Below are 115,343 nucleotides of genomic sequence, written 5' to 3' on the forward strand. Positions count from 1 at the left end.
TTGTTTGGAATCCCCTTTCAATACTTGCTCATTGATAAAATCTATTTGATAGGTATAAAGTGACTTTTCTGCTTTCACGCTTATTTCTCTGGGTGTTGATTCAGTATTGAGAGAGATATAAATTTTGTTACCCTCACAGCCAGGCAACCAAGGATTCGTTTCTACTTTTAAATGGCCTTTTGTTCCATAAACCTCGAATTGCCAATGCATTTCAATATCATCGGCAGTGGAAACTGTTGCAATTGAATCGTCTTCAAATTTTAAAAGAACGCTGGCTTGACTATCCGTGTTATTCCTGGAATTCATTCTTCCAATACCACGGATTTCGATTGGCTCTGCGCTAGCAAGCAGCCTCACTAAGGAAATTGGGTAACATCCGAGATTACGTATACTTCCTCCCGCAACAGGATTGGCTATTTCTGCAATGTTTGCTGTGTATGTCGCATTATACAACTTTATCTTACCTATTGTGTTGCTTTGAATGATCTCTTGTAATTTTTTTATAAAGGGATGATATTGGTACATTAGAGCTTCCATACAAAAAACATTTGTTCTCTCAATTACTGAAATAACCTCATGGATTTCTTCTATACCAATAACAAAAGGTTTTTCACACAAAATATTTTTTCCTGCCTGCGCACAACGAATAATCCATTCTTTATGCAGATGATTAGGCAACCCTATATAAACCACATCTATATGACTATCGAGAATTAATGATTGATAATTGTTATAAAATTTTGGAATAGCGAATTTTTCAGAAAATCGTTTGGCTATCTCACTTGTTCGACTCCCAATAGCAACAAGCTCACTGGTTTTTGATTCCTGAATTGCACTAGCCATCACTTCAGAGATAAAACTTGTTCCTAAAATTCCCCACTTTATTGTCGCATTATCCATATATTCCTTCCGGCTAAAAAATTGCTGACTGTATATTAAAACGCATAAATGACACGAGTAAAACCATAGCAGTAAAAACCACTTAAATTTCGTGCTCTAAGTTATTAAAAAAGCTATGGTAAGCAATCAAATTTAGTTATTATGTCTTTATCCATTATTTTACGGTTTTTAAATGCGCTCGATAGTAATTATACTTTTAGCCTTCGTTTGTTGTTCATTAGTACGTGCTAATGATGTCAATATTTCAACCGTAACCAAAGATGGCAATACATTTTTTTATCTTCAGGCTGGTGCCTATAATCTCGAAAAAGACGCTAAAATACGCCAAAATGAACTTGCCAAACTAGTCGATCAAAAAGTTGAAATTAAAAACCTGGCTGACAAACATCTTTACCTTGTGCAAATTGGTCCAATTGATGATTACCAAACTGCAAGAGCACTCAAAGAAAAGTTATCTCAAAAAACAGAAAAACAGTTTAATAAAATTAGCAAAAATCAAACCTCTTCACTTGAGGTAAGCCAATTGCCTAAAAATATGGAACAAGCGCAAACGGCTCCTCCAGGCAGTAAATTATGGAATTTACGTAACGCTGATATTAGGGCTGTAATCGGAGAAGTCTCTCGAATTACAGGTAAAAATTTTGTTATTGATCCCAGAGTGCAAGGAAAAGTATCGATTGTTTCATCAACGCCGTTATCCAGCCGCGAGCTATATCAAGTCTTTCTCTCAGTACTGCAGGTATCAGGTTATGCCGCAATACCTAATGGAGAAATTATCAAAATTATTCCTAATATTGATGCAAAAACACAGTCACCTGATTTACTCAGTGGAATGAAGAGTCCTCTCCGAGGTGACGATATGATGGTCGCCGTAATACCCGTTCATTATGTTCCTTCAGAACAACTGGTACCTGTTCTAAGGCCACTAATGCCCCAATGGAGCAGCGTATCTGCCTATGCTCCTTCTAATATGTTGATCCTGTCTGGTCGAGCAAACAATATTAAAAGCCTTGCGGAAATTATCAAACAAGTGGATAGCTCAAGTGCAAACGGCATAGACATAGTTCGTTTACATCATGCTTTGGCCATGGATGTTGCAAACACTTTAAAAGACCTGGTTAAAACTCAACCCGGTATCGGCAGCAGAACACAAATTACCATTGCTGCAGATGACCGTTCCAACTCAATTTTAGTCAGTGGGAGCAAGACAGATAGAATTCGTTTACGAATGCTCATATTGAAATTGGATAAAGACAGCTCAACAGGAGTCAATTCAAATACACAAGTTGTTTACCTGAATTATTTAAGAGCTGAAGATTTAGTCCCTATACTGGCAGGTATAGCCCAAGCCAATTTCAGTGGAAATGTAGGAACAACCATTGGAACCATTACAAGACCTGCATTAGACAGCACCAATCCTGCTTCCAGTCTTGCCAATACATCTGCCGATGGACAAAGCTCTTCATTAAGCTCCACTTCGACCAGTTCTGCCCCTATGAATGCGTCAGGAGCAACAGCAAATACGACATCAGCGAGTACTCAAAATGAAGGCTCTACCAAGCCTACTGTACAAATAATAGGAGAACCTAACACTAACTCTATTATTCTTAATGCACCTGCTTCAATTATTCGCATTCTAAAAACAGTCATTTCTCAGCTAGATATAAAACCAGCTCAACTATTAATTGAGGCCCTCGTTGCTGAAGTGGATGAAAAGGACGTTAACAATCTAGGAATAGAGTGGGGTTCAAACCAACAAACAGGCAATCCCAAGGATTTCAGACCTGGCTTTGCCATTATAAACAGTAAAACCAGGATTGACGATTTCCAAGCTCAAATTTATGCCTTAGCAAGAGAGCAAAGAGCAAATATTTTATCAACTCCCTCCGTAGTAGTCCTTGATAATCGTCAAGCAAAAATACTCATAGGTAAACAGGTCTCAATAGCAACAACCAGCTACCCTAATAATGCAGGAGGCACTACCACAGCAAGTCCTTTCACAACATTTGACAGGGTTAACGTTGCTTTGCACCTTTATGTAAGGCCGCAAATTACTCGCGGACAAGGAATTCAACTACAGATTGATCAAGGAAATGATACTTTGGATCCTGCGACTGCTACAACAGACAACACAACAACCCCCACTTTTAATATAAGCAGTATTGTAACTTCAGTTCATGTAGAAAGTGGTGATATTGTAGTACTTGGAGGGTTAATTCAGGACAGTATTGGAAATGACAATAATAAATTACCCATTATAGGAGATATCCCTGGAATAGGCAGATTGTTCCAACGTAACATTCGCAATAGAGACAAGCGAGTGCTCATGGTATTTATTAAACCTATCATATTACGCAACGAAAGAGATAACTTGCATGTCACAGGCGAAAAATACAATTATGTCCGTCAATATCAGCTGGATTGGATTCGCTCCCAAGAGGCTTTTGAACAAACAGATGATGAAACAGTGTTGCCCCCATTAACTCAAGGCAATCTACCAGTACCTTTTAGTACTCCTCCCCAACACGCATCAAAAATGACCAAGTAAATCATGGAAAATGAAGAAAAATCACTTAAAATTCCTTATAGTTTTGCCAAAAGCAATGGAATTATTGTGGGAGAAATACAAGAAAATCTGGCTATTGTCTATCATTTACCTAACACACCACTGCAAGCTTTTGCTGAGATAAAGCGATTATTGCAATTGGAACTAGATGTAAAACAAGTCGATGAATCCACTTTTCAGCAACATTTAGCCAATATTTACCAATCTAAATCTTCAATACTGGATGCGGCAGAAGGCATGGAAGAAGACATGGATTTATCCATGTTGGCCAGTCAACTTCCAGTCAGTGAAGATTTATTGGAAAACCAAGACGATGCCCCAATTATCCGCTTACTGAACGCTCTGTTTACTCAAGCGATTAAACAAAAAGCATCTGATATACACATTGAAACTTATGAAGACAGAGTATTGGTGCGCAATCGAATTGATGGTGTTCTACAAGAGGTCCTTGAAATTCAACGAGCTATCGCTCCTTTGGTCATTTCCAGAGTTAAGGTGATGGCCAAATTGGATATCGCCGAAAAGAGAATTCCTCAAGATGGTCGAATTTCATTGCGTATAGGAGGACACAATATTGATGTCAGGGTCTCAACTTTACCCTCAAACCATGGAGAACGAGTGGTTTTAAGGATATTGGATAAACAAGCTGCTCAACTGGATTTAAATCTTTTGGGTATGCCTGAACATACATTAAAAACAGTACGGCAAATGATTGCTGAACCTCATGGCATTATTTTAGTCACTGGCCCAACAGGTTCAGGCAAGACAACCTCTCTCTATGCTATGCTGACCGAACTAAATCAGGTGACTCGTAATATTTTGACCATTGAAGATCCCATTGAATATGACCTGCCTGGTGTAGGACAAACGCAGGTTAATACTAAAGTTCAAATGACTTTTGCCAAAGGATTAAGGGCCATATTACGTCAAGATCCGGATGTTGTCATGATAGGAGAGATCCGTGATTTGGAAACGGCTGAAATTGCTGTTCAAGCCAGCTTAACAGGGCATTTGGTACTATCAACCCTTCATACCAATACCGCATTGGGAGCATTAACTCGCCTGCATGATATGGGAGTTGAGTCTTTTTTATTGTCATCCAGTATAGTCGGCCTCATTGCGCAACGTTTGGTAAGGAAATTATGCTCTCATTGCAAAACACCTCATGAATTAAGAGAGGAAGAAAAAGAGTTAATGGGTCTTAAACCTGAGGCTGATGTATCTCAGGTCTTTGAACCCAAGGGATGCGACTTTTGCAACCACTTGGGTTATAAAGGCAGAACAGGAATTTATGAATTAATTATCGTAGATGAAGCCCTGAGAGGAATGATTCATCGTAATGAAAATATTCAAACGATGGAAAATTATTTACGACCAACCGCACCAAGCATACGTGAAGATGGTTTTAAAAGAGTATTATGTGGAGACACCTCACTTGCAGAAATCTTAAGGGTAACATCCCAAAATTAATTCTTTTCCCAGTACAAAGACTAATGTTAAATCCCGTTACACACGTTATTTAACTTCTGAATTCTATGCTGGCTTTAAACTTCCAAAAAATCATAATGATCTCAAGTACGCTTAAATTTAGAATAAATAGGTATATAATCAAAGTGTTGCACAGAATTTGCAGAACCACATTCATCATATGTATTATCTGCACAAAGAAAAAACTCTTTTGCCCCTAATTCGGTAGCACGAGACACCGCTTCATCAATCGAATTAAAATGACATATTTCCTTTCCTTTATGGATAAAATGATCTGAATCTTTAGAAATAATTTCAACAATATATTCATGAAGTTCTATTGGAGAATAAATTAAAGCGATAGATTCGGATCCGTTCTTTGCCTTATTAATTAAATTTTCACGTGTTTGGTTTGCCATTACTTAATCCCCAAGCAAATTATATATAATTATAGCCATATTTTTGCCTACAAATTTAAAAATATCCGCTGTATGACCTAAATTGAGAATAAAAAGGTTAATTGCCAATTTATTTTTAAAGACAATCTTTTATTTCCCATAATACTTGCGCATCAAATCCAATGCCTGGGTAATAACATCCATTCTGGGTACCGCATCCTCAAGAGGCTCTGCCTTCATACCAGTGATTGTAATTCTTCCGGAGGTTTCTAATGCTGTGGCGCGATCCGCTTCAAAAATTCCCATATTAATATAACTTCCTACCAATAGAAATGAGGTTCGATTGCCTTCAATTAGCAAGTTATACCCGATGCTGTAGTCAGAAACAGGATTTTTGCAAGTAAATAAACGCTGTAATATTGTAGGGACAATATCATAGCTGCTGGTGAGATAATTAAAACGACGAGCTAACTCTCCTGGCCAATGAATGATCAATGGAACGTGTAGTTGAATAGGGGTAAAATTACTGGTATGTCCCCAATAATTTTGACGATTATCATTAAATTCTTGCCCATGATCAGAGGTAATTATAATGATGCTGTTTTTTAAATAGCCTTTTTTTTCGATAACCCCTAATACTTTCGAAATTTCCTGGTCAATAAATGTGACTGCATTCAAATAACGATTGTAGTAAGGCACTGGATCAACATGATTTGTCATTCCAATTCGTACACATTCTTCTATTGTGGGTTTGTACAACTGCGGAAAACTTTGATATCTGCAATAGTCATGTGGCGCATTGTAAAAAATATGAAGAAAGAATGGCTTATTTGTTTTAGGATCTGTTAAAAATTGGATGGCTTCCCTGGTGGAATATCTGTCTTTGTCTCCGGTATCGTCTATTGGCGCTCCATTGATATTGAGATTGGCAATTTTTTTATAAATAGTCTGATCTAATGGCAGTGGAGCCATAGAGCCAGACCAAATAATTTTTGTCTGATAACCATGTTGTAATAATAAATCAATTAAAACTGGTGATTTTTTTTGTTCCAGGACTGCCGTCGAGTAATTACTGGGAATCGAATAAAATAAAGAAAATAATCCTGGTTGTGTCGCATTTCCAGCACTCATATGCTTAGAAAACTGCCAACTTCTTTTTGCAAATTGTGCCGTATTCGGCATATATTTTGCCCTTAGGGAATCATAGCGAAGTGAGTCTACCATTATGAGGATAATGTTATAAGGTTTTTCAGGCATCTTACATTGCATGGGATGTAAGGGATAATGCAATGGATAATTGGGAAAAAGAGGCTGTGTAAAATGGTGCTCACTGTAGCGGCGTAATATATCATCAGCGTTTTTATCAGGGATAGTATAGGCAATGAGGTGATTATAAAGGGGCAAATTAGGTATTTGCTGAGCAAATAAATTATTATTTTGAGCTATCGATAAGAGCAATATAAAATAACTTATTAACGCCCCGCCAAACCAAAATAATGAAATAGTTTTACCAATTTTCAAACGTTCTTTTAAAACTATTTTTCTCCATACCAACCAGGCAACAACAGCCTCCAGAAAGAGTATAAAGACAATCATAAAAAAAGACAAAATCAGTTCATATCTGGAAAAAGTGAAAATGACACTCCAATCTGAATTAAAAACAAACGATAATATTGTTGTATTAAGATGAAACTTAAACATTAAAAAAACTTGACTATCAACAAATAAAAAAATAAGACTTGTGGTAGCCGCAACAACACTGATAATCCAAATTATTCGTTTATAAGGTAAAAAAAATGCAATTATTATGATTGGTATTGCAGGGACAAAAGCTAAAAACATCATATAAGTAAAATAATTTAAAACTGAGAAAACCAGAATGAGAATTTTTCCTGATAGACTTGAATAATCGGCGATATAATTTTTAAACAGAGAGGCATTTAATAAAATTGACTTTAAGTACCCCAAGCCAACAAGCCAAAATATGAATGAGTTTATTAAAAAGAACCATCCAACAAATCGTAAGGTTAAATCATTTTTTTTTAGATATGTTTTTATATTCATTACGAATTCAAATGTAATTTCGCATTTATCTTAATGAACAAACCCTTCAATAAATAGCAATTAATGTAGCCAATATACCTGTTTTAAAATTTCTGAAAAGGTAATTGCAACCTATATTAAGTATGAGATAGAAGTCCATTCTGATTCAAGAGAACCGCATAGAAGGAACAATTATTCAGCAATCCTCCGCCATGTTGTTCCTGTTGCACCATCTTCCAGCTCTATGCCTTTGCTCAATAAATCAGCTCTAATCTGATCTGCCTTTGCCCAATTGCGCTCTGCTCGCGCCTTAAGACGCTCTGCAATGAGTTGTTCTATAACCAATTTTTCTTCCTCTGCCAAGCCGGATTGCAGGAATGATTCGGGATCTTTTTGTAAAAATCCAAGAATACTAGCAAGGTTTTTCAGGGTATGAGCCAATGCAGGTGAATTACTTTTGTTTACCTCATGAGCCAATTGGAAAAGAACCGATAATGCAACAGGAGTATTGAAATCATCATTCATTGCCTGATTAAATTGCTCTTGCCAATACTCATCCAGTTTACTAGCTGCAATTTGTGGCGGAACATCTTTAACCGCTTGATAAAGCCTGATAAGGGCTTTTTTGGCATTTAACAAATTTTCTTCCGAATAATTCAAAGGACTGCGATAATGACTACTTAATAGAAAATAGCGGATAACTTCCGGATGATGCTCTTTTAAAACATCGGCAATAGTGTAAAAATTCCCTATTGATTTTGCCATTTTTTCGCCATTGACCTGCAACATACCGACATGCAACCAATAATTAGCAAAAGGTTTACCCGTAGCCGCTTCACTTTGAGCAATTTCATTTTCATGATGTGGGAATTGCAAATCCAATCCACCTCCATGAATATCAAATTGTTCACCTAATTCATGCATAGCCATAGCTGAACACTCAATGTGCCATCCAGGCCGCCCTTCCCCCCACGGTGAAGGCCAACTGGGTTCACCCGGTTTTGCTTTTTTCCATAGCACAAAATCAAGCGGTGAACGTTTCTCCTTTACAATCTCTACGCGAGAACCGGAAACCAAGCCTTCAATATCCTTATGCGATAATTTCCCATATTCGGGAAAGGTATCTACTTCATAGCACACATCGCCATTCTCACTGACATACGCGTTACCTTTTTCAAGCAAACGCTGAATCAAGCGAATGATAGTTTCAATGTGCCCGGTTGCCCTTGGCTCATGGTCTGGTAGCAAAATATTTAATGCGTGAGTATCATTATTCATTGCATCAATATATTGTGCGGTCAATTCATCAATAGATACACCTCTCTCCGAAGCTCTTGCAATAATTTTATCATCTATGTCAGTTATATTGCGTACATAAGTTACATCTAATCCTTGTGAGCGCAGATAACGAACCATTACATCAAAGGCAACCATTGAACGGGCATGACCTAAGTGGCAATGGTCATACACAGTAATTCCGCAAACATACATACCTATCCTTCCAGGCCTTAAGGAAACAAATGGTTCTTTTTTTCTGGTCAAAGAATTATATAAATGCAACATGTCTGCCTCTCAACTCACTTTACCCCAAGTGTCCTTCAAATCCACTACCCGATGAAAGGCTTGAACACAGCCCTTAGCCACTGAATTGACACAATAATAACCTAAACGCTCAAATTGAAACACATCTCCTTCTGCCTGCTCAGCCATTGCCGGTTCACAAAATCCCTGGAGGGTTTGTAAAGAGTTATGGTTCAGAAACTGAAAATAATCCTCTTCCCGTGCAGGATTGGGATCTGTAAATAACCTGTCGTATTGATAAATAGTGACAGGATAGGCATGTGATAAAGACACCCAATGAATGACACCCTTCACCTTGCGATCCTCCGGATTTTTGCCGAGAGTATTTTCATCATAAGTGCAATGCAATTCTGTTATTTCGCCTTGGTCATTACGGATAACTTCCTGGCACTTTATAACATAGGCATGACGTAAGCGTACTTCAGCTCCAGGAGATAACCGGAAATATTTATTAGGCGGATTTTCCATAAAATCAGACTTTTCAATATAAATTTCACGGGAAAAGGGTAAATTCCTACTCTCTGACTCAGGATTTTGAGGGTAGAAAGCTGCTTGAAGCTGTTCTACTTTATTTTTCGGATAATTTACAATAACAACTTTTAAGGGATCCATAACGCAGAGAGCCCGTTTTGCAGTTTTATTAAATTCAGCACGTACACATTCCTCAAGTAAACTCATATCAATCACTGAATCACTTCTTGATATGCCAATTATTTCACAGAATTGCCGAATTGCAGCAGGTGGGTATCCCCTTTTGCGCATACCGCGTAATGTGGGCAATCGTGGGTCATCCCATCCTGTAACGATTTTTTTTTCAACCAATTCACGTAATTTTCTCTTGCTTGTAACAGTATGAGATAAGTTTAATCTGGCAAATTCGGTTTGTACTGGTTTGGCAGGCAAAGGTAAATTATCAACCAGCCAATCATACAAAGGTCTATGATCCTGGAATTCCAACGTACATAAAGAATGTGTTATTTTTTCCAGGGCATCAGAAATAGGATGAGCATAATCATACATGGGATAAATACACCATTCATCTCCTGTACGCTGGTGCCGGGCATGACGTATACGATATAAAACCGGATCACGCATATTTAAATTACCTGATTTCATATCTATTTTTGCTCTCAAAACATGAGTTCCATCAGGAAACTCACCAGCTTTCATCCGAGTGAACAAATCCAGATTCTCTTCGATCCTTCTGTTTCTATAAGGGCTTTCGCGCCCTGGTTCTTGTAGAGTACCGCGAAAAGCACGAATTTCTTCCATACTCAGGCTATCGACATAAGCCATATCTTTCTTAATAAGATAAATGGCTAGTTCATACAGCTCATGATAGTAATCCGAAGAATGTGTCATGGCACACCATTCAAATCCCAACCAACAGACATCATCAATGATCGCGTTTACATATTCTTCTTCTTCTTTAATTGGATTGGTATCATCAAAACGTAAAAAGCATTTTCCCTTAAACTCTTCTGCCAAACCAAAATTAAGACAAATAGATTTGGCATGTCCAACATGGAGATATCCATTTGGTTCAGGAGGGAAACGAGTAACGACTCCCTGATGTTTTCCATTTGCCAAATCATCTATAATGAGTTGTCTAATAAAGTGAGCTCTTTTTTCAGTTTGTTCTGTCATACCATACTTCCAATATTATCGATAGCTTGCCTCATGGCACTCAATAGAGCCCCGCTTGCTTGCAGCGGATCTTTCTTGGCCTCATAGGCTTCAATGATTTCATTTATCAGTGCCGCCCCAACAATGACCCCATCAGCAAATTCAGCAACTTGTGCAGCCATTTCCGGAGTTTTTATTCCAAACCCAACCATAAGCGGTAATTTTGATTGTGCCTTTCGTTGTAGGTATTGAGCTTTTAATTCTGGCAACTTAAGCGCATCAGAACCAGTCACTCCCTTCAATGAAACATAATACAGATAACCATTGGCATGCTGATTTATAAAGTTCATTCTTTCAGCTGAGGTCGTTGGCGAACATAAATAAATACAGTACAAACCATATTTTTGCCAAATTCGCGATACTCCGTCAGCTTCCTCAGGAGGCAAATCAACTAGTATTGTTCCATCAACCCCAGCCTCGACTGCCTGTTGGGCAAAAAGATCATAGCCATATTGTTCTATAGGATTTAAATATCCCATAAGAATCACAGGTGTTTCGGTATCCATTTTGCGAAATTGCCTAACCATATTCAATACGTCATCACAATGAATTGAATGGGCCAAAGCTCGTTCCATTGCTCTTTGGATAACAGGGCCTTCTGCCATAGGGTCAGAAAAAGGTATTCCCAGCTCCAATACATCTGCCCCTGATTTAACCAATTGATGCATTAAATTTACTGTTAACTCAGGATATGGATCGCCTGCAGTAATATAAGGACTTAACATTTTTTTTCTATTGGCTTTTAATTCTTCCAGAGTCTTATCAATACGGTTCATGTTGTACCTGAATAATTTATCATAATTAAATTGTTATACCGTCAATAGCAGCTACTGTATGCATATCTTTATCACCACGACCAGATAGATTGACTATGATGCTTTGTTCTTTTGACATCGTTTTAGCCAATTGTATGGCATAGGCTACCGCGTGGCTAGATTCTAATGCTGGAATAATTCCTTCCGTATGAGTTAACAGGCGAAACGCATCTAGGGCCTCGGAATCATTTATTGCTTTATAAATGACCCGTCCAGTATCTTTTAAATAAGCATGTTCAGGCCCAACTCCAGGATAATCGAGACCGGCTGATACTGAATGAGTGTCTTTCACCTGTCCATACTCATCACACAATAAATAGGTTCTATTACCGTGTAACACACCAGGTTTTCCAGCAATCAGAGATGCCGAATGCTCACCGGTTTCTATGCCTTTCCCCCCTGCTTCAACCCCATAAATCATGACAGACTGATCATTCAAAAAGGGATAAAACAAGCCTATTGCATTGGATCCACCTCCGACACAAGCTACCAAAGCATCTGGCAAACGGCCTGTTTTTTCCATATGCTGAACTCGAGCTTCAACACCAATAATCGCTTGAAAATCTCTTACCATTTGAGGATAAGGATGGGGACCTGCAACAGTACCAATAATATAAAACGTGTCGTCGACATGACTCACCCAATCTCTCAATGCTTCATTTAAAGCATCTTTCAACGTCTTTGATCCTGAAGTGACAGGCACCACTTCAGCACCTAACAATTTCATTCTATAAACATTACTGGATTGACGCTTAATATCTTCTGACCCCATGTACACAACGCATTGAAACCCAAATTTAGCTGCAACTGTAGCAGTTGCAACGCCATGTTGACCTGCACCTGTTTCCGCGATCACTCGAGTTTTCCCCATGCGTTTGGCGAGTAAGGCTTGTCCAATGGTATTATTGATTTTATGAGCGCCGGTATGATTTAAATCTTCACGCTTGAGATAAATTTGCGCACCGCCTATCTTTTTACTTAAGTGTATGGCATGGTATAGAGGATTGGGCCGCCCGACATAATCTTTTAATTCTGTATGTAACTCAGACAGAAAATCCTGATCGTTACGATATTTGGTATAGGCATGCTCTAATTGTTTTAAAGCATGAACTAATGTATCGGCTACAAACATACCGCCATATGGGCCAAAATGGCCAAACTCATCTGGAAGCTCTTTTTTAATCATACTATCCCCATATTGCCTTTATAAATCGGCTCATTTTCAAATGATCTTTTACTCCGGGTGAAGCTTCTATACCACTGCACACATCCACTGCATAAGGATTACACATGGTAATTGCCTCTAAAATGTTAGATTCATTCAAACCACCTGCCAATATGTAAGGCTTGGATAAATTTTCAGGAATTATATTCCAGTCAAAAGTTAATCCCGTTCCCCCTCGTTCCTTGTCTGATGGCGTATCCAACAAAATAGCGCTCGCATCAAAAAACTCATCAACAGCACTTTGGATTTGGATTGCTGTCTTAGGATGAGTCGCTTTGATAAACGGCTTATTAAATTGTCTGCAAAACTCTGAAGATTCCTCACCATGAAATTGCAATAACTGCACAGGAATTTCATTAATAATTAGTTGAACAAAAGATTGTTCTGGGTTTACCAAAACTGCAACAATATCAACAAATGGAGGTATATTATTGACTATTATTCTGGCTTTTTCCAGTGAGACATTACGCGCACTTTTGGGATAAAATATTAAGCCGATGGCGTCCACCCCTAAATCAATGGCGTATTGAATATCTTCTGAACGTGTCATTCCGCACATTTTGACTCTTATACGAGATGGATTCAATTATTTCTCCCAAAGAAATAGAGGGCCAGGATTATTTTGCAACAATCCGAATTCTTTGGGATAAGTCACCTGGACCAAATATAGGCCATATGACGGTGCAGTTTCAGCGCCTAATTTTCTATCCTTTGCATTTAAAACATCTTTAACCCAACCAACAGGGTGTTTTCCCGAGCCAACAGCAATCAATACACCAGCTATATTTCTTACCATATGATGTAAAAAGGCATTCGCTGTAATATCAAGAACAACCAAATCACCATGTCTTGTAACTTGCAATTGATGAATATTACGCATTGGTGTATTAGATTGACATTCGACGGAGCGGAATGATGTAAAATCATTTTCCCCCAGAAGACATTGTCCACCCTGTTGCATCAAACGATGATCCAACTGCCGATATTGCCACGTCACATTACTGCGTAATAACCCTGGACGTATAGCTCCATTATAAATGACATAGCGATACCGTCGACTCACAGCAGAATAACGAGCATGAAAATTTTCTGGCATTTCCTTGCCCCATTTGATGCAGATGTCTTTAGGTAAAAAGGTATTAGCACCATGTATCCAGGCTCGTATGCTGCGATCTTTCTCACAATCAAAATGAATCACTTGATTGGTCGCATGGACCCCAGTATCTGTTCTACCTGCGCATACCACAGAAATAGAACTGTCTGCAACTTTTGATAATGCAAATTCAACAGCTTGTTGAATAGTATGCAAACCCGTTTGAGCCTGCCAGCCGTGATATTGGCTACCATCGTATTCAACCACTAAGGCAATACGCATTCAATTTTCCTGATAAAAGGGTCAATTTATAACACCCTCTCTGTTTTGTCTATAATTTTTAGAGTATTAACTCTTTGCCTGTATGGGTTTTATCATTTTACATGAACTCATGCTATTTCATTTAACCTAAATATGCCAAACTGGTGTTGATTAGAATTAATCCTGGTGAGGAAATTTGAATAGTAGGAGTTAAATTCGTTATAGTATTTCAATTATAATTGTAATCAAAAATAAGAGATCCTTATGAAAATTCTGGTAACAGGCGCATCTGGGTTTATCGCTTCACAGTTTGTTACCGATCTGCTGATTGCTGGACATGAAATCATTTGTTGTGTACGGAATACCAAACACACGCAAAGGATTTTTCCTGGGGCACAAGTTATCTTTTGTGATTTTATCAATGATACAAAACCTGAAATCTGGTCAAAAAGATTGCAGGGGATTGATGTGGTTATTAATTGTGTAGGGATTTTATACCACCCTGATGAGAGAATCATATGGAATGTCCATTATGAAACTCCAAAAGCACTTTTTGATGCGTGTATAAACTCTGGGGTAAAAAAAATTATTCAAATATCTGCTTTGGGAATTGATAAAGTTGATGTGAGTTATGCTGCGAGTAAAAAAGCGATAGATGATTACTTACTGACACTCTCTATCCCGTCAGTTATAGTAAGACCCTCTTATGTGTATGGAAAAGGCTCTTACGGAGGGTCTTCTCTATTCAGAGGGATTGCTGGAACACCTTTTTTTACCGCTATACCTGGGCAAGGGACACAAAAATTTCAACCTATCTCTCTAAATGACCTATCTCAAGCAATAGTACGATTGGTGAGCACGCCTGTAACCGAAACTATTATTTTGCATGCCGTAAGCAAAAAAATAACCACGCTAGAAGAAATAATAATAAAACTGCGTTCCTGGCTTGGGTTGACCAAAACCAGAATAATACATATTCCATTGACATTTATTCGACTATTGACCCGACTTGGTGATTTGCTCCCCTATTCAACTATAAATACTGTTTCGTATAAAATGCTTGCCAGTGATAACATTACTACTCAGGAAGAAACACAGCGATTTGCTGATTATGTTAACTTTACTCCAAGAGACTATGAAGAAGGTCTCTACAGTCAACCGAGTTCAGTCCAAGACCATTGGCATGCGCAATTATACTTTCTTAAACTTCCCCTAAGACTCGGAATATCTTTCGTCTGGATTTGGACAGCCTTATGTTGTTTGTTTTTTTACCCTAAAAGTGACTCATTATCTTTGTTTGCTCAAATAGGTTTTTCATCCTTAGGGCAGTTATTATTTTATACTTCAGCTTTATGGGATGGCCTTTTAGGTATAGCCATGTTGTTTAATTATCGATTTAAATTGACCAGTATATTGCAACTGATTACGATTTTGGTATATACAGCGATTCTTACCATCAAACTGCCTTACCTTTGGTTAGATCCATTTGCTCCCATAGCCAAAAACATTCCTTTGTTAATAGCTATTTTAATAGGTCTGGGTTTGGAGTCTGATAAATAATGCTCTATTTCTATTTAAAGTTTATCCACGTGCTGAGCTCAGCGATACTTTTTGGTACAGGTATAGGAACGGCCAGTGTGATGGTTTATGGCCATAGAACAAAAAATCCAATTATTATTGCTGCCATTTCAAAATATGTGGTTTTTGCTGATTGGATATTCACTGGTACATCTGGAATATTACAACCACTCACAGGGTTTGCCATGATTTACCTTGCTGGATTTTCTTGGACTTCTTTATGGATACTGGGATCAATTCTTGGATATGTCGTTGCGGCATGTTGCTGGTTTCCTGTCGTCTGCCTGCAAATCAAAATGAGGGATTTAGCCATAGAGACCGTAAAAAATAACACGACTTTACCAGAGAAATATCACCGATATTTTCTTTATTGGTTTATTCTGGGTTGGCCGGCATTCTTAAGCCTTGTTGGAGTATTTTATTTGATGACTAATAAGCCTGACTTTTAAATAGCAAAGATGAATATTAAGAGATTGGGGGGCGTTATTTTTGTGTTATTTGTTACTTTAATTGATCCAGTAACTGCCTGGCTTGCTCTTTTTGATTGGAACTTCCATGCTCGATCACTTCCTCAAGAGAACTTCTTGCTGTTTCTATATCGCCCATACTAATATAGGTTTTTGCCAAATCTAACAAAATATCTAATGCCTTCTTACTCTTCAATGGATTGGAGGTTTCATTGTTTTCACCGGATGACTTGGTGAATCTCGCCTCGTCAGAAGATTGAGATATAGAAATACCTTTTTCTGTTTTTTCTTCCTGAGTAGATTTCTGGTCAAATTCAGTTATTTCTGAAATGTGGTCTTCTTTTTCCTCCTGGTTTATTTCAGTTTCGGATTCGAGGTTTTTCATATCAAAGTCTGAATTATCTAAATCAAACTTATTTTCCTTTGTAGAAAATTCTTCTGATTTTTTATCTTCCTTTTTGTCTGACTTCTCAATTTCTTGTTCATACTTTAATGTTTTGTCAGCATCATTTATAGTTAAAGGAATGAAATCTATTCCATTATTATCTCCTTCATCTGTTGATTCCGTTATTTTAGTTTTGGGCTTATCGTTGATTAATTCATGTAACCCCGACTCAAACTCTATCATCTCAGAACTTTGATGGCCTTCAGTTTGCTGAGTTTCATCTTCACTTAACTGAGAATGATCAACCTCATCATCCCTGTTAACATCCAATTGCTCAAGCTCCATAACGGGCTCAAACATAATTTGATTTTCTCCAGCCTGAACTTCTGGCTTAGCCTGAACTTCTGGCTTAGTCTGAACTTCTGGTTCTAATTCTGTATATTCTTTTGCTCTTAACTGTTCTGTATCTCCAAGATATGTCACATCCTCAACTGTTTCAGATTCTACTGCATCAATTTTTTCGATTTTATCCATTTCTTTAGGTTGATACTCAGTCCAATCTGCTTTAGAAACACCAACTCCAGTTTCTTTTTCACTGTCAGATACTTTTTCCTGGACGGAAGTTTCCTTATCATCAGCCTGGGTATCTGGTTCGTATTTCGCTGGCTCAACTAAAGGCATAAATGGCTTCGGACTTGAATCAGAATCTGTTTTGTAAGGAGAAATATCCTCTCTGTGTTGGCGTTGTCTGAGGTACCAATAAGTAAACCCTGCTCCTCCTGCAGCAAATATCAATAAAATGATATACGGCCAAAGGTTCATCCCTTGTTCATTATTGGGAAGTGAACTGACTTGGGACGCAATGGCTTTGCGCTCCTTCAACATGGTTTGAACCTGCGTACGCATTAACTCTATTTCTTTCTCACGCTTTTCCAGCTTTTCCTGCAATTTTTTATTTTGCTCTTGCAGAATTCGTAATTGTTCCATCAATAATGCATTTGCTTCCCGCACTGATTCAACTGCTGCTGTTGTAATTGAAATTTCTGCCTTAATTTTTTCATTTTGTTCCGTTGTCTGTACTATATTGTTGTTTTGTACAGGTTGCTGTTGGGTAGATGCATCTATCGAAACTGAAGTGCTATCGGGGATTAATTGTTGAGGTGTCGGAATGTTAGAGTTTTCTCCAATAGTAAACTTTGGAATTACCGGGATTGAAGAAGCTTTAGTCTGTTTTGGAGTGACGTCCACTATTGAACTATTGATGTATGGCGGAGCTAATACATGATTAATAGATGTATGCTCATTCCAGGCTTTGTCGTGAGCCATCACCTCTTCAATAGCCAAATCAGAAGGCACTTTTGCAATTTCTTCAGTTGATGGAATAACTAGCCGAACGCCAACTTTTAAACCGTTTAAATTTCCATCCTTAAATGCTTCGGGATTCGCGCCAACTATTGCTAATACAACCTGAGGCAAAATCAATTTTGAAGTTTTATATCTTTGAGCAATTTGCCAAACGTTTTCATTGGTTACAGTTGGGCCATAAGTCATTTTCTTTTTGCTGTCATTTTTTGATGCAGGGCCAGGCTCAACTGTAGTAATCACAGTCTTTTCAATAACACCAGGCTCATTACTGTAACTTGCGGATTTCTTCTTGTAATAAACTGGCCTGCTTTGAGCGGTGGTAATTCCCAATTGATATCCTGGCGGATCTAATAATACTGTATAGGCCTTGTATAATTGACCTTTTGGCCAGGTTAGATCGACGACAATTTCCATATATGGTTCTGTCATTCTTTCTGTAGACGATACTTTTACAACAGGAGCACCTTTTGGGTTTCTCTCAACCTGAAACCGTAACAAAGACAAGACTGCAGTTCGCTCAAGTCCAATTTGTTCAAATTGCTCCGGATCAGCCAAACTCACCTTGATACTGGCAAGAGGATCTGCTCCTACATCTATTAATTCTATTTCGGCTGAAAAAGGCTGATCCAATGAGGACTGTACCTTCATTTCCCCTAAGCCAAGCGCATAAATAGATATTGGCATAGTCAATGAGAATATAGCCGCATGCAGAACAGTTTTTTTCAATCAGAGCTCCATGCACCTGTGATACAAGATGTTGATGATTTAATTACCTAAGTAAAAAGTATCATTATCCTTTAGCCTATTCAAGAAAACACGAAATTATTCTCTAAAAATCATAAGATTATGTATAAAATTACATCAAATATTTCATCTAATTTAACAAGCCAAATCAATTGTGGCCTTTTAAAATCCAACTAGAAAAATTCATAACTCCAATAGACCTTCAACTATAATTATATTAAGGATTAGTAAAATTAAATTTGGAATAGCGATGAATAGAGAAAATGAAGTGATCGAAATATTTCTAATGGATATCAGCAAAAAGGAAAAATGCAAATTGTTACAAGATTTTCTTCTGGATTGCAAAAATGAAATGGAAGCTCAGGATCAGAACATGCATCCTGAAGTGCATCACAATTTATCGCAAGCTTATCAGCTGGCGCAAAATTATTTAAGAAAACTGCAAGAATAAGTGCATTTTCCTTGTTGCATATGAATCATATTGCATTAGAATAACCCGTAATTCATAATGTACTCCATAAAAATTGCGAGAAGAAAATGCCTGCATCACTAATCGATGGAAGAGAAATCTCTGCCCTTCGCAGAACCGAACTAAAGCAAAGAGTACAATACCATGTGGAGCAAGGGCAAAGGGCGCCAGGACTTGCTGTTGTTTTAATTGGCAATGACCCTGCATCAGTGATTTATGTCAGTAACAAAAGAAAAGCTTGTGAAGAAGTAGGGATCACCTCTCATTCTTACGATTTGCCTGCCGAAACAACTCAGGAAAAATTAATTGAACTGATCAATGAGTTAAATCAATCGGATAAAATTGATGGTATTTTAATCCAATTACCTTTGCCCAAACATATTAACGAAAGAACTATAATAGAACACATAAAACCCGAGAAAGACGTGGATGGATTTCATCCTTATAATTTAGGCCGACTTGCTCAACGAAACCCATTTTTAAGACCATGCACTCCTTTGGGGATTATGAATTTATTTCATCACTATGAGCTCAATGTAAAAAGAAAACATGCTGTAGTGATTGGGGCATCCAATATTGTTGGAAGGCCAATGAGTCTGGAGTTACTATTAGCTGGTGCTACCGTAACAATATGCCACAAGTTTACCCAACAATTACAGAAGTTTGTTGAGATTGCTGATTTCCTAATAGTAGCCACTGGAAAGATGGACGTCATTGCCACTGACTGGCTCAGAGAGCATCAAGTAGTGATTGATGTAGGAATGCATCGTTTGCCCGATGGCAGTATCAGAGGTGATATTGATTTTAAGAAGGCAGTCGAAAAAGTAGCCTGGATCACACCTGTTCCAGGGGGAGTTGGCCCAATGACTATTGTCACTTTGCTTGAAAATACTATGATGTCAGCAGCAAGATTAAGAGAATGAAGTTATTTATCCAGTTCATCCCAATCAAATTCACCACTTAGCTCATCAAAATCGTCTTTGAACTCTTCTTTTAGACGCTTACGTTCAAGCCTATCCTCAAGCATACGCCTGATTTTCTTTTTTTGATTTAAATCATCTATATGATCATCAATTTCTTCGTCATAGTTGTAATCTGAAAATGATTGATCCTCAAACTCTTCATGTAAACCCATATTAGTCTCCCAATTTACTCCCCTCAAAAAAAGTATAGTGCATAAATTATGAAATAAAGTAACTGGAAGCAAAATAGGCCTCTTGCATAACCTGATTATTTTGCTTCAAGACATGGAGCATACGTTTTGAGAGGCGGAGTTTACATGCAGTACATAAGTGTTGAAGAAATGCTTACGATGCTGAAGTAAAATAAAAGAGACCGCTTATGCAAGAAGTCTAATATGTGGCTACAGCATAAACCATTATTTTGATATAATTTGGAAAATATCTTTTGAAGCCCTCTTTCATGCTCAGTTATCAACATGGCTATCATGCCGGAAATTTTGCTGATGTCATCAAGCACATCACCCTAACTCGACTATTGACTTATCTAACCCACAAAGATAAACCCTTATTCTATCTTGAAACCCATTCAGGTCGAGGGATATATGATTTAAAAGACAGGCAGTCTTTAAAAACAGAAGAATTTAAGGAAGGAATTAATCCAGTATGGCTCGATAGAGAGAATCTCCCCTCTCTTTTTCTTGAATATATTAGTGTAATTAAGCAAATAAATCTTAATTCAACATTGCGTTATTATCCTGGCTCCCCCTATTTCGCAATCAATCAACTGCGCTCTCAAGACCGATTATACTTATGTGAATTACACCCAACAGAATATAATTTCTTATTAAAACTTCCTCATTTTAATAAAAAAGCTTATGTTAACCACACGGATGGAGTTTCAAAATTAAATGCCCTTTTGCCGCCACCAGAAAAACGTGGGTTAATTTTTATTGATCCCTCATATGAAAGAAAAGAAGAATACAAAGAAATTCCATATGCTATAAAAAATGCTTACTCTAAATTTTCTACCGGCTTATATTGTGTTTGGTATCCTGTTGTCAATAAAGTATGGACTGAACAATTTTTGAGGAAAATGAGAGAAATTAGTTCGAAATCGGTAAGGATTGAGCTTCACTTGAATCCACTCATTAATGAAGGAATGACTGGTTGTGGTCTTTGGATAATTAATCCTCCCTATACTTTCCCTTCAGAAATCAAGGTAGTTTTAGAGACATTAACAACTTATTTTAACCCTGGCTCATCTTCTTATATGATTGAATCAGGTTCAAAATTATGTCACGAGTTATAAATTATGACTATCCTGCCTATTTCGGCTTTTTCAGATAATTATATCTGGACCTTTATTGATAAAATAGCTGGCGTATTAGATTGTGTCGATCCAGGAGAGGCAGCACCAATAATACGCTTTGCCCAATCCAACCAGCTGACACTAAGAACGATATTATTAACCCACCACCACTATGATCATATAGGAGGTGTTGACTCGCTAATCAAGCAATGGCCATCTTGTAAGGTCTATGGCCCCATAGATGAACGAATCAATAATGTAACCCACCCAATTAAACAAGGTCAATCTGTTCAAGTGGGCTCCCTTCACTTTCATATTTTATTTAATCCAGGGCATACTTCTACCCATATCAGTTATTATGAACCACAACAAGGATGGTTATTTTGTGGAGATACTCTATTTTCTGCTGGTTGCGGTAGAGTGTTTGATGGAACTATAGAGGAATTGCATGAATCCCTGCTCTTATTTAAAAAACTCCCGCGAAATACTAAAGTTTTTTGTGCTCATGAATACACCTTACAGAATTTAAAGTTTGCACATACCGTTGAGCCCTGCAATTCATCAGTCATCAATTACATGCAACAAATTCTGAAACAACCATCACCTTGTACTCTCCCGTCTAATATAGGCCTGGAATTATCAATTAATCCTTTTTTACGGACTGATAAAGAGCAAGTAAAACAATATGCACTCTCACATGCTGCGAATTCTTCAGATTCTCTGGACGTTTTTAAGGTATTGAGAAATCAAAAAAACTCTTTCAAATAATATAACAAAAAGATCAAATAAAAACCTATATGCGCCAAATTAAACCAAAAAGGGTTTAATCCTTCATTAATTTTTAGTAAACTGATTAGCCAATTATAATAACAGGTAAGACCATTGAATTGTAATTTATTGATTATAAAAAGATTTTTTTCATTTATCCTTATTTTTATTGGTATTTCTAACCCGGCAATTTCTGGCACAGCTCCAGATGTATGGGATGTATTACGTAGTGAATTTACCTTAAGCCATGAAGTAACTCGCCCAGAGGTGCAAGAACAAATCAGATGGCTAATTTCTCATCCTAGTTATATTAACAAAGTAAGTAGTCAATCTGAACCTTACATTTACCACGTGTTAGGTGAGATAAAGAAAAGAAAACTGCCCGGAGAATTGGCGCTACTCCCCATGATAGAAAGTGCATATGATCCTTTTGCCTATTCAGGAGCAGGCGCTGCTGGTATATGGCAACTCATGCCTCGAACTGGAAGCGATCTTGGATTAAAGCAAGACTGGTGGTTTGATGGAAGACGTAGCATTGGCCCATCAACTGATGCCGCATTAAATTACCTCGTCTATCTAAATAAATATTTTAGTGGTAACTGGATTTTAGCTATTGCCGCTTATGACTCTGGAGAAGGAACAATTTCACGGGCGCTCAAATCAACCGCACGTAACGGGCGCAAGGTGCAATTCTGGAATCTGCCAGTTCCCAGAGAAACCAAGGTATATATCCCGCGTTTATTAGCTCTGGCAGAAATTATTAAAAATCCAAAACGGTATAAAATATCACTTCCCAATATTCCCTATCTTCCTTATTTTGAAGAGGTCAATATTGGTAGTCAAATTGATTTAAATCATGCCGCTAAACTCGCCGGAATTAGTTATAAGGAGTTGATTAAACTAAATCCGGGTTATAATCGATGGACAACTGCACCTTACAAGCCATTTAAATTACTAATACCTGCTGAAAAAGTCGAAAGATTTAACTTGAATCTATCGAATATACCCGAAGATAAGCGCGTAAACTGGACTAAACATCAAGTAAAAAGAGGTGACAGCTTGGATGCTATTGCAAAGAGATATCACACAACAGTCAATTTAATAAAACAACTCAATCAATTAACCAGCAATAAAGTTCAACTTAATCAATCCCTACTCATTCCTAGCAGCAAAAACTCCCCAGTAGTAGCTAAAATACCTCCGCAGGAAAAAAAACCTGCTACTAAACAGCTGGCACCTATGAAAAATATCCGTATTATTCATATCGTACAAAATAATGATAGCTATCAGAAAATTCAAAAAGCTTATGGGGTTGCGGCTAAAGAGATACAAAACTGGAATAAATTGGCAAATAACACGCCATTACGTAAAGGCCAGCGGCTGGTCATATGGAAAAGAGTCAAGCAACCTGTTGAGTATATAGTAAAATCAGGGGATAGTTTGAGCACTATTGCCAAAAAACACCATACAAAAGTCAATACTATTATCAGTTTAAATCCGGGACTTAAAAAATCAATGCTCCTTCGCTTGGGACAAAAAATATTAATTGGCTAGATTATGTGCATTATCGTGATATAAATTTGATAGATTAATGCATCTGTTTAAAACAGAAACGAGCTTTTGAGAGAATACGAAGACTACTGGCATGCCGCTAAAAACTTAAAGATTATTAAATAAAAAATCTGTGATAAGTATGTAAATTGTGCAAATTATTTTGTTAATACGGTATGAAGCTTGCAGGTGAGTTCTAAAACTTGTGTTATAATGATATTAATTAATTGATAAATTAAACAATATATGAAATTACTATTCGATTTTTTCCCTATCGTTTTATTTTTTATAGTCTATAAATTTTTTGGCATTTATACGGCTACTGCTGTTGCTATGGTAGCTTCAGTAACTCAAGTTGCGTTTTACAGATTAAAGTTTCAGCATTATGAAAAAATGCATTTGTTTAGTCTGGCTATCATTATGGTCTTGGGAGGAGCGACGTTATTCTTTCAAAACCCTTGGTTTATCAAATGGAAGCCTACAGGAATCTACTGGTTATCTGCACTTGTCTTTTATGGTTCAGGTTATATAGGGTCTAAGCCACTAATACAAAAAATGATGGAAGCAAACATCAATTTAACAACAAAAATTTGGTATCGACTTAATTTGGCATGGACATTATTTTTTATAGTAATGGGGGCATTAAATTTATATGTTGCCTATCATTATGACACTGATGTATGGGTTAATTTTAAATTATTTGGTGGTGTTGGGTTTACTTTACTTTTTGTGTTGATTCAAGCTTTTTATTTAACAAAACACACAGATGAAAAAAGCTTTGAAAAACAATAGTGACATCTCTGTATCTGCAGAAAAATATAGCATGTAACAAGAGAAAAAGTAGGAGCACCGATGAGATTATTACTTGTTGAAGACGATGAACTGCTTGGCGATGCAGTAAAAGCCGGACTGACACAATTTGGTTACGTTGTTGACTGGCTAAAAGATGGCGAAGCTGCTCGGGCGGCTCTCAAATCAGAGTCTTTTGAATTAATTATTCTTGACTTGGGATTACCTAAGTTATCCGGTTTATCATTATTGCAAAACATCAGGCATGATGGAAATAGCACTCCTGTGATTATTCTTACAGCTCGAGAATCAATAGAAGATCGGGTAAAAGGCTTAGATAGCGGTGCTGACGATTATCTTATTAAACCTTTTGATTTAAATGAATTAAGTGCAAGGATTAGAGCATTGGTAAGGCGCTCTCAGGGCAGAGCTGATTCCGTGTTGCAATATAAAAATATTACTCTCGATCCTGCTGCTCATTCTGTATTCGTGGATGATGTACTTGTCAATGTTCCAAGAAGAGAATTTGCTCTATTACAGAAATTACTTGAAAACAGTGGCCAGGTTTTATCTCGAGAACAATTAATGCAAAGTATTTATGGCTGGGAAGAAGACGTGGACAGCAATGCTCTCGAAGTTCACATCCATAATTTACGTAAAAAACTTAACGCAAACTTTATCCGCACTATACGTGGTGTAGGATACATGGCTGAAAAAAATGACAGTGTACTTCTATCGTGAAATCGTCCATTCGAAAATTTTTATTAATTAATCTGCTTCTTGCAATTACTATTACTACAACATTAACTGCTATTGGTAACTATTATCTTGATCAAAAAGACATTCAAGACCACCTTGATACATTGATGGCTATTTCCGCGCTATCCTATCAAGCCTTATTAGGGGATGATCTTCATCAAAGGCCTCTTGCAAAAATTCAAAATGCCCTAGAATCTATTCCCCAAAAAATTAATACTTATTATCAAAAAAGATATTTAAATGATGAGCCTCAAGAAAATTATTTGGATAAATTTAATTTTCAGGTATGGACCAATGGAGGTAAATTATTATTACATTCACCTACTGCCCCTAAAATACCATTAACAGCAGAGACAGACGGCTTCAGCGATAAAAGAATTTCTAACCAGGATTGGCGAGTATTCACAACTTATAATGACAAAGCAGGAATTCGTACTGTACTGGCAGAGCGTTATGATACCAGAAATGAGCTGGGTCACAGAATTGCCCAAGATGACCTCTATATTATGTTGCTTACTTTTCCATTATCAGGGCTATTGATATGGATCATTATTGGAAGAGGACTAGACAGTCTGGATAGAGTAGCAGAAGAGGTTGCGAACCGTGCACCAAGTCACCTGGAACCTGTTGATTTACAAGAAGTTCCCGAAGAAATTAAACCTGTAATTGATGAATTAAATAAATTATTTTTTCGACTCAAAGAAGGGTTTGAGCGTGAAAAACGATTTGCTGCCGATGCAGCACATGAGTTGCGAACACCTCTTGCAGCACTTAAGGCCCAAGCTCAAGTGGCTTTGAACTCCAATGATATAGAAGAAAAAAATCAGGCTTTACAAAAATTAATTGCCAGCGTTAATCGAAGCACACATATAGTGCAGCAATTGCTAACCATGAGTAAACTTGTACCAGAAGCAACAGAACTACATGAGCAAGATGAAGTCAATCTAAGTAAATTAACTCGTGAAATATTAGCCATGTTGGCTCCATCTGCGGTCGAAAAACAAATTGAGCTGGAATTTGAAACCGATGAAAAAATGCCTAAAATTTATGGAAATCCAACAGCTTTGGGAATATTAATACGCAATCTGGTTGACAATTCCATTCGATATTCCATGGAAAACGGAAGAGTTATTGTTCGATTATTAAAACATAATAACGAAATCATACTCGAAGTATGTGATAATGGCCCAGGGATCCCGCCTGAATTACAAAAACGTGTTTTTGAAAGATTTTTTAGAGTATTAGGGAACAAAAGCCCGGGTAGCGGTCTGGGTTTGGCTATCGTCCAACAAATATGTGAACTTCATGGCGGAAGGGTCGTGCTTGATTCGCCTAAAATTGGCACAGGCCTAATTGTGAGAATTTATTTGCCCATCAAAACAAAACCAAAATAAACTCAATGATCAAATCATAATCTTGCTGTAATTAACCTTTTTAGCTTGGATAATCTGCTTCATGTTTCTGTGTATCGGTCGCAGTCTTCGCTTCTTCTTCCTTCTTTTGAGCATTATAGTTCGCTTCCTTTACACTTTTTTTATGCCCTTTCATCTGTTGGGAAGTAACCTTTTCTGTGGTATTTGAAGAGGCTGCATCGGCTGTAATAGCCATTGATTGCTCCGTGTTTCTCTGAATTGACATACCTGGGGTCACTTTACCCTTGTCAGTTTGGTGTTTATGAGTATTGACTTGAGAATCAGCAGCATTGACAGCAAAGGTTAGCATCACACTTACCATAAGACCGATCATTCTTTTCATAAATGCTCCTGTTTATTATCGAGAATTTTATCAAATCATAGTTACAATCTCATCGCGAAGAGAGAATTTGCAAAGCCTCGCGAATCAATTGCTCACAACTCTTATTGCCATTATCAATTTTATTCACAACTTTCCACGCCTCTTGTGGCTTATAGCCTAATGCCTCCAACGCGCTGATTGCCTCTTGTTGACTATGAGTGCTAACTGCCTGCTTTTGGAAGGTATCAGAAACCGAACCATCAAATTGCTTTATACTGTCTCTCATTTCAACTACTAAGCGCTCTGCAGTTTTCTTGCCTATGCCAGGTAACTTGGTTAATAAAGCAGCATTCTCCTGATGAATACACTGAATAAATTCCTTAGGAGAAATACTGGATAAAACAGTCATAGCCAGTTTGGGGCCTACCCCATTCACTTTAATTAATGATCTGAATAAAGAACGCTCCTCTTTATCCAGGAAGCCATACAATAACAAAGCATCTTCTCGAACTATGGTGTGAATATGTAATCCGATAGGTTGACTATCATTTTCTATCTGAAAAAAAGTATTCAAAGATGTTTCTACATCATATCCTACGCCATTGACATCAAGAACCAATTTTCCTGGCTGATGCTTATCTATAATTTGACCATGTAGCCAGCCTATCACAGTCTCATCCTCCTGCGTTTCGTTCCTCTTGAACCGATTAATTTTGACAAACCATTTCTCATATGGCTATGACATATTGCTATTGCCAAAGCATCGGCAGCGTCTTTTTGAGGAGCTCGATTGAGCTGAAGAAGCTCTACAACCATATGACTTACTTGATCTTTTTCAGCTGCCCCATAACCAACCACACTTTGTTTTATTTCTCTTGCTGAATACTCACAGATTTTCGCACGATGTGAGGCTGCTGCTACCATGGCAACACCCCGCGCATGTCCTAATTTCAAAGCTGAATTAGGATTGTTATGCATAAATATCTGCTCAATAGCAACCTCAGTTGGGGAATAGTGATCCATTAGCTCACATATTCCATCATATATTTGCAATAATTTATGACTTAATTCCGCATCGTTTGATGTGCGAATACAGCCGCTATCGATGTACGCGATTTTACGGTCAGATTCTTTAATCAATCCATATCCTGTAACCCGTGAGCCTGGATCTATCCCTAATATAATCGTCATTAATTCATTGATTCTAAAATTTTTTCAGAAAATTCAGCATTGCTGTAAACTTCTTGGACATCATCCAAATCTTCCAGCATATCAATCAGTTTAATTAAACTTTCAGCCGTTTCATCACTAATTGGAACTAAGGTTTGTGCACGCATAGTTAAATGAGACTGCTCAACCTCCAAACCGGCATCCTGTAAAGCATTTAAGACGATGTGATAAGCTTCTACAGGGGTAATGATCTCTATCTGACTGTCCTCTACAGCAACATCAGAAGCGCCAGCATCGATTGCAATCTCCATCACCTTGTCTTCCGGTTGATTAGAAGCCATGAGAATTTCACCTTGATTAGTGAAAAGATAGGATACTGAACCATCAGTACCTAAATTACCCCCATGTTTTGAAAAAGCGTGCCGAACTTCTGATACCGTTCGATTTTTATTGTCAGACAAACAATCTACCAATATAGCAACGCCACCTGGCCCGTAACCCTCATAACGCATAGCTATCATTGCTTCGCCATCAGCTCCCCCTACCCCTCGCTTGACAGCATTATCGATGGTATCGCGCTTCATGTTGGCATTCAGCGCTTTTTTAACAGCATCTCTCAAACGTGGATTACTTGACTCATCTCCTCCTCCCATACGGGCAGCTACAGTAATTTCACGAATTAATTTAGTAAATATTTTTCCTCTTTTGGCATCCTGTACGCCTTTGCGGAATTTGATATTAGCCCATTTACTATGACCAGCCATCACATCACCTCTGAATGAATTTTTATTTGGAGATTATACAATGCTCTAACACCAAAAAGAATGACTAAAGCCATCGATGCTCTCGACAATTTGAACTTTTTTGGACTATGCTAGCACCATAAAAAAAATCTTGAAGGAGATTGAACTGTGTATTTGCAAGGATTTGGTAATTATCACCACAGCGAGGCTGTTAAAGGAGCATTACCCCCAAATCAAAACTCACCGCAACACTGTAGCTTAGGACTTTACGCAGAGCAATTGAGTGGAACCTCGTTCACCCGTGCCCGGCATAATAATCTTCGAAGTTGGCTATATAGAATACTTCCTACTGTTACCCAAGGCACGTATTACCCCTATGAGTTTAATGTTATGCAACCTTTTGTTGATGAGTTGTCACCCAATGCCATGCGTTGGTCACCTCTTTATAACAGCTCTCAAGTTAAATGTGATTTTGTTGAAGGACTATTTCATATTGCCGGTAGCCCGTTAGTTAATACCTATACTTATTATTGCAACCACTCCATGAGCGATAAATATTTCGCCAATAATGATGGTGAGTTATTATTTGTTCCCTATGCAGGCGAGATTTATCTGCATACTGAATTTGGCAAATTAATGCTCTCTTCAGGATCGATCGCCGTGATACCTCGTGGCGTTAAATTTAAAGTGGAAGTAATCAACAAGGAGGCAAAAGGTTATCTTTGTGAAAATAGCGGAAATCCCTTAACCCTACCTCAGTTAGGCCCCATTGGAGCCAATGGTTTGGCAAACCCAAGACATTTTCAATATCCAGTAGCCGCATTTGAAAACTCCGGCGGTGAGCATACTATAATTTGTAAAAACCAGAAAAAATTATGGTTTAGTGTATGCAACCACTCTCCTTTAAATGTCGTGGCTTGGCATGGCAATTATGCGCCATATTGTTATGATCTCAGTTTGTTCAACACAATTAACACAGTCAGTTTTGATCACCCTGATCCTTCCATATTCACTGTATTAACTTCTGAAAGCGAAATACCCGGCGTTTCTAACTTAGACTTTGTTATTTTCCCACCTCGCTGGATGGTTGCCGAACATACTTTTAGACCGCCTTATTTTCATAGAAACTACATGAATGAACTGATGGGACTTGTCTATGGTGAATATGACGCCAAGAAGGAAGGATTCATACCGGGCGGTATCAGCATCCATAATTGCATGACTCCACACGGACCTGATTATGAATCTTACGAAATTGCAGCGTCGCAGGATCTAAAACCAAATTATATCAACTCCCTAGCCTTTATGTTTGAAACCAAAGACTACTGGCAAGTAACTGAGCAAGCTTATCGGCATCCCAGCAGACAAATGGATTATCTTAATTGTTGGCAAGGCTTTAAAATAGAGTTTAGTCAATAAATTGACTGCTTTTTAAGATATAAAATTGACGGTAATTAATTAATTTGGTTTCAGTTGGGTCAAATTTGACCCAACTTGTATGCAATTAATTAACTAGTTAAATCAAAACAAATCCTCTTGTGTTAGTCCAACCCGCTCTAACAAAGTTCTAAGTGTCTTCAAAGCTTCAACTTGAATTTGGCGAACGCGTTCTCGGGTCAAATCAATTTCCTTACCAACGTCTTCCAGTGTCGCTTTTTCAAAACCTCTTAGCCCAAAGCGTCTTGCGATAACCTGTTGTTGATTCTCAGTTAATTTATCCAAAAGAGATTCTATATGTTGCCTTAAATTCTCATTGGTTAATAGTTCTGCAGGATTTAAACTGTTTTCATCAGCAATCGTATCCAATAAAGATTTGGTTTCATCAAATCCAATTGGGGTATCAACTGAAGCGACTTTATCATTCAAGCCCAATAATTTTTGAACATCCTCCAGAGGTTTATCAACCATTTCTGCTATTTCTTCAGGAGATGGTTCATGATCCAGTTTTTGCGTTAATTGTCTTGCTGCTCTAAGATAAACATTGAGTTCTTTCACCACATGAATAGGCAAGCGGATAGTTCTCGTTTGATTCATAATGGCACGTTCTATAGTTTGCCTAATCCACCAGGTAGCATAAGTTGAAAAACGGAATCCTCGCTTGGGATCAAATTTCTCAACAGATTTCATTAAACCCAGGTTACCCTCTTCGATTAGATCCAGAAGAGGCAATCCTCTATTAAGATAACGTCTGGCTATTTTAACCACCAGGCGCAAGTTCGACTCAATCATTTTCTTGCGTGCTTCCATATCACCTTTCAAAGCAAGAGTCGCATAATGGATTTCTTCTTCAGCTGTTAGCAAAGGAGAAAAACCAATTTCACCCAGGTAAAGTTGAGTGGCATCTAAAGCCTTGGCAATATTTTTCCCGCGCTGGAATGAAGGAAAAGCTTCATCATCAGTAAACTCTGGAAGTTCATCAAGCTCTTCTTCCATTTTTTCGATATCAGGTTCAATACCCTCTTCTGACAACAGAGATGCATCATCTGGCTCAGACCATTCCTCTTCTTTAAATTCCTTGTCCTTAATTGGCTCTTCTTCATCTTGCATTGTATCACCTATATGTTTAGCTATGCCTTGAAATAGTTTTTACTTCTTAACAAGCCTATTGTTGCTATAACTATGAGTTATATGTCAACCTTTTTGTAGATAATTCAATGGATTAACTGGCACCCCTGCTCTTCTAATTTCAAAATGAACACCCCAGTATGATCTATCTATTAAACCAGCCTCTGCTATTACCTGCCCTGCACTAACACGCTGTCCCTCTGTCACCAGATTTCTGGCATTGTTACCGTATGCAGTTAAATATTCATTACTGTGTTTAATAATAATTAAATTGCCATAGCCAGACAAACCGCTGCCAGCATAAGCCACAACTCCACTCGCCGAAGCTCTAACTTTATCTCCTCTAGTACAAGCAATATTTATGCCTTTTTTACCCTGAGAAGGGATAAATGTTGTAACAACACGACCAGTTACTGGCCACAACCAACCGGAGGAAGAACGTACATTATAAGCTGGAGAATAAATAATTTTTTGTTTTGGCTTATGTGTAATATGTAAGTTAGTCCTGGGCGCTGAATGAAGGTAATTTGATTTTGGCACGATGCCTTTTAAACTTAAAATTTGGCCTACACGCAAGGAATAAGGTGGCCTCAGATGATTGATAATCGCAAGCCGTCTATAATCAGTATCATAACGAAATGCTATAGCATAAAGGGTCTCACCTGATCGCACCGTATGGAATTTCTGATATTTTGAATAAGGCTGCCATTTTAGCTCGGTAACAGGAGCCAAATCACTTCTTGTCCCACAACCAGCAGCATTTAAGATAAAAAAAATACAAATTAATTGTTTGCGAAATAGGCGCATCATTATCTCATTTATTATTTATTAATTTTCTATGCAAATTTCGTTAAGTAAGTTAGATAAATGATCAAATAGCTTATAGTGAGTCATGTCTAAATGAAGCGGTGTTATAGAAACATGACCTGTTTTAATTGCAAAAAAATCAGTACCAGCACCAGCATCTGCTTCTATGCCCGGTGGACCAACCCAATAAATTGGCCTTCCTCTGGGATCATATTCTTTAATAATAGGCTCAGCACTATGGCGAGCTCCCAATCTTGTAACCTGCACTCCTTTTATTTGATTCAAAGGTAGGTCAGGGACATTGACATTTAATATAGTTTGAGAAGGTAATTTGTTAGCACTTAATTTTATAACCAATTGTTTGGCAATAATTGCAGCTGTTTCATAATGTTGTATGTTATCTCCTACCATTGAGATTGCAATAGCAGGCAACCCTAAGTAACGACCTTCCATAGCCGCTGCCACTGTACCTGAGTAAAGTACATCATCCCCTAAATTGGCACCCTCATTAATCCCTGAAACGACTATGTCTGCTAAAGGCTCTAAAAATCCGGTTAACGCGAGATGGACGCAGTCAGTAGGTGTTCCATCCACACTATAATAACCATTGTCCAATTGTTTAACTCTCAATGGTTGTGTTAAAGTCAAAGAATTACTGGCGCCACTTCTATTTCTATCAGGCGCAACCACTTTAACTTCTCCTAAAGTGGACAGCTCATTAACTAAAATTTTAATCCCGGGCGCTAAAACCCCGTCATCATTGCTTACTAATATTTTCATGTTTAACTCTCAGGGGATTCTAACCATTTTACAACTGCTAAATAGTAAGCAAGATCCTCTTGATTTCTTTTCAATGAATCTTGTAATTCAGCGTTATCCTTTTTACTCGCTATTTCCCTTTGCTGATTGGCAATAACTTGCTGCAAAGCCAAAATTTTGTTACCAAACTCTTGTGGATTGTATTGTAGTTGATAAGCAAGACCATTCATCTTCCTGCCAATTGCCTCAAGTTGCTGACAACTTAATCCATCAGGTTGCGTGCCAGGACACCATTTTAAAGCATTTTGCAGTTCAGATGGGTGGGAACGATAATAAGATTCGTCTTTTTTAAACTGACATGAAACCAATCCCAAAGTTATTAATATTATCACTAAGTACTTATTCATACCCGCCCTCTTGATGTAAACTACAAAAAGTCGATATTATCACCAGTCAGGAAGTAACGCTATCTTATGAGGATACCATATGCTTGATTTTAGTTTGAATCGTGATCCCCAAACGGGCGAGTTATACATAGAAACCTCATTATGTGGAAAGCCTTTACTGACTACGCCGCAATTAAACAAGGGAACAGCATTTACTCAGGAAGAGAGAAAAGATTTCGGTCTTTTAGGCAAGTTACCACACCGCGTAGAAACTCTTGATGAACAAGTAAAGCGTGCCTATCTTCAATATTCAAGTTACACGACACGTTTGCAGCAACATATTTATTTAAATAATTTACATGATAAAAACCAAATAGTATTTTACAAACTGCTAAGTCGTCATTTGGGGGAAATGCTTCCCATCATCTATACACCAATCGTTGGTGCTGCGGCCAAGAGGTTTAGTCATGAATACAGACAGCCACGAGGATTGTATATTGCTCATTCAGATAAAAACCAACTTGAGGAAATAATTAATAACCGCTCGAATCCAGACATAGACCTTGTTGTAGTGACCGATGGTGAGGGAGTCCTAGGCATTGGCGATCAAGGGATAGGAGGAATGGATATACCTGTTGCAAAACTAATGGTTTACAGCTTATGTGGTGGGATTGATCCAACTCGCACATTACCCATATTTCTTGATGTAGGAACTAACAACCAAGAATTATTAAATGACCCTATGTATCTCGGTTGCCGTCACCCCAGAATAAAAAGCTCAGAATACGACGATTTTATCAAAACTTTTGTCAATGAAATTCATAAGCAATTTCCAAATGCTTTTTTACATTGGGAAGACTTTGGTCGAGGCAACGCTCGACGAATCCTGGATCAATTTCAAGATGAATTGTGTACTTTTAATGATGACATTCAGGGAACTGGTGCAGTAACTCTGGCAGCAATTTTGGCAGCATGTGATGTAACTGGACTACCCTTACATGAACACAGAATCGTTGTGTTTGGAGCTGGCTCAGCAGGTACTGGTATTAGCGACCAAATTGTTGATGCGATGGTGAAAAGCGGATTAAGCCTAACTGATGCTTATGACAGATTCTGGTTAATAGACAAACAAGGTTTATTACTTGCGACTGACCAAGAGCTTACTGATGCTCAAAAACCCTATGCACGGAATCCTATAGATATACAATCCTGGGAAATTAATAATAAACAACATCCTTCGTTTACTGACACTATCAGGCATGTCAAACCTACCATTTTAATTGGCTGTTCAGCGCAAACGGGTGCATTCTCACAAGATATTGTGGAAACTATGTCGACAGCCTGCGAGCGGCCAATCATTTTCCCTTTATCAAATCCTGATGAAAAATGTGAAGCACAACCTTCAGATATATTGGCATGGAGTAAAGGACGGGCATTAATTGCTACTGGAACTGCTTTTGCCCCTATTGAATATCAGAACCGAATGGTGCAAATAGCTCAATGCAACAATGCCTTGGTATTCCCTGGAATTGGATTGGGCGTTTTGGCGGTAAGCGCCTCTCGTTTAACCAAAGATATGATATTGGCTGCCGCCCAGACTTTAAGTAAATTTGCGCCAAGTAAAAAGGACAGCTTTTTGCCCCTTTTACCCTCATTAGACAATGCACAAATTGTAGCTAAAGAAATAGCTATTGCAGTAGCTCAGTGTGCAATAGACTCAGGCTATGCTCAAAAAAATCAAGACAAGGATCTACCTCGATTAATTGATGAACTCTTTTGGGAGCCTAGATATCTGCCTTTTAGAAAAAGGGGATAGAGCGAATAAAATAAAGCTCCATGACTATATTATTGAAAAATAAATTTTCTTAATTCTTAGTCTGAGGGATTGGCAAAATTAATTGTTACATTTTTTATAGTCCCGCTCTTTGGCTCCCAGGAACGAGCGTATTTAAAGACCATTTTGGTTTGAGTGGGATAGGTTTTACCTTTATTCAAATTAAAAGTAAATAGCATTTTACCGCCTGCACCTATCAAATTAGTATTGGGCTTTTCATAAATGCTATTACTTAAGGTAAGCAAATTTTTGTCAAATTCTACTACAGACCATTGATAACCTGTAGTTGGATTAGCTGCAAGACTGACAACAAAACTGGGATTTTTTGAGTTGACATTGATGACATCCTCGTTATTTGCATAGGCCAGAGCAGAGAAGCCCATAAGTAATCCGCTGAATAATTTTTTCATATTTTTTCCTCACAAAGCTTCTTACACGCTCACCATTATGGGTTTCGATTTACGTTAATCTGTTTTAATTTCCCATAATCAAAAATTAATTCGTATTGAAAATCAACAGGAGATTTTTGATAAATCCAGGTTTCGACTGTATTAGTACCATAACCTATCTGATAACCAGCCGCGTTGTATAATGGCACATTCTCCTCATAGACTAATTTATCAAGTGGCTCACCACATTTAGACAAAACAGTGTATTTACTATCCCCTTCATAGACCAATTTATCTCCACACCGCATTGCATACGCATTAGGATATACAATCATTAAAAAGGCAATAGCAAATAAATAATTCCGGATGATCATTCCCCACCCCTTGAGAACTCAATGCTCCTTGCAACAAAATTTTCAAAAAGTTTATTGTTATAGCATAGCACTTGGTATCTGATTATTCATCCCAATTGTCTCTGTCTCGATCGGATTCAGGCAAGAATCCACCTACTTGAGCATCCCACATGGATTTATATAAACCATCCTTCGCTAATAACTCTTCATGGCTTCCATCTTCAATTATTTTTCCTGCTTCAAAAACTAAAATTCTATCCATATGCAATAGTGTTGATAATCGGTGGGCAATAACAATTGTAGTCTTTGATTCCATGAGTTGCCACAATGAATTTTGTATGGCTTCTTCGGTTAGGGAATCCAGCTGTGAAGTAGCCTCATCTAATATCAAAATCTTCGTATTTTTTAAAATAGCGCGAGCAATTGCAATGCGTTGTCTTTGCCCCCCTGATAGTTTAATTCCCCTTTCACCTACCAAAGTATTATAGCCATCGGGTAAAAGTGAAATAAAATCGTCACAGCATGCCTGTTTTGATGCTATCACAACCTCATCATCACTCGCATCAGGGTTACCATAACGGATGTTTTCCATAAGAGTCCTATGAAACAATGTAGTATCTTGAGGGATAAGGCTGATAGCTGAACGTAAGGAATCTTGAGACACTTGGCTGATGTCCTGACCATCAATCAAAATTTTTCCAGATTCCACATTGAATAGGCGTAAAATTAAATGAATAAAGGTCGTTTTACCGCTTCCCGAAAACCCCACCAAACCAACACGCTGTTTAGGTTTAATGATCACTGATTTATTTTCAAATACTTTCTTACCCTGGTTATAATGAAAAGTTACGCTATCAAACTCTATTTTTCCTTCTTTAACAATCAATGGCTTAGCATCAGGAGCATCTTCTACCTCTATCGGTGCACTAAGCAAAGCAATAGCTTGTCTTGCTATGCCTATCTCTCGAAAGAACTCGGCAATAGCATGGCACAAATACCAAATTTGAGTCATGATTGAAAACGATACATTGAATATAAAAACCAAATCTCCTGTTGTAATGAGCTTTTTATTCCAAAAAGTCAACAAGAAATACACCATAGCCACTAACATGACTGTGACTGGAATATCGAGGTACAAACGAAATATGTTCATATAAATCGACAGCTTTTTATTACTTTGTACCTCCATATTCTGACTTGCTGAAATATAAGCCAGCTCATCGCGAGAACGAGCGAAAAGCTTAACCACACTGGAATTACTCAAACTGTCAACTATTTTACCGCTTAACTGACTTTTATCCTCTGCGTTTTCTTTTGCATATTGATCAACTTTTTTAGACAATCTATAGCTGATATAAAGCTGAAAAATAATCCAACTTAACAAAATAACTGCAAACCAGTAGTTAATGGTACACATCAAAATCAATGCCACAATGATAGAAGCGAATGCTGCGATCGCGTACCAGGTTATGATATTGAATATGGAATCAAGAGCACGGGGTAAGTCGTTGACTTTGTTAGCTAAACCACCCGCCATTTGATTGGAAAAATAATGATAAGACTGGCGACTTAAATACTCGATCACAGACATTCTGACATCAGCCTGAAATCTTGGTATCACATATCCTTGCCACCAATTTTGCAGACGTAAAATCACAATTAAGGCGAACCAAGCACCTCCACCTAACCATAAAGCCGGAGCAACTGCTGAAAAAATATTTTCCTCTCCGGAGTACCCCCCAAGAGCATCAATGATCATTTTCAAAGAATAGGGAATAGCATTATTTTCAAGCACCATAGCAATCGGTGCTACAAAAAACACAGTAAAAGCCAAAGGCTGTTTCTTTATAAAATGCCAGAAAAACCGGCCCAGTGTTTTTGGTAACTCTTCAGATTTTTTGTTATAGCTATTCATAAACCATACCTTCAATGAATTTTGACAAGGTTCGATTATTCTAACCTAATATTTGCTAATTGGAGAATTTATGTTTAAAAAACAATTATATGCCCTATCAATTCAGCTATTCTCTCAGATTTATATTACCATGAAATAAAATTCGCCCTTCAAAAATTGAAAATATAAAATTTAATCTTGATCTTAAACCTTATAAAGGCGATCATTTTTTCATTTGTAAGTTATAGGAGTACGTGTGGAACACGAAACGATGGAATTTGATGTTATCATAGTCGGTGCAGGGCCTTCTGGATTATCCGCTGCAATCAAATTAAAGCAACTGGCTTTAGCTTCACAAAAAAAAATTACTATTTGTATACTGGAAAAAGGAGCTCAGGTCGGCGCTCATATTCTTTCTGGTGCAGTTTTAGAACCCAGAAGCTTAAAAGAATTACTGCCAGAGAATTGGCAACAGGCCCCCCTAGATACGCCTGTCAACAAAGATCTGTTTTATTTTTTGACTCAAAATAAATCATTTAAGCTCCCTACTCCAAAACCTATGCATAATGAGGGAAACTTTATTATCAGTTTGGGAGAACTATGTAAGTTTCTTGCAGAACAAGCAGAAGCTCTAGGCTGTGAAATATACCCTGGATTTGCGGCAGCAGAAATTCTCTATAATGATAAAAATCAAGTCATAGGTGTAGCTACTGGCGGCGTAGGAATTGATCGACAAGGGAAAAAAACTGATAATTATCAACCTGGCATGCATTTATTAGCCAAACAAACTTTATTTGCTGAGGGATGTCGCGGGCAATTAAGTCAAACATTAATGAGTCGCTATCATTTAAGAGATCATTCACAACCACAAACTTACGGTATAGGGATTAAAGAAATCTGGCAAGTTGATGCATCCCGGCATGAACCTGGAAAAGTCATCCATACTGTTGGTTGGCCTCTTGATCATGCGACTTATGGAGGCTCCTTTTTGTATCATCTTTCAGAGCAGAGAGTTGCTATAGGTTTTGTTGTAGGACTTGACTACAAGAACCCCTGGTTAAATCCTTTTGGAGAGTTTCAGAGATTTAAAACTCACCCCCTTATTAAATCTGTTCTAACAGGCGGTGAGCGAATTGGTTATGGAGCCAGAGCACTTAATGAGGGAGGATGGCAATCTCTCCCTAAACTTACCTTTCCTGGTGGCGCCTTGATTGGAGATGCTGCCGGTTTCCTAAATGTGCCTAAAATTAAAGGAATTCACACCGCAATGCAATCTGGAATGCTTGCTGCACAAGCTTGCTTTGATGCACTAAGCGAGGAAAAGAGTGGTCAATTTGAGCTAAGCGCTTACCCTGAAAAAATCAATCAATCCTGTCTAAAGCAAGAGCTATATGCAGTACGAAATATTAGACCGGGATTCAAATACGGTTTATTCCCAGGTCTAATTAATGCTGCCTTGGAAACTTATGTAACTCGAGGGTATTCTCCATGGACTTTAAAAAATCATGCGGACCATAAATCGTTAATTCCAGCAGAAAAAGCTAAAAAAATTAACTATCCCAAGCCCGATGGCGTGCTCACATTTGATAAACTCTCATCTGTATTTTTATCAAATACATTTCATGAAGAAAATCAACCCTGCCATCTCAAGTTAAAACAACCTAAGCTGGCCATTGAAGTGAACTTAAACCAATACGCTTCCCCAGAAAGCCGCTATTGCCCAGCAGCTGTTTATGAAATAATCGAGGATGTTGAAAAAGGGCCTCGATTACAAATTAATGCCCAGAACTGTATTCATTGTAAAACGTGCGATATTAAAGATCCGCGTCAAAATATAGTTTGGCAAGCACCCGAAGGTGGAGGTGGACCGAATTACTCAGGAATGTAATCAATCAAACTTAAATAATGTTTTTGGGTAGAGTCCTGTAATTATTAGCATGGATGTTGATATAAAACATGAAAATAAGGATTATTGCATGTACCAGCCTTATCTTTTATTTGCCATTTTAATTCTTTCTCTCATTTTATTCGTTTGGAATTATTGGAGATACGACTTTGTTGCCCTGTTTGCACTGGCCATATCAGTATTGACCGGCCTTGTTCCCTTTAACAAGGCATTTTCAGGATTCAGTAACCCGGCAGTAATAACAGTCGGCTGTGTCATGATCTTAACTTATGCCATCACCCAATCAGGCGTATTAAATAATTCCTTTATAAAATTAAAAAAACTCTCAAAAAAAACATCATTTCAAGTCGGTCTTTATAGTGGCATCAGTGCATTTCTGTCTGCTTTTATGAATAATGTGGGCGCATTAGGGATAATGATGCCTATCGCCATTCATGCTTTTACAGAAATTAAAAAATCGCCATCTATCATCTTAATGCCTATTGCCTTTTGCTCAGTTTTGGGAGGAGTAATCACTGCCATAGGTACCCCTCCCAACCTATTAATTTCCAACTTCCGCAATCAAGTCCTGGGTACCCCATACAATATGTTCGATTTTACTCCCGTAGGGCTTCCGGTAGCATTGATGGGTGTTCTCTTTGTTTCATTGATTGGATGGAAATTAGTTCCAGTGCGGGCCAAGTATAGTAAATCGGGAGATTCATTCCAGATTTCTGATTACATGACTGAAGTAAAAGTTCCTGAAACCTCTTCTATGTGCGAAAAGACTGTTAAAGAGTTTCTCGAGATGACTAAAGCGAACTTTGAACTGATAGCAGTTGTGCATGAAGGTAAAAAAAAATTTGCATACACTGATGATACGATCATTCATTGCAACGATATTTTAATTATTGAAGCGTCTCCTGAAGATTTGAAAAACATTTTGGATTCAAATGGTCTAATCCTCGCTGGCAACAAACCATTAACCTCTAAAGAGCTCTACGACAGTGATATCATCACTATGGAAGCTGTTGTATTACCAGATTCCAGTATTGAAGGACAATCCGCTTCCATGATGAGATTTCGTTCACGTCATAAGATTAATTTGTTAGCTATTTCTAGAGAAGAATTATCGTTTAGAAAAAAATTAATTGATATTCGTTTCGCAGCAGGAGATGTGGTACTACTGCAGGGAAATGCCGCAACGCTTCGCGAAACAATTGTCGACCTGGGGTTCTTGCCCCTTGCAGAAAGAGATATTAATGTCCATTTGACACAAAAAAAATTTCTACCAATCATTTGTTTTACACTATCCATCATTTTGGCATCTCTGCAAATACTACCACTCGACTTTTCTTTTATGATAGCAGTGCTTGCGCTCATTCTATTAAAAGCAATACCAACACACAGTTTGTATCGTACTATTGATTGGTCGGTACTATTATTATTAGCTGCTCTTATCCCTGTTGGAGAAGCATTGCAAACGACTGGTGCTGCAGATTTGATTGCAAATGGATTTATGAAAATTGCTGGGCAATATTCCCCTATCTTTGCCTTGGTTGCAATTCTGGTTATCACTATGACTTTATCTGATTTATTAAACAATGCAGCAACAGCATTAATTATGGCTCCCATTGCAATCAAGATTGCCCAGTCAGCGCATGTTAATGTGGATTCTTTCTTAATGGCAGTGGCTATTGGTGCTTCGTGTTCCTTCCTGACTCCAATTGCCCATCAAAACAATACCATGGTTATGGGTCCAGGAAGATACCAATTTTCTGATTATTTCCGTTTGGGATTACCATTAGAACTCATTGTTGTAGTCGTTACTATTCCAACTATTTTATGGGTATGGCCATTATAAAAATAGAAATTAATATGCATTAAACCTGTACCATAATCGATAAAACACAATGGTACAGGTTAGAGATATTTGAATAGACGCAAGTGGTATATTGCAATTACATTAAATTTTTTGTGGATCAATATCTTTAATTTTTTCCCATTGAATATTACCCTTTTTTATGTTTCCAGGAATATCTTTTGACCAAAACTCTTGTACCTGTTTATTAAGATTGAGATATAAAATGCCATCAACAATTTTCCATGCTAATGGATCACTTACTACTTTCCGGCCTACTGAAACTGCAAAAGCACAATAACCACCATATGCTGGCAAATATTTTTCAGGATTAGCCTGAAACACTTTTTTGTTTTCATCAGTAGCAAATAGGTAAGCTACTCCATTATGATAAGAAGTGTGGTTACCACTACCACGGACAGGGCCATTTTTCTGATGATAAGAAACCAAATCATAGCCTTGAACACCAACCAGACTAATCGACGCATCAGAAGCAAACACCAGAAACGGCAAGAATGATAAAGATATTATTGATAATAGTATTCCTTTAATTTGTTTCATTTTTATCGTCCTTAATTAAATTGTAACTGTTAGTACTTATATCACTATTAACTTATTATAGATGCTGCAGATATAGTTTGCTTTGAAATAAACAGTTCTTCTAACTCTTGTCTAATTGCATCAACAGTCCCTATAGGAAACCATAGATTATTTTTAAATTTTTTACCTTCATGTTTTGCAAGTTCTTTTAAAATGAGATGTAATTGGTGTTCATCAATTTCCACTCCTTTGTTATTAAGTTCCTTTTTTTGACTTAAAACAATCAATGCATTGACTATGTGAGTCAAAGACAAACAAATTTGTGGATCATTTTGAAATACTTGATCTTGAAACACAATCTTAAGCCGGTTCAATGCTATATCATATTCATTTACAGTTACTTCTTGATAGGCAGTTATAATTTTATGCAAAATTCTCCCCAGAGCTTGAGAGTTTCTATAAGCACTATTATCTCTACCGTAGGTTAACTCTTCAAACCGCCTCAAACAATTCAGGTTGAAATCATGAATATCTTGCAAGATTTTAGCCTCATCATCAGGCCCATGTATAATAAACTTCCTGACATAAATTGTTCTATCCATGTCAACGAGTTCTGTCCTATCAATAACCCCAGGGCAACCCAAACTCATGGGATAAGTTCTTATGTCTGGTTTATGTAGTATTTTCAATAATGGCGCAAAATCATAATTAAAAACATCCAGCGTTGTGAAACACTTTAAAAATAAATACCATTTTCCTTCCTCATGAGTAAAGCATATATGTAAATAAGAAATATGATCCTGTTGATTAGATGAGTCCACGGCTGGTGTTGAGTCAACTGACAAATTACTATTATGATTTCGATGAATATTGTGTTTAATTGGTAATGTAATCGAGATTGAGTTTATATCCCTCGTGGATGCCATGGGTTGAAATTCTGAACCAACATGATTGAAAGAGGGGCTTTTTAATAAAACATCTCTATTGTTTATTGGGAAAAAATCAAATCGAGGTTGGCTTGTATCACCAGATAAAGAAGTAATGGATGATTGAATCGATGAATTAGATATTTTTTGAGTATTTGACTGCTTCCTAAAACCAGTGTTTTTCCTTAATCCTTTAAAAATTTTCATATTTTAACATCTCCTTTAATGACTCAAATTTTGCAATCCATTATCAACTAGCGCAAGGTATCTTAATTATTAATATGCGGTCAATAGATATTGTTTCATGTCATGCTGTTATCAGGTTATAGCCATCTTGATAGCCAATCACAAAACCTTCACCAGGTTTAATAAAAATTGACTTACCGATTTCCAGAATTGAGAAATGACAGAATAATTAAGCAGTGCTTACGAAAAACCCCAATCCAACCAGCCCTATCAATAATCTTTACATTTTCATATAAGAAATTTGCTTTCCCGTTGTCATTTTCCGACTATAAGGGTAGACTTGCGTTTGATAAATAAAGTCAAAGTCCCGGTGGCACAGATGGATAGCGCAGCCCCCTCCTAAGGGGCAGGTCGCAGGTTCGAATCCTGCCCGGGACGCCAATGACATCAGGGTCTATTTCGAAGAAACTTACCGGCGAATTTTAACTCCACCAAATTATACAATTCAATAAATCGGGGCTTTAAAAATATTGGAACCTAGAGCCTCCTTGCTTTAAGTCACACTCTACAGACTATTAACTCTTTACGCTCTTTGTAAGGATGGCATTCTCTGATTATTAAACTCTTCTGCAAAATCAGGAGTAGTTTCATATAATCCTGGTAGATTTTTTAATAGATTAATTTCTTTTCTTGTTTCTTTACTGAAATTAATCTCCTGCTGATTGCTGACTGGCTCTGCCAATGGAGAAGCAAGGAATGCATAGACAAACTCTCTTAATCTATCCTCAGGGTTGCTATCTACTGATTTTATTTTCTGCCACTGCAGACATAGATCGATTTGATTTTGAGTGACCTCTCCTTTGACCAACAGTAGTCGATCAATAGTTTTTTCTACGTGATTAGACCAAGGTCTGTCTGCCTGTTTAAAATTTTGCAATCTTGATTTAAAATCAATGGTCCTTTGTATTGAGTGCTCTTGTTGCTCACCAGTGCTTGCCAATATTTTTGCTGTTTTTTCATCAAATGGCTGTGGTTTATAACCTGCATCAATCATACTTTTTAGTTGCATATCACAGAACGCTTTACCTACCTTGATAACTCCCTCTTTTTCCTCTTTATCAATATGCATTTGGGCGGTTGTTATTGAAATTGGAGGTGCCACCATAACAAACAGATTTCCATTGTCTATATATTTCAACATTTCTCTTCTCTATTCCTTTACAGCGCCTTCAACATCAAGTTTACATAACATTTTTTTAACAAAATTTCCTAAATAACCCATGATCCTTTCCATAAAGGATGGATTTTTGAATTCTTTTTCTGTGATGTCCAATTTATTCTCGCAAGAAACTCCAATGGTAGTCACTACTCCCGGAGTATACGCTTCCTCCTTATTAAAGAAGATATTGACTGGTAAATTATTAGCAGCACCACCATCAATATATTTTTCTTCCTTCATATATTACCGGATCAAAAACTCCTGGCAATGACGCAGAGATATGAACTGCAATAGAAACAGGCATGTCAGCATCTTTCTCATGAGAAAAAATCCTCAACTCACCGTTTTCATCTGTTCCAGTAACATACAATTCTTTGAATCGTTGAGGATCGTATTGATTTAACGTATGTAAATGGCCAAAAGTTAAATCAAAATTCGGATCATGCAGCCTGTTTATGATTTTTTGGGTGTCTTCCAGAATCTGTTGTCTTTTCGCAAGATTAATATATTCAGCGCTCCCTTTATCCTCAATTGCATTGAGCTTCTCGTGAACATTTTTCAATTCATTATCCAGAGATTCAGGAAAATGCGTGAAAATAGCCATCCTCATGACATGCTCCATCGCTTCAACTAATTTAGCGCCTTTAGATGCAATAGCGAAAGTTAATTTGGATGGTTTCGTAACAAGTTTTGCTTCTGCTAGACTGGATTCAGTCTCGAGCTGGTTACCCTTTTGCTCATGACTTATTGAAGAATAATCCACAGAAGAGTCAGCTTGTGGACTCTTCTCGCTTTTAGGAAGCAATTTTTTAGTCAATCGGTTATCAACAAAATCCGCTAAACTATTTGCACTACAAAAATAGTCCATTAACTCAGCTGATCCGCCGCAAGCAACTATCGCCGCTGTCATAGCACCAGCAGAGCTTCCTGTAACATTTTCAATGTTTTCCAATACCCCTTGTTCAGACAAGGATTGCAATGCTCCAATATAAGCTAGCCCTTTAGAGCCTCCTCTGCGAAATACAAAATTTTTTGCAGTACTTAATTTTCCCAGGTTTATAGTTGTCTCATTTGATGTACCATTTTGACTATTCCACGTTTTCATAATTTCACCTGCTCATCGGGCTTTAAATACATAATAACAAGTCAATATGAACAGGATGTGACATGCTTATGAGTTCTTTTTATAGGTTATAACTTATAGTTATGCTGATTGATTTACAATAATGATTAAGCTGGATAAGATTATTCAACGCTACTTGATCTAAAAGATAAAAAACTCCATTTTTGAGATGCTTTTACAAAAAGTTAAATAATGATAATCCTTGAATTCGTGTAAAACTTAACTGGGCTGCCTGCAGATTGACTAGTTGTAAATTCAATTCCGTTGCAACAGCAACAGGATCAATTTCTCTGAGTTTTTTTAATGTCACAGCACTGATATCCAGATAATCATTATTAGCTTTTTCAGCAGTTTCCAGTTGATTCAGTCTTGCGCCCAAATCAGACTGTACGCTCAAAATGTGGCCTAAAGCACTGTCAATCTGAGCTAACAATTGATTATTTTCAGTTTGAGTAGCTGCTTTTTCTACAGACGAGACATACGGTTTGTTTAAGTTATTTATCATGCGCTGTACAGTAGAGAAAATAGATTCATTTTTTGCTGGACTAATTGAAAATGAATCCCCTGCTTTGGGTAAGCCAGACACTACCATTTCCATACCATTAAAACTAATGGCACTACCCTCCTGATATAATGGTGCATCATCCGGTAAACCACTTGGGGGTATCACATTACCACTGAGAGTACCACTCACCATGACTACCAGGTTACCCTGAGAATTTAAAGCAAAACTCATTGTGTAATTATCCGGCACAAAAGCGGCTTCATTAATTACCGAACCGGAACTGACTGAAGCTGTTCCTGTATTAGGGGTTACCGTTTCTCTTATGGCAAAACGCCCATTTCCACTTGGAATGCGCATAAACACGTTGTCACCGGTATCATTAACTGCTACCAGTAAACTCGTTGTAACTGCTTGAAAACGCTGTGTGCTATCTCCGTTATAAACATATTGCCCTGAGAGATTCAATGACACTGGCTGTGTTAGTGATTTACTCCCACTGAACATATAACTTCCATTACTATCTTTAGTGTTAGCATAATCAAGTAATTGATTTAATAAGGCTTGAGCTTCAACAGCGAGGTTTTTTCTATCCTCTTCGGAAAGACTTGGGTTCCCAGACTGAATTTGTATTTCACGTAAGCGGTGAAGTGAGTTGACTGTATTGGATAATATCCCTTCCTCTAAACGCAAGGCACTGTCTGCCGCTTGCCGATTATTCTGTAATAGCTCAATATTGCTGATGCGCTGTTTAATCAGCTCAATTTGTGCAGATGCGACTGGATCATCAGATGGAGTCCGAACTCTTATGCCGCTAGCTTGTTGATCCTGGAGCCTTGCCAATCTCTCTTGCTGAGTCAACAAATTATCCAAACCCCGCTGATATATCTGATTGGTTGAAATACGCATTCATCACCTCATGATATCAAACAACAAGTTCATAATTTGATTGGATATTTCCATCAATTTTCCCGCTGCCTGGTAAGCTTGTTGAAAGACAAGCAAATTGGCTCCTTCCTCATCCAGATTAACTCCACTTTTGCTATCCTGGAAATCTAAAGCCTGCTTATGGAGTATATCGGCTGATTCAAAACTGGTTTTAGCTTGATTGGTTCTGCCTCCCACTTCAGCAAGCAAGCTACCATATCTGTCAAATAAGGTTTCGCTTCCATTTGAAAAAATCTTGTTTTGTTGTATGTTGCCAAGGATCAAGCCATTGCGATTATCACCAAATCCACCAGTATTGTAATCAGTAGTAAATTGGTCTCCGGATTTGGGAATCCCAGATAAAACAACTGAATAAGAAGGAGTTATTCCATCGGGAATTTGAATGACATTGTTTGTATTTGGTACAAAGGCAAAAGGACCGGTTGTTGTACTGTCCGTTACATTAACCAGGTTGTATTGAGTATCCGAAATGAAATCTATCCTGAATTGTTTGTTAACAGAAGCCGTATTCAATACTGATCCTAAAATAATTTGGCCTTGCCCGGTATTATTTAATGACGCTGTTGTTTTCACTGGAGAAGCCAGCGCAATTTCATAAGCATCCTTAATTTCCAAGGCAAAATCTCTGGCTGCTCCTCTGGTAGGGGTTAGAGTATAATGGTCATTATTTGCCAATTGCGATAAATCGTTTACTGTAATCGTCATTCCATCTATAACTACTTGCCCTGCTGGTGGGGCTGGTGGCAAGCTTGACCAGGTTAAGGTTGTAGAAGTACCGTCTGATTTTCTTATCAATCGCAATTCATTAGCCCCAGTATCGCTAATTATCAGATCGTAATCGCTTAATTTCACTTGGGATATATCTGAGATATTGACAGATAAGACAGCAGTTCCACTATTGTCAGCTGAAGCTGTAGATCGTTTCAGCATTTGTCCGGGGGAATTAAAATCAGTAAAAAAATCCTTGCCAATTTGGCTATTCATATCCATTCCCAACTTATGTTGGGTATTAAATGTCTGAGCTAAACCAATGGCCATTTGGCCTATTAATTGGCTGGCCTGTCCCAAAACATTTTTCTCATAATCTATAAGACCGCCTAACATGCCGGTAGTCAGCCTGTCTGTGATATCGACTTGATTATTTCCTCCGCTAGTTAAAAAGATCTTTGTCCCCAAAATAGAGTCTTTACCTATACCCACTACCAAATCGCGTTGCTGGGTTCCTGCCACTAGCATATCTCCGCTGGCAATTCCAACACTAATCGTACCATCACCCTGATCAAAAATACTGAGATCAGTATATCCTGACAATTGTTTGAGTAACTCGTCTCTATGGTCAAGCAACTCTGGTATATTGTTATTTCCCAGTAATTTCCCATTCACCTCAGCCAACTCTTTTGTTATCTGATTAATTATTTTTACTGACTCTGTTACTTGCAATGTGGAATTACGCTGATACTCTTCGAGTTTTATTTGTAGCGAATTAAATTGTTGAGCCAACAACTGACTCTGTTTCAATACAACACCTCTTGTCGCTATACTGTCGGGTGTGCTATTCAATTGCCCTATTGAATCAAAAAAAGTTTGTAAGGGAGCCGAAATACTTGAGCCATCCTGTGAAAGCAGTTTATCAATCTGAAGCGCTTGATTGTAAAATGCATCATACTGAGTTCTATAACTCAAAGTGCTTCGAACCTGAGCATTGGCAAATTGATCAACATTTCTATAAATCGATGAAACAGATACTCCTGCTCCTATGTATGAACCAGCATAGCGATTTGAAGCAATAGGTGTAAATTGGATAGATTGTCTGCTATACCCTCTGGTTTTAAAATTAGCAATATTATTGCCAGTAACATCTAGGGCACGCTGAAAAGCATTTAATCCTGAATAGGCAATATTAAGTATAGACATATTTTGTTCACTCCCTGAACTAATTTTTTCTTTAACTTGGGCCTAACTATCAACTTTGTTCGGATGATTCACATCGTTGTATTGCCTGGTTCAATTCATCACCATGATAAATAGATAAAATCTTACTGCTATAATTTGGATCAGTAGCATACCCTGCTTTATTTAACTCGCTGACATAAAGCTCAGGATTTGCTGCATTAGCCAAGGCCATTTGGTAACGCTCGCTTCCTCTAATTAACGAAATATAATCATGAAAACTATGCTCTATGGATTGATATTTTCTAAAGGAAGCATTTATCTTAATAGGTGTATCGGCAATATATTCTGTTGTTTTAACTTGAATTGATTCTACTTTACTATTCGACCCGGTTTTAATATTAAATAAATTATTACTGCTCGAACCCTCGGCATCTCTCGTAACAAATTTACCCCAGCCAGTCTCCAATGCTGCTTGTGCTATCAACAATTTGGGATCCAATCCAATTAAAGACGCGGCTTGTTTTGCTGTAGGCCATACAGATTTTACGAAATCATCAACAACGGATACTGATTCTTCTGAATTAATGACTTTGGTATTGTTAACCTCTGTAGAGAGATGAACTGGGTTCTTTGCTTTATCACCAACTGAAACTTCCAGTTGTTTAGCCAATAGAGATGCCAATCCTATCCCTTTAGACCCTGCAATAGTACTAGCATATTGTGCATCCAGCATCTCTTGAAAAGCCACTTCATTCTTACCACTAAAAGGACTGGATTCATCAAGAAAATGTTGCCCCATCCTCATACTTTTTAACATGGATTGCAAGAATATCGCTTCAAACTGTTTGGCTACTTCAGGCAAAGCTTCCTTTGCATTATTTTTTGCCTGGATTTTTAATTCATTTAATCCTTGAAAATCACTCGTAGCAATACTCTGTATGGTCATATCCATCACCTTTATATGACTATTAATGTAGCACTTAACGCACCTGCCTCTTGCAAGGCTTCCAAAATGGAAATCACATCAGCAGGTGTTGCACCAACAGCATTGATTCCTCTTACTATATCTTTCAAAGTAGTACCCTTAGGCAGAATAAATGCACGGTTATTTTTTTGTTGAATATTGACCTGTGATTGCTGCGTAGACACAGTCCGCCCTGAAGCAAAAGCATTAGGTTGGCTGATAACAGGGGTCTCTGTAATACTAACGACCAAATTACCATGAGAAACAGCAGCAGATTTAACAATCACATTAGTTGAAATAACTACTGTCCCAGTCCTGGCATTGATAATAATTTTTGCCATGGGTTCTCCTGGCTTAAATTCAATATTTTCGAGCACTGAAACATAGTCTACCCGTTGAGATAGTTTTTTTGGAGCTGTTACAACAACAGAACCAGCATCTATGGCTTTTGCCGTGCCAGGACCCATTAACTCATTAATAGCATCGCTCATTCGTTTCGCCGTCGTGAAATCAGGGTAATGCAGGTTGTAAGTCAGTGAATCTGAGTAATAAAACGGGTTAGGAATATCAGCCTCTATGGTAGCGCCATTAGGAATTCTTCCCCCGCTGGGTACGTTAACAGTAACACTTGAACCATCGCTCCCTGAAGCACTGATTCCAGAGACTACAACGTTTCCCTGTGACATGGCATAAACCCGACCATCCGCTCCTTTCAAAGGAGTAAGTAATAAAGTTCCACCTAACAAACTTTTAGAATCTCCTATGGATGAAATGTTGACATCCATAGTCTGTCCTTTTTTCATAAAACTGGACAAATTGGCAGTAACCATCACTGCCGCAATGTTTTTGGAATTGAGTCTTACTCCTGGAGGAATATTAATTCCCAATTGAGTTAGCATGTTAGCAAAACTATCTTCGGTAAATTTTGTGCCTGTTTTATCCCCAGTACCGCTTAAACCGACCACCAACCCATAACCAACCAATTGGTTGACACGAACACCGGCTAAAGTAGCAATGTCTTTGATTCGTTCAGCAAAAACTTGAGTTGCAATCAAATGAATTGCCAATATCGATCCAATAACCAGCACTCGCCGCATCTTAATTCCTTGTCAGTTGTAATCTCAATAATTACCAATTAAGTCGGGAATAAAGGCCCCCATAAAATTCTTGATAACCATCCTTGAGCATTTGTATTATTAATTTGACCAGTACCACCATAAGAAATTCTTGCATTGGCAATTCTATCAGAGGTAATAGTGTTATCTGCTTTTATATCTTGGGGACGAACTATCCCTGAAAGGCGAACAAACTCATTGCCCTGGTTGATTCTGACCCATTTCTCGCCTTGAACTACCATATTGCCATTCGCCAACACTTTAGCTACCGTCACTGAAATACTACCGGCTAATTTATTGTTTTGTATTGATCGGCCTTCCCCGTTAAATTGCCTTTGGTTATCTAAATCAAAATCCATGCTGTAACCACTTCCCAAAGAGATTGGTCTGCCTAAAAAGAGTTTATTTGTGATTTTTTCCGTATCATTTTTTCTCTGAGTGGTAGTCGCATTTTTTTGTGCATCCGTCTTCTCAATCAAAAATACAGTCAATATGTCACCAGGATGTCTTGCCCTGGGTGTTTCAAATAATGGGAGAGCCGTTTCACTACTGTAAATAGCTCCACTTACTTTTCTTAACTCCTTGGGATCCGGCGTTACAGGATAAGTCGGTGCATAATCAGGATTATCCCCTGGTGCAGGTGGATGGAGGGCCTCACACCCGAATAACAAGGTCGTAGCCAAGCAAGACGCAGCTATATTAAATCGATTCATGACCTATCTCACTCACAGAGTTTGGGTTAAATATTGCAACATACTGTCAACGGTCTGAATGCTTTTTGCTGTTATTTCATAACTTCTTTGAGCCTGAATCATATTAACCAATTCTTCAACCACATTCACATTAGAGGCCTCTAATGAACCTTGCAATAAAGTACCTAATCCGGAGTTACCGGGATTGTCTATGACTGGTGTACCGCTTGCTACTGTTTCCACATACAAATTCTGCCCAATAGGTTGCAACCCGGCAGGGTTTATAAAATCGGTTAATTGAATGTTTCCTATTACCGATGGAGCATTATTTCCTGCGACTAAAGCACTAACCGTGCCATCTGTTCCAATAGTAATTTTTGTCGTTTGCGGTGGTATCAAAATGTTTGGTTGAAGGGGATACCCATTACTATTAACAATCTGGCCTGTACTATCTGTTTTAAAGCTTCCATCACGTGTATAGGCTTGTGTGCCGTCAGGCATTAAGACTGTTAAAAAGCCGCGGCCTTCGATAGCGATATCCAAAGCATTTTGCGTATTCTGAATACTGCCCTGACTAAAGATTTTTTCTGTAGCAACCAGGTGCACTCCTGTCCCCATATTAATACCGGTGGGAATTTGCGAATTTTGTGAAGATTGAGCACCGGCCTGACGAAGATTTTGATAAATTAAATCCTCAAACAAAGCTCTACCTTTTTTGAAACCTGTTGTGTTTACGTTAGCAAGGTTATTGGCAATAGTAGCTATATTCTTATCCTGGGCTTCCAAACCTGATTTACTGACCCATAATGCTGGTTCCATAACGGCCTCCTGCTATTATTCTTATTATTATTTCGGCCTTAATTATCATTTCAGATTTTTAAATGCATAAAAAACATCTTCCGTTCTTAAAATCATCTATAACTCCTACCAACTGGAAAGCGATTTATCCTAACTGAAACAATAACTAAATTAGTTAAGTCTATTCTTGCAATAGTTGTGCCAATTTTTGTCCATTATCATCGATTGTTGATAATAGCTTCATTTGGGCATCAAATTCCCGACCTGCACTGATCATAGCTACCATTTGATCAATCGCTTTTACATTACTCCCCTCCAATGCACCGCTTTGTAATTTAATATTACTATTAGCGGTAGCAACACCTGATTTCAGTTGTATCAAGCCCTCATCGTTTTTATAAATATTATTTCTATCCAGTGTAACTAATTTAATCCTGTCTAATACCGCCAAGGATTTGACATCACCTTCTAAAGGTATAATCGATATGGTACCATCCGAACCTATCTCTACAGATTGAGCAGGTGGGATAGAAATTGGGCCTCCATCACCTAAAACAACCTTACCCGAGGCAGTAATTAACTGTCCATTAGCATTCAAGCGTAAACTACCCCCTCTGGTATAAGCTTCACGACCTTTACTATCCTCAACAGCCATCCACCCATCTCCATCAATGGCTACATCCAAATCCCTGCCTGTCGTAATAATCTCCCCAGGAGAAGTGTCCAGTCCATTGGCATTTTGAGTGATAAATGAATGCATATTAAACTGATTATTTCCATTTGCATTATTCATGTACATGGTTTGTGCCTGGTACAAATCAGCCTTAAATCCAGGGGTGTTAATATTTGCCAAATTATTTGCGATTATTTCCTGCCTTTTAAAATCTGAACGACCACCAGAAATGGCCTTATACAGGATAGGTTCCATAGCTTACCTCCTAGCGAATATTGATGATCGTTTGAGTAATCGCATCGCCTGTACGAATAGTTTGAGCATTCGCCTGAAAATTGCGCTGAGCACTAATTAAGTTGACCAATTCACTTGTCAAATCCACATTTGATTCTTCAAGTCTTCCTGAATTAATTAATCCCAAACCACCACTTCCAGGAGCACTAATCAATGGCTGTCCTGATGAAGATGTTTCAGCCCAGCTGGTATTTCCTAAATTTTGCAAACTTTCTGGATCTGCAAAATTAGCGAGCTGAATCTGGCCCATGGACAAAGATTGCCCATTAGTATAACGGCCATAGATTACTCCCGAGTCATCAATATCCAGCCCAGCAAGACTTCCGGTAGTGTAGCCATTATTAAAAGTCGATTGAACGGCAAAAGGACTGCCAAATTGAGTACTATCTGATAAATCGATATTGAGACTCAAAGGATTGGAACCATTGTTTAAATTGAATGATAGGGGAATTAAATTATTGGGTAATGCGGCGTTTGATGTATCAAATACTCCCGCAAACGAGCCATCAGAATTAAAGTTAGCTCGGAATAAATTATTTGTATTTTGAGGCCCCACATTAGGAGGAACGTTTTGATTGTCTATCTGAAATGCTACATACCATTGATTTTCTGTTCCAGCAGGTGATGAGGCATTAGGTGAACCGGCTAGGGCTGTTGAATCGGCATGAATAAAATACATACTCAACACATGTGAATTTCCTAAACTATCATAGATTGTTGACGAGGTGACATTGTTATAAGTATCGGTTGCTGGAGTAGCTCCTCCGACCCAATCTACATTAGGCGCTTTGCTTTGAGAGTTCAAGTTAACACCTACAGTGACATTTGTACTGGCTCTGGGAGGAATATTTGCAGTGTTTATTCGTAAATCACCCGAGGCTCCTGTAATTACCCCATTAGAATCAGTTAGTAAACCAGTCAACCGTTGATTATTTGCATTGACTATATAGTTCTCATTATTCAACTTGAATTGCCCGGCTCGAGTATAAATCCTGGATCCTTGATCACTTAATATAAAGAAGCCCGAACCATTCACAGCCAGATCGAGTGTGTTGTTTGAAGTACTTAATGTTCCTGTAGCGAATGACTGATGTACACGCGAGAGTTTAACCCCACCACCTACAGCGTTGCCGCCAGAGCCATAAGCGCTGGATGAATAAATATCTGCAAACTCGGCTCTTGAGCCTTTAAATCCTATTGTGGCAGAGTTTGCAATATTATTACCTATAACTTCTAAATCTCTGGTTGATGCCTGAATTCCACTTAATGCTGTATTAAAAACCATAATAGCCTCCTGCTTTATAATTTTTTAGCATTTGCCCTTGACTGCTTTATAAGCAATGCGCTTATGACTTAAGCCATCGTTTCAATAAGGCAACGGTGACTGAAATCATTGATTTATACTGATATTTGCCTTACCTGACTTAAATAGACTGATCCTACGCCCGCTACATTAAGCTTTAGATCCTCGCCATTTTGCCCAAGACTGACACTATCAACATTGGCTGACGTCATAGTTTTCAATGCCACTTCTTGTCCGCCATAGGTACCAGTAACCTTTATTGTATATCTTCCTGATGCTAAACGTTGATTACTTTGGTCAGTACCATCCCAGCTAAATTGGAAAAACCCAGGCTCTGGTTGCCCCAAGGGAATAGTTTTTATCAACTCGCCAGATTCCGTGTAGATTGCAGCGCGAAGATTAGAAACACCAGGTGCCATATCAATGGCGGCCTTTACATCTCCTTCTGTACCCAGACTCAGGGTATTGCTGTTTACTAACACCTTGCGGCCAACCAAAGCGGATGCTTGAAGCGCTTGATTAGATTGTAGAGATGAAGCTAATTGTTGCAGTGATTCTTGCATTTTTGTGATTCCATCATTGGTGCTAAACTGAGCCAGTTGAGATAAAAACTCCCCATTTGCCTGTGGTTGCAGAGGATCTTGATTTTGAACTTGTGCCACCATCAAACGCAAAAAATCCTGTTGTCCTAAGTTTTGTCTTTTATCTGAATCAATTTGATTCAAACCTAAACCACCTGTTGAATTGGAACCATTTACTGAATTGGTAGTCATTCCCTTCCCCTTATTCGCCTAATTGCAGCGTCCTTTGCATAAGTTGTTTGGTTGTATTTAGTAATTCAATATTCATTTGATAAGAACGTGAAGCTGAAATGATATTTGCCATTTCTTCAACGTAATTGATATTTGACGTATAGACAAACCCGTCTTTATCAGCTATTGGACTATTTGGATCGTACCTTCTGTGCGGTTCTGCATCACTCTCATAAATACCATCCAGTTTCACGCCAGCCTTAATTTGCTCCCCCATCCATTGATTTGCATTCTCCTGAACTGACTTGAAAACAGGATATTTGGCTTGATAGACCTCATCTGGACTACCTGCTTCAACATTCGCATTACTCATATTGCCAGCACTGGTAGTCAAACGAACTGTTTCTGCAGTCATTGCAGAAGCCGCAATGTCAAAAATCGCATTTAATGACATGATTATTCCCCTTTCAATGCGGCCAGCATGGATTTGATTTTGCCGTTTAAGAAACTCAAGCTGGCCTGATAATTCAATGCATTTCGAGCAAACTCAGTAGTTTCCATATCTTTATCAACGGTATTACCATCTAAAGAAGCATGATGTATCATTCGGTATTTCAAATGAGTCATAAAATCGGCATTGGTATTAATATGCTGATCCGAAGTTACCCTTAACTGCTGGCTGTTACCGTTCATAGTTGCTGTCAGTACTTCATTAAAATCAACATCCCGGGCTTTAAAATTCGGTGTATTAACATTGGCTATGTTATTAGCAAGAACTGATGCCCTCTGATCTCTTGCGATCAACGCCTTGGCATGAATCCCAAAATAAGAATCAAGATTAATGGCCATATTTACTCCTGTCTTATTGTTATTTAAGTCTTAACCATAATTTGACATTATGCCAATTTTCCAAAGCACTATATGGCTTCATACTTGTCTCTAAACCTCACTGAAACATAAAAATGATAAAAAAACCTATTTAAACAAAGCAAACATTGTGCCAATATCCAAAAAATGAGAAAATGAAGGCTCCAAGCGCTAATTCCCTGTGCGGAGTCTCATCATGCCAATCTCGAAGACACTTCCTTATAATGCGATAGAGCAAATTAAATCTTATCTGCTCCAACTCCAAAATACAATTTGTGTCTCACTGGAATCAATTGATGGCAAAACCAGATTCCATGAGGATTCCTGGCAGCGAGCTGCTGGAGGTGGAGGAAAAACAAGAATAATGGCGAATGGGAATGTCTTTGAAAAAGCCGGCGTCAATTTCTCACATGTTTCAGGGGAACAATTACCAACATCAGCCAGTGCACATAGAGAAGAATTGGCAGGAAGACATTTCAGCGCATTAGGGGTATCTCTGGTCATTCATCCTCAAAACCCCTATGTGCCAACAACACATGCCAATGTTCGATTTTTTGTCGCAGAAAAGGAGGATTCGGAACCAGTCTGGTGGTTTGGTGGAGGATTTGATTTAACTCCTTATTATGGATTTATTGAAGACTGTGAGCATTGGCATCAAACGGCCTTAAATGCCTGTTTACCTTTTGGAGAAACGATTTACCCAAAATTCAAGCGTTGGTGCGATGATTATTTTTTTATTAAGCACAGAAATGAAGCACGTGGGATTGGCGGCTTATTTTTTGATGATTACAATGAAATCAGCTTTGATCACAGCTTTGATCTCATGCGTAGCATAGGTGATCATTTTATTCTTGCCTATGAACCCATAGTGGCTCGCCGTAAAGATATCCCTTTTGGTAATAGAGAAAAAGCGTTTCAGAATTACCGAAGAGGCCGTTATGCAGAGTTCAATTTAGTCTATGATCGCGGCACTTTATTTGGCCTGCAATCCGGCGGAAGGACTGAGTCCATATTGATGTCCCTGCCTCCCATTGTTCATTGGGAATACAATTGGCATCCTGAAAAAGGGACTGATGAAGAAAAACTATACACAGATTTTTTACCTGCAAAAGATTGGTTGAAAAAGGAGTAAAACACCAAGCTCAAAAATAAATGATGCCCTTCTCCCTTACCTGAAAATTTCGAGGAGCCAGTATACATGCAGTAAATGAGCACCGTGAAACGTTTACAAGGCGCAATAAAATGAAAGAGACAGGTTATGCAAAAGATCTGTTGTTAAGCTATCTCCTCTGAGCTTCTTCTTAAGGTTCTTAACCCAAGAAACAAGAACACCGCGGCAACCAAATTTAAAAGACAAAGTATTAAAAAAACCTGAGGAATTGAAAAGCTAAAAAACAATAACAGCATGACTAACAAAGTTCCCATCACCATAAACAAGGCATTGAAAATATTGTTCGCCGCAATCGTTCTGGCCCTGTTTTCAACTGGACTTATAATTTGCAAGTAAGTATACAAGGGAACTACAAATAGTCCTGCACAAAATGCTAACATAAATAAATCAAAAGCAATTCGCCAATGAGTAAATGAAGTAAAAAAATTAAATAAGTTAAATAAGGGGGTCTTTAAATCATGACCCGCAGGAGATGACCAATACAAATCAAAAGCAAAAAAAGTAAAAGCGAGCATGGCCATTGGAACAGCAGAAAGATTAACTTGTCCTTTCAATAACCAATTTATAGTAATTGATCCTAGAGCAATGCCTATTGAAAATAAAGCAAGAAATAGAGCAAAAACATGAGCGCTAGCCCCCAAAACATAATGGGTATAATCAGGTAATTTGGTAAGCATGACAGCGCCAATTAACCAAAACCAAGAAATAGTTAATATGGATATAAGAATTCCATATTCTTTTTTCGCCTCCTTTAGCATCTTCACTGTGGCCCGCCATAAATTAAAATCCACTTTTAATTCATGAAGTGCTGATGGTGCAGGAGGTATAAACAGGCTGGAGATCAAACCAGAAAAAGCGGCACTTAAGGTCATAATAATCGCGATATAAGGGGTAGCCTCCTTCCCTCCAACGGTTAACGTACCCAATGTAGTGCCTAATAAAATAGCAATAAAAGTGCTGGCTTCAATTAGGCCTGTCGCTGCTAATAAATTTTTCTTAGGCAAATGGTCTGGTAAAATCGCATATTTGATAGGTCCAAAGAAAGAAGAATGTACCCCCATCCCAGTCAAAGTACACATCATCAAGAAAACGCTACCAATGTATAATGCAATACCTCCAATAATCATTAATAACACTTCAAACACCTTAACCAGACGAGTCAACAAAGCCTTGTCGTATTTATCTGCCAATTGTCCGGAAGTAGCGGAAAAGATAAAGAAAGGCAGAATGAATAAAGCGCCTGCAATAGCCTGATAATATTCCGACTGTTCTTGTGTATGGCTTAAATGATAGCTAATCATAGTCAACATTGCTAGCTTATAAGCATTGTCGTTAAAAGCACCAAAAAATTGGGTCAGGAAAAGGGGCAAAAATTTTCTTTGTCTGAGAAGACCGATAAAATCTGTTATCATTAAAGTTCCATTTGCGCTTTAAAACTAAAGTTAACAAGGATATTGCTGTATTGATCGAAAGTAAATGACAAAAGCCTGAGAAAAATTCAGAAAATATTATCCACACAAAGATCAATTGTATTCATTCAATAAAATATAAATAGAAACTGACTTGGCACGAAAATACTCAGTACCCTTTATCCCAGTCGCTCGTACATCAATATTACCGAAGAGTCTTGCTATCTAATCTAATTAGGAAAATTCATTTGTCTGGTCTATATTTATGTATAGAGGTTTTTTTTATTCATTTCGCTCTAATTAATGCATTCCAAGGAACAAGCATGGCCAAGAACTCAGCTAATGATTACTCTGCTCTATTAGATATAATCAGATCACATACACCAGTTAGATATAATGAACTGAATATACCGCTTACTATTACGCAAAAACATGCGGAAGCTGTATTACACGTAGTTCATGACGTTGGCGGCCAACCAGATGGCCCTCTCGATAAATCAACACATAAGCCTACCCTATGGGAAAAGAATACTCATTGCACAGCGGAATGCTTGGCTTGGCGCGGTCATTGGGTTGCAGAAGAGCGGCGAAGACGAGAAAACGATTTGGGTGAAACCATTTATTTTGGCACACCTTACTATGCGAGATGGTTACTCGCAATGGCTAAAATGTTGCTTGATAAAGGATACATCACTCCTGATGAGTTAATGAACAAAATGGCGGAAGTTAGAAAGCGAGAGGAGATATAGATGGATAAATACAAAATAGGCGATCGTGTAACGGTCAATAATTTGCCTTCTTTATTTCATACTAGAACCCAAGGCTACACACGAGGACATACAGGGGAGATTGTTCTTTTACGACCAGAATGGGTTATTCCGGAAGATGAAGCATGGGGGCGATATGAAGGACGTCGTGAGCGATTCTACCTGGTTCGTTTTAAGTTAAACGAATTATGGGAGGATTATGGCGGTAGCCCAATTGATACATTAGAGACAGAATTCTCAGAGCGCTGGCTTGAACCAGCAAAAGAGAAAGAGAAAAAGGAGAAAAAGTAATGAAGGAGGATCATTTACACGAACCTATAGAGGAACACGATGAAGCGATAGAATTTACTATTCTTGAAACTGCTATTCGTGAACTCGCAATTGAAAAAGGTTTATTTTCACGGGAAGATCACCGTCGCTTTACTGAATGGTATGATAACCTTGGATATTATTCTGGTTCACGAGTTGTCGCCCGTGCATGGGTAGATCCTGAATTCAAGAAGCGTTTGCTCGCTGATGGGGTAGCAGCTTGTAAAGAACTGGGAATCGACTGGTTAAAACCAACAGGCGAAGGTACTCCTAGTGATTATACCCATTTAATTGTTTGTGAAAACACACCCAAACTTCATAACACTATGGTATGCACTTTATGCTCTTGCTACCCAAGACCTTTATTAGGCATAGCTCCAGCCTGGTATGAAAGACCTAATTATAGACGTCGTTTAGTGAGATGGCCACGTCAAGTATTAGCTGAATTTGGAACTATTATTCCTCCTGATGTGGAAGTGAGAGTTCACGACTCTAATCAACGCACACGGTTTATGATTTTACCTATGCGACCAGAGGGTACAGAGGATTGGAGTGAAGAAAAACTTGCAACGATTGTAACCAGAGATACAATGATAGGTGTCGCCATTCCAAGAATTGACTGGACAGTTGATTCAATACCTGGCACTTAAAGGGAGAAAGTTTATGTTTAAAGTATCGTTGCGTACAGTTTTTGTTGCAGTAATAACTATCTTAATGCCCTTAATGCCTTCTATCGTATTTGCCCATCATGCCGAATTTATGAGCAACAATCCCTTTTGGCAAGGTTTCAGTATGCCAATACACGGGATAGATCATATGATGTTCTCCTTGGCAGTAGGACTCATCGCCGCAAAAATAGGAGGCCGCGCCTTATGGAGCGTTCCCTTGGTTTTTGCTGTAGCTATGGTGTTAGGTGGTATATTAAACGTTTCTGGTATCGCAATCCCACTCCTACAATATGGTATTTTAGCTTCTCTTATAATTTGTGCAGCCTTATTATCATGGCGTCCTGGAGTATCTTTATTGTTGACAGTAGGGCTTATTGGCTTTTTTGCTATTTTCCAAGGCAATGCGATGACTGACGAATATAATTTAGCCAGTATGCCATTTTTTATATCGGGCTGTTTAATTTCTTCATTAATTCTATTAAGCATTGGAGTCAGCCTCGGCTTACTTATTTCACATTTAAATAAGTCTATATTTCGCTATTTGGGTATCATGATGCTGGCTGCTGCTGTCGTGATAGGTGTTTTTCCAGAGTTTGATACGTCTATCATTCATTTATTAAATGCTTAATATTAACTATGCAACAAGTTTCACTAGGGCTTGTTGCATCGCCTTAGCAGCGATATTATCAATAAAATAAAGATTGAAACATTTAATTAAATGTTATTCCTGCAGAGGCGACAGGATTGTAATTAATTTTGGTAAACGTTCACGCCCCTTGCAAAGGGGCGTCTAAATTTTTCTGAGTTGCAACCCATTGGTGAAGGGCTTCGATGATAAATGCCAACACATCCTTTTTTTGTTGTATACAAGTAGTAACAACAGAAAAGATACGTTCAATAAAACGACTGCCTCGCTCAGATTGAGTTCCAAAAGTAAGTTTTTTAGAAATAACCAGAGGTCTGAGTTGACGCTCAGCGTGGTTATTTGTTGGAGGAACATTAGGTAGTTCAAAGAAGCTCCATAAGCTAGCAACAGACTCCCAAATATTAGTGCATGTTCTAGCAGTTGCTTTATGCGAACACCGAGCTCCTTCTCGTAAATGACGAAGTAATTTTGCTTTAAAATAACGAAACCTTTTTCTAGGTTTTTTAAACGAGAGCATGTTTGGGTCATACTCTGTTTTCCAGAACTTAAAAAGACGCTCATAAGCTTTAAGAAGCCTTTTTCCTATTTTTCCTGGCACTCCAGGGCGTTCGGATATTTTTTGAAAATCCCTTTTCAAATGAGCCCAACACACTTGACGATTCCTATCCGGCAAAAAATCATAAGCAGAATAACGATCTGTTACATAAATGTGGTTTCGAAAATCACCAATGAGTTCTTTAGCAATTTTCCTTCCTCGAGAACGCTCTAATTTGAAATAAGTCGCTTCCTGTGTGCTCATAATCCATGCCCAACCATTTTGGTAGCATTCTTTATGGCCTGTTTCATCTAAATGAATCACTGTTGCGTTTTGAACTTGGGCTTTAATTTCTTCATGAGCTTGCTCGAGTGATTGACTCACCGTGTGCTCAACATTCGATACACTTCCTAAGCAAATGGGCATTTGATAAACATCAGCAAACCAAGCATGAACCAAACGCTTACTCAGCCGGTATTTACTGGTCAATAAACTCACCATCGCTTGAGCTCTGGGACCAAATCCCTTACGACTCACGCCTTCAGGCAAATTGCCTTGATAGCGGCGTCGGCATGTTCTACAGCATCCAGTTTGAAGCTGGTATTCAATCACTTCATAACGGGGGGTAGGTAGTTCAAAAACTTGATGTCGTTCAAACTGACCTAAAACATCTAACTCTTTACCACAATCACAATGCCTTTGGGGTGGACAAATAATCACTGAATTGACTTTCTCTATAGGTACTAATATGCGTTGATGTCCTTTATGGCCGGGTTGACCCCCTCGGGAACGACCACTCTTGGCTTTACTGTGTTTTTTCTTCTTCAGGTCTCGTGAGGGGGGCAATGAGGAATTCTTTGAATTGGTATTCAACTGCTCTTTAAGACAAGCATTTTCTTCCTTGAGTAACCTGTTTTCTTCTTTTAGCTCAATGAGTATTTTTGCTAAATGGCCTATTGTTTCTAATGCTTCTTCTAGGTTCTTAGGCGTTAAATTGATTTGCGATAAATCAGTCATAAAATCAGTATCTTATCTTTTGACTCTTTATAGCAATTTTTGAGGGTAATAAAAACCCCTTGTCTTAAAAAATATCACTCTTTTATATAGTTACATGACAAGGAGCGTGAACGTTTACTAATTTTGTTCTGTTCCCCATTTGGAGTTTGAGAAATTGGTATTGCAACTCCTAACTGAAAAAATAATTTTTTAGTCGAGAACCATAAGGAAGGTATAATATTCACAAGGTTTCCCCCTGAATTTGGGTCAATTTCTCCTATGAAGTTATCTTTTTCAGTATAGATCCCATTCACTTCAATTAAACCAAAAAAAATATATTTCCCAGACTCACTTTTAATATTTCGACCCAGACCCATTTGATATAAATATTGGTTTCCTAATTTCATGCCATCATGTTTTGTTATCACGTTTAACCCAGAAGAAACAAGTCCAAACCAATCTACTGACATTCGATTATAAGTGCTTCCTAAAAAATAGCTGACAGAACCAAAGCCGGTATATGGGTTTTTATGAACTGAACCTGTTGGCGCTGTGAACCCTCCGTCAAATGTTATTTGTTCAGCATACCTAAAATTTGAATTTTCATAAAAAGCATATTCTCCTTGAAAGTAGGCATCTCCCAGACCATGAGAATGGGATATTTCATTAACATAGCTTGCAGCGACCGGCATTGCGACCAAAAGAGACGCTTTATTGGATAAGCCATAAACTACGGAAGAGGAAATGGTCAAGTAGTTTTCGTTTTTCATTTGTAAATAGTTTGGTGAAACAAAAAATTGTACCTGATTTTTATCAATCAGAGTTTGACCAAATGAAAGAAAAGGGCCTGGTTGTTGAGAGGTAGGAAGAGCAAAATTACCTATACTTGGAGGTTGATTTTGTGACTTTGTGGAAGAGGTTTCTCCAATTGCAATTTTTGGCAATGCGCTGATAATTAAAAGTAAACATAGATTTCTTATTTTATATAGAAAAATTTCCATAATATTCTTTTACTTATTTGTGAATAATTGTTTGTGCCACTCTAAACTTCCAGCGATTTAATCACTCGAATAAGGAATTCAAAACATTTATTACCTTTTTATCAGAGCAAAACTTAATCATAAGATCAAATATAAAATCTTCTGATAATTCAGTAAAGAATAGTTGCACATGCTGTAAGTGAATTTTAGTCTTTTTCTTAAATGAATTGACTCTTTAACTTGAGTAACTATGGAGAATACCTGGATAAACTAATCAATTCTTACTTATTATTTGAAAAATAAAATCAATACGATCTTTAATGGAGCATTTTGGCATTTCTATTAATGCATACCCACAATCAAAATATCCTTCTTTTACAGCATAATAAGTTTTCAATGCTTCGTGAAAATCCTGTTGACGTTCATCGTCATTTTCATAAATTTCAGGCCAGGGAGGGAAAATAAAGACTGTTTTATTATAACGAAATCGTCTAACACTCTCATTCACTTTCTTACTCGCCTCACCACAAAATGCTTTAGAGTAACCATACAAATCCGGGATTCCCCGATCAAAAAATACAATTTTTTCCTCTGACTGCATCTTGCAATAATCTGCAATCGATTGTTCAAGCATCAAGTCCCGAAACGCTTCTCTATTTCCAGTATGTATCGCATCACCACCATCAGCCTGTTGTTTTTGAATAATAGAACGTGCAACTTCAGAAACTGTTAAATAGCCCCAGGTATTTAACTCATTCAATACGGCAGTTTTGCCAGAGCCAGGTCCACCCGTAAATATAAAAAAATTAGTGCATAGCATTAAATCCGCTACCATAACCTGTCATACCTTTAAAAATTGCTCATAAATTAAATTACAAAGCTTTTAGTGTACTCATATCAATTCTCTTAAGCTTTTATCCAGCTTATCTGTTTCGCAATAATAAAAATGGGTATCCAAAGGGCACAGCTCAAATTCTTTAGGTAAAGAATTCTTATTAACAAGAAGAAATCCATTCTTTTCATAAAAACGTCTTGCTGCGTTTAACTGAGCTACTGTCCCCAAAAACAGCTTTTTAAATCCATGTTTCATGGCGTTTCTAACTAAAGTCAGCATTAATTTTTGAGCTAATCCTAACCCTCGATACTTCGGCGCAATAAAAAATTTTTTTACTTCCCCTTCAGTATGATTTAACTTCTTTAAACCGATAGAACCGATAATCCCCCCTTGTTCGTCAACCGCATACCAAAAATTACAACTGCTATAATAACAATACTCCTCTTCGGCCTTTAAAATTGATGCATTGATTTCAGGAGTAATCGAAAGATGAAACTCATTCACTTGAATATTTTCAATCATATTAACAATTTGTTTACGCAACGCTCTGGAAGTTGACAAGCGTAAAATTCTAATCCGATCACGAATTAAACGACTTTGTTCTAAAGCTTGAGCATACTTTCCAATTGCAGTAATTACTTGTTCCTTCTCTTCGTCAGTTAAATAATGAAATGCTCTTTTTATTTTAGTATTAGAATATTCATCAATATAATTTACCTTTTCCTTACCCTTATCAGTGACTCTTAAAAAGCGCTCCCGCTTATCCAGCCCTTCGTTTGCCGTAACCAATTCATCATTAATCAAAGAATTCACTATCCGCGACAGGGTAGGTAATGAAACTAACAACAATTGACTCAATTTGGAAATAGTAATATTGGGTTCTTTATTTATTTCAATTAAAGTATGCCAATAAGAAGGCTGCTCCTTTGCAGCTAACTTATTTAATTGCAACATACCTAATTCTCGTACCAATTTTCTTGAATATTGTCTGAGCAAATCAATTGGATCATCAATCATCTCGCCACTCTCACTATAAAAATTATATTAATAATTGCATATATTATAAATTAACATTAAAATAATTCCATATTTTATGTATTTTTATTAAATATACATGGTTTGAATATGGGGATAGGAAACCACCCTTTCCCCCCCTGTGGTGGGTACATTTAGGGAGTTAAAATAAGATAAACAATGTCTTATTAACTAAATGTAAAATTAAAAAAGAGCGCTTAAAAATTAGCTATGATATTGGCTGAAAAAACTTAGTAAAAAACTTGGAGTCTCTATGGAACAATGGCATCAATTTACTCTACTATTCCCTTTAATTATTTTAGTTTTTATTTCGTTAATTAGTCCTGGGCCAGATTTTGCTATCACAGTCAAAAACAGCCTGGCTTATTCCAGAAGGAGTGGTTTATTAACCGCCTTAGGAATAGCTTTAGGCAGTTTGGTTCATATCAGTTACACTCTTCTTGGATTAGGCCTGTTTATTACCAAAACTCCTGTAATACTGCATATCATCCAATATCTAGGGGCTGGATACCTCTTTTATATTGGCCTTAAAAATCTTGGTGCCAAGCCAAATGCAGACCAAATAGGAAGTTATACAACGTACAACGATTTAAAACCAAGTGAAGCTTTTTTCAATGGGTTTATAACGAATTTATTGAACCCCAAAGCCATGCTCTTTTTTATCAGTTTGTTTTCAGTACTTATGCCCAGAGAAATTTCAATCTCCAATAAATTATTCCTAGCAATTATCCTTTTTCTGCAAACATTGTTATGGTTTTCTTTTGTTGCATTCAGTCTTTCTGGAAAAAATACGCGTACGAAATTTCAAAGAGTTAGCTATTGGATTGAACGTATTACAGGTATCATTTTAATTGCATTGGCATTAAAGTTACTATTAAGCCAATTAGGGTCTGTTGATATTTCGCCCGCTTGAGTCGAAAAGCCTTGATTTTCGAGCACCGTAGCGAAGCACAGAAAATCAAGGCTTTTCGGCCAAGATAGTAGAAATGTCAACAGACCTTAGTCTAATGGCCGGATAAAACATATACAAAATCCATCAAACTTTTATTAAAGGATTTTGTATACGATATAAAACATGATTTGCTAACCTGTGATCAGAGGCTAATTTGGGATGTAAAAAGTCTCCTGCAATATCTCTGATCATCCCAAGTCTATCCATAACACCTCTTGAGCGGGAATTATCAGGCACAGTAAAAGAAACTATCTCGGGAATATGCATCTCCAGAAAAGCATATTCAAGAGCTACTTTTGCCCCTTCTGTAGCATAGCCTTGCCCCCAAAACTCAGTTGCCAAACGCCATCCTATCTCTACGCAAGGAGTGAAGTGAGCATTCCAAGTTGGAGCATTTAATCCTATAAAACCAATAAACTGCTTACAGTCCTTTACTTCAGCCGCCCACAAAGTAAAGTTTTTTTGAGATAATTGTTCATTCATTCTGATAATGAAATCTTTGACCATATCCATAGACCACAACCCGGGGAAATACTTCATGACCCGAGGATCCTGACTCATTCTATAGAAGGGGATAGTATCTTCTTCATCCCACGCTCTTAGCAAAAGCCTTGGGGTTGTTAAATATTTCATGGCAAATATATTCTTCCTTCCAAATAAAGATGGCAATTTCCATAGAGCAATACTCTGTTTTCCTTCACTTCACAATAAAGATCACCTTGTCTGAGGCCTCCTTGTAAAGCAGTTATATGGTTCTTCCTTAACTGTTCACACCAATAAGGAGCAATAACACAATGAGCAGATCCTGTTACCGGGTCTTCTGGCACATTACATCCAGGATAAAAACAACGAGAATAAACATCAGTTGATATTCCTGGAGCAGTTAATATTAACCCCCTATAGTCAAGATGAGCCACAGCATTCAAATCAGGCTTTGCCTCAACTACTTCTTCTGCATTTTGATACACAAACATCAAATCAAATTGGCTTCGCAATGCTTTAAATGGCCTTTTTAAATTCAAATGCTGCAGTTCGGCACTGAAATTAATTTCTTCATAGGGCAGAACTGGGAAATCCATAACCAAGCCTTGATCTGTGTTTTTAACCCATAGCTTACCACTCAAACTATTAAATATAATTTCTTCCCCTGAAAAGCCCAATTGATTAAAAAGTACATAAGAGCTGGCAAGAGTGGCATGGCCGCACAATGCCACTTCTTCATTGGGGGTAAACCACCGGATCCTGTATCCATCGGTTTCGGGAGCAAAAAAGGCTGTTTCAGATAAATTGTTTTCAGCTGCAATGGCTTGCATAGTCTCATCACTTAACCATTTATCCAAAGGACAAACAGCGGCAGGATTACCTTTGAATAAATTTGAGGCAAATGCATCCACTTGGTAGATTGGTAAGCTTTTCATAAATGTCTCCTAAAACAACTTGCGAATAATAACATAGCCTGTTATTATATAGCAAGCTATTTAATAATGAGAAATTGATGTATCTTTCCTCTCTGCTAAAAAAAACAAATCGTTTGTTAATCAAGCGAGCCAATGAATTAATTAAACCCTATGCTATGAGTCATGCCTACACTTATATATTAATGGAACTGTATATTGAAAATGGTTTGACACAATCTGAATTAGTTCAATTGATTGAAGTAGAGCAGCCTACCCTTGTAAGAACTTTGGATCGAATGGAAAGAGACGGGTTTATTACTCGAAAACCAAGCTCAATGGATAGAAGAGTCGTGCATATTTTTCTTACAGAAAAAGCCCGACTTTTGCAAGAAAAAATAGATGAATGCTCCAGAATACTTAACGACGAGATTCTGGCTGGTTTTTCAGAAGATGAAAAAACAAAATTACAAGAGCTAACTCATCGCGTTCTTGATAATTTAAGAAATCCCACTGAATAATTTATAATGATATTTCTCATCGCTTCATTCTATAGCGTCACCAATGTTGGCTTTACTAACTTTTCAAAATCACCAAAAGAGAGCTGCATCAATTCGGAGTGAGAACCCGCATTGAATAAGATATTATCCTGTGCACTCAGTTTAGTCGACACCAATACTGGTAAACCATACAAATTACCGAATGGGGGCATAGCTCCAACATCACATTCCGCAAATTTCCCTTCAAACTCTGATTCAGTAGCAAGTTCAAGATCAGAAGCACCAATAGCTTCTTTAAGTTTCATAAATGTAATATGGTCACTTGCAGGCAATACTACCATAGCTAAACGTCCATCCATTTTTATAATAACTGTCTTTGCCAGTTGTTTTCCTGAAACATGAGCAGAAGCAGCGATTTCTTGTGCCGTGTACGTCGGTGAATGAGCTATAGACAAATATTTTATCTTATGGCTGTCCAAAAATTGTTTAAGCTTTTTAACTGGCATGACAAACTCCTTTTCGATACTAATTCATTCTTTCAGAAAATGCCCTCTCTCAAGTGCCCTTATTTAAAATTTTGAATCATTTGTTTGGAAGCAGTCATTTCGCCTAAACAATTACTCAACAGTAAACTGCAAATTACCAATAGGCCTCTGATACCCCTGTTAATTCATAATATGGCGTTTACCTTCAACGTAAACCGTACTTGCAGCAGCCTCCTGTGTGTTTTTAACTGTTTCAACAAATCGTACTCGGTCACCAACCTCTAATTTATTGATGTCATAATCAACGACACTTTGGCCTGTAAATCGTATCAGACGCCCATCAATTGTTTCTATGTAGCCATAATCAGCAATGGGGCATACTTCAAGAACTCTCCCACCACGAATAGAATCCTCATGACGCTTGACATGGCCTCGCCGTTGATTTGCATAATTTTTAAGCTGGCGCTCTATCGCATTAAAAGCGTCTCTTAGAGAAACATATACATCTTCATGCGCATGCTTGTTTGATGATTCACGGCTCACAACCAACTCAGCATCAGGAACTGTCAGATCAATACGTACATGATAAAGCTTTCCTTTGTTATGATGGCGATGAGGAGACTCAATGACTACTCGACAACCCATTATTTTGTCATAAAGACAATCAAGCTTTTTAGCAAGTTTTATAGCCCTGCTTTCAACAGCTTTAGATGGATCCATATTTCGGAATGTCACCTGAATAGGAAGTAACATTTTTAACCTCCCTTATGTTTTGATTATGAATAATTTCAGATCTTATTTACTAATCTATAGACAAAAAAAATGTTGCTTTCAATAGAAAAATGATAAGCACTTGAATTAACAATAAAAATAAAATTATTAAAACCAGACTAAAAAAATGGTATAAAAAATGAATTGAGTTGACACACAAATACTTCATATCTGAAACTTAATGAGCATATAACAACAGGACACTGATACTCTTTTTTGGGCGGGATTGCATACGTGGATAAGCCTAAGAGTTCGACACTGCACTCCGAAGCAAGATCGCCTCAGACCATTCTCTTTAACTTACACTCGTCCTCAAGTCAGCCACCTTCTCCATTCATTTTAGATTTGGAACAGCTGTACTTTTTGACTCGGCAGTAGACTATAAAATTACCGGATTTTATGTCAAACTCTCAGGTTTCTATAAACATGCTCTTAAGTACTTTAACGAGGCTTTAAAGAATAAAGCGTAGCCTCACCAGATAAAATCATCTGGCTTATTCTTCTGTGTGTACTGATTCGCTAGCCACTAACACATTTTGTGCTTTCAAACCCTTAGGTCCTCGATCAAGTTCAAAGGTAACTGGATCATTTTCATGCAGCGTTTTAAAACCAACTCCCTGAATGTCTTTGTAGTGCACGAAAATATCTTCGCCTTTTTGATTAACAATAAAACCAAATCCTTTTTTTTCATTAAACCATTTAACATGGCCTGTTTCTCTTTGCGACATTCGCATTTCCCCTTTGACTTACACAGATACATCAAAATTGTTATTTAAATAAATAAAAGTTCACTTTAGCGCAACTTAAAGTAAAAAAATAAATCACTCCCTAACTAGCAATTTACGCTATAATAAACCCTTTTCCATGCAAGGATAAATCCTGCACTATGATTAGCATATCAGTTTTTTGTTGATTGTTAAGGATTTTTTTAAAATATGTGATTGTTTTCAATAAAATTTTGTATTAGGAAACCAGAATGAATCATACCAAATCATCTTTTATAAAATTAGCTCTGGAGTGTCAAGTACTTAAATTTGGTGAATTTACTTTAAAATCAGGACGAATAAGTCCGTATTTCTTTAACGCTGGTTTATTTTATCACGGTGATTCCTTACGTAAGTTAGGTCAATTTTATGCAAAAACCCTTTTAGAACAAGAAGTTTCTTTTGAGCACTTGTTTGGACCAGCGTACAAAGGTATCCCACTCGCTACCGCAACTGCAGTGGCCTTGGCTGAGTTAGGCAGGGACATCACTGTGACTTTTAATCGTAAGGAAGTAAAAACTCATGGAGAAGGCGGACAATTAATTGGTTCGCCGCTAACAGGAAGGACAGTGATCATTGACGATGTGATTACAGCGGGCACAGCATTCAGAGAATCACAAACCCTGATTAAAGAGAATGGAGGGATTCTTCGTGGTGTCATTATCGCTCTGGACAGATGCGAACGAGGATTAACTGAGAAATCAACCCTGTCAGAAATCAGGGAGCAAGGAATTGAAGTCTATTCAATTATCAATTTGTTTGATCTAATAGAATTTCTGAAAAATGACAATCAATACGAACAGGTACAAAAACTGGAGTCCTATCAAGAGCGTTATGGTGCATAATATTCGGATTACAGATTTTCCCTAAAAAGAGTAAGACAATCATCACTCATTGTGTTTTCAGTTGCTGAGCTATCAATGAAGCTCAGCAACTTATACTGATATCGCCTCTGTCTATTGCTTGACATCTTCTTCTCTAAGTTCCAACCATACTGCGTTAAGCACCGCGAACACACAAGCCAATCCTGTGCCCAAAATCCAGGAGAAATACCACATAGAAAAACCTCCTAATATGCAGAATCTTGCTCTGCTTTAATAGAACTTTCAGTTACCTTACCTCGTAACACTCGATAAACCCAAGCCGTGTATGCAAGCACAATAGGCAATAATAATACCGTTGCTACTAACATAATAAACAAAGTAACCTGGCTGGAAGAGCTATCCCAGACGATCAAACTGTATTTAGGATTTGAAGAAGAGGGTAATATGAAAGGAAACATACTAACCCCTACCGTTGCAATCAAAGTACCAACGCTCAATCCGCTCAGCACAAAAGCCAACACACTTTTATTCGCAAAAATAATTGCTAAAAAAGCGGATATTACGCATAAAACAGGCACTAAAAGTGATAATGGATACTCTTTATAATTATCAAACCATGCTCCGGCTTGAATAATGACGTCCTTGTAAGAGGGATTTGATGGCCCATCATGGGGAACTGTTCCTTTTAAAACATAACCATCAATACCATAATAAACCCAAGCCCCTAATCCAATAAATAAAAGAATAACCACAAGAGCACTCCAGCGAGCCCTGTCTTTTGCTTTATTTTGCAAAGCCCCTATAGTTTTTACTTGAATAAAAAAAGCACCATGCATAGCAAGCATAAGCACAGATAATAATCCACACCCTAAAGCAAACGGATTGAGTAATTCAAAAAAACTTCCCGTATAGAATACTCTTAAACTCTCATCAAAATAAAATGGAACACCTTGTATGACATTTCCAACCGCTACCCCAAAGATTAAAGCCGGAACAAATCCACCGATGAATAAAGCCCAATCCCAAAATGCTCTCCATATGAGGTTATCCAGCTTTGATCTGTATTTAAAGCCAACGGGTCTTAAAATCAACGCCAAAAGAACAACCAGCATAGCCATGTAAAAACCTGAGAAAGATAAGGCATAGAGAGTAGGCCAAGCTGCAAAAATAGCGCCTCCGCCCAGTATAAACCAAACCTGGTTACCCTCCCATGTTGGGCCAATGCTGTTAATTAATATCCGTCTCTCAATATCTGTTTTACCTAACCAGGGAAGCCACATTGCCACACCGAGGTCAAATCCATCCATAATGGCAAAACCAATAAGCAAAATACCTATTAATAACCACCAAATTATTCTGAGTGTTTCATAATCCAAAGGCATTTGATTCTCCTTTCATCAATGATGATTCATCCCATCTGGGCCAAGACGTATGTATTTGACCATTAAATAAATCTCAACAATTGCAAGAACAGTATAAAACAATACAAAGCCTGCAATTGATGTCATTACTTGCCCTGATGTTAAAGAGGAGGCTCCCATAAAAGTAGGCAGAATACCTTCAACAACCCAGGGTTGGCGACCATATTCTGCTACTATCCACCCTAATTCAGCCGCTATCCAAGGTAAAGGCAAAGAATAAAATGCAACCCTATGGTACCAAGATGTTTTTTCCAACCGATGTCTTACAGACAAATAAAAACCGGTTGCAAAAAGAAGTATAAAATATATCCCGCAAGCAACCATAATTCTAAAGGAGAAGAACATTGGCAAGACTTTAGGTTTGAGATCGTGCGCTGCTTGATTTATTTGCTCTTCAGTGGCATCCGTGACATTTTCGGTATATTTCTTGAGCAACAAAGCATAACCAAGATTTTCACCGTGCTTTGTAAAGACGGCCTTGGCTTGTTCGTTCTTTGGATCTTTCTGAAGAACTTTCAATGCATCGTATGCGATCATACCATCTTTGATTTTTAATTTTCCTTCCTCAATTAATTCAATAATGCCCTGTAAAGGAGTATTGAACGAACGAGTAGCAATAATACCAAGAGCATAAGGAATATCTATCGCATATTTTGTCGTAAAACTTTTCTCATCTGGTATCCCGAAAACAGTCAAATTTGCGGGAGCTTTTTCGGTATTCCACATCGCTTCCATCGCAGCCAATTTCATTTTTTGGTTTTCATTGGCAACGTAGCCACTCTCATCTCCCAATACCACAACAGACAATGCTGATGCCAAACCAAAAGAAACTGCGACTGTCATTGAACGTTTGGCAAACGCTTTATTTCGTCCCCGCAAAAGAAAATAGGCGCTTATGGATAAGACAAACATAGCTCCTGTTACATATCCCGCACTGATAGTATGCACAAACTTAGCCTGAGCGACAGGATTAAACAGCATTTCGTAAAAACTGCTGACTTCCATTCTCATCGTTTGGTAATCAAAATAGGCACCTACAGGATGTTGCATCCAACCATTAGCGATTAAAATCCATAATGCTGAAAGATTAGTACCTAAAGCCAATAGCCATGTAGAGGTCAGATGCTGCAATTTTGACAATCTGTTCCAGCCAAAGAAAAATAACCCCACAAAAGTAGCTTCCAGAAAAAAGGCCATTAGTCCTTCAATTGCTAATGGAGCACCAAATACATCTCCAACATAATGTGAATAGTAAGCCCAGTTAGTACCAAACTGGAATTCCATAGTCAGACCGGTTGCAACTCCCAAAACAAAATTAATCCCAAACAAAATACCCCAGTATTTGACCATTTGCTTCCAAAGTTCTCGGCCAGTCATTACATAAACTGTCTCCATGATCGCTAACATAACCGATAACCCCAACGTAAGGGGCACAAATAGAAAATGATATAGTGCAGTTAATGCAAATTGTAATCTTGATAAATCAACAACTTCAGCAGCTGGAATCATAAAACTACCTCTTGTTATTTGGGGTAAGTACTGTTTGTTCTTCTTTTCCTAACAACCATTCTTTATTACTAGACAGATCAGGATGCATTCCTCTGACACAGAAATACCATAATAAAACAAGCAATATCATTTTAAATGAAAGGGTAAATACAATATCTCTGGTAAGTGGTTTCATGACATTTCCTCAGGATTTATCATATCGACAGTCTCTGTTAAAAAATATTTGCGTCTGCCTTTTGATTTTCAGCCAATCCAGTTTCCGGGAAAGAGACCTGTATACTCTACCCTATCCAGATTTTTTTTTCACTAACTTATTGACAATGATAAATAGAATCATTATCATCATTAACATGTTACAACACGCTAATACATTAATATGAAAATACATGGATCTTTTAAAAAATCTGCGCTGCCTAATTTGATGCAAGCCATCAGCTCGCTTAAAAATGAAGACGAAGCCATGCAGTTTTTTACAGACTTATGTACTCCTGCCGAACTAGAATCTATGGCTGATCGATGGCAAGTAGTTCCTTTGCTACGTCAAGGAATCCCTTACAGAACGATACATGAAGAAACAGGGGTCAGTGTAACAACCATCACGCGAGTTGCTCGTTGTTTAAGCTTTGGTACAGGTGGTTATCGTGTAATAGCTGAAAGATTGGAGAAGTTGTGAAAAATCGTTTACGTCTGGCCTTGCAAAAAAAAGGTCGATTAGCAGATGAGTCTTTAAATCTCCTACAACGTTGTGGTTTAAAATTTCGCATTAAGCCAAACGCATTATTAACCCATGTTGATAATTTTCCAATCGATTTACTCTTCGTTCGTGATGATGACATCCCTACTCTTGTATTTGACAGTTTATGTGATGGTGGCATAGTAGGAGAAAATGTCCTGTTGGAGGCCTTTCTTAACAGGCCGGATAAGTCATTTAGAAAAATATTAACATTAGGCAGTTGTACTTGCCGTTTATCCATAGCAGTACCAGAGGCATTCGACTATCAAGGCTCCGGGAGTCTGGATGGGAAGCGAATTGCCACGAGCTATCCAAATTTACTCAACAATTATCTTGCTGAACGAAAAATTAGTGCAGAAATTCTGACCTTATCCGGCTCTGTTGAGGTAGCGCCACGAATGGGAATGGCTGACTTCATATGCGATTTGGTATCTACAGGCCAAACACTCGAAGATAATAAACTCAAAGAAGTTGATACTGTTCTCAACAGTCAGGCCGTCTTTATTCAAACTCAGAGACAATTGGATCCTGATATGCAAGAGTTGTTTGCCATGCTTGCCAGAAGAATACAGGCTGTCCAGCAAGCTCAGGAAAGAAAATACATTGTTTTTCACGCGCCCAAGGCCGCCCTTGAGCGAATTGCTCAAAAATTACCAGGAGCTGAATCACCAACCATTCTCCCATTACCCGGAAATAATGAAAAGGTTGCCGTGCACGTAGTCTCCAGTGAAGGTGTGTTTTGGAATACTTTAGAGACTATCCAATATTTAGGTGCCAGCTCCATCCTGGTATTACCTATTGAAAAGATGCTGGAGTAATTCATATGCTAACGATAAAAAACTGGCAATTACTGTCTGATAACGATAAAAGGCGATGCCTTTCAAGGCCACGAGACAATTCTGCAATAAAGGAAAATGTGCTGGAAATTATAAATCAGGTCCAATTATCAGGAGATAAAGCACTTTACGATTTAACCAAACGGTTTGATAGAGTCAATTTACAATATTTACAGATCTCACAGGAAAAAATTAAACAAGCCAGCATACCGCAAAATGCCTTAATCGCCATAAAACAAGCCATTGAAACAATCTCGTCATATCACCAGTCTTTGTTGCCTGAAAATACTGAGATTTCGACTGCATCAGGAATTACAATCCGCAATGTCTACAGACCAATCCAAAAAGTTGGCTTGTATGTGCCTGGAGGAAATAAAACACCTTTAGTTTCTTCACTTCTCATGCAGGCAATACCGGCAAAGGTAGCGGGCTGCCCAATAAAAGTGCTTTGTACTCCCCCTGATGCAGAAGGGGAAATTAACGAGCATATCCTGGTAGCTGCAAGATTATGTGGTATTGACACAATTTACGTTATAGGTGGAGCTCAAGCCATAGCGGCCATGGCTTATGGCACTGAAAGTGTCATCAAAGTGGATAAAATATTCGGACCGGGTAACAGCTATGTCACTCAGGCAAAAACTTTAGTTGCAATTGACGCCGACGGAGCTGCGATTGACATGCCCGCTGGGCCATCTGAAGTGATGATTCTTGCAGATACTGAGGCAAACCCTGAATTTATTGCTGCAGATTTATTAGCCCAGGCTGAACATGGCCCGGATTCACAGGTTATTTTAATTTGTGATGAATGTGAATTGGCAACCCAGGTTAATCAACAGTTGGAAATTCAGATGAGTTATTTGTCAAGAATAGAATTTATCAAACAATCTCTCGCGAATAGCAGGATAATTATCTGTTCTAATCAATCGGAACAGCTGGATATTATCAACTCCTACGCTCCGGAACACCTGATCATTAACAGAAAAAACCCCGAACCATGGGTTGAGAAAATCGTGGCTGCCGGAACAGTATTCCTTGGCTCTTGGGCCGCAGAAACAATGGGTGACTATGTAACAGGAAGCAATCACGTCTTACCTACCAGTGGTTTTGCCAGAAACCATAGCGGGCTTTCTACTCTTGATTTTATGACACGATTTACCGTGCAAGCCATAAATCAGGAGGCTATCCGTAATTTAGGTCCAGCAGCAATGACTTTAGCGGAATTAGAGGGCTTGGATGCTCATGCCAATGCCATTCAAATAAGACTCAATACTCTGGGGGATTAAATGTCCATACTCAATCTTGTTCGTGCAGATCTATTAAATAGTCAAAATTATGTCCCCGGTGGTGAGAGTGCTCGCTATCGATCACATGCCAATGAACTGCCTTGGTCACCAGTTACTATGGGGGAGCATAATTTAAATTATTACCCAAACATTGGCTTACAAATAGAGCTGCAAAATCAATTGGCAAAACGTTATCAAATCTATTCCGATCAAATCATACTGACCAGAGGAAGTGATGATGGCATTGATTTGACAACCAGACTTTTTCTAACTGCCGGAAAAGACGCTTTCATGCAATTTCCCCCTACTTTTCCTATGTACGCTTTTTATGTTCGGCTACAACAAGCAGAATTGATAGAATGCCCTTTGGATAGAAGGACTAATTTTCGCCTCACCCTGGATCAAATTGAAAATAGCTGGAAACCAAACTGCAAAGTTATCATGTTTTGTAGTCCCAATAACCCGACTGGTAATTTGGTGGATTTAAATTTAATTGCCAAGACATGTGAACTATATGCGAATCAATCTATTATAGTTGTGGACGAAGCGTATATAGAGTTTGCAAATGCACCAAGCGCTACGTCCTTAATTGGAGAGTTTGAAAATCTGATTGTCTTAAGAACCCTGTCGAAAGCCTTTGGGCTGGCTGGATTACGCTTAGGCTGCATTATAGCCCAGAGTCCTATTATTCAAGCTTTTAATAAAATCATTGCCCCCTATTCCATTGCCACTCCTAGCATGGAGCTGGCTAAAAGAGCTTTGAATAATAGCGATTGGTTCACAAAAACTATTGAGCAAATCAAATCATCTCGTGCCTGGGTTATAAAAAAATTCGCCGATAATCCAATCATTGAAAAAATTTATCCTACGGAAACCAATTTCATTCTCATTCAAACACGATTTTCAAAACAATTAACCACTTGGCTTGCTCGTTATGGCATCGCAGTAAGAGATTTTCCTTCGTCCTCTTTATTGCATGATCACCTTCGTATTACGGTGGGTAATGATGAGCAAAATCAATTATTAATTAATGTCTTATCCTCATTTAACGCTGATGTAGCAGGATTAAATTATGAAAAAGATTTTATTTATTGACCGCGATGGCACTTTAGTTGAAGAACCCTTTGATTTTCAAGTAGATTCTCTGGATAAAATTAAATTAACTTCTGGAGTAATACCAGCCCTGTTGCAATTACAAAAAGCTGGCTTTACCTTCATTATGGTATCCAATCAAAATGGCATAGGAACCGTAGCTTTTCCAGAAGAGGATTTTGCTGTTTGCCATGACTTTATCCTGGATCTGTTTTCCTCTCAAGGCATTCTTTTTGATGAGATTTTTATATGCCCTCACACCCCTGAAGACAATTGTATTTGTAGAAAACCTAAAACTGGCTTGCTCGAATCTTACTTAAAAGAAACAGCATTTGCTAAACAATATTCATGGGTAATTGGCGACCGGGATACTGATAAAGAGTTTGCTGATAATCTGGGCGTTAATTTCTTGCCCATTTCGAAAACACATACTTGGGAAATGGTGGCTTCTGCAATTATCAACGATGCTCGCAAAGCGTCTGTGCAAAGAAAAACAAAAGAGACAGCAATAGATTTGTCAGTTCAACTGGATAGCGATCAAACCAGTGTTATAAACACTCCTATACCTTTCTTCACTCACATGTTGGAACAAGTAGCAAAGCACGGAGGTTTTGATTTGCGATTACAAGCTTCTGGAGATTTGGAAGTAGATGAGCACCACTTGATTGAGGATACAGCCATTGCGTTAGGAGAAGCAATTAGAACAGCGCTGGGTGACAAATGGGGAATTAATCGTTACGGTTATACCCTTCCTATGGATGAATCATTAGCTTGCGTTGCAATCGATATTAGCGGCAGAAGCTTTTGTGACTTCAAAGGTCAGTTTACTCGTGAATTTGTTGGCGGTATGGCAACAGAAATGGTGCCTCACTTTTTCCAATCGCTATCGAGCGCGTTGGGGGCAACTATCCATATTGAGGTCACAGGCACCAATCATCACCACATGATCGAAGCATGCTTCAAAGTTTTAGGCAGAGCCTTGCGACAGGCATGCTCAAGAACGAATAATTATCTACCTTCAACCAAGGGTGTATTATGATTGCTGTGATTGATGTCAGTGGGAATAATTTAACTTCTCTGACAAATGCCTTGATTCGATTGGGAGGGCATTTTGCACTGACCCATGATGCTGAAGAAATACAAAAAGCAAGCCATGTCATTTTGCCAGGAGTTGGGACAGCACGTTCTGGTATGACAGCTTTGCAGCAAAATGGGTTAATAGACGTTTTAAGAACCTTAACCCAACCACTTCTTGGCATCTGTCTTGGAATGCAATTATTGCTTGAATACAGCGAAGAAGACGACATACCCTGCCTGGGTTTGATTCCTGGAGTTGCAGAGTTATTAAAAGCTGAAAGAAATCATCCTGTTCCTCATATGGGATGGAACAATCTTCATTGGCAAAAAACATCATCATTACAACAAGGATTAAATAATAGTGATTATGTTTATTTTGTTCATAGCTATGCTCTAAAAGCAGATGATTATGCATTGGCTCGATGTCAGTATCATGAAGAGTTCACTGCAGTTGTAAAAAAAGGCAATTTTTATGGTATGCAATTTCATCCAGAAAAATCAGCTGATGTTGGCATGGTATTACTAAATAACTTTTTATCTTTGGAGTCTACATGTTAGTTATCCCAGCTATTGATTTGCAATCTGGACGATGTGTGCGCTTAAAACAAGGACGGTTTGATCAAGTAACGCAATTTAGCGTTTTTCCCATAGAAAGGGCTTTGCATTTTGCCAAACTAGGCGCCAAACGCCTTCACGTAGTCGATTTGGATGGTGCTCGCAGCGGAAAAATGCAACAGTTGGAGCTCATTTGTTCCATGCAAAAGACGGGAATACCAATTCAAGCCGGAGGTGGAATCAGGAGCATAGAACAGGCGTTGGAATGCAGCAACGCAGGAATTTCACAATTGGTCATTGGCAGCCTGGCTATTACAAATCCTGATTTGACAATACAAATCATTGAAAAGATTAAACCTGAAAATATTGTTCTTGCTCTGGACGTTCGTGTTGATACAAAAGTCCCCCTCCTTGCGATTAATGGCTGGCAAAATAATAGTACAAGCAGCCTTTGGGAAGTAGTGTCTTATTACGAAAACTATGGGATAAAGAACATACTTTGTACTGACATCGCATGCGATGGCATGATGAATGGGCCTAATTTCGATTTGTATCAACAAGCAGTTGAATATTTTCCTCAGATTGCCTGGCAAGCCTCAGGGGGAATACGCCATATGCAGGATATTACAACGCTGGATTCATTAGGAATATCCGCCGTAATCCTTGGGCTAATGCTTTATCAAGATAATGTGAATTTCGAGGAGTTATTATGTTAACCAAGCGAATCATTCCCTGTCTTGACGTTCTGGATAATCAGGTTGTCAAGGGAGTAAAATTTCGCAACCATAGAATAATTGGAGACATACTCCCATTAGCTGCTCACTACTCAGCATCAGGCGCAGACGAATTGGTATTTTATGATATTACAGCAAGTAGCGATGACCGTTCTGTTTGTCCTGTTTGGGTCAATAAAGTGGCTGCTACTATTAATATTCCATTTACAGTAGCTGGAGGCATCCGAACATTGCATCAAGCAAGATCAATATTAAATGCCGGAGCAGATAAAATCTCAATCAACAGCCCTGCGTTGGAAAACCCTTCATTGATTAACGAATTGAGCAAAGAGTTTGGAAAACAATGTGTGGTAATAGGGGTCGATAGTCAGTGGATAATTGATGATTATTATGTCTATCAGTATACAGGCAATGAAAATAAAAGTACCAATTCAAAACGCAAAACTCGAGAATGGATACGTGAAATTCAAGACCGCGGTGCTGGCGAGATAGTTCTTAATTGCATGCAATCAGATGGCGTTCGAATGGGATATGATATTGCACAGCTATCAGAAATGATAAACCTCTGCCAGGTTCCCCTCATCGCATCAGGCGGTGCTGGAAAAATTAATGATTTTGTTGAAGTATTTAAAAAGTCTCATGCCAGCGGGGCTTTGGCAGCAAGCGTTTTTCATGACAAAATACTGGCAATCAATGACATAAAACTAGCATTACAAACAGAAAATATTGAGGTAAGACTATGAGTGACTTGGACATTAACTCTCTTGATTGGCAAAAAATGAATGGACTATTGCCGGCAATAATCCAAAACGCAGAAAATGGTAAAGTATTGATGCTAGGTTATATGAATCAGGAGGCATTAATTGCTACATTAACTACAGGACAACTGACCTTATACAGCAGAAGTCGGAAAAGACTGTGGCGCAAGGGAGAGTCTTCCGGCAATAGTATGGCTCTGCAACATATTAGTGCCGATTGCGACAATGACAGTCTTTTGATCCAGGTTATTCCTAAAGGACCCGCTTGTCATTTAGGTTATTCAACCTGCTATCAGCCACATAATAATTATACTCTTGGTTTTCTTGATGGTTTGATTGAATTAATTAATGAACGTGCTGAGGAAAAAAATCCAAACAGTTATACTGCTCAACTCTTGGATTCTGGTGTGAACCGATGTGCTCAAAAATTAGGAGAGGAGGCGGTAGAAACAGTGATCGCTGCTGTGAGTAACAATAAAGAAGAACTTATCAACGAAGCGTCTGATTTAATTTATCATTTATTAGTGCTTCTCAAAGCTTGTGAGTTAAGTTTTTATGATGTTTTATTGTGTTTACAAGCAAGAGACAGAAGTGTGCATACTTAATTGCTTATTCCATAGAAGATCTCTATAACCAGAATGCTCAGGAATTATCAATCAAGACTAGTTAATTTTTTAAACTACTATTAAGAAATTAACTTTTCTTGAAATACTCTTTAATGTAATCAGGCAAATTCATTTCCAACACTGCCTCATCCTTTTTAGTTGCATAGTAAGAAGGCAACTCACTCACCATAGCAGGCTGGGAATACAGCTTGCACTCAGGGAAGTATTCAAAAAGCAACTGTACTTTTCCCGCAACATCATTGCCAGCAATGGTTGAAATAAATTCAAATGCCAGATCAATGCCACTGGAAATTCCACCAGTAGTCCAAACTTTACCTGACTTAACGATACGCTTTTCAACCAATTGGACATCCTCAAAAGACTTTAATTCAGGCATAGCGCGCCAATAAGTTGTTGCTTCATGATGAGTCAATAGGCCTGCCGCATGCAATAAAAATGCTCCAGTACAAACAGAAAGCAAATAGCCAGTGTTTTGAGCCTGCTTTTTCAAAAAAGAAATCAAACGTGGATTATTTACTTGCTCTCTTCTACCAGCCCCACCTGGAACCAGTAAATAATCAAATTGTGGAGAATTGTTAAATTCACAATGAGGTTTCAGGCTAATTTGACTTGCGCAACAAACTTCATTGCTGGTTTCTGCTACCAGAAACATATCAATAGGGGCATCAAGAATAGTTTTCCAGGTTGCAAACACTTCCCACGGCCCAATAACATCCATCGGCTGGACGTTTTCATAAATCAAAACTCCCAATTTTTTATTCGCCGCATCTTCCCTTTTCAGCACGTTTTTCATGCAATTCCACCTTAATCTGAAAAATCCCATTTTTTATATTAGTTTTTTTGATAATTGACCTACATCGCATATATGCCTCAGCTTATCTATAGCTCGCAGATTATCAAAGTACTTTTGTCAGAGTAAATTGAGAAAAACTTCTAATAATTAAAAGAGCTCTTCATTTTTACAATTCGTTGATAAGCTTCATTAATCCTTTGTTCAGAAATCTCTCCCGATCGAACTTTTTGCTCGATCATGTCAATGATTTCTGTCGAGTCTTGAAATTTTTCTACCAATTGATTACCAAATATTAGCATATCTGCTCCTGCATTAATTGAAAGAGTTACAGCAGTTTCTAATCCATAATAATTCGTTATTGCTTTCATTTGCATATCATCGGTGATAACAACCCCGTCAAATTTTAAATCACGGCGCAATAATCCGTTAATGATCTGGTAAGATAGGCTGGCAGGTAGCCCTGTCATGTCCAGTTTTCTATTCACAATATGAGCTATCATCACCATATCGCAATGATTGGGTTGAGATAATAATTGTAAAAAAGGGATTAATTCTTGCTCGCTCCAAGTGTCACTTATATCTACAAAACCCAAATGTGAATCAGATAATGAACTGCCATGTCCAGGAAAATGTTTATAAGAACAATGTATTTGATGTTTTATAAATTGCTCTGTATAAAGTTGCGCGTATTGAGTGACAACTTCCGGTATCGAAGAGAAACTCCTGTCTTTTTTACCTATGATAGGATTATCAGGATTTATATTCACATCTAATTCAGGGAAAAAATTCAAATTAAATCCTGTTGATTTTAAAGTATTTGCCATCAATTCTGCTAATGCATCAGCTCTTTCCAGAGACATGGAACCAACGTCTTTTGCTGAAGGCATTTCAGGGAATCCATAACGGGGATGCAATCGATTAACGTTTCCCCCCTCGTAATCAACTGAAATAAGTAATGGTAAATTATCTCTATGATATTTACGGTTGGCTTTTTGCGTTAGTATTTGTAACTGATTATTTAATCGGTTGACTTGTTCCGGACTTTCTATATTTTTATCAAAAGTTTGTGACTGCTGATTAAAATCAAAAAGAATAACACCACCAATGTTGTTTTTCTCAATTGCCTGGGCAATAGGTGATTTCTCGTCAACCACTTTGCCCTGGAATCCTAATATTAACATCTGCCCAATTTTATCTCTTAAACTCACTTCCGAGGCGCAAACTATTGTAGCCATCAAAAAAAGAAAAAAAGATAAAATAATTGACTTGATTTTCAATGCTAAACTCATTAGAAAATGATTAATTCTCTCTATTGCAACATGCGCCAATTATACATATTAAGACCAAACTAATCAAATGTTACACAGGAAAATCGGTCTGTGACATCCATGATTTAACAATCAAGTTTTTTTACACCAATGCCAATAAAACAGCTGTTAAATAATTTCCCTCTGGAAAGGCTGCCAAGGTAGGATGGCAGCTTGCTGGTCCGTATACGCCTAAAATACGCGCTTGCTTTCCCATTGCAACAGCCTGAGCGCTTACCAGGGAACAAAAATCCTGGGATGAAAGCGCTGAAGAACAGTTGCAAGTCATCAATAAAGCTCCTGGTTTCATATATTTAAATGCTTCTCTATGTAAAAATCGGTAATAATTTTTAGCTTGCTGTAAATGTTTTTGTGAAGGGACCAGTTTTGGCGGGTCAAGAATGACCACATCATATTCGCCAGCCATTTTCAGATATTCTCTGGCATCTGCCTTAATAAATTCAATGGTATTTAAGTGATTTAAAACAGCATTATTTTTAGCCTGCTCTATTGCCTGCGCCGAGCTATCTACAGCCGTAACATGAAGAGCGCCCGCTTTTGCTGCGTGCAAAGCAAATCCTCCCGTAAAAGTATAAAGATCCAAGACTCTTTTTCCCCTGGACAGGTTTGCTATCCTTTTGTGATTTTCTCTTTGATCAAGAAACAATCCAGTTTTTTGGGTTTGCGCAAATTCAACATGATACAGAACACCTTCTTCCAAAACCTGAGTGCTATCCTGGCTTTTCTCTGTATGAATTTCTTTCCAGCCGTCTTTAGATAATGGCTTGTTTTGAGGAAGCCAAATGATATGATTATGCGGGAATAACTCTTGCAATACCTGAACAATAATCGATTTGTTCAACTCTACCCAATAAGCAGAACTTGCTATAACGCAATAGTCATTAAAGCAATCAATCGTTAAACCAGAGAGTCCATCCGCTTCACTGTTGAACAATCGATAAGCATTAGTCTGTTCATTTGGTAAATCAAGACATCGTCTCACCAGACTGGCTTGTTTGATTCTATGAGTAATTAAAGACTTATAATCTGAGCTATTTATCTGTTCGTTGGAGAGAGCAAGAACCCTTACTCTATATAAAGAGTGCTCATTATAGGCTCCGAATCCTAAACTCTCACCTTCAGAGCCAATTATCTCAACCAATTCACCTGTAATTAGCTTGCCAGAATATTGAGCTATGGCTTTGGGGAAAATCCAGGGATGGCCTCTTAATACAGTGTTTTGCTTTCCACTCACTAAAATAATTTTCGCTTTCATTCTCTATTTCCCAAAACCTAAAAGTCAGTTAATCTACACTATCAAGAATTATACTTGCAATGGAAAGAAGGACAAATATGCGGCAATTTACAAAATACCTAGCCATTTTTCTATTTTCATCTTCAGTGAGCGTTGGTTATGCCGGTCCCTGGTTCACCGGACCTTTATTGGCACCCGCAGGCCATACTGTCCCCAAAGGACATACCAACCTCGAAGTTTATGGCATTGATGTCTTTACTGATGGGCAATACAATGCCTCTGGACAAAGGATATCCACACCCAAGTTTAAAACCTTTGCCGCCAACCCAATACTCACTCATGGCTTTACTGACTGGCTGGACGTGCAGTTGACCGTGCCTTATTTATTCAACTCGACACGCGGTATTCATGAAAACCATTTGGCTGATGTTGCAACTGCATTGGGAATACAAATTCTGGAACAAAAAGGCTCGCCTAAAGGAATTGATTTTCGTGTCCTTTTACAGGAAACCATACCCACTGGACGCTATGACCAATTGAATCCTGCTTTACTTGGTACTGATGCTACTGGTCTTGGAAGCTACCAAACCTTAGTGGGCTTAGATTTTCAATATTTATTACAAGTTTTTAAAACCCATTATCTCAGAACACGATTTATTGCATCACGTCTTTTTTCCAGTAATGTTCATGTTGATGGACTAAGCAGTTATGGTGGTTCAATAAATACTCATGGGACGGTTAAACCAGGCATTGAAAACAACCTAGACTTGGCCTTCGAATTTACTCTTACTCAACACTGGGTTGCCGTAATGGAAGGTTATATTGCAACTGGTAAAGCCACTCGGTTTAACGGTATTTTAAACTTTACCAGCATTGGAAGCCCGCCGGTCAACGTCAGTGATTTGGATGCTGCCCCCGTAGTCATTGGCAACGGCTCATTTAGAGAAGAAGCACTGGCTCCGGCAATAGAATACAACTTCAATGAAAATATTGGGGTAATTGGTGGAGTTTGGTTCCCTGTAAGTGGAATAAATACTTCCCATTATATGACCTATGTACTGGCAATTAATGCCTTTTGGTGATAGCACATGCGTTATTCCTCCTATGAAATGAAAAAAAACAGATTCACTTATGGCCTTGCCCTTGGAGCTCTTGGGATAGTATTTGGTGATATAGGTACTAGTCCACTGTATGCTTTAAAAGTTACTTTATCAGGCATTCCTATCAATCAATTCAATATATTAGGCGTATTATCGCTCATTTTTTGGTCATTAATCATCGTTGTTTCTTTTAAATATCTGATGATTATTTTTCGGGCAGATAATGATGGGGAAGGAGGAATTTTGGCACTTCTTGCCTTAATGAAGCATAAGAGTACCAAATATCAACCTCTATTTTACATAGTCGCCATTTTTGGTGCCGGTTTGTTATTAGGTGATGGTATGCTAACACCGGCCATTTCCGTTGTCAGTGCGGTAGAAGGTCTTGGAACTCTTTCTGATAAGCTCTACCCTTACGTTCTTCCCATAGCTTCTGTGATCCTCGTTTTGCTTTTCTCTTTGCAAGCCAAAGGCACAGCAAGGATAGGCTACCTTTTTGGGCCACTTATACTTATTTGGTTTATAACCATAGCCATATTAGGAATATTACAAATTGTAGAGCATCCAGTAGTTTTACAAGCCATCAATCCCTACCATGCCATTGCATTTTTGGTTGATGAAGGCCTGCGAGGATACTTTTTGCTGGGGGGGATTTTCCTAGTAGTAACAGGAGGGGAAGCCTTATTTGCAGACATAGGTCATTTTGGTAAAAATCCAATCCGATTCAGCTGGTTTTTTATAGCGCTTCCCTGCCTGCTATTAAATTATTTTGGCCAAGGCGCTAACCTGATAGTACGCCCCGAAGAAATAAGTAACCCATTTTTCATGATTGCCCCACCATGGTTTTATCTGCCTTTAATTATTATTGCAACCGTTGCTACAGTGATCGCATCCCAAGCAGTAATTTCAGCAACTTTTTCACTAACCAAACAAGCGGTGCTGTTAGGTTTATGCCCCAAAATTCCAATTGTCCAGACCTCCATGCTGCATTCAGGACAAATCTATGTTCCGCAAATCAATTTTATTCTATTTATCGGTACCATGGCATTTTGCCTGGCCTTCAAAACCTCAGATAACCTGGCTCATGCTTATGGAATTGCTGTAAATCTTGAAATGCTTTTAGTTGATGCCATGGTTGCTTATGCCGCTGTTTCAATATGGAGATGGCCAACATTCAATGTAATATTCCTCTTTGGTCTATTCCTTTTGATTGATTTAGCCTTTTTAGGGGCTAATACTCATAAATTCATTACGGGTGGCTGGGTTCCAATTGTTTTAGCTTTCTTTATCGCCTTCATTATGTACAGTTGGCGCTATGGGTTAGAGTATTTAAGAGATAATTTTTATATGAACAAAGAAGATATCTCTAAAATTTTAAAACAACTACAATATAAAAGTTTAAATCAACTGCCCGGTGTTTCGGCGATTTTTATTACTGATGTTTATGACAAAAGTGGTGGTAGCTTTCTCCATTTTCTTAAACTAAACCGCTCAGTACCGGAAAATGTCTTAATTGTAAATTATATTGTTGATAACATTCCTTATGTTCATTACAGCCAGCGCTATGAAATTGTTTGCCTTGATGAAAAAGTATGTAAACTAGTAATACATTATGGCTTTATGGAAACAATTAATATCCCAAGAAGTCTGGAAAAAGCTTGCAATAAAAATATACTTCCTTTTAAGTTCAATGTTGACACAGCAACATTTATGGTTGAAATACCCAATATTATGGCTTCGAAAGAAAAAAGATCACTAAGTTTTTATTGGCAAGAAAAACTGTTTGCTTTCTTGATGCGCAATTACTCAGCGAATTTAAATATTGAATTCTATAAATTACCTTACAATAGAACTATAGCAATAGGTACCTATTGTATTTTATGAGTTTTGGCCAGGGTCTGTTGACAGTTTGTTCTCTTGCGTCGAAATGGCAACAGCCCCTAATCATCGCAGTAAAATGCTATCCGTGATAACATCCCAAATTTATTTTAAGGACTGATTATGTGGTTCAATAATGCACTAATGTTTCAATACAAACTAGACGGTGGATGTGACTTAAACCGTTCTTTGACTGAAGAAGCGCTTAAGCCCTGCCCTCCCCATGCTCGCTTTACTTATGGCTGGGTTCCTGCGTTTGAGCAGGAAATGGTGCATGAAGTGGCTGGTAGCACGCTTATTTGCCTGGGTAAAGAAGAGCGAATCCTCCCTAGAGGAGTCATTAATAAAATGCTCAAGGAAAAAATTCAGCAAATAGAAGCAGCCCAGGGTCGACCGGTAAAACGCGCAGAAAAGGCTCAAATGGCTGAGGATCTTGAATTTGAACTATTGCCTAAATCCTTCTGTGTTCAAAAAAAACTTTTAGCGATTCTTGATAGTGTCAGTCAGAGATTAATTATTAATACTTCAAGCAGCAATCAGGCGTCTCAGTTTACTTCTTTTTTGCGTAAATCAATCCCTGGTATTGTGATAGAACCATTAAACCTTACCGAAAATCTTGCTTTACGATTCGCAGAATGGATCCATTCTCCAGCAACTCTCCCTGATGACTTTCAATTAGCCTCCGATTGTTTACTCTTTTCTCTTGAAGATGAAAAAAAACGAGTCCATTGCAAAGGCTACGAATTACCTGCCGAAGAAATCCTGACTCTATTGGCTCAAGGTATGGGGACTGCAGAAATCTCATTAATTTGGAAAGAGCGGATTCAGTTCACCTTGACGCAGGATTTTACTTTTAAAAAACTGAAAAGCCTTGATTATCTGATCGACGATTTTAATGAGATCAGACAATTGGAAGAAGAGTATCAAAGACAAGATGCCGCGTTGACCTTATTAAGTGGGGAGTTAAGAGAACTTATTAACGGATTAATGAAGATATTTGTTAATCATGCAGAAATGAAATCGGCTCAAATTGAAAAAATTGCAGAAGATTGCACAATATAAAGCGATATCATTTTAACCTGGAACCTATCGAGGGAGCTCCTTTGTTAACAGAGTTCCCTCTCCTCTTGACTCAAGGGAAAACGAGTGGATTGCATATCACATGCTGAACCCAGCTGACAGAATAAACTCTATAAGTTTTTGTATTCATCAAGAATTAATTCTGACCATATTGGAAGTATGATAAGTAGCCTTGTAGACAGCCATAGCATCCTCTGCTGCCTTGTTAAGCCCTAAAGCTTTATTGGATTCGTACATCACCACTAATGCCTTTTGAGCGCTGGGAGCTTGGGGATAGTTTTTCACTAGATAACTGGCCCGTTCAATGGCAGCCACATACATTTTACGTTTGAAATAGTAAAGAGAGACATTGAGCTCGTGCTGAGCAAACATATTTCGTAAATAAATCATACGTTGCAAAGCGTTAGCTTTATATTTGCTGTCAGGGAATTTCTGAATTAAAGTAGCAAAGTCAACCAGTGCTTGAGTTTGTGTCCCAGGGTCTCTCCAGGATTCATCCATAGGGAGCATTTTGGCAAATACGCCTCGTGTTTGCTGGAAGTTAGCCAAACCTCTCATATAGTAAGCATAATCAACGTTTTTTGCTCGTGGATACAGATGAATAAAGCGCTCAGCCGTTGCCGCAGCAGAAGGATAATCTTCGTCTTTATAATAGGCATAAATAAGCTGCATTTGAGAGCTTTCAGTATAGTCACTAAAAGGATACATAGACTCCATGGCTTCCAACTGTTTGGCAGCAGTAGCATATTCCTCTTTTTTTAAAGAGGTTTGTGCCGCAGTGTAGAGCTGCTTAGCGGTCATGCCTTTATATGGGTTATTATCCTCATCATCTTTTCCCCATTTAGTACACGATGAGATTCCAACAACTAACCCAATAAGAAATAACACATGAATTCGTTTCATAAAGCACACCTATCAATTATATCTGCTGTATTTATAAGTACAGCAACTGGAAAATTTGGGACATTATACCTAGGACCAGTTAATTTGCGAACAACCTATTATTCTTTTATTTATCTATGAAAAAACATTTGCAAAATGATAGGCGTTCATATAGTATTCTCGACCGGAGAGATGGCAGAGCGGTCGATTGCGGCGGTCTTGAAAACCGTTGAAGGGCAACCTTCCCAGGGTTCGAATCCCTGTCTCTCCGCCAGACAACATTACCACGGTATATTTTCCCAAGACAACCAATTTCACTTTAGCGTTATTCTGTTCTTCAAGCACAAAAATTAAGTGAATGACATCTAACCCATTAATACAAAAGACTAAAGTCATTGTATCTATTAACTTGATACTGCCAGTTCAAGAGTTGTTTTGATATGGAGCACGGTGCTTTCTCCACGGGTTACTTTTTTTGCAAAAACAGATGAGCGATTTTCACTAAGCAATTGTTGGGTAGATTGTCCATCATTAACTCGTGTGGCAAGCCAATTATCGATGGCTTTTCTATATTCTGTAACATCCACAGGCAAATCAGCCAATTCATTTGAGAGTACTTTAAACCGCTGTTGCTTCGCTTGGGGATCTCCGAAACCCACTATAAGGCCAGCATGATGAATCTCTTGATCAGCCAATTTTCTTATCTGCTGGCAAGCAAAATATTCTTTAAATTTCATTAGAGTTTCATGTTGATATTTATTGGAAAAATCAATTACCCATTTAGCATAATAAATCAAACTCTGCATGTGGCCATGTGGATTTCTTTTGCCCAGATTTCTTTCCATATGGTTTAATACAGCGAGTAAATCACTGTTACTCTGGCAATTGCGGATATCTTGCTCGTAATTACCTACTTCAATATGCGTTCTAGAAACTTACATGATCATGGTGATTGTGAGAAATCACTACTATATCAATTCTGGGTAATTTTTTACTACCAGTTCCCTCAATTAAACTCCCTTCTTTTGTCATACGCGGGTATAGAAATGGAGCCAAATCACCTTCAACAGGATAAGTGACTACATGCAATGGCGAATCATGAGCCGGTATGGTCATTAGATTTGATGCATGGCCAATCCAGTAATGAGTGGCTGATTGTTGTGGGCTTAACCCTGGTTCAATCGCTGGATCATTGGCATAGACCTCACTATCCAGATAGTCATGTTCTTTATAACGTGCGGTTTCAAAAATATGAATACCCATTTTAGCCAATAACCAATTGCATAAGGCTTTTAATCTTTTCCATTGAGTAGAGAAGAAAATTCGCTGGGCTTCTGAGCCATGTTGATACGCTTTATAATCGTCTGGCGAGGTATAATGCCCAGTGCACGTATTATATTGAATCTCAGGAAGAAGATGCCGTTTCAGATCATCCCTGAATTGATTCTCGATATGAAAATGTTCCAGTCTCTTGATAATCAAGTTTTTGCGTTTCAGGTACTGACTATTCTCTAAATTAAAATTCAAGCCCTCAATTACCCGATTCGGTTGTAAATGAAGGAAATTTTGTAAGGTAATAAACAAACTAGCATATAAACTATGAGTCTTATCTACTTCGCCGCTCGAAACTTCATTGATAATTTTCTTTAAATAATTACTAAGAGCAGTAGCATGTATTGATTCAGATTTGAAAAGCCAGTTTCTTGTAACTTGCTCATTTTTAAAAGAAAAGCAAGATAGTGGCAAATTATGGTGTGCAATAAGGATATTAAGATTATTAATAGCTTGTTGTATTTGAGCATCCGTTAACATATTTTCTTACTGTATTATCCAATCAGCTGATTCGTTTGCTATGTTTTGCCAAGAGTCATAAATGTCTGCTTCATTGAATTCTCAATATTTTTTATGATTTCATGATATATCTTTGTTTGATTACGCTTTCCACTTCCTCTATACCAAAATCCAGATTTTCCTGCTTGGCAGCCCATATCGAAAATCTATTTTTTGCTACTGAAGTATCTCGAGCACTTTTATCCTGTAGCCATAAAGCATGGGCTACGCTCTCCGGAGTCAGCGGTTTTTTCTTATTGACTTTGATGCCTGATAAAAACTCCGGTTTATCAGGAGTAAGGAAATCAGAAAGGTTGATTTGCTCATGTAAATTTTTTTCTAAACGAACCAAATGCTCCCTATGAGCACTCCTTAAGCATTTTACCTCATTAGAATAATGCGATGTTTCTTTAGCGTACTCTTTCTCATTGATATAAATATCGATTGACCCTACCAGTCCTGTTGTAATCAAAGCTGCTCCAACAGCAATAAGAGTTACTCCGATGGGGGCAAGAACGCCAGTCAAAAATAATGCCGCACTGACTCCTACGATTAGACCCATAAAAATACTAAATCCAAATGACTCTTTATTTCTACTGAAAAAACCCTCATTTTTGGGAGGAGATAACCGGCTTAGATCAACTTGTAAATGATGATTTGCTTTATCTTTATCTATAAAATATTGTTTTACCAGAGGATTGGTTTGATAATAGTTTCTAATCTTTTGTTCAACACTTGCGACCTCAAATTGACTTAAGAGCAAAATATTTCGATTATCCTGACGTGTTCCATCAAATTTTATATCATAGAAATCGGATTTTATTTTTTGAGCCATTGCTTTAAAAATATGGGCTAACTCCGGGTTCTTTCTCTGTGCATCCTCAATCATTTTAATCTGTGCATAACGCTCAGAAATATTATTTAATATTCTGCTTATTTCAGTAGTTTTTTTATTTACAGAAGGCATCTTACTTAACGATAAGGAAATCTTGTTGGATAACTCACTTAGATGCTGCTCATAAATTCCATCTTTGAAAAACTCAATATCTGCAGCCATATTAGCTTTTATTGAATTGATATAGTGTCTTAATTTTTCATCATCCAATTGTTCTGCCAATTCGATGAGAATATTGAATTGTGCAGATTTTCGGTCACGATCGTCTATATTTCGATTCCCTTTGATCCGTGAAGTCAATTGTCGAATATAATCCCCATTGAGAGTTCCATCTTCCTTAAAAACGCCTTTTATTAAACTGGCGACTTTGTCATTATTAATGACTCTCTTTAATTCTCTTTCAATAGCATCAGGAGTGTCCATATCGACTGTTGATTGAGCTTCAGACCTTACATAATTTGGAGAAGCAAGAACTGATACTTTCCTGTCCTTGTAATTCCTAACGGTATTTTGGATAACTGAAATAATCCAGCCTTTATGTTTTCCTTCACTATCCCCATTTGGAGCAGCAACCAGGGAAAATCCTGAGGGTTGTCCAGAAGAATTTTTATAAGAAAAACAAATTCTCGTTGTATTTCTTGTTACTTCCATGAATGCTTTAGGGTCTTCTTCTGACAAAGGTAACGAAAAATGTTTGGTTTGAAGAATTTCTCCTATTACCGCACCGGTATTGTCTCCCTGAGAAAAGGATGGATAAACACCTTCTGATAGCGCCAAATCACCTTGTGGATTGACAGTTAACCAATCAGTTTTTAATTGCGCAACAGTAAGTCCATCAAAATCCACGTAACAGGTTCTTTCAAGATCTTTATCGATTTGCTCAATAGTTTTAGCAACAATATTTTTTTGTATTTTGGTTTGTTTCAATACTTCTTCAGGAATTAATTCAACATCTTTGGATAAAAATACACATTCAGGCAATGAAAATGTTTTAGGTACCTGTTGATAAGTTAAATTGAATTTTTTAATACCGGGCATAATGGCTGGCTCCAATATTTTCTCAATGCATATATTGTAACATTTTATTCATCAAGAAAACATTGGGATCAATATGATTATATTAATACCATTATTATCTCTTTTGAATCAAATAAAAACGGTATGATTAATCAGATAAAAGGGAGGAGCAAAATAAAAAATATTCCCGTGCCATACTTCTTTTTACACGGGATATCATTTAATTTAGAAATCAGTACTGTACTTTTTATACACTTCATCCGCTGCTTTCAATGATTCCAAAAGTTGTTTCATTTTATCTAGAGGCCAACTATTGGGACCATCACTTAGTGCTTTATCCGGATCAGGGTGAGTTTCCATAAATAACCCTGATATTCCAACAGCTACAGCTGCTCTTGCAAGAGCCGGAATAAATTCTCTCTGCCCCCCGGATACACCATTATTGCCCCCGGGCAATTGAACCGAATGTGTTGCATCATAAACCACTGGACAGCCGGTTTCACGCATGATAACGAGGGAACGCATATCAGAAACCAAATTATTGTAGCCGAAGCTCACTCCTCGCTCACAAGCCATAATTTGCTCATTGCCTTGCGCCTTTGCCTTCGCAATTACATGTTTCATTTCCCAGGGAGCAAGAAACTGTCCTTTTTTAATATTAACCGGTTTATTCATGGCAGCAACTTTTTGGATAAAATTGGTTTGCCTGCATAGGAAGGCTGGCGTTTGTAATACATCTACCACACTGGAGACTTCAAATAAGGGCGTGTCTTCATGAACGTCAGTCAAAACAGGAACACCTATTTGTGATTTGACCTTTTCCAGAATCGATAACCCTTTTTCAAAGCCAGGCCCTCTGTAACTGGAAATAGATGAGCGGTTTGCCTTATCAAAAGAAGACTTATAGATGAAAGGGATATTCAATTGACTGCACATTTCCTTTAAATATCCTGCGGTCTCTAAAGCCAGTTCTTCACTTTCAATAACACAAGGGCCGGCAATCAAAAACAATGGCTTATCTAAGCCTGCTTCAAAACCACATAATCTCATTTTTTGTCCTTCTCTTGATGGTGAATACGAGCTGCAAGTACAAATTCTTTAAATAGAGGATGACTATCTCTTGGATTTGATGTGAACTCAGGATGAAACTGACAAGCTAAAAACCAGGGGTGGTCTGCTAATTCTATCATCTCAACCAGTGAATTATCTGCTGATCGTCCTGAAATAATTAAGCCATGTTTTACTAAACTATCCACATACTTGTTATTGACTTCATATCGATGTCGATGGCGCTCTATAATTTGTGGTTTGCCATAAACTTTTCTTGCCAGAGTGCCTTCAGCAAGATGACAGTATTGTCCGCCCAAGCGCATGGTTCCACCCAAGTCAGTATTTTCGTCCCTGATCTGCTTGCTACCATCGGCATCCATCCATTCACTAATTAAACCAAGCACTGGATACAATGTTTCTTTATTGAACTCAGTCGAATTAGCTCCTGTTAAACCAACTACATTTCTCGCAAACTCAATAACAGCTGTTTGCATACCCAAACATATCCCTAAAAAAGGAACCTTATGCTCCCGAGCATATTGGATAGCCTTAATTTTGCCTTCGACTCCTCTCTCACCAAAACCACCAGGTACCAAAATAGCATCAATGGATTCAAGCAATAAAGCGCCATGCTTTTCTATCATCTCAGCATCAAAATAGATAATTTCTACTTTTGTTTCCGTATGAATTCCAGCATGCAATAAAGCTTCATTAATCGACTTGTAGGCATCATTCAGCTCCGTATATTTACCTACCATAGCGATTTTCACTGTCATCGTTTGAACTGCTTGCATATCAACTACTCGTTGCCACTCGCTCAAATCAGCCTGCTTAGCTTCCAGGCTTAGTTTCTTAACAACAATTTCGTCTAAATGCTGCGCATGTAGAATCATAGGTATTTGATAAATACTATTCGCATCCTCAAGAGAAATCACAGCTTCTTTTTCAACATTAGTGAATAATGCGATTTTAGCCCTGTCTGCCATGGATAATGGTTTTTCTGAACGGCAAATCAATACATCTGGCTGGATACCAATAGAACGCAATTCCTTTACCGAGTGTTGAGTTGGTTTGGTTTTGGTTTCCCCAGAAGTAGCAATATAAGGAACCAAAGTAAGATGAATAAATATTGCTCGTTGTGAACCTAACTCAATACGCATCTGCCTAATTGCTTCAAGAAAGGGTAGTGATTCAATATCACCAACAGTTCCTCCTATTTCAACCATAGCCACATCGAATGCATCTGCACCGAGTTTGATACAGCGTTTGATTTCATTAGTAATATGAGGAATAACCTGGACTGTCCCTCCTAAATAATCACCTCGTCTTTCTTTCTTAATTACATTTTCGTAAATTTTTCCCGATGTGAAATTATTACGCTTGGTCATTGTTGTTTTAACAAAGCGCTCATAATGTCCCAAATCCAAATCGGTCTCCGCCCCGTCATTCGTTACAAAAACCTCACCATGCTGAAAGGGACTCATAGTACCAGGATCAACGTTAATGTAGGGATCAAGCTTTATCAACGTAACGCGAAGACCACGAGCTTCAAGAATAGCTGCAAGAGATGCGGCTGCTATGCCTTTTCCTAAAGAAGACACAACACCGCCAGTAATAAAAATATATTTTGTCATTTTTTGACCCCGCTCAAAATGCCGAATCCACCAATTTGGTGTTCAATTTAATTTGCATGTAAACGGGATTCAATTCTATCAAAATGAAAATATAAATAACAGAAATTTGAGCAAAATTAATAGAATTATTGCAATTGTTGTTTAATAGAACGCATGGAAACCGCACAATCTATCGCATCTCTCCCTTTATGGCCGTGAGTTCCTCCCACTCTTGCCAAAGCCTGCTCATCATTTTCAGTAGTTAATACACCAAAGATAACCGGGATATTATAATCTAACATAACCCTTTGGCATCCCTGACTAACCTGATCACAAACGTAATCATAATGAGAGGTTTCACCACGGATAACTGCTCCAAGTGCCACTATAACTTCTACTTTTTGTTTTTTCGCTAGCAACTGTGCAACAAACGGAATCTCTACTGCTCCAGGAACCTCAACTAAGGTAATGTCCTCCGATTTAAAACCCAGTTCAGTCAATCTATCTAACGCCCCTTTTTTTAATGCAGAGGTTATCAATTCATTAAAAGTACTTACAACTAGCGCTATTGGAAACGTGACACCATCACTAACAATTGTTTTTATCTCTCTCATGTTTATCCTAATCAATGGCTAATAAATGCCCCAGCTTTATTTTTTTGGTTTTTAAATAACTGTGATTTTCTCTGGAGGGCTTAATTTCCAAAGGAATGCGTTGAGTAATCTTCATTCCATAACGCTCAAGAGAAGCGATTTTTAAAGGATTATTTGTCAGCAACCTTAATGCTTCAACCCCCAAATATTTTAATATTTGGTATGCTACGGCATAATCTCTATCGTCAGCGGGCAATCCTAATTCCAGATTAGCATCGACTGTATCAAACCCCTGCTCTTGCAAAGCATACGCCTTTAATTTGTTTGCCAAACCTATTCCACGGCCTTCCTGACGCAAATAAATTAATATACCGCCTTCAGCTCCGATCTGGGATAAAGACAACTCCAGTTGCTTTCCACAATCACATTTTCTGGAGCCAAAAACATCACCTGTTATGCACTCAGAATGAATTCGAACCAAAGGCACTTGATTACCATACAAAGGGGGTTTAACCAAGACAAAATGTTCACCAGAATCTATCTGATTCTCAAAAACAGTCATAGTAAAAACACCATTCTCCTCGAGAGGAATCTGAGTGGTTGCGACAGGATTAATAAGATTTTCGTGACGAATTCGGTAATTAATCAAATCTTTAATGGTGACTAAAGGTATTTCATGTTTTTTTGAAAAATGAGCTAATTCATCACGTCTGCTCATTGTTCCATCTTCATTAATGATCTCACAAATCACTGCCGCCGGGGTCAATCCAGCAAGTCTTACCAAATCAACACTACCTTCTGTTTGACCTGGTCTTTCTAAAACTCCTCTCTTTCTAGCCCGTAAAGGAAAAACATGTCCAGGTGAAATGATATCAGATGGCCCACTTAGTGGATCAATAGCCACTTGAATTGTTCGAGCTCTGTCTCTTGCTGAGATGCCTGTGGAGACACCGTTAGCCGCTTCAATCGAAACCGTAAACGCCGTTCCATACGGCGATTTGTTATGCCGAGCCATCATGGGCAGTTGGAGTTTGTCTATCAATTCTTCAGCCATAGGCAAACAAATTAAACCACAACCAAGACGAGACATAAAATTAATGGCTTCAGGAGTAGCGTGCTCAGCAGCAATCACCAAATCACCTTCATTCTCTCTATCTTCATCATCCATTAGAATAATCATTTTACCGGCTTTAAGTGTCGCCACAGCCTCTTCTATTGTTGCTAATGAATGTTTCATGACACTTCCTCTTGGTTCAATTTCCCGATAATTTGAAGCTGATGAGCCACAATACGGGTAAGATAATCAAATTCAATATTGACTTGCTGGCCCACTCTTAATGAACCGAGATTGGTCATTGATAATGTATGTGGCACCAGCATGAGTCCGACGGTTTGTTCTGATACAGTATTAATAGTCAAGCTAACTCCGTCTACTGTAATGCTACCTTTGGGTATTAAATAATGATTGTGTTCTGGGATAAAACCCTCCAAATCCATCGCGATAAATTCATTAACAACACGAATGGATTTCACTTTAGCCCTGGTGTCTACATGACCCGATACATAATGACCACCAAAACGGGTTGATGCCAGCATAGCTCTTTCAAGATTAACCATGTCGCCAGATGATAATTTTGACAATGTGGTAACATGCAGAGTTTCAGGTGAAATATCAAAACACAGTTCAGGAAAATCTGCTGGCAAAAGGGTTAAACAAACCCCATTTACAGCGATACTCTCACCAGGTTTCAAATCCTTATAGCTTGAAGAAACGACTAAACGACTAGAATTTTCTCCTTGCCTATTCACTAATACTTTGCCTGTATTTTCTATCAATCCGGTAAACACTCATCCTCCTGCCAATCCAAACATGCTATCATATTGTCACCCATAGCTTGCCAACTCACCGTATGAGCTTTTTCAAAAATCCCCTGTTGTTGATAAGCTGAAATCGCTTGATGCCCTAAACTACCGGGAACTAAATACAAATAGGTTCTATGCACCAATCCCTTACTATGTAACGCAGAAAAAATAGCTCCGCCTGCTTCAACCCATACGTCATGATATCCCAGTTGACCAAGATGAGTTATTATTGCCTCCAAGTCCATCAACCCATTTTGCAAAGGCATCGCATAATGAGTGCTATTAGGATAAGTCTTTGCCTGATTTGCTTGTGGTTGATGATAAATGTGGCAATGTTTTGCTGTCGAAAAAATGATTGTGTCATCAGACAAACTTAAATTGCGGTCAACAATGGCAACTGGCTTTGCTACTAATCCGCTATCTAATCTGGCGTTCATTCTTGGATTATCCATTTGAACTGTCTTGGCACTGGTTAATATGACATCACTGGCAGCGCGCATTTGATGAGTGAACTGTTCGCATAAAGCATTGGACAAAACTACTCGAGCTCCCTCAGACTTTCCAATTTTACCATCAAAAGTTTGTGCTATTTTAGCAGTGACTCTTGGTTTATGGGTCATAGTCCAATAAGCATAGCTTTTATAGAACACATCAATTGCCTTTATAGGAATATGCCTGACTTGTACTCCATGTTCACGTAATTTTTCTGAGGAGTTACTTTTGGCAACAATGGGGTTTGGGTCAAAATAGGAAAAAACAACCTCTTCTATACCATGATTGATAATAGCATCAACACAAGGGGGAGTTTTGCCCCAGTGATTACAAGGCTCCAGCGTGACATAAAGCGTAACCCCTGGCGTTTGGGGTAGAATTTGTGATAACAATAATTGTTCTGCATGCGGTGTACCTGCACCTCTATGCCATGCCTGTGCTATAATATTACCATTTTGCACAGCAACCGCCCCAACGCTGGGATTGGGGGCACAAAAGCCTCTCCCCAGTTTGGCTTGTTTAAGTGCTGCAAGCAGAAACTGTTCGTGCATATATTAACCACCTTCTTAATGTGGTCGAATGATAACAAATTATTCAATTATTGAGTAGCCTAATGATTAAATTGAACTTAAATTATAAGTTAATCACGAAAAAGACATTACCTAAACTATTTTACTGGGGTTTGGGGATTGTCTTCTTTTTTTTAGCACCTACAACTAATGCCGGGAGTCTTTCACCCTATACAACCAAAGAATTGGAACAATTAGAAAGAGAATTTATTCAACTTATTAATCAATCGGACAGCGTAGAGCGCAATCCTTTGGCCAGTCAATACATCAACTCCATAGGAAAAAAACTGGCACATTATGGCCGTATCAAAACACCTTATTTTTTTATTGTTAAATCCAAAGAAATCAATGCATTTGCAGGTCCAGGAGGGTACATAGGCATTAATACCCAACTGATTTTAACGAGCAGCAATGAAAGTGAACTGGCAGCTGTAATGGCTCATGAAATTGCGCATGTTCGCTTACATCATCTTTACAGCATTATAGAACACCAAAAACAGATGCGTGTTCCATTATTAGCCTCTATTCTGGCGTCTGCAGCCTTGGGCGTCTTAAATCCAACTGTCGGGATGGGCGCTATGATGGCATCCGTTTCCGGATTTTCCCAGGACAACATCAATTTTACACGCTCAAAAGAAAAAGAAGCCGACAGAATTGGTATAGACATGCTTATTAAGGCAGGCTTCAATCCTCAAGGTATGGCCGCATTTTTTAATAAAATGCAAGAAAATTCCCGTTATTATTACACTGCCAATATTCCAGCAATACTGCGGACTCACCCCCTGGATGCTGACAGGATAGCTGAGGCTGAAAACAGAACCAGCCGTTTGCCTAAAAAACATTATACTGATTCTTTGGACTATGCCTTATTTAAAGAGTTAATCAGAGTTTCTGTCGCCTCTAATAATAAACAAATTCTTGATTATTATGAGCATCATTGCCATAAAAAAAATCCCGCCACTGCTTGCCAGTATGGATACGTACTTGCCTTGTTAAATAATAACAATTTTCAAAAAGCAGCTGAAAAATTAAACCCTTTACTATTACAGGATAATAGTAATCTCAATTTTCAAATTGCTATGGCTCAAGCTGAATTAGGTTTATCACAATATCAATCAGCACTCTCCCGTCTTGCTGAATTACAAAATAATTTTCCTGACAATTATGCTGCTCTAATCGCATACGCCCAAGGATTGTTAACCGCAAACCAACCCCAAAAAGCCACAGCCGTACTTCTTAAGGGTAGTAGACAATACAAAGAGGACTTACCACTTTGCCGAGAATTGGCAAGAGCTCAAGCTGAATCCCATCAGAAAAGTTATGCCTATTTTACTCAAGCGCAATGCTTACTACTTGAGGGGCAAAAAAGAGGTGCTATTGCTCAGTTAAAAGTGGCGCAGAAACTGGCCAAAAAGGATGCTTATTTATCCGCAAGAATTTCAGCAAAAATTGATGAAATAAAATTTATGGTTGAAAACTAATCAAAATGTAGATTAATTAAAACAAAATGATCTCATTTATAATTCGCTAAGGGTGTAAGGGTTCAATTTTGCTTTGTTCAGGCCCAATATAATTAGTTAATGCTTGCAAGCATCTCATTTCTGATAGGTCTTAAATGTAAACAAAATAGAACAGATTTATCAAAAAGAAATTAGATGGCAAAAAGGTCTCTTCATAAATAACTTTCGATATTTTCAGTAGACAAAATCATCTAAAAAGCTAAGTATTAATTTGCTTTCACTTTGGATAGGGAGTTGCCATGAATGAAATTCAAGAGTTCTTGCGTCAAAAATTGAATTCGCCGTTACCTATTTCACGACCTCAATTAGCAAAGCTACCAATGGGTACCATGGAGTTTGTTACTTATGGTAATGGAAAACCCGTACTGATTATTCATGGTGGAGGGGGTGGTTATGATCAGGCAGTGCTTTTATTCAAGCGCTATATCCCTGATGGTCATCAAATGATTTGTCCTTCTCGTCCTGGTTATTTGGGAACACCCATTGATACTGGACAAACAGCAGAAGAACAGGCAGATGCCCTGGCCGGCTTACTGGATTATTTGAATATTACCAGCGCAGTTATTGTAGCCATATCTGCAGGCGGACTTTCTCTGTATCCTTTTGCCATTCGTCACCCGAAAAAAACTAAAGCAATCATTGCAATAGATGCTATAGCTGGGGAATATTTAATGCCTGAACAATCCAACAAATTGGCCCAAGCCCTTTTTATGACTGATTTTGGTTTATGGGTCGCTAAAAAAAGCATGATTTATTTCCCCAAATCATTTATCAAGAATTTAATTAAACTGGAAGGTTACCTGGATCCAGTACGTGTAGATGACCGGGTGAAAGAGATCTTAAATTGTCGGGAACGCCTGGAAATCATTGCCGAACTAATGAATAGCATGGCGGACTATAAGGCTCGTAAAACAGGGACCGTGAATGATATGGCAGAGGGTGTAAAAACCCGCTGGTATGATTTTGCTAAAATTAACTGCCCTGCACTAATAATTCATGGGACACATGATGCTGATGTAAAATTTTACAATGGTGTATTTGCTTATGAGCGATTAGCATCGAAAGAAAAAGAGCGTTTCTGGATTGAATACGGCACTCATTTTGGGTTTTTCTTTGCTCGTCAGGCGCGTGAGGTGCAACAAAAATTCCAGGAATTTATAATAAAGCATGGTTAAACGGGTTTGTTGTTGAAAAACTCCAGGAAAACTAGGTGGCAGTGGGTTCTATCGTGGAATTATTGATAACCAGATGGGAAATTATAATAATATCATTATAATTTCCCAAACGATCCATCTTATTAAATTACTTTACAGCAACTTCTTTCCACCAACTGGTTTTAGTTTCTGCAACCCAATCGGCATTTCTTAAATTTTTAACAAACAAAGCAGTTTCCTCAGGGCTTGAATGCTTGGAGTCAAGTTTTATACACCAATCCCAGTCCCCAGAGGTAGACCAAAGACTTTGAACACCGTTCATCTTTGCTATTGCAGCAGAATCCGACCAAGCATTTTTAGTTTTTAAAAAAACAACACTATTCCATGAGTTCATTGTTTCTTCCTTAATTTTAATCAATTATTTTTTTTCGCTTTGAACAAGAGTTCATTGCGTTATATAAACTTAGACTATGATTTATCAGATTTCAAACACAGATGAAAAACAATTCTATTAGACCTCTTGCCTAACCTGACTATTTTATCCCTTGAAAATCTTCATAGCGCAACACTTAATCAAGTCCCAGTTTTTTTAATCGATAACGGAGAGTTCGGAAGCTGACCCCCAATAGTTGTGCAGCAGCGGTTCTGTTCCATTTTGTTTTCTCAAGCGCATCAAGAATTAAATCTTTTTCCTGATCCTGAAGGTAACCATTTAAGTTAGTTGATACGGAGGATGCTGCAACAGCTGAGGTTATCGTTGTTCTGGGCAAATGTAAATCGGATGGTTCTATAACCTCTCCTTCACACATAGCCATGGCACGCTCGAGGATATTCTCCAGTTCTCTGACATTTCCTGGAAAATGATAACGACTCAATATTTCAAAACAGGATGGATTTATTTTCACCAGGTTTCTGTTTTGGTTTTTAGATAATTTTCTTAATATCGCCTCTGTCAGGCAAGGAATATCTGAAAGCCTTTCCATTAAAGTTGGGACACGCAATTCAATCACATTAATTCGATAATACAAATCTTGACGAAACGTCCCTGAATTAACTTCCTCAATCAAATTCTTATGACTCGCACTTAAGATGCGAACATCCACAGGAACTTCATATAACTCACCTATCGGCTTAATTGCCTTCTCCTGAATGGCACGTAGCAATTTAACCTGCATGGCGAGAGGAAGTTCGGCGATTTCATCAAGAAACAAAGTGCCACCATGAGCCGCAACAAACAACCCTGTTTTATCAGAAATCGCTCCTGAAAAGCTCCCTTTTTTATGGCCAAAAAACTCTGATTCCATCAACTCACCAGGTATAGCGCCACAGTTTACAGGAATAAATGGCTTATCCTTTCTGGGACCATTAGTATGGATCAACTGAGCGACCAATTCTTTTCCAACACCTGAAGCTCCTTGAATAAAAACTGGTGCCTGGCTGCGAGCTAATTTATGAATGTTTTCACGAAGTTGTTGCATTACCAAACTTTCACCAACCAGTAGACCTTCATCAGGCTTCTCGGTAGGCGGGTTTTGCATGGATAATGCCGTCTTAACCAGATCTCTAAGCATTTTTAAGTCTATAGGTTTTGATACGTAATCAAATGCACCTGCCTTTAAAGTATTGACCGCACCCTCGACATTTCCATAGGCAGTAATGACGGCAACTGGCACCTGCGGTTTGTATTTCTGAATGAATTTAACAATTTCTATACCATCTCCATCAGGTAAACGCATATCTGTTAAAACCAAAGAATAATAATTTTGTTTTATATGCTCTATGCCTTGCTTAAAGTCAGACACTGCATCGCAAGTTAAACCCATACGTGATAAAGTAAGAGTTAATAACTCTCTTATATCTGGTTCGTCATCTATAACAAGCACTTTACTTTTGGTCATATTAAAAGTTCATCCGATGGATTAACAGTGATCGCAAAACAACATCCTTTATTTGATTTTACCAAATTTAATCTGGCTTGATTAATTTCACATAAATCTCTCGCAATAAATAACCCCATTCCTGTACCACCTCGCAATGTGGTAAAAAATGGTTCAAATATATTGTCTCTGTGCTCCGAGGGTATGCCAGGTCCAGAATCACATACAGTCAAAGTGATTTTATTCGAAGAACATTTGGCAGCAATGACGATATTCACATTACCCTCATGATCCCGCCCATGATGAATAGCATTTTCACACAAGATTACTAAAATCTGTTCTAATTGACTTTTATCAAAAACAACTGATAACGGCTTATTTACAGGTAGTTTTATCGTAAGATCACAGGGATTATTGTGAGTAAAATCCTGCTTAAAATGTTCTAAAAATGTTGTAAGCTCATTAACCTGCGGTTGAGATTTCTCACGCCTTGAAAGCTGCAATACATTTTTAATCACCCTGTTCATTCGCTCACAATTGTTCATGATTAATTGTTTTAAACGAGTATTCTCTTCATTTAAATCCTCATTATCTCCAAACAATTGAATAGCATGAGCAATTGCCCCCAAGGGATTACGTAATTCATGAGCAATACTTGCCGAAAAACGCCCTAAAGCTGCTAATTTGAGTTGTTGTGCTTGTTGAGCGATATCAGTCATGTCTTCCAGAATAATGAGTACTTCAGACTTGTGACCAACAGAAGTAGAAAAAAAATGCACTCTTAGATAAGGATCTTCAATAATAGTTTGAGCTGTACGTTCATTATTCGTTGTTTTTAAAAGAAAATCATCAAATTTGGATACAAGTGAATCAGATAGCTGGTCTAATTTTTGAATTGCATGATGTTTACTCAGATTAAAAAATTCACGGGCGGCAGTATTCATCAACCGAATTCGCTTCCCCTCTGCAACATAAATAATGCCTGAATGCAGTCGTTCGACAATATATTCATTGAGCCTTTGCATTCCTGCTAACTCATAACTACGGTGTCTGGCCAAACTCTCAGACATTCTGACCCAATTGGATAAATACCAGGCAGTGATAGCCGTTGCAAAAAAACCAGCCCCATAGATTCCACTATAAAAAAAAGTGCTTAAGTCTTTTTGATTATAAATAAAAAATTGCAAAACATTGCCACATAGCAATAAACAACTGGCTAGTGATGCAAAATAGATGGCCAAGCGCCCGGGAACTAAAATACTTAAAGCAGCAATAGTAACATTTAGTAATATGCCATAACCGGATTCCAAATTACCAATGATGCCTAGCATGCTGGAAATGGCTATGACATCAATCGTACCCGATAAAAACACCTGCTTATCAAAACTTAAAATTTTTCTATGCCAAAAATAAAGAAAAATCAAAGCACATACTAAATAGGCAAAAGCAATACAGAGAAATAATAAGGGATAATATTTATTGATATAACTGAAATAATAAATGCCTAAAAATAGAAAAATACTTACTATTCTGTAAATATTGTAAACCAACAATATTCGCCATTGTCTCATTTTCGGATTGTTGATTTGGCGAGCTGCAGACATCCTTTTCTAATCCATTAGATTATTCAGCGTATTTTAATTATATAACCAGACTTGAGCATTTTGCACAATACATCAACTAAGACCCACACCAATGATCACTAATATTTCCACAATTTATTTTTATTCCATATGGTCAGAGCATCTTGAGAACCACTGTCCTTGGCTTTTCCAATCCAGTACTTTGCTTTAGCGAAATCTTTATTAACACCCATGCCATCAAGATACATAATACCCAGATTAATTTGTGCCAAATCCAAACCTTGTTCAGCTGCCTTTTGATACCAATACATGGCCTTCTTAAAATCTCTTTTTACTCCTTCACCACGTATATACATAACCGCCAAATTGTTCTGCGCCAAATCCAATCCTTTTTCAGCAGCTTTTTGGTACCATTTAATGGCCAGTTTATTGTCTTTCTTTATCCCCAGCCCTTTCATATACATAATCGCCAGATTATGTTGCGCTAAAGGTAATCCTTGTTCTGCCGCTCTCTTGTACCACAAGACTGCTTCGTGATAATTAACTGACAGTCCATTGCCTTTCATATACATTAAACCCAAGTTATTTTGGGCTTCGGCAAATCCTTGATCTGCGGCTTTTTTGAACCATAAATAAGCCTTTTTGTAATCTTGCAGCTCGCCATTATTTGAATAGAGAACACCTAAATTATTTTGAGCCAGAGTAAATCCATTCTCTGCGGCTTTTTCGTACCAGTAAATAGCCTTTTTCATATCCTTTTCTGTACCAATACCTTGTTCATAAATATACCCAAGATTATTTTGAGCTTTTTCCCCACCTTGTGCCGCGGCTTTTTCATACCAATATATTGCTTTCTTGCCATCTTGAATGGAAGGATCACCAGTCATATACAATACACCAAGGTTAGTTTGAGCAATCAGTGAACCTTCATTTGCTGCTCTGGTGTACCAACTAATAGCTGCTTTTAAATCTCTTGGAACCTCTTCGCCTCGCTCATAAAGAACACCAAGGTTATTTTGAGCATCAAGATCTCCTTGCTCTGCTGCTTTGATATACCAATGAATTGCCTTCTTGATATCTTTTGGTATGCCATTCCCATACATGTACATGACTGCAAGGTTATATTGTCCGTCTGAATTTCCGCCTTCTGCAGCCTTTTGATACCAGATAAAAGCCTGGCCCATATCTTTTTTAACACCCAGGCCATTTTCATATAGAATTCCTATATTATTTTGACCAATTGCCAAACCCTGTTCCGAAGCCTTATTAAACCAATACATTGCTTGCTGACTGTTTTGGGGCACACCCTCTCCTTTAAGATATAATACACCGAGATTATTTTGTGCCTCAGCTTGTCCTTGATCTGCAGCTTTCTGATACCAATAAATCGCTTTCTTTAAATCTTTATTTACTCCATCACCCTTTTCATATTTGAGCCCTAATTCAAACTGTGCTTGAGCATCACCCTGTTCCGCCTTATCCTCAGTATTGAATTGTTTTTGTGAGCTACGATAGGTATCAACATCCAGCGCTGATAAAGGGGGAGTTAGAAGTAATAAGAAAAATCCTGCAACAACCAATTGTTTCATCATACCTCCCTGTAATCATTGTTCAATTATAGCACAATTGCTGATGAGTAAACATTGACGCTCTGGTGCCATACAAGCAAAGTGCATCTATTAGGAGTAAGATATAATAGGGAAATGTTGCTATCCCGCATTACAGACTTCTCGTAATACAGGATAGCTTGCAATTAGAAAGTAATTTTCATCTCATCATCAGATTCAGAGAGGTTTTCTAATTTTAAATCAAAGGATTGTACCCAATCCAAGGTCTTGTTAATCAGTTCAACACAGCTTGAGTGCTCTCCATAACGCCCTGCAATTCTCGGTTTATATTGAGAAAAATCTTTATATACCGATTGGAGAGTAGCAATCATATAGCCTTCAACATATTCTTTGTCATCAAACATGGGAGATTGACGATTTAAATTATCAACAATATTTTTGGCCGCTTGAGCATAGTTTACAAGGAGTTGATAGTAATTCGGCTGCTGTTCACTAAAAAATCCTTTGGCGCCAAATAATTGCCTTATTTGAGCATCAGCAGGCACTGCAATTTTATTCCACATTGTATTATAACGTTCTTCAAAGTTAGAATCTTGAAATCTCATATTAATTCACCATGTACAAAAACATGACATATAATACTAAAAATTTATTATGTGAAGATTAAGAGCAACCTAATTTAATCATTACTCTTCTTGGGCCCCAATGACCAACTGCTCCCTTAAATACTCCTGCAATTTGCGTATGACAATTTAAGCAATTTCCAGTATCATCCATCCGATAATCCAATATCCGATACCAATCCCTTACAATCACAGGTAATTTACAATGAGGACAATAAGTGCTGCTGCAAGTTGTATCGTGAACATTTCCCGTATATACATAATGTAAGCCTGTCTTGATTGCGATTTCTCTGGCTCTTTGTAAAGTTGAAAATGGAGTCGGAGCTTTATCCATCATTTTCCAGTCTGGATGAAACGCAGTGAAGTGTAAAGGAACATCAGGCCCCAGGTTAGTCATAATCCATTCAGACATCCTCTCAAACTCGGCATCCGAATCATTTTCTTCCGGAATCACTAAGTTAGTAATTTCAAACCATACACTGGTTTCCTTCTTCAAATAAATGAGCGTATCCAGAACAGGTTGTAAATGAGAACCAGTAATTTTGTAATAAAAATCTTCACTAAAGGATTTTAAATCGATATTAGCAGCGTCCATGAATGAATAAAGCTCCTTACATGGCTCAGGATTAATATACCCTGCAGATACCGCTACTGAATGAATGCCAAGCTTATGACACTCCTTTGCGACATCAATGGCATATTCCATAAAAATCACTGGATCATTGTATGTATACGCCACACTGAGGCAGTTCATATTTTGGGCAGCCCTTGCAATATCTTCTGGCATGGCAGTATCTGCCAATATATCAATATCTCTGGATTTGCTAATATCCCAATTTTGGCAAAACTTACAGGCCAGATTACATCCCGCAGTTCCGAAAGATAAGACAGGGCTACCCGGCAAAAAATGATTCAATGGTTTTTTTTCAATGGGATCTATGCAATAACCGCTAGAGCGTCCATAGGTAGTTAATTTTATTTGATTATCCAGGTTTGCACGAACAAAACATAAACCTCTTTGCCCTTCACGCAATTTACAATTACGAGGACATACATCACATTGTATGCGTCCATCTTCCAGCTTATGCCAGTATTTGGTTGGAATAGTATCAAACATCAAATAGCCCACAATCAACTCTTAGTCTATATTTATAAGTATAGTATGTTCAGTTGTTCCGGAGTGTTGTTGTGTGCGTCCGTCAACCAGCCGTAGCTGGGTATTTTTATCCCGACGATCCTTTGACTTTAAAGCAAACCGTATTGAATTTCCTGGACCAAGCGCCAATTCATAAGCCTGCTCCAAAAGCAATACTAGTTCCGCATGCTGGTTATGTCTACTCAGGATCTGTCGCAGCTTCTGCATATGCTTCGTTGCGAGATAAGAAAAATTCCATCAATAAAATTATAATATTAGGCCCTGCTCATAGGTTATATTTCAAAGGCATAGCCTATGATCCTGTTGATAAATTCGCTACACCACTAGGAGAAATTCAACAGGATAAAGAGTTACTAACTCAAATTATAGATCTCCCTTATGTTTGTTCACTTCCTGAAGCTCATCAAAATGAACATTGTCTGGAAGTACAATTACCTTTCTGCCAAATGATATTCTCGAAATTTAAAATACTTCCTCTGGTTGTTGGAGAAACGAATCCCCAGGATGTAGCCCATCTAATAGAGCGAGTATGGGGTGGAGATGACACTCTCCTGATTATCAGCTCTGATTTAAGCCATTATCTGCCCTATCACATAGCCCAAAGAGAAGATAAAAAAACTTGCCTTTCCATAGACACTTTAAATGGTGAAGAAATACTGCATGATGCTGCTTGTGGTTATTTTCCACTGCGCGGTTTTCTGTATTTCGCGCGCCAACACCATATTTATAGCCGTCTGCTCGATTTGCGCAACTCAGGCGATACAGCTGGAGATAAAGAAAGAGTAGTGGGGTATGCTGCCTATCACTTCTACCAAAAGCTTAATTTTTCAGAACATTGCGCAGATGAATTGAAATACATCGCGAAAGAAACAATACGGTTACAAACAGAGGAAAATAAAGCATTGGCAATTAATTACAATGATTATAGTCAATTATTACAGATTCGGATCCCCACTTTTATTACTTTAAAAAAAAATGGTTTGCTAAGAGGGTGCATGGGAAGCCTTATAGCTAAAGAGCGATTAGCAGATAACGTCATTTACAATTCCATACGGGCAGCAATTGCTGACCCACGCTTCCCACAAATAAGACCATCTGAACTCAAGGAATTGTCTCTAACTATCTCATTAATAAAACCATTATCTCCACTATATTTTGACAGTGAAGAAGAACTCAAATCACAATTGCAAATTGGCATAGATGGCTTGGTATTAATTTACGGTTCCTATCAAGCTACTTTTTTACCTTCTGTATGGGAATCTGTTAAAACAAAAGATGAATTTGTTAATCATTTAAAATTAAAAATGGGGCTTGCAGAAAATTTCTGGTCTTCAGAAATGAAAGCACTTCGCTACTCGACAGAAATAATAAAATAAATTGGAAAATTCATTAATTACGCTCAAATAAGAATCCAGCCCAAATATTATTTTCATATAGCCCAGACTCAAAATATTTCTGGTAAATACGAGGATGCTCAGATTAACGGGATATAAAATCAGCAATTTTGCCAATAGCAGGCACATTTTATGCTAATTTTAAAATATAGGAATTTTGAGAAACAAAAAATGGATAATTCATTTGTATTCAATGAAACTACTCTAAAACGTGTACCCCATTTTTTGGTATTGATTATTATTTTACTGTTAGGTCTGCCGTACATAGGTCTAAACTGGGGTTTAGACTTTAGTAATTTAGCCATTACAATAAATGATGGGAAAATAGCAGGCTCCCAACTCATTGAATCTCAAATTCGCGGTTACTTCCGACAAACTCTCTTACAATGGTCTGGATTTTCTCTTGCCGCAGTCACCGTATTATTAGCGTTCACCCAGTACCGATTGAGTAATGATAAAATTGCTTTAATTATCGGTCTTGCCATTCTATTCTCTGGCTCCATTGAAGCGCTGCATACCCTGGTTATTGATGGCCTGGCTTTGGAGGGTCCCGAAAAAAATAACCTGGATGCTTTAATTTGGGTTTTTTCAAACAGTATTAGCGGTTTAATTCTAATGACCGGGCTTTCGTTACTGGTACATGCAGGCGCTAATAAACCAGTGAGATTGGTGACTTTTATTCTACTGACTACTTTTTTGGTTTTGGCTGCTATCGCAGTCATTTATTATGCCGCTGCAATAATTCAAATTCCTGACATGTGGCTTTATGACTCTTATGTTTCCAGGCCATTTGAACTCCTATCCGTTTTTATTTATCTGATGTTGATGATTATTTTTTACCCCAAAACCTATGCATCTTACCCGACTATTTTATCAGACTCTGTTTTCTATATGTCACTTACCCAAGTCGTCCTGGCTATATACATCATGCTATTATCAGTCACTCCCTACGACAGTGCCTTTAATATCGCTTATTTTCTTAAGGTGGTTGTTTATTTTATCCCTTGCACCTGTTTTGTAATTAACTATGTTTTTTCTTATTCAGCAGTACTGGAAGGGCAAAAAAACTTAAAATTAAAACAGGAGGAATTAAAATATATGGCCTCTCATGATCCCCTGACAAATCTATTTAACCGCAGGGAATTTGAAGAGCTGCTTGATAAATCCATTGCTAATGCCCAAAGAAATAACTCTTCCCTGGCTTTACTGCTTATTGATTTAGATAATTTCAAGGCAATAAATGACACATTTGGTCATTTTCATGGCGATGAACTTTTAAAACAATTTGCCAATCGCCTGGTTTTACTAGTTCGAAAAGGTGATCTTTTATCCAGAGTGGGTGGAGATGAATTTACATTAATCTCTCTGAATATAGAATCCCCTTCCAGCGCACGGCATCTGGCAGAACGAATTTTAAATGAATTAAACAGTCCCTATACTATCAATGGCAAATTAATCACAGTAACGGTCAGTATAGGTATATCTATTTTTCCTGATGATGGAAATACTACAGAAGATCTGTTAAGAAAAGCGGACTTGGCTATGTATAAAGCAAAAAATTCAGGGAAAAATACTTATCAATTTTATACTGATCAACTAGGATATTCACAGCACAGGGAATCCGAGCTGGAATCTCATCTTCGAAAAGCATTGCAAAATGATGAGTTTGAACTTTATTACCAACCCAAATTTAACCTGGTTAATATGGAGATTATTGGCGCAGAAATTCTTTTACGCTGGAATAATGAAGCCCTGGGAGGGGTGTCTCCTAATGAGTTTATACCAGTAGCAGAAAACACTGGATTAATAACAGAAGTGAGTCAATGGGTTTTACAAAAATCGTGCATACAAATAATGCACTGGGCTAATCAATACAACAAGATGCTTTCCTTTTCCATAAATATTTCGCCTGTTCAATTAACAAATCCACAATTTCCTAAAATTCTTGAAAAAATACTACAGGAATATCAATACCCTGCAGAATATCTCGAGCTTGAAATTACTGAAAACTCTTTAATGGGGGATCAAGATGAAATCTCCAAAATGCTTAATGTAATTTCCGACTTGGGAATAAAGTTGTCATTGGATGATTTTGGCAAGGAATACTCTTCTCTTAACAGATTAAAAACTCTCCCTATTGACAGCTTAAAAATTGATAAAACATTTATCTCTGATATACACAACGAACATGAGAAAGTAGTCATTATAGACATTATTATTAAATTGGCTAATGAGTTAGGAATGAGTATTGTTGCCGAGGGTATTGAAACCATACCTCAATTAAAATATCTTGTGTCAAGAAAATGTCATTTTGGTCAAGGCTTCCTCCTGAGTAAGCCCTTAACTGCAAATGAGTTCACTTCAATTGCTTATACCAAGTTGGGAAAAACCCAATCTAACGCAAAAGTCATTTCATTAATTGACAATAACAGATTTTAATTAGAACCATATACAGGATCTTTCAAGGTGAATTTCTTATATATGCTGTGCATTTTACGTGATATCGTTCATTTATGGATGTAAAAGGCTTTTCTTTGCCTTTTATATCGAATTCATATTAATTAATCACGAAAATTTTCATACTGCAAAGGTAATTCAATATTTGATTTCTTTAATAAAGCAATGGTTTCTTGAAGATCATCTCGCTTTTTCCCAGTCACCCTCACTTTATCCCCCTGAATAGAAGTTTGGACCTTGGCCTTGGTTTCTTTGATGTATTTCACTATCTCTTTAGCAGTAGGTTGGTCAATGCCTTGTTTAAAAGTCATGGTAAGAGTATAGAATTTTCCATTATGCACAGGTTCATCTTCTATATCCACTCCTGATGTGCTGAGGTTGCGTTTTGAGCAATGATTCCGGAATAAATCCTCAAGCTGCCTCACTTGAAAATCAGATTCAGAACGCAAAGTAACCGTCAGGTCTTTAAGCTCAATAGTAGCCTCAACTCCTCGAAAATCAAATCGGGTACTTACTTCCCGCACTGCATTATCTACTGCATTGCGCAAATCCACTTCATTCATTTTAGAAACAATATCAAAAGAAGGCATAACTAATCCATTTAAATTAAAATTGTAATTTATCAAAAAACAAGGATAGGTGAAAGAAACAACACTTCCATTTTCTTTCTTGCAAAAATTAAAGTTGTTTAAAAATAAATCGATTGATTAACCATTGCATAATTGCACAAACAATGTTATCAAATAAACTGGAATAAAAATAACCCAGTTGGTCATGGATATTATTAATCGGCAGCAAAAAAAGCTATTGCTAATCTAGTGTTAATCTGGAATTACCTTAGGTTTTTTTTTGCTTTCTCAAGGAGTGAGAAGTATGGGAAAGGAAAAGAGAGAGCTTGAAGCTTCATATATACCGTTACCTAAAAAAGGACGCTTTTGGATTCATTCTGAAAGTTGCTACACAGAGGAAGAGTTAAATTTCAGAGAATGGATTTTAAAAATTCGTTCCAATTCAGGGATTCATCCGGATTATCTTAATAATCCCAATTCCTGGTTTGCCAGCGACGATCAAGCTTTGGTTAATCTTTATGAACATGCCTGGTTTTATTCAAATGCCTTCAAGCCGAGACATGTGTTAAGCATTGATGATTTCCATGTCCAACCCATTGATAATCAGCGCCTCCAATGGCCACAACTTTATGACTTAATGCAAAAAGTGGGTGACTATCTTTTATTAAGAAATAAAGAGTTACCTCCAGAACATTTAAATCAACCCATGAATTTTGTCCTTCTTGATGTAAACAATATCTTAAAGGGGCTAAGTCAGAACAACAACATACAACAGGTAAAAGAGCAACTTGAGTCAGTCACTCGCTACCTGCGTACTATTGAAAAGAATATTTCACCACTGATTGGTTCGGACCGATTATTTTTAGCCAACTTTCGCAAAACAGTGGATACTAAAATTCACCCGCATCTGGACCATATGCTGGAAACTCAACTACTTAGAGATAAATTGGGAGAGTTATCAAAAGACATCAGAAAATTATCCAGTGAACGAAATAGAATCTTGCATTATGCTCTTAATGCCAATTCGGTAAATCCCCACTCTTATGAATTTGAACTGGATAAAATCAGTGACTCCGCTTCTTATCCAACTCAAGCAGCCAAACACTGCGCTCAGAAATCAAATGAATTGGTCGCAGATCCTCTGCCTATACTGCATTTAACTAAAGAGCAATTAAGTGATTGTCCTCACTTTAAATTAATCACG

General features: G+C 37.9%; 113 protein-coding genes and 2 tRNA genes (2 of these 115 running past the window's edge). 43 read left to right on the top strand and 72 right to left on the bottom strand.

The genetic code is table 11. The annotated features are described in order from the left end of the window. A protein-coding gene (locus OQI99_RS05975; RefSeq protein ID WP_061513468.1) for a Gfo/Idh/MocA family protein crosses the window boundary here: on the bottom strand, positions 1–900 show its 5' portion. The gene continues 129 nt to the left of window position 1, outside the view; 900 of the gene's 1,029 nt are visible here — the first part of the coding sequence; its start codon is at positions 898–900; its stop codon lies beyond the left edge, outside the window. 172 nt (positions 901–1,072) lie between these two features. Between OQI99_RS05975 and lspD the strand changes: the two genes are divergently transcribed. Continuing rightward, complete coding sequence (lspD, locus tag OQI99_RS05980) at positions 1,073–3,448, top strand: GspD family T2SS secretin variant LspD (protein WP_061513467.1); 2,376 nt, start codon at positions 1,073–1,075, stop codon at positions 3,446–3,448. A 3-nt stretch (positions 3,449–3,451) separates the two neighbouring features. Continuing rightward, positions 3,452–4,936 (top strand): GspE family T2SS ATPase variant LspE, encoded by a 1,485-nt coding sequence (gene lspE, locus OQI99_RS05985; RefSeq protein WP_061513466.1) that lies wholly within the window; start codon positions 3,452–3,454, stop codon positions 4,934–4,936. Between the two features lie 101 nt (positions 4,937–5,037). Here lspE and OQI99_RS05990 read toward each other — a convergent pair whose 3' ends face one another. The 8 genes from OQI99_RS05990 to truA all read right to left on the bottom strand — a co-directional run bounded on the left by OQI99_RS05990 (position 5,038) and on the right by truA (position 14,056). After that, the gene (locus OQI99_RS05990) at positions 5,038–5,352 is read right to left on the bottom strand and encodes a DUF6482 family protein (RefSeq protein ID WP_010947040.1); all 315 of its coding nucleotides are present in this window, start codon (positions 5,350–5,352) and stop codon (positions 5,038–5,040) included. Positions 5,353–5,481: 129 nt separating this feature from the next. Next, complete coding sequence (locus tag OQI99_RS05995) at positions 5,482–7,395, bottom strand: DUF3413 domain-containing protein (protein ID WP_061513465.1); 1,914 nt, start codon at positions 7,393–7,395, stop codon at positions 5,482–5,484. A 171-nt stretch (positions 7,396–7,566) separates the two neighbouring features. Further along, complete coding sequence (gene cysS / locus OQI99_RS06000) at positions 7,567–8,937, bottom strand: cysteine--tRNA ligase (protein WP_061513464.1); 1,371 nt, start codon at positions 8,935–8,937, stop codon at positions 7,567–7,569. A 9-nt stretch (positions 8,938–8,946) separates the two neighbouring features. Beyond that, positions 8,947–10,602: a glutamine--tRNA ligase/YqeY domain fusion protein gene (locus OQI99_RS06005; RefSeq protein ID WP_061513463.1), complete on the bottom strand. Its 1,656-nt coding sequence runs from the start codon at positions 10,600–10,602 to the stop codon at positions 8,947–8,949. Continuing rightward, entirely contained in the window at positions 10,599–11,417 is an 819-nt protein-coding gene (gene trpA / locus OQI99_RS06010) for a tryptophan synthase subunit alpha (RefSeq protein ID WP_061513462.1), read from the bottom strand. Before trpA ends, OQI99_RS06005 begins: the two co-directional genes overlap by 4 nt. 25 nt (positions 11,418–11,442) lie before the next feature. Continuing rightward, positions 11,443–12,642, bottom strand: coding sequence for a tryptophan synthase subunit beta (gene trpB, locus OQI99_RS06015; protein WP_061513461.1), 1,200 nt, complete (start codon positions 12,640–12,642; stop codon positions 11,443–11,445). A 1-nt stretch (position 12,643) separates the two neighbouring features. After that, entirely contained in the window at positions 12,644–13,267 is a 624-nt protein-coding gene (locus OQI99_RS06020) for a phosphoribosylanthranilate isomerase (RefSeq protein WP_061513460.1), read from the bottom strand. Next, positions 13,268–14,056: a tRNA pseudouridine(38-40) synthase TruA gene (truA, locus tag OQI99_RS06025; protein WP_061513459.1), complete on the bottom strand. Its 789-nt coding sequence runs from the start codon at positions 14,054–14,056 to the stop codon at positions 13,268–13,270. A gap of 243 nt (positions 14,057–14,299) precedes the next feature. Between truA and OQI99_RS06030 the strand changes: the two genes are divergently transcribed. Both OQI99_RS06030 and OQI99_RS06035 read left to right on the top strand, forming a co-directional pair. After that, complete coding sequence (locus tag OQI99_RS06030) at positions 14,300–15,595, top strand: NAD(P)H-binding protein (protein ID WP_061513458.1); 1,296 nt, start codon at positions 14,300–14,302, stop codon at positions 15,593–15,595. Beyond that, entirely contained in the window at positions 15,595–16,062 is a 468-nt protein-coding gene (locus OQI99_RS06035) for a DUF2269 family protein (RefSeq protein WP_061513457.1), read from the top strand. The genes OQI99_RS06030 and OQI99_RS06035 overlap by 1 nt, the downstream gene beginning before the upstream one ends. 52 nt (positions 16,063–16,114) lie before the next feature. On the opposite strand, the gene OQI99_RS06040 is transcribed toward OQI99_RS06035, so the two are convergent. After that, entirely contained in the window at positions 16,115–18,556 is a 2,442-nt protein-coding gene (locus OQI99_RS06040; protein WP_061513456.1) for a FimV/HubP family polar landmark protein, read from the bottom strand. 268 nt (positions 18,557–18,824) lie between these two features. On the opposite strand from OQI99_RS06040, the gene OQI99_RS06045 reads away from it, so the two are divergent. Both OQI99_RS06045 and folD read left to right on the top strand, forming a co-directional pair. Next, on the top strand, positions 18,825–19,025 hold the full coding sequence (locus OQI99_RS06045; protein ID WP_010947029.1) for a hypothetical protein: 201 nt from the start codon (positions 18,825–18,827) through the stop codon (positions 19,023–19,025). Positions 19,026–19,111: 86 nt separating this feature from the next. Continuing rightward, the gene (gene folD / locus OQI99_RS06050; protein ID WP_061513455.1) at positions 19,112–19,966 is read left to right on the top strand and encodes a bifunctional methylenetetrahydrofolate dehydrogenase/methenyltetrahydrofolate cyclohydrolase FolD; all 855 of its coding nucleotides are present in this window, start codon (positions 19,112–19,114) and stop codon (positions 19,964–19,966) included. A gap of 2 nt (positions 19,967–19,968) precedes the next feature. Here folD and OQI99_RS06055 read toward each other — a convergent pair whose 3' ends face one another. Continuing rightward, positions 19,969–20,178, bottom strand: coding sequence for a hypothetical protein (locus OQI99_RS06055; RefSeq protein WP_011213609.1), 210 nt, complete (start codon positions 20,176–20,178; stop codon positions 19,969–19,971). Between the two features lie 287 nt (positions 20,179–20,465). On the opposite strand from OQI99_RS06055, the gene OQI99_RS06060 reads away from it, so the two are divergent. From OQI99_RS06060 to OQI99_RS06085, 6 genes are all read left to right on the top strand, one after another. Then, the gene (locus tag OQI99_RS06060; protein WP_061513454.1) at positions 20,466–21,314 is read left to right on the top strand and encodes a 23S rRNA (adenine(2030)-N(6))-methyltransferase RlmJ; all 849 of its coding nucleotides are present in this window, start codon (positions 20,466–20,468) and stop codon (positions 21,312–21,314) included. 3 nt (positions 21,315–21,317) lie between these two features. After that, on the top strand, positions 21,318–22,082 hold the full coding sequence (gloB, locus tag OQI99_RS06065) for a hydroxyacylglutathione hydrolase (protein ID WP_061513453.1): 765 nt from the start codon (positions 21,318–21,320) through the stop codon (positions 22,080–22,082). A gap of 114 nt (positions 22,083–22,196) precedes the next feature. After that, positions 22,197–23,636, top strand: a complete 1,440-nt coding sequence (locus OQI99_RS06070) for a lytic transglycosylase (protein WP_061513452.1) — start codon at positions 22,197–22,199, stop codon at positions 23,634–23,636. Between the two features lie 243 nt (positions 23,637–23,879). Further along, positions 23,880–24,425, top strand: a complete 546-nt coding sequence (locus tag OQI99_RS06075; RefSeq protein WP_061513451.1) for a septation protein A — start codon at positions 23,880–23,882, stop codon at positions 24,423–24,425. Between the two features lie 60 nt (positions 24,426–24,485). Beyond that, a complete protein-coding gene (locus tag OQI99_RS06080; RefSeq protein WP_011213604.1) occupies positions 24,486–25,163 on the top strand; it encodes a response regulator in 678 nt (225 codons plus the stop codon). Further along, positions 25,160–26,575, top strand: a complete 1,416-nt coding sequence (locus tag OQI99_RS06085) for an ATP-binding protein (RefSeq protein ID WP_061513450.1) — start codon at positions 25,160–25,162, stop codon at positions 26,573–26,575. The genes OQI99_RS06080 and OQI99_RS06085 overlap by 4 nt, the downstream gene beginning before the upstream one ends. A 40-nt stretch (positions 26,576–26,615) precedes the next feature. Here OQI99_RS06085 and OQI99_RS06090 read toward each other — a convergent pair whose 3' ends face one another. Genes OQI99_RS06090 through OQI99_RS06105 form a run of 4 tightly spaced genes read right to left on the bottom strand, consistent with a single transcriptional unit; the run spans position 26,616 to position 28,849 of the window. Then, the gene (locus tag OQI99_RS06090) at positions 26,616–26,936 is read right to left on the bottom strand and encodes a hypothetical protein (RefSeq protein WP_061513449.1); all 321 of its coding nucleotides are present in this window, start codon (positions 26,934–26,936) and stop codon (positions 26,616–26,618) included. A 49-nt stretch (positions 26,937–26,985) separates the two neighbouring features. Continuing rightward, on the bottom strand, positions 26,986–27,585 hold the full coding sequence (gene ruvA, locus OQI99_RS06095; RefSeq protein ID WP_061513448.1) for a Holliday junction branch migration protein RuvA: 600 nt from the start codon (positions 27,583–27,585) through the stop codon (positions 26,986–26,988). Further along, the gene (ruvC, locus tag OQI99_RS06100) at positions 27,582–28,106 is read right to left on the bottom strand and encodes a crossover junction endodeoxyribonuclease RuvC (RefSeq protein WP_011946342.1); all 525 of its coding nucleotides are present in this window, start codon (positions 28,104–28,106) and stop codon (positions 27,582–27,584) included. Before ruvC ends, ruvA begins: the two co-directional genes overlap by 4 nt. Beyond that, entirely contained in the window at positions 28,106–28,849 is a 744-nt protein-coding gene (locus tag OQI99_RS06105; protein ID WP_061513447.1) for a YebC/PmpR family DNA-binding transcriptional regulator, read from the bottom strand. Before OQI99_RS06105 ends, ruvC begins: the two co-directional genes overlap by 1 nt. Positions 28,850–28,996: 147 nt before the next feature. Here OQI99_RS06105 and hmgA point away from each other — a divergent pair, with 147 nt between their 5' ends. After that, a complete protein-coding gene (gene hmgA, locus OQI99_RS06110) occupies positions 28,997–30,247 on the top strand; it encodes a homogentisate 1,2-dioxygenase (RefSeq protein WP_061513446.1) in 1,251 nt (416 codons plus the stop codon). Positions 30,248–30,349: 102 nt separating this feature from the next. On the opposite strand, the gene rpoS is transcribed toward hmgA, so the two are convergent. From rpoS to OQI99_RS06130, 4 genes are all read right to left on the bottom strand, one after another. After that, entirely contained in the window at positions 30,350–31,375 is a 1,026-nt protein-coding gene (gene rpoS, locus OQI99_RS06115) for an RNA polymerase sigma factor RpoS (protein WP_061513445.1), read from the bottom strand. An 84-nt stretch (positions 31,376–31,459) separates the two neighbouring features. Continuing rightward, the gene (locus OQI99_RS06120) at positions 31,460–32,203 is read right to left on the bottom strand and encodes a peptidoglycan DD-metalloendopeptidase family protein (protein ID WP_061513444.1); all 744 of its coding nucleotides are present in this window, start codon (positions 32,201–32,203) and stop codon (positions 31,460–31,462) included. An 18-nt stretch (positions 32,204–32,221) separates the two neighbouring features. Then, on the bottom strand, positions 32,222–32,980 hold the full coding sequence (gene surE / locus OQI99_RS06125; protein ID WP_061513443.1) for a 5'/3'-nucleotidase SurE: 759 nt from the start codon (positions 32,978–32,980) through the stop codon (positions 32,222–32,224). A gap of 2 nt (positions 32,981–32,982) precedes the next feature. Then, positions 32,983–33,366 (bottom strand): hypothetical protein, encoded by a 384-nt coding sequence (locus tag OQI99_RS06130; RefSeq protein ID WP_061513442.1) that lies wholly within the window; start codon positions 33,364–33,366, stop codon positions 32,983–32,985. A gap of 79 nt (positions 33,367–33,445) precedes the next feature. Here OQI99_RS06130 and OQI99_RS06135 point away from each other — a divergent pair, with 79 nt between their 5' ends. Next, the gene (locus tag OQI99_RS06135) at positions 33,446–35,161 is read left to right on the top strand and encodes an NAD-dependent malic enzyme (protein ID WP_061513441.1); all 1,716 of its coding nucleotides are present in this window, start codon (positions 33,446–33,448) and stop codon (positions 35,159–35,161) included. 56 nt (positions 35,162–35,217) lie between these two features. Here OQI99_RS06135 and OQI99_RS06140 read toward each other — a convergent pair whose 3' ends face one another. The 3 genes from OQI99_RS06140 to OQI99_RS06150 all read right to left on the bottom strand — a co-directional run bounded on the left by OQI99_RS06140 (position 35,218) and on the right by OQI99_RS06150 (position 37,836). Continuing rightward, a complete protein-coding gene (locus OQI99_RS06140; protein WP_061513440.1) occupies positions 35,218–35,589 on the bottom strand; it encodes a protease inhibitor I42 family protein in 372 nt (123 codons plus the stop codon). Between the two features lie 35 nt (positions 35,590–35,624). Then, positions 35,625–35,942, bottom strand: coding sequence for a DUF2845 domain-containing protein (locus OQI99_RS06145; RefSeq protein ID WP_014843747.1), 318 nt, complete (start codon positions 35,940–35,942; stop codon positions 35,625–35,627). A gap of 82 nt (positions 35,943–36,024) precedes the next feature. Beyond that, a complete protein-coding gene (locus OQI99_RS06150) occupies positions 36,025–37,836 on the bottom strand; it encodes an ABC transporter ATP-binding protein (protein ID WP_061513439.1) in 1,812 nt (603 codons plus the stop codon). 235 nt (positions 37,837–38,071) lie between these two features. Between OQI99_RS06150 and OQI99_RS06155 the strand changes: the two genes are divergently transcribed. Together OQI99_RS06155 and OQI99_RS06160 are read left to right on the top strand one after the other, a co-directional pair. Next, entirely contained in the window at positions 38,072–39,703 is a 1,632-nt protein-coding gene (locus OQI99_RS06155; RefSeq protein WP_061513438.1) for an electron transfer flavoprotein-ubiquinone oxidoreductase, read from the top strand. An 88-nt stretch (positions 39,704–39,791) separates the two neighbouring features. Further along, entirely contained in the window at positions 39,792–41,564 is a 1,773-nt protein-coding gene (locus OQI99_RS06160; RefSeq protein ID WP_061513437.1) for an SLC13 family permease, read from the top strand. 102 nt (positions 41,565–41,666) lie between these two features. Here the strand turns inward: OQI99_RS06160 and OQI99_RS06165 are convergent, their stop codons facing one another. Next, entirely contained in the window at positions 41,667–42,122 is a 456-nt protein-coding gene (locus OQI99_RS06165) for a YHS domain-containing (seleno)protein (protein ID WP_061513436.1), read from the bottom strand. Positions 42,123–42,169: 47 nt separating this feature from the next. Then, the gene (locus OQI99_RS06170; RefSeq protein ID WP_061513435.1) at positions 42,170–43,234 is read right to left on the bottom strand and encodes a lpg1273 family Dot/Icm T4SS effector; all 1,065 of its coding nucleotides are present in this window, start codon (positions 43,232–43,234) and stop codon (positions 42,170–42,172) included. 343 nt (positions 43,235–43,577) lie between these two features. Here OQI99_RS06170 and OQI99_RS06175 point away from each other — a divergent pair. Further along, positions 43,578–43,654, top strand: a tRNA-Arg gene (locus tag OQI99_RS06175). Between the two features lie 142 nt (positions 43,655–43,796). On the opposite strand, the gene OQI99_RS16175 is transcribed toward OQI99_RS06175, so the two are convergent. The 14 genes from OQI99_RS16175 to flgB all read right to left on the bottom strand — a co-directional run bounded on the left by OQI99_RS16175 (position 43,797) and on the right by flgB (position 56,338). Then, positions 43,797–44,414, bottom strand: coding sequence for a hypothetical protein (locus tag OQI99_RS16175; RefSeq protein WP_275477723.1), 618 nt, complete (start codon positions 44,412–44,414; stop codon positions 43,797–43,799). A gap of 9 nt (positions 44,415–44,423) precedes the next feature. Continuing rightward, complete coding sequence (locus OQI99_RS16180) at positions 44,424–44,672, bottom strand: hypothetical protein (protein WP_275477722.1); 249 nt, start codon at positions 44,670–44,672, stop codon at positions 44,424–44,426. Next, on the bottom strand, positions 44,650–45,537 hold the full coding sequence (locus OQI99_RS16185) for a patatin-like phospholipase family protein (protein WP_275477721.1): 888 nt from the start codon (positions 45,535–45,537) through the stop codon (positions 44,650–44,652). Before OQI99_RS16185 ends, OQI99_RS16180 begins: the two co-directional genes overlap by 23 nt. Positions 45,538–45,730: 193 nt before the next feature. Continuing rightward, positions 45,731–46,966, bottom strand: coding sequence for a flagellar hook-associated protein FlgL (gene flgL, locus OQI99_RS06185; RefSeq protein ID WP_061513434.1), 1,236 nt, complete (start codon positions 46,964–46,966; stop codon positions 45,731–45,733). Between the two features lie 3 nt (positions 46,967–46,969). Further along, the gene (gene flgK, locus OQI99_RS06190) at positions 46,970–48,919 is read right to left on the bottom strand and encodes a flagellar hook-associated protein FlgK (protein ID WP_061513433.1); all 1,950 of its coding nucleotides are present in this window, start codon (positions 48,917–48,919) and stop codon (positions 46,970–46,972) included. Positions 48,920–48,968: 49 nt separating this feature from the next. Further along, a complete protein-coding gene (locus tag OQI99_RS06195; protein WP_061513432.1) occupies positions 48,969–49,844 on the bottom strand; it encodes a glucosaminidase domain-containing protein in 876 nt (291 codons plus the stop codon). Between the two features lie 11 nt (positions 49,845–49,855). Continuing rightward, positions 49,856–50,959 carry a flagellar basal body P-ring protein FlgI gene (locus tag OQI99_RS06200; RefSeq protein WP_061513431.1) on the bottom strand — a complete coding sequence of 368 codons (1,104 nt, stop codon included), beginning with the start codon at positions 50,957–50,959 and terminating at the stop codon, positions 49,856–49,858. A 38-nt stretch (positions 50,960–50,997) separates the two neighbouring features. After that, positions 50,998–51,690 carry a flagellar basal body L-ring protein FlgH gene (locus tag OQI99_RS06205; protein ID WP_061513430.1) on the bottom strand — a complete coding sequence of 231 codons (693 nt, stop codon included), beginning with the start codon at positions 51,688–51,690 and terminating at the stop codon, positions 50,998–51,000. Positions 51,691–51,702: 12 nt separating this feature from the next. Next, on the bottom strand, positions 51,703–52,488 hold the full coding sequence (gene flgG, locus OQI99_RS06210) for a flagellar basal-body rod protein FlgG (protein WP_061513429.1): 786 nt from the start codon (positions 52,486–52,488) through the stop codon (positions 51,703–51,705). Between the two features lie 160 nt (positions 52,489–52,648). Further along, on the bottom strand, positions 52,649–53,395 hold the full coding sequence (gene flgF / locus OQI99_RS06215; protein ID WP_061513428.1) for a flagellar basal-body rod protein FlgF: 747 nt from the start codon (positions 53,393–53,395) through the stop codon (positions 52,649–52,651). Positions 53,396–53,405: 10 nt separating this feature from the next. Beyond that, positions 53,406–54,719 carry a flagellar hook protein FlgE gene (gene flgE, locus OQI99_RS06220; protein ID WP_061513427.1) on the bottom strand — a complete coding sequence of 438 codons (1,314 nt, stop codon included), beginning with the start codon at positions 54,717–54,719 and terminating at the stop codon, positions 53,406–53,408. Between the two features lie 113 nt (positions 54,720–54,832). Next, positions 54,833–55,510, bottom strand: a complete 678-nt coding sequence (gene flgD, locus OQI99_RS06225) for a flagellar hook assembly protein FlgD (RefSeq protein ID WP_014843732.1) — start codon at positions 55,508–55,510, stop codon at positions 54,833–54,835. Between the two features lie 10 nt (positions 55,511–55,520). After that, the gene (flgC, locus tag OQI99_RS06230; protein WP_010946949.1) at positions 55,521–55,943 is read right to left on the bottom strand and encodes a flagellar basal body rod protein FlgC; all 423 of its coding nucleotides are present in this window, start codon (positions 55,941–55,943) and stop codon (positions 55,521–55,523) included. A gap of 2 nt (positions 55,944–55,945) precedes the next feature. Continuing rightward, complete coding sequence (gene flgB, locus OQI99_RS06235; RefSeq protein WP_061513426.1) at positions 55,946–56,338, bottom strand: flagellar basal body rod protein FlgB; 393 nt, start codon at positions 56,336–56,338, stop codon at positions 55,946–55,948. 214 nt (positions 56,339–56,552) lie between these two features. Here flgB and hemF point away from each other — a divergent pair, with 214 nt between their 5' ends. After that, positions 56,553–57,488, top strand: coding sequence for an oxygen-dependent coproporphyrinogen oxidase (gene hemF / locus OQI99_RS06240; protein ID WP_061513425.1), 936 nt, complete (start codon positions 56,553–56,555; stop codon positions 57,486–57,488). A 143-nt stretch (positions 57,489–57,631) separates the two neighbouring features. Here the strand turns inward: hemF and OQI99_RS06245 are convergent, their stop codons facing one another. Next, a complete protein-coding gene (locus tag OQI99_RS06245) occupies positions 57,632–58,939 on the bottom strand; it encodes an MFS transporter (protein WP_061513424.1) in 1,308 nt (435 codons plus the stop codon). A 320-nt stretch (positions 58,940–59,259) separates the two neighbouring features. Between OQI99_RS06245 and OQI99_RS16240 the strand changes: the two genes are divergently transcribed. Genes OQI99_RS16240 through OQI99_RS06260 form a run of 4 tightly spaced genes read left to right on the top strand, consistent with a single transcriptional unit; the run spans position 59,260 to position 61,308 of the window. Then, the gene (locus tag OQI99_RS16240) at positions 59,260–59,685 is read left to right on the top strand and encodes an SH3-like domain-containing protein (RefSeq protein WP_011213571.1); all 426 of its coding nucleotides are present in this window, start codon (positions 59,260–59,262) and stop codon (positions 59,683–59,685) included. Then, positions 59,686–59,994 (top strand): SH3-like domain-containing protein, encoded by a 309-nt coding sequence (locus OQI99_RS16245; RefSeq protein WP_061513423.1) that lies wholly within the window; start codon positions 59,686–59,688, stop codon positions 59,992–59,994. Continuing rightward, complete coding sequence (gene scnC, locus OQI99_RS06255; protein WP_028378300.1) at positions 59,994–60,662, top strand: thiocyanate hydrolase subunit gamma; 669 nt, start codon at positions 59,994–59,996, stop codon at positions 60,660–60,662. Before OQI99_RS16245 ends, scnC begins: the two co-directional genes overlap by 1 nt. Before the next feature lie 13 nt (positions 60,663–60,675). Beyond that, complete coding sequence (locus tag OQI99_RS06260) at positions 60,676–61,308, top strand: HupE/UreJ family protein (protein ID WP_061513422.1); 633 nt, start codon at positions 60,676–60,678, stop codon at positions 61,306–61,308. Positions 61,309–61,447: 139 nt separating this feature from the next. Here the strand turns inward: OQI99_RS06260 and tnpC are convergent, their stop codons facing one another. From tnpC to OQI99_RS06280, 4 genes are all read right to left on the bottom strand, one after another. After that, positions 61,448–62,878, bottom strand: a complete 1,431-nt coding sequence (gene tnpC, locus OQI99_RS06265; RefSeq protein ID WP_265731112.1) for an IS66 family transposase — start codon at positions 62,876–62,878, stop codon at positions 61,448–61,450. A 74-nt stretch (positions 62,879–62,952) separates the two neighbouring features. Further along, positions 62,953–63,858: a hypothetical protein gene (locus OQI99_RS06270; RefSeq protein ID WP_061513605.1), complete on the bottom strand. Its 906-nt coding sequence runs from the start codon at positions 63,856–63,858 to the stop codon at positions 62,953–62,955. Positions 63,859–64,111: 253 nt separating this feature from the next. After that, positions 64,112–64,672: an AAA family ATPase gene (locus tag OQI99_RS06275; protein WP_061513604.1), complete on the bottom strand. Its 561-nt coding sequence runs from the start codon at positions 64,670–64,672 to the stop codon at positions 64,112–64,114. Between the two features lie 57 nt (positions 64,673–64,729). Then, positions 64,730–65,689: a bifunctional helix-turn-helix transcriptional regulator/GNAT family N-acetyltransferase gene (locus tag OQI99_RS06280; protein WP_061513603.1), complete on the bottom strand. Its 960-nt coding sequence runs from the start codon at positions 65,687–65,689 to the stop codon at positions 64,730–64,732. 271 nt (positions 65,690–65,960) lie between these two features. Between OQI99_RS06280 and OQI99_RS06285 the strand changes: the two genes are divergently transcribed. Continuing rightward, positions 65,961–66,620, top strand: coding sequence for a LysE family translocator (locus OQI99_RS06285; RefSeq protein WP_061513602.1), 660 nt, complete (start codon positions 65,961–65,963; stop codon positions 66,618–66,620). A 123-nt stretch (positions 66,621–66,743) separates the two neighbouring features. Here the strand turns inward: OQI99_RS06285 and OQI99_RS06290 are convergent, their stop codons facing one another. Both OQI99_RS06290 and OQI99_RS06295 read right to left on the bottom strand, forming a co-directional pair. Continuing rightward, positions 66,744–67,292, bottom strand: a complete 549-nt coding sequence (locus tag OQI99_RS06290; protein WP_061513601.1) for a GNAT family N-acetyltransferase — start codon at positions 67,290–67,292, stop codon at positions 66,744–66,746. Beyond that, entirely contained in the window at positions 67,289–68,077 is a 789-nt protein-coding gene (locus OQI99_RS06295; protein ID WP_061476966.1) for a PhzF family phenazine biosynthesis protein, read from the bottom strand. Before OQI99_RS06295 ends, OQI99_RS06290 begins: the two co-directional genes overlap by 4 nt. Before the next feature lie 77 nt (positions 68,078–68,154). On the opposite strand from OQI99_RS06295, the gene OQI99_RS06300 reads away from it, so the two are divergent. After that, complete coding sequence (locus tag OQI99_RS06300; RefSeq protein ID WP_061513600.1) at positions 68,155–68,574, top strand: MarR family winged helix-turn-helix transcriptional regulator; 420 nt, start codon at positions 68,155–68,157, stop codon at positions 68,572–68,574. Positions 68,575–68,603: 29 nt separating this feature from the next. On the opposite strand, the gene OQI99_RS06305 is transcribed toward OQI99_RS06300, so the two are convergent. The 3 genes from OQI99_RS06305 to OQI99_RS06315 all read right to left on the bottom strand — a co-directional run bounded on the left by OQI99_RS06305 (position 68,604) and on the right by OQI99_RS06315 (position 70,537). Further along, positions 68,604–69,059 carry an aminoacyl-tRNA deacylase gene (locus OQI99_RS06305; RefSeq protein WP_061513599.1) on the bottom strand — a complete coding sequence of 152 codons (456 nt, stop codon included), beginning with the start codon at positions 69,057–69,059 and terminating at the stop codon, positions 68,604–68,606. Between the two features lie 159 nt (positions 69,060–69,218). Beyond that, the gene (locus OQI99_RS06310; RefSeq protein WP_010946938.1) at positions 69,219–69,791 is read right to left on the bottom strand and encodes an HPF/RaiA family ribosome-associated protein; all 573 of its coding nucleotides are present in this window, start codon (positions 69,789–69,791) and stop codon (positions 69,219–69,221) included. Between the two features lie 512 nt (positions 69,792–70,303). Further along, entirely contained in the window at positions 70,304–70,537 is a 234-nt protein-coding gene (locus OQI99_RS06315; protein ID WP_061513598.1) for a cold-shock protein, read from the bottom strand. Between the two features lie 248 nt (positions 70,538–70,785). Here OQI99_RS06315 and pyrE point away from each other — a divergent pair, with 248 nt between their 5' ends. Continuing rightward, complete coding sequence (pyrE, locus tag OQI99_RS06320; RefSeq protein ID WP_010946936.1) at positions 70,786–71,418, top strand: orotate phosphoribosyltransferase; 633 nt, start codon at positions 70,786–70,788, stop codon at positions 71,416–71,418. 111 nt (positions 71,419–71,529) lie between these two features. Here pyrE and cydX read toward each other — a convergent pair whose 3' ends face one another. From cydX to cydP, 4 genes are read right to left on the bottom strand one after another with little or no spacing between them, the layout of a single operon-like run. Then, complete coding sequence (gene cydX / locus OQI99_RS06325) at positions 71,530–71,631, bottom strand: cytochrome bd-I oxidase subunit CydX (RefSeq protein WP_016356871.1); 102 nt, start codon at positions 71,629–71,631, stop codon at positions 71,530–71,532. Between the two features lie 11 nt (positions 71,632–71,642). Then, positions 71,643–72,779 carry a cytochrome d ubiquinol oxidase subunit II gene (cydB, locus tag OQI99_RS06330; protein ID WP_061513597.1) on the bottom strand — a complete coding sequence of 379 codons (1,137 nt, stop codon included), beginning with the start codon at positions 72,777–72,779 and terminating at the stop codon, positions 71,643–71,645. Positions 72,780–72,794: 15 nt separating this feature from the next. Next, positions 72,795–74,327, bottom strand: coding sequence for a cytochrome ubiquinol oxidase subunit I (locus OQI99_RS06335; RefSeq protein ID WP_061513596.1), 1,533 nt, complete (start codon positions 74,325–74,327; stop codon positions 72,795–72,797). A 4-nt stretch (positions 74,328–74,331) separates the two neighbouring features. After that, entirely contained in the window at positions 74,332–74,502 is a 171-nt protein-coding gene (gene cydP, locus OQI99_RS06340; protein WP_011946310.1) for a cytochrome oxidase putative small subunit CydP, read from the bottom strand. 201 nt (positions 74,503–74,703) lie between these two features. Here cydP and OQI99_RS06345 point away from each other — a divergent pair, with 201 nt between their 5' ends. Genes OQI99_RS06345 through hisIE form a run of 9 tightly spaced genes read left to right on the top strand, consistent with a single transcriptional unit; the run spans position 74,704 to position 82,000 of the window. Continuing rightward, positions 74,704–75,000 (top strand): YerC/YecD family TrpR-related protein, encoded by a 297-nt coding sequence (locus tag OQI99_RS06345; RefSeq protein WP_061513595.1) that lies wholly within the window; start codon positions 74,704–74,706, stop codon positions 74,998–75,000. Next, complete coding sequence (gene hisG, locus OQI99_RS06350; RefSeq protein ID WP_061513594.1) at positions 74,997–75,878, top strand: ATP phosphoribosyltransferase; 882 nt, start codon at positions 74,997–74,999, stop codon at positions 75,876–75,878. Before OQI99_RS06345 ends, hisG begins: the two co-directional genes overlap by 4 nt. A 5-nt stretch (positions 75,879–75,883) precedes the next feature. Further along, positions 75,884–77,179, top strand: coding sequence for a histidinol dehydrogenase (gene hisD, locus OQI99_RS06355; protein WP_265731496.1), 1,296 nt, complete (start codon positions 75,884–75,886; stop codon positions 77,177–77,179). Further along, on the top strand, positions 77,180–78,274 hold the full coding sequence (hisC, locus tag OQI99_RS06360) for a histidinol-phosphate transaminase (protein WP_265731497.1): 1,095 nt from the start codon (positions 77,180–77,182) through the stop codon (positions 78,272–78,274). It begins immediately after the preceding gene. After that, positions 78,252–79,310 carry a bifunctional histidinol-phosphatase/imidazoleglycerol-phosphate dehydratase HisB gene (gene hisB, locus OQI99_RS06365; RefSeq protein ID WP_265731498.1) on the top strand — a complete coding sequence of 353 codons (1,059 nt, stop codon included), beginning with the start codon at positions 78,252–78,254 and terminating at the stop codon, positions 79,308–79,310. Before hisC ends, hisB begins: the two co-directional genes overlap by 23 nt. Beyond that, entirely contained in the window at positions 79,307–79,906 is a 600-nt protein-coding gene (gene hisH, locus OQI99_RS06370) for an imidazole glycerol phosphate synthase subunit HisH (RefSeq protein WP_011213549.1), read from the top strand. Before hisB ends, hisH begins: the two co-directional genes overlap by 4 nt. Further along, complete coding sequence (gene hisA / locus OQI99_RS06375) at positions 79,900–80,619, top strand: 1-(5-phosphoribosyl)-5-[(5-phosphoribosylamino)methylideneamino]imidazole-4-carboxamide isomerase (RefSeq protein WP_265731499.1); 720 nt, start codon at positions 79,900–79,902, stop codon at positions 80,617–80,619. The genes hisH and hisA overlap by 7 nt, the downstream gene beginning before the upstream one ends. Continuing rightward, the gene (gene hisF, locus OQI99_RS06380) at positions 80,613–81,380 is read left to right on the top strand and encodes an imidazole glycerol phosphate synthase subunit HisF (protein WP_265731500.1); all 768 of its coding nucleotides are present in this window, start codon (positions 80,613–80,615) and stop codon (positions 81,378–81,380) included. The genes hisA and hisF overlap by 7 nt, the downstream gene beginning before the upstream one ends. After that, positions 81,377–82,000, top strand: a complete 624-nt coding sequence (gene hisIE / locus OQI99_RS06385) for a bifunctional phosphoribosyl-AMP cyclohydrolase/phosphoribosyl-ATP diphosphatase HisIE (RefSeq protein ID WP_014841425.1) — start codon at positions 81,377–81,379, stop codon at positions 81,998–82,000. Before hisF ends, hisIE begins: the two co-directional genes overlap by 4 nt. 88 nt (positions 82,001–82,088) lie before the next feature. Here hisIE and OQI99_RS06390 read toward each other — a convergent pair whose 3' ends face one another. From OQI99_RS06390 to OQI99_RS06400, 3 genes are all read right to left on the bottom strand, one after another. After that, a complete protein-coding gene (locus OQI99_RS06390) occupies positions 82,089–82,814 on the bottom strand; it encodes a DJ-1/PfpI family protein (protein WP_265731501.1) in 726 nt (241 codons plus the stop codon). 140 nt (positions 82,815–82,954) lie between these two features. Next, positions 82,955–84,103, bottom strand: a complete 1,149-nt coding sequence (locus OQI99_RS06395) for a glycoside hydrolase family 3 protein (protein ID WP_265731502.1) — start codon at positions 84,101–84,103, stop codon at positions 82,955–82,957. Between the two features lie 121 nt (positions 84,104–84,224). After that, positions 84,225–85,397 carry a class I SAM-dependent rRNA methyltransferase gene (locus OQI99_RS06400; protein ID WP_265731503.1) on the bottom strand — a complete coding sequence of 391 codons (1,173 nt, stop codon included), beginning with the start codon at positions 85,395–85,397 and terminating at the stop codon, positions 84,225–84,227. 77 nt (positions 85,398–85,474) lie between these two features. Between OQI99_RS06400 and OQI99_RS06405 the strand changes: the two genes are divergently transcribed. The 3 genes from OQI99_RS06405 (at position 85,475) to OQI99_RS06415 (ending at position 89,416) form a co-directional block, all read left to right on the top strand. After that, positions 85,475–86,458 carry a hypothetical protein gene (locus OQI99_RS06405; RefSeq protein WP_265731504.1) on the top strand — a complete coding sequence of 328 codons (984 nt, stop codon included), beginning with the start codon at positions 85,475–85,477 and terminating at the stop codon, positions 86,456–86,458. Between the two features lie 27 nt (positions 86,459–86,485). Next, complete coding sequence (locus tag OQI99_RS06410; RefSeq protein WP_265732354.1) at positions 86,486–88,360, top strand: potassium transporter Kup; 1,875 nt, start codon at positions 86,486–86,488, stop codon at positions 88,358–88,360. Between the two features lie 117 nt (positions 88,361–88,477). Further along, positions 88,478–89,416 carry a recombination-associated protein RdgC gene (locus OQI99_RS06415; RefSeq protein WP_265731505.1) on the top strand — a complete coding sequence of 313 codons (939 nt, stop codon included), beginning with the start codon at positions 88,478–88,480 and terminating at the stop codon, positions 89,414–89,416. 147 nt (positions 89,417–89,563) lie between these two features. Here the strand turns inward: OQI99_RS06415 and OQI99_RS06420 are convergent, their stop codons facing one another. Continuing rightward, positions 89,564–90,337 (bottom strand): outer membrane protein assembly factor BamD, encoded by a 774-nt coding sequence (locus tag OQI99_RS06420; RefSeq protein WP_265731506.1) that lies wholly within the window; start codon positions 90,335–90,337, stop codon positions 89,564–89,566. Between the two features lie 165 nt (positions 90,338–90,502). Between OQI99_RS06420 and OQI99_RS06425 the strand changes: the two genes are divergently transcribed. Next, positions 90,503–90,590: transfer RNA gene (locus OQI99_RS06425), tRNA-Ser, on the top strand. 130 nt (positions 90,591–90,720) lie between these two features. Here OQI99_RS06425 and OQI99_RS06430 read toward each other — a convergent pair. From OQI99_RS06430 to ribD, 9 genes are all read right to left on the bottom strand, one after another. Then, entirely contained in the window at positions 90,721–91,161 is a 441-nt protein-coding gene (locus tag OQI99_RS06430; RefSeq protein ID WP_265731507.1) for a hypothetical protein, read from the bottom strand. An 82-nt stretch (positions 91,162–91,243) separates the two neighbouring features. After that, positions 91,244–92,128, bottom strand: a complete 885-nt coding sequence (locus OQI99_RS06435) for a hypothetical protein (protein ID WP_265731508.1) — start codon at positions 92,126–92,128, stop codon at positions 91,244–91,246. Positions 92,129–92,219: 91 nt separating this feature from the next. After that, positions 92,220–94,112: a Dot/Icm T4SS effector RavS gene (ravS, locus tag OQI99_RS06440; protein ID WP_265732355.1), complete on the bottom strand. Its 1,893-nt coding sequence runs from the start codon at positions 94,110–94,112 to the stop codon at positions 92,220–92,222. Between the two features lie 171 nt (positions 94,113–94,283). Further along, entirely contained in the window at positions 94,284–95,108 is an 825-nt protein-coding gene (gene kdsA, locus OQI99_RS06445) for a 3-deoxy-8-phosphooctulonate synthase (protein ID WP_010946916.1), read from the bottom strand. Then, positions 95,105–96,742 carry a CTP synthase gene (locus OQI99_RS06450; RefSeq protein ID WP_010946915.1) on the bottom strand — a complete coding sequence of 546 codons (1,638 nt, stop codon included), beginning with the start codon at positions 96,740–96,742 and terminating at the stop codon, positions 95,105–95,107. Before OQI99_RS06450 ends, kdsA begins: the two co-directional genes overlap by 4 nt. A gap of 125 nt (positions 96,743–96,867) precedes the next feature. Next, positions 96,868–97,335 (bottom strand): 6,7-dimethyl-8-ribityllumazine synthase, encoded by a 468-nt coding sequence (gene ribH, locus OQI99_RS06455; protein WP_010946914.1) that lies wholly within the window; start codon positions 97,333–97,335, stop codon positions 96,868–96,870. 7 nt (positions 97,336–97,342) lie between these two features. Then, on the bottom strand, positions 97,343–98,551 hold the full coding sequence (locus OQI99_RS06460; protein WP_061513578.1) for a bifunctional 3,4-dihydroxy-2-butanone-4-phosphate synthase/GTP cyclohydrolase II: 1,209 nt from the start codon (positions 98,549–98,551) through the stop codon (positions 97,343–97,345). Then, positions 98,548–99,162: a riboflavin synthase gene (locus OQI99_RS06465; protein WP_061513577.1), complete on the bottom strand. Its 615-nt coding sequence runs from the start codon at positions 99,160–99,162 to the stop codon at positions 98,548–98,550. Before OQI99_RS06465 ends, OQI99_RS06460 begins: the two co-directional genes overlap by 4 nt. Next, a complete protein-coding gene (gene ribD, locus OQI99_RS06470) occupies positions 99,147–100,220 on the bottom strand; it encodes a bifunctional diaminohydroxyphosphoribosylaminopyrimidine deaminase/5-amino-6-(5-phosphoribosylamino)uracil reductase RibD (protein ID WP_265731509.1) in 1,074 nt (357 codons plus the stop codon). The genes OQI99_RS06465 and ribD overlap by 16 nt, the downstream gene beginning before the upstream one ends. Positions 100,221–100,282: 62 nt before the next feature. On the opposite strand from ribD, the gene OQI99_RS06475 reads away from it, so the two are divergent. Both OQI99_RS06475 and OQI99_RS06480 read left to right on the top strand, forming a co-directional pair. Next, positions 100,283–101,719 carry a M48 family metalloprotease gene (locus OQI99_RS06475; RefSeq protein WP_061513575.1) on the top strand — a complete coding sequence of 479 codons (1,437 nt, stop codon included), beginning with the start codon at positions 100,283–100,285 and terminating at the stop codon, positions 101,717–101,719. A 278-nt stretch (positions 101,720–101,997) separates the two neighbouring features. Next, positions 101,998–102,933, top strand: a complete 936-nt coding sequence (locus tag OQI99_RS06480; protein ID WP_061513574.1) for an alpha/beta fold hydrolase — start codon at positions 101,998–102,000, stop codon at positions 102,931–102,933. Positions 102,934–103,060: 127 nt separating this feature from the next. On the opposite strand, the gene OQI99_RS06485 is transcribed toward OQI99_RS06480, so the two are convergent. The 6 genes from OQI99_RS06485 to amrS all read right to left on the bottom strand — a co-directional run bounded on the left by OQI99_RS06485 (position 103,061) and on the right by amrS (position 109,680). Next, the gene (locus tag OQI99_RS06485) at positions 103,061–103,306 is read right to left on the bottom strand and encodes a hypothetical protein (RefSeq protein ID WP_011213531.1); all 246 of its coding nucleotides are present in this window, start codon (positions 103,304–103,306) and stop codon (positions 103,061–103,063) included. A 175-nt stretch (positions 103,307–103,481) separates the two neighbouring features. Beyond that, on the bottom strand, positions 103,482–104,810 hold the full coding sequence (locus OQI99_RS06490) for a sigma-54-dependent transcriptional regulator (RefSeq protein ID WP_061513573.1): 1,329 nt from the start codon (positions 104,808–104,810) through the stop codon (positions 103,482–103,484). Continuing rightward, positions 104,807–106,393, bottom strand: a complete 1,587-nt coding sequence (locus OQI99_RS06495; protein ID WP_265731510.1) for a sensor histidine kinase — start codon at positions 106,391–106,393, stop codon at positions 104,807–104,809. The genes OQI99_RS06490 and OQI99_RS06495 overlap by 4 nt, the downstream gene beginning before the upstream one ends. A gap of 98 nt (positions 106,394–106,491) precedes the next feature. Beyond that, a complete protein-coding gene (lidL, locus tag OQI99_RS06500; RefSeq protein ID WP_265731511.1) occupies positions 106,492–107,961 on the bottom strand; it encodes a Dot/Icm type IV secretion system effector LidL in 1,470 nt (489 codons plus the stop codon). A 164-nt stretch (positions 107,962–108,125) separates the two neighbouring features. Further along, positions 108,126–108,545: a lpg1171 family Dot/Icm T4SS effector gene (locus tag OQI99_RS06505; RefSeq protein ID WP_061513570.1), complete on the bottom strand. Its 420-nt coding sequence runs from the start codon at positions 108,543–108,545 to the stop codon at positions 108,126–108,128. 58 nt (positions 108,546–108,603) lie between these two features. Continuing rightward, complete coding sequence (gene amrS, locus OQI99_RS06510; protein WP_265731512.1) at positions 108,604–109,680, bottom strand: AmmeMemoRadiSam system radical SAM enzyme; 1,077 nt, start codon at positions 109,678–109,680, stop codon at positions 108,604–108,606. Between the two features lie 71 nt (positions 109,681–109,751). Between amrS and amrB the strand changes: the two genes are divergently transcribed. Both amrB and OQI99_RS06520 read left to right on the top strand, forming a co-directional pair. Then, on the top strand, positions 109,752–111,095 hold the full coding sequence (gene amrB, locus OQI99_RS06515; protein ID WP_061513569.1) for an AmmeMemoRadiSam system protein B: 1,344 nt from the start codon (positions 109,752–109,754) through the stop codon (positions 111,093–111,095). 150 nt (positions 111,096–111,245) lie between these two features. Next, a complete protein-coding gene (locus OQI99_RS06520; RefSeq protein ID WP_265731513.1) occupies positions 111,246–113,552 on the top strand; it encodes a putative bifunctional diguanylate cyclase/phosphodiesterase in 2,307 nt (768 codons plus the stop codon). A gap of 122 nt (positions 113,553–113,674) precedes the next feature. On the opposite strand, the gene OQI99_RS06525 is transcribed toward OQI99_RS06520, so the two are convergent. Beyond that, on the bottom strand, positions 113,675–114,160 hold the full coding sequence (locus OQI99_RS06525; protein WP_061513568.1) for a YajQ family cyclic di-GMP-binding protein: 486 nt from the start codon (positions 114,158–114,160) through the stop codon (positions 113,675–113,677). Positions 114,161–114,419: 259 nt separating this feature from the next. On the opposite strand from OQI99_RS06525, the gene ravR reads away from it, so the two are divergent. Next, on the top strand, positions 114,420–115,343 hold the 5' portion of the coding sequence (ravR, locus tag OQI99_RS06530; RefSeq protein WP_265731514.1) for a Dot/Icm T4SS effector RavR. Its footprint extends 1,089 nt past the window's final position; the window shows 924 of its 2,013 coding nt (coding positions 1–924); the start codon lies at positions 114,420–114,422; the stop codon falls past the right edge of the window.

Source organism: Legionella sp. PATHC039 (assembly GCF_026191275.1).
GTDB lineage: Bacteria > Pseudomonadota > Gammaproteobacteria > Legionellales > Legionellaceae > Legionella > Legionella pneumophila.

What these genes read in the sequence shown, in the direction of transcription:
- OQI99_RS06480 (WP_061513574.1), top strand. Translation starts at nt 101,998, where the DNA reads ATGAATGAAATTCAAGAGTTCTTGCGTCAAAAATTGAATTCGCCGTTA.
- cydB (WP_061513597.1), bottom strand. Translation starts at nt 72,779, where the DNA reads ATGCCTTTGGATTATGAAACACTCAGAATAATTTGGTGGTTATTAATA.
- OQI99_RS06345 (WP_061513595.1), top strand. Translation starts at nt 74,704, where the DNA reads ATGAAAATACATGGATCTTTTAAAAAATCTGCGCTGCCTAATTTGATG.
- OQI99_RS06390 (WP_265731501.1), bottom strand. Translation starts at nt 82,814, where the DNA reads ATGAAAAACGTGCTGAAAAGGGAAGATGCGGCGAATAAAAAATTGGGA.
- OQI99_RS06485 (WP_011213531.1), bottom strand. Translation starts at nt 103,306, where the DNA reads ATGAACTCATGGAATAGTGTTGTTTTTTTAAAAACTAAAAATGCTTGG.
- OQI99_RS06045 (WP_010947029.1), top strand. Translation starts at nt 18,825, where the DNA reads ATGAATAGAGAAAATGAAGTGATCGAAATATTTCTAATGGATATCAGC.
- OQI99_RS06205 (WP_061513430.1), bottom strand. Translation starts at nt 51,690, where the DNA reads ATGAATCGATTTAATATAGCTGCGTCTTGCTTGGCTACGACCTTGTTA.
- hisD (WP_265731496.1), top strand. Translation starts at nt 75,884, where the DNA reads ATGCTAACGATAAAAAACTGGCAATTACTGTCTGATAACGATAAAAGG.
- cysS (WP_061513464.1), bottom strand. Translation starts at nt 8,937, where the DNA reads ATGTTGCATTTATATAATTCTTTGACCAGAAAAAAAGAACCATTTGTT.
- OQI99_RS16175 (WP_275477723.1), bottom strand. Translation starts at nt 44,414, where the DNA reads ATGTTGAAATATATAGACAATGGAAATCTGTTTGTTATGGTGGCACCT.
- OQI99_RS06505 (WP_061513570.1), bottom strand. Translation starts at nt 108,545, where the DNA reads ATGAGATTTCAAGATTCTAACTTTGAAGAACGTTATAATACAATGTGG.
- OQI99_RS06400 (WP_265731503.1), bottom strand. Translation starts at nt 85,397, where the DNA reads ATGAAAGCGAAAATTATTTTAGTGAGTGGAAAGCAAAACACTGTATTA.
- OQI99_RS06030 (WP_061513458.1), top strand. Translation starts at nt 14,300, where the DNA reads ATGAAAATTCTGGTAACAGGCGCATCTGGGTTTATCGCTTCACAGTTT.
- flgF (WP_061513428.1), bottom strand. Translation starts at nt 53,395, where the DNA reads ATGGAACCTATCCTGTATAAGGCCATTTCTGGTGGTCGTTCAGATTTT.
- lspD (WP_061513467.1), top strand. Translation starts at nt 1,073, where the DNA reads ATGCGCTCGATAGTAATTATACTTTTAGCCTTCGTTTGTTGTTCATTA.
- OQI99_RS06055 (WP_011213609.1), bottom strand. Translation starts at nt 20,178, where the DNA reads ATGGGTTTACATGAAGAGTTTGAGGATCAATCATTTTCAGATTACAAC.
- OQI99_RS06270 (WP_061513605.1), bottom strand. Translation starts at nt 63,858, where the DNA reads ATGGAAATTTTTCTATATAAAATAAGAAATCTATGTTTACTTTTAATT.
- amrS (WP_265731512.1), bottom strand. Translation starts at nt 109,680, where the DNA reads ATGTTTGATACTATTCCAACCAAATACTGGCATAAGCTGGAAGATGGA.
- OQI99_RS06490 (WP_061513573.1), bottom strand. Translation starts at nt 104,810, where the DNA reads ATGACCAAAAGTAAAGTGCTTGTTATAGATGACGAACCAGATATAAGA.
- hemF (WP_061513425.1), top strand. Translation starts at nt 56,553, where the DNA reads ATGCCAATCTCGAAGACACTTCCTTATAATGCGATAGAGCAAATTAAA.
- truA (WP_061513459.1), bottom strand. Translation starts at nt 14,056, where the DNA reads ATGCGTATTGCCTTAGTGGTTGAATACGATGGTAGCCAATATCACGGC.
- OQI99_RS06295 (WP_061476966.1), bottom strand. Translation starts at nt 68,077, where the DNA reads ATGAAAAGCTTACCAATCTACCAAGTGGATGCATTTGCCTCAAATTTA.
- flgD (WP_014843732.1), bottom strand. Translation starts at nt 55,510, where the DNA reads ATGACTACCAATTCAGTAAATGGTTCCAATTCAACAGGTGGTTTAGGT.
- hisIE (WP_014841425.1), top strand. Translation starts at nt 81,377, where the DNA reads ATGAGTGACTTGGACATTAACTCTCTTGATTGGCAAAAAATGAATGGA.
- flgC (WP_010946949.1), bottom strand. Translation starts at nt 55,943, where the DNA reads ATGTCATTAAATGCGATTTTTGACATTGCGGCTTCTGCAATGACTGCA.
- OQI99_RS06075 (WP_061513451.1), top strand. Translation starts at nt 23,880, where the DNA reads ATGAAATTACTATTCGATTTTTTCCCTATCGTTTTATTTTTTATAGTC.
- rpoS (WP_061513445.1), bottom strand. Translation starts at nt 31,375, where the DNA reads ATGCAAGATGAAGAAGAGCCAATTAAGGACAAGGAATTTAAAGAAGAG.
- cydP (WP_011946310.1), bottom strand. Translation starts at nt 74,502, where the DNA reads ATGAAACCACTTACCAGAGATATTGTATTTACCCTTTCATTTAAAATG.
- folD (WP_061513455.1), top strand. Translation starts at nt 19,112, where the DNA reads ATGCCTGCATCACTAATCGATGGAAGAGAAATCTCTGCCCTTCGCAGA.
- OQI99_RS06420 (WP_265731506.1), bottom strand. Translation starts at nt 90,337, where the DNA reads ATGAAACGAATTCATGTGTTATTTCTTATTGGGTTAGTTGTTGGAATC.
- OQI99_RS06195 (WP_061513432.1), bottom strand. Translation starts at nt 49,844, where the DNA reads ATGACCATACAGAGTATTGCTACGAGTGATTTTCAAGGATTAAATGAA.
- flgK (WP_061513433.1), bottom strand. Translation starts at nt 48,919, where the DNA reads ATGTCTATACTTAATATTGCCTATTCAGGATTAAATGCTTTTCAGCGT.
- OQI99_RS16180 (WP_275477722.1), bottom strand. Translation starts at nt 44,672, where the DNA reads ATGAAGGAAGAAAAATATATTGATGGTGGTGCTGCTAATAATTTACCA.
- OQI99_RS06475 (WP_061513575.1), top strand. Translation starts at nt 100,283, where the DNA reads ATGATTAAATTGAACTTAAATTATAAGTTAATCACGAAAAAGACATTA.
- trpB (WP_061513461.1), bottom strand. Translation starts at nt 12,642, where the DNA reads ATGATTAAAAAAGAGCTTCCAGATGAGTTTGGCCATTTTGGCCCATAT.
- ribD (WP_265731509.1), bottom strand. Translation starts at nt 100,220, where the DNA reads ATGCACGAACAGTTTCTGCTTGCAGCACTTAAACAAGCCAAACTGGGG.
- OQI99_RS06520 (WP_265731513.1), top strand. Translation starts at nt 111,246, where the DNA reads ATGCTAATTTTAAAATATAGGAATTTTGAGAAACAAAAAATGGATAAT.
- OQI99_RS05995 (WP_061513465.1), bottom strand. Translation starts at nt 7,395, where the DNA reads ATGAATATAAAAACATATCTAAAAAAAAATGATTTAACCTTACGATTT.
- OQI99_RS06290 (WP_061513601.1), bottom strand. Translation starts at nt 67,292, where the DNA reads ATGAAATATTTAACAACCCCAAGGCTTTTGCTAAGAGCGTGGGATGAA.
- OQI99_RS06260 (WP_061513422.1), top strand. Translation starts at nt 60,676, where the DNA reads ATGTTTAAAGTATCGTTGCGTACAGTTTTTGTTGCAGTAATAACTATC.
- OQI99_RS06150 (WP_061513439.1), bottom strand. Translation starts at nt 37,836, where the DNA reads ATGAATAGCTATAACAAAAAATCTGAAGAGTTACCAAAAACACTGGGC.
- OQI99_RS06305 (WP_061513599.1), bottom strand. Translation starts at nt 69,059, where the DNA reads ATGCCAGTTAAAAAGCTTAAACAATTTTTGGACAGCCATAAGATAAAA.
- lidL (WP_265731511.1), bottom strand. Translation starts at nt 107,961, where the DNA reads ATGAAACAATTGGTTGTTGCAGGATTTTTCTTATTACTTCTAACTCCC.
- hisC (WP_265731497.1), top strand. Translation starts at nt 77,180, where the DNA reads ATGTCCATACTCAATCTTGTTCGTGCAGATCTATTAAATAGTCAAAAT.
- tnpC (WP_265731112.1), bottom strand. Translation starts at nt 62,878, where the DNA reads ATGACTGATTTATCGCAAATCAATTTAACGCCTAAGAACCTAGAAGAA.
- OQI99_RS06130 (WP_061513442.1), bottom strand. Translation starts at nt 33,366, where the DNA reads ATGAATAAGTACTTAGTGATAATATTAATAACTTTGGGATTGGTTTCA.
- trpA (WP_061513462.1), bottom strand. Translation starts at nt 11,417, where the DNA reads ATGAACCGTATTGATAAGACTCTGGAAGAATTAAAAGCCAATAGAAAA.
- OQI99_RS06105 (WP_061513447.1), bottom strand. Translation starts at nt 28,849, where the DNA reads ATGGCTGGTCATAGTAAATGGGCTAATATCAAATTCCGCAAAGGCGTA.
- OQI99_RS06200 (WP_061513431.1), bottom strand. Translation starts at nt 50,959, where the DNA reads ATGCGGCGAGTGCTGGTTATTGGATCGATATTGGCAATTCATTTGATT.
- OQI99_RS06160 (WP_061513437.1), top strand. Translation starts at nt 39,792, where the DNA reads ATGTACCAGCCTTATCTTTTATTTGCCATTTTAATTCTTTCTCTCATT.
- OQI99_RS06140 (WP_061513440.1), bottom strand. Translation starts at nt 35,589, where the DNA reads ATGAAAAAATTATTCAGCGGATTACTTATGGGCTTCTCTGCTCTGGCC.
- OQI99_RS06060 (WP_061513454.1), top strand. Translation starts at nt 20,466, where the DNA reads ATGCTCAGTTATCAACATGGCTATCATGCCGGAAATTTTGCTGATGTC.
- OQI99_RS06280 (WP_061513603.1), bottom strand. Translation starts at nt 65,689, where the DNA reads ATGATTGATGATCCAATTGATTTGCTCAGACAATATTCAAGAAAATTG.
- OQI99_RS05990 (WP_010947040.1), bottom strand. Translation starts at nt 5,352, where the DNA reads ATGGCAAACCAAACACGTGAAAATTTAATTAATAAGGCAAAGAACGGA.
- OQI99_RS06090 (WP_061513449.1), bottom strand. Translation starts at nt 26,936, where the DNA reads ATGAAAAGAATGATCGGTCTTATGGTAAGTGTGATGCTAACCTTTGCT.
- OQI99_RS06395 (WP_265731502.1), bottom strand. Translation starts at nt 84,103, where the DNA reads ATGAGTTTAGCATTGAAAATCAAGTCAATTATTTTATCTTTTTTTCTT.
- OQI99_RS06080 (WP_011213604.1), top strand. Translation starts at nt 24,486, where the DNA reads ATGAGATTATTACTTGTTGAAGACGATGAACTGCTTGGCGATGCAGTA.
- flgB (WP_061513426.1), bottom strand. Translation starts at nt 56,338, where the DNA reads ATGGCCATTAATCTTGATTCTTATTTTGGGATTCATGCCAAGGCGTTG.
- ruvC (WP_011946342.1), bottom strand. Translation starts at nt 28,106, where the DNA reads ATGACGATTATATTAGGGATAGATCCAGGCTCACGGGTTACAGGATAT.
- OQI99_RS06410 (WP_265732354.1), top strand. Translation starts at nt 86,486, where the DNA reads ATGAAAAAAAACAGATTCACTTATGGCCTTGCCCTTGGAGCTCTTGGG.
- lspE (WP_061513466.1), top strand. Translation starts at nt 3,452, where the DNA reads ATGGAAAATGAAGAAAAATCACTTAAAATTCCTTATAGTTTTGCCAAA.
- surE (WP_061513443.1), bottom strand. Translation starts at nt 32,980, where the DNA reads ATGAAAATATTAGTAAGCAATGATGACGGGGTTTTAGCGCCCGGGATT.
- OQI99_RS06450 (WP_010946915.1), bottom strand. Translation starts at nt 96,742, where the DNA reads ATGACAAAATATATTTTTATTACTGGCGGTGTTGTGTCTTCTTTAGGA.
- OQI99_RS06275 (WP_061513604.1), bottom strand. Translation starts at nt 64,672, where the DNA reads ATGGTAGCGGATTTAATGCTATGCACTAATTTTTTTATATTTACGGGT.
- OQI99_RS16185 (WP_275477721.1), bottom strand. Translation starts at nt 45,537, where the DNA reads ATGAAAACGTGGAATAGTCAAAATGGTACATCAAATGAGACAACTATA.
- OQI99_RS06435 (WP_265731508.1), bottom strand. Translation starts at nt 92,128, where the DNA reads ATGTTAACGGATGCTCAAATACAACAAGCTATTAATAATCTTAATATC.
- OQI99_RS06430 (WP_265731507.1), bottom strand. Translation starts at nt 91,161, where the DNA reads ATGGAAAGAAATCTGGGCAAAAGAAATCCACATGGCCACATGCAGAGT.
- OQI99_RS06245 (WP_061513424.1), bottom strand. Translation starts at nt 58,939, where the DNA reads ATGATAACAGATTTTATCGGTCTTCTCAGACAAAGAAAATTTTTGCCC.
- OQI99_RS06285 (WP_061513602.1), top strand. Translation starts at nt 65,961, where the DNA reads ATGGAACAATGGCATCAATTTACTCTACTATTCCCTTTAATTATTTTA.
- OQI99_RS06135 (WP_061513441.1), top strand. Translation starts at nt 33,446, where the DNA reads ATGCTTGATTTTAGTTTGAATCGTGATCCCCAAACGGGCGAGTTATAC.
- pyrE (WP_010946936.1), top strand. Translation starts at nt 70,786, where the DNA reads ATGAATCATACCAAATCATCTTTTATAAAATTAGCTCTGGAGTGTCAA.
- OQI99_RS16245 (WP_061513423.1), top strand. Translation starts at nt 59,686, where the DNA reads ATGGATAAATACAAAATAGGCGATCGTGTAACGGTCAATAATTTGCCT.
- OQI99_RS06005 (WP_061513463.1), bottom strand. Translation starts at nt 10,602, where the DNA reads ATGACAGAACAAACTGAAAAAAGAGCTCACTTTATTAGACAACTCATT.
- scnC (WP_028378300.1), top strand. Translation starts at nt 59,994, where the DNA reads ATGAAGGAGGATCATTTACACGAACCTATAGAGGAACACGATGAAGCG.
- kdsA (WP_010946916.1), bottom strand. Translation starts at nt 95,108, where the DNA reads ATGAGATTATGTGGTTTTGAAGCAGGCTTAGATAAGCCATTGTTTTTG.
- OQI99_RS06165 (WP_061513436.1), bottom strand. Translation starts at nt 42,122, where the DNA reads ATGAAACAAATTAAAGGAATACTATTATCAATAATATCTTTATCATTC.
- hisH (WP_011213549.1), top strand. Translation starts at nt 79,307, where the DNA reads ATGATTGCTGTGATTGATGTCAGTGGGAATAATTTAACTTCTCTGACA.
- OQI99_RS06315 (WP_061513598.1), bottom strand. Translation starts at nt 70,537, where the DNA reads ATGTCGCAAAGAGAAACAGGCCATGTTAAATGGTTTAATGAAAAAAAA.
- flgG (WP_061513429.1), bottom strand. Translation starts at nt 52,488, where the DNA reads ATGGAACCAGCATTATGGGTCAGTAAATCAGGTTTGGAAGCCCAGGAT.
- hisB (WP_265731498.1), top strand. Translation starts at nt 78,252, where the DNA reads ATGAAAAAGATTTTATTTATTGACCGCGATGGCACTTTAGTTGAAGAA.
- flgE (WP_061513427.1), bottom strand. Translation starts at nt 54,719, where the DNA reads ATGGTTTTTAATACAGCATTAAGTGGAATTCAGGCATCAACCAGAGAT.
- OQI99_RS06460 (WP_061513578.1), bottom strand. Translation starts at nt 98,551, where the DNA reads ATGAAACATTCATTAGCAACAATAGAAGAGGCTGTGGCGACACTTAAA.
- flgL (WP_061513434.1), bottom strand. Translation starts at nt 46,966, where the DNA reads ATGCGTATTTCAACCAATCAGATATATCAGCGGGGTTTGGATAATTTG.
- cydX (WP_016356871.1), bottom strand. Translation starts at nt 71,631, where the DNA reads ATGTGGTATTTCTCCTGGATTTTGGGCACAGGATTGGCTTGTGTGTTC.
- OQI99_RS06310 (WP_010946938.1), bottom strand. Translation starts at nt 69,791, where the DNA reads ATGTTACTTCCTATTCAGGTGACATTCCGAAATATGGATCCATCTAAA.
- OQI99_RS06405 (WP_265731504.1), top strand. Translation starts at nt 85,475, where the DNA reads ATGCGGCAATTTACAAAATACCTAGCCATTTTTCTATTTTCATCTTCA.
- gloB (WP_061513453.1), top strand. Translation starts at nt 21,318, where the DNA reads ATGACTATCCTGCCTATTTCGGCTTTTTCAGATAATTATATCTGGACC.
- hisA (WP_265731499.1), top strand. Translation starts at nt 79,900, where the DNA reads ATGTTAGTTATCCCAGCTATTGATTTGCAATCTGGACGATGTGTGCGC.
- OQI99_RS06415 (WP_265731505.1), top strand. Translation starts at nt 88,478, where the DNA reads ATGTGGTTCAATAATGCACTAATGTTTCAATACAAACTAGACGGTGGA.
- OQI99_RS16240 (WP_011213571.1), top strand. Translation starts at nt 59,260, where the DNA reads ATGGCCAAGAACTCAGCTAATGATTACTCTGCTCTATTAGATATAATC.
- OQI99_RS06170 (WP_061513435.1), bottom strand. Translation starts at nt 43,234, where the DNA reads ATGAAAATTTTTAAAGGATTAAGGAAAAACACTGGTTTTAGGAAGCAG.
- OQI99_RS06525 (WP_061513568.1), bottom strand. Translation starts at nt 114,160, where the DNA reads ATGCCTTCTTTTGATATTGTTTCTAAAATGAATGAAGTGGATTTGCGC.
- OQI99_RS06300 (WP_061513600.1), top strand. Translation starts at nt 68,155, where the DNA reads ATGTATCTTTCCTCTCTGCTAAAAAAAACAAATCGTTTGTTAATCAAG.
- hisF (WP_265731500.1), top strand. Translation starts at nt 80,613, where the DNA reads ATGTTAACCAAGCGAATCATTCCCTGTCTTGACGTTCTGGATAATCAG.
- OQI99_RS06035 (WP_061513457.1), top strand. Translation starts at nt 15,595, where the DNA reads ATGCTCTATTTCTATTTAAAGTTTATCCACGTGCTGAGCTCAGCGATA.
- ribH (WP_010946914.1), bottom strand. Translation starts at nt 97,335, where the DNA reads ATGAGAGAGATAAAAACAATTGTTAGTGATGGTGTCACGTTTCCAATA.
- OQI99_RS06495 (WP_265731510.1), bottom strand. Translation starts at nt 106,393, where the DNA reads ATGTCTGCAGCTCGCCAAATCAACAATCCGAAAATGAGACAATGGCGA.
- OQI99_RS06335 (WP_061513596.1), bottom strand. Translation starts at nt 74,327, where the DNA reads ATGATTCCAGCTGCTGAAGTTGTTGATTTATCAAGATTACAATTTGCA.
- OQI99_RS06120 (WP_061513444.1), bottom strand. Translation starts at nt 32,203, where the DNA reads ATGATGCGCCTATTTCGCAAACAATTAATTTGTATTTTTTTTATCTTA.
- OQI99_RS06145 (WP_014843747.1), bottom strand. Translation starts at nt 35,942, where the DNA reads ATGATCATCCGGAATTATTTATTTGCTATTGCCTTTTTAATGATTGTA.